Source organism: Pseudomonas alkylphenolica (assembly GCF_000746525.1).
GTDB lineage: Bacteria > Pseudomonadota > Gammaproteobacteria > Pseudomonadales > Pseudomonadaceae > Aquipseudomonas > Aquipseudomonas alkylphenolica.
The window spans coordinates 4,865,423-4,975,034 of sequence record NZ_CP009048.1 but is presented as its reverse complement, the minus strand read 5'-3'; the positions used below and the strand labels follow the sequence as shown (position 1 = coordinate 4,975,034).

Annotated in this window: 111 protein-coding genes, 5 pseudogenes and 1 riboswitch (2 of these 117 cut by a window edge); of the genes and pseudogenes, 67 read left to right on the top strand and 49 right to left on the bottom strand. The window is 60.0% G+C overall.

Annotation, left to right across the window (positions count from 1 at the left end):
• Both PSAKL28_RS22855 and upp read right to left on the bottom strand, forming a co-directional pair.
• Positions 1-1,099, bottom strand: the 5' portion of a protein-coding gene (locus tag PSAKL28_RS22855) for a uracil-xanthine permease family protein (protein WP_038614722.1). The gene continues 164 nt to the left of window position 1, outside the view; 1,099 of the gene's 1,263 nt are visible here — the first part of the coding sequence; it begins with the start codon at positions 1,097-1,099; its stop codon lies off the left edge, out of view.
• Between the two features lie 2 nt (positions 1,100-1,101).
• A complete protein-coding gene (gene upp, locus PSAKL28_RS22850; RefSeq protein WP_038614720.1) occupies positions 1,102-1,740 on the bottom strand; it encodes a uracil phosphoribosyltransferase in 639 nt (212 codons plus the stop codon).
• Between the two features lie 163 nt (positions 1,741-1,903).
• Between upp and PSAKL28_RS22845 the strand changes: the two genes are divergently transcribed.
• From PSAKL28_RS22845 to PSAKL28_RS22835, 3 genes are all read left to right on the top strand, one after another.
• Positions 1,904-2,461 carry a hypoxanthine-guanine phosphoribosyltransferase gene (locus PSAKL28_RS22845; RefSeq protein WP_038614718.1) on the top strand — a complete coding sequence of 186 codons (558 nt, stop codon included), beginning with the start codon at positions 1,904-1,906 and terminating at the stop codon, positions 2,459-2,461.
• 113 nt (positions 2,462-2,574) lie between these two features.
• A complete protein-coding gene (locus PSAKL28_RS22840) occupies positions 2,575-3,042 on the top strand; it encodes a hypothetical protein (protein WP_038614716.1) in 468 nt (155 codons plus the stop codon).
• A gap of 70 nt (positions 3,043-3,112) precedes the next feature.
• Positions 3,113-3,400 carry a PA4642 family protein gene (locus PSAKL28_RS22835; RefSeq protein ID WP_038614714.1) on the top strand — a complete coding sequence of 96 codons (288 nt, stop codon included), beginning with the start codon at positions 3,113-3,115 and terminating at the stop codon, positions 3,398-3,400.
• A 54-nt stretch (positions 3,401-3,454) separates the two neighbouring features.
• Here the strand turns inward: PSAKL28_RS22835 and mqo are convergent, their stop codons facing one another.
• Together mqo and PSAKL28_RS22825 are read right to left on the bottom strand one after the other, a co-directional pair.
• Positions 3,455-4,960 carry a malate dehydrogenase (quinone) gene (gene mqo, locus PSAKL28_RS22830; protein ID WP_038614712.1) on the bottom strand — a complete coding sequence of 502 codons (1,506 nt, stop codon included), beginning with the start codon at positions 4,958-4,960 and terminating at the stop codon, positions 3,455-3,457.
• A 606-nt stretch (positions 4,961-5,566) separates the two neighbouring features.
• Positions 5,567-5,800: a hypothetical protein gene (locus PSAKL28_RS22825; RefSeq protein ID WP_038614710.1), complete on the bottom strand. Its 234-nt coding sequence runs from the start codon at positions 5,798-5,800 to the stop codon at positions 5,567-5,569.
• A 177-nt stretch (positions 5,801-5,977) separates the two neighbouring features.
• Here PSAKL28_RS22825 and PSAKL28_RS22820 point away from each other — a divergent pair, with 177 nt between their 5' ends.
• Positions 5,978-6,562, top strand: a complete 585-nt coding sequence (locus PSAKL28_RS22820) for a YajG family lipoprotein (protein ID WP_038614708.1) — start codon at positions 5,978-5,980, stop codon at positions 6,560-6,562.
• Positions 6,563-6,660: 98 nt separating this feature from the next.
• Here the strand turns inward: PSAKL28_RS22820 and PSAKL28_RS22815 are convergent, their stop codons facing one another.
• Positions 6,661-6,867 (bottom strand): hypothetical protein, encoded by a 207-nt coding sequence (locus PSAKL28_RS22815; protein ID WP_038614706.1) that lies wholly within the window; start codon positions 6,865-6,867, stop codon positions 6,661-6,663.
• A gap of 169 nt (positions 6,868-7,036) precedes the next feature.
• On the opposite strand from PSAKL28_RS22815, the gene PSAKL28_RS22810 reads away from it, so the two are divergent.
• On the top strand, positions 7,037-7,297 hold the full coding sequence (locus PSAKL28_RS22810) for a hypothetical protein (RefSeq protein WP_038614703.1): 261 nt from the start codon (positions 7,037-7,039) through the stop codon (positions 7,295-7,297).
• Positions 7,298-7,372: 75 nt separating this feature from the next.
• On the opposite strand, the gene PSAKL28_RS22805 is transcribed toward PSAKL28_RS22810, so the two are convergent.
• Positions 7,373-8,539: a 1-acyl-sn-glycerol-3-phosphate acyltransferase gene (locus PSAKL28_RS22805; protein WP_167335129.1), complete on the bottom strand. Its 1,167-nt coding sequence runs from the start codon at positions 8,537-8,539 to the stop codon at positions 7,373-7,375.
• 121 nt (positions 8,540-8,660) lie between these two features.
• On the opposite strand from PSAKL28_RS22805, the gene PSAKL28_RS22800 reads away from it, so the two are divergent.
• Genes PSAKL28_RS22800 through PSAKL28_RS22790 form a run of 3 tightly spaced genes read left to right on the top strand, consistent with a single transcriptional unit; the run spans position 8,661 to position 9,739 of the window.
• The gene (locus PSAKL28_RS22800; protein ID WP_038614699.1) at positions 8,661-8,843 is read left to right on the top strand and encodes a CPXCG motif-containing cysteine-rich protein; all 183 of its coding nucleotides are present in this window, start codon (positions 8,661-8,663) and stop codon (positions 8,841-8,843) included.
• Complete coding sequence (locus PSAKL28_RS22795) at positions 8,843-9,103, top strand: putative signal transducing protein (RefSeq protein WP_038614698.1); 261 nt, start codon at positions 8,843-8,845, stop codon at positions 9,101-9,103. The genes PSAKL28_RS22800 and PSAKL28_RS22795 overlap by 1 nt, the downstream gene beginning before the upstream one ends.
• 12 nt (positions 9,104-9,115) lie before the next feature.
• Positions 9,116-9,739 carry an SOS response-associated peptidase gene (locus tag PSAKL28_RS22790; RefSeq protein ID WP_038614696.1) on the top strand — a complete coding sequence of 208 codons (624 nt, stop codon included), beginning with the start codon at positions 9,116-9,118 and terminating at the stop codon, positions 9,737-9,739.
• A gap of 56 nt (positions 9,740-9,795) precedes the next feature.
• Here the strand turns inward: PSAKL28_RS22790 and PSAKL28_RS28655 are convergent, their stop codons facing one another.
• Both PSAKL28_RS28655 and PSAKL28_RS28650 read right to left on the bottom strand, forming a co-directional pair.
• On the bottom strand, positions 9,796-10,539 hold the full coding sequence (locus tag PSAKL28_RS28655) for a methyl-accepting chemotaxis protein (RefSeq protein ID WP_371262011.1): 744 nt from the start codon (positions 10,537-10,539) through the stop codon (positions 9,796-9,798).
• A gap of 111 nt (positions 10,540-10,650) precedes the next feature.
• Positions 10,651-10,845 (bottom strand): annotated as a pseudogene (locus PSAKL28_RS28650) (HAMP domain-containing protein); the annotation flags it as partial.
• 1,246 nt (positions 10,846-12,091) lie between these two features.
• Between PSAKL28_RS28650 and PSAKL28_RS22780 the strand changes: the two are divergent.
• Entirely contained in the window at positions 12,092-12,907 is an 816-nt protein-coding gene (locus PSAKL28_RS22780) for a M48 family metallopeptidase (RefSeq protein WP_038614692.1), read from the top strand.
• A 61-nt stretch (positions 12,908-12,968) separates the two neighbouring features.
• On the opposite strand, the gene PSAKL28_RS22775 is transcribed toward PSAKL28_RS22780, so the two are convergent.
• From PSAKL28_RS22775 to PSAKL28_RS22755, 5 genes are all read right to left on the bottom strand, one after another.
• Positions 12,969-13,556, bottom strand: a complete 588-nt coding sequence (locus tag PSAKL28_RS22775; RefSeq protein WP_010225776.1) for a TMEM165/GDT1 family protein — start codon at positions 13,554-13,556, stop codon at positions 12,969-12,971.
• Between the two features lie 87 nt (positions 13,557-13,643).
• A riboswitch (yybP-ykoY riboswitch) is annotated at positions 13,644-13,765 on the bottom strand.
• 38 nt (positions 13,766-13,803) lie between these two features.
• The gene (locus PSAKL28_RS22770) at positions 13,804-14,802 is read right to left on the bottom strand and encodes a methyltransferase (RefSeq protein WP_038614691.1); all 999 of its coding nucleotides are present in this window, start codon (positions 14,800-14,802) and stop codon (positions 13,804-13,806) included.
• Positions 14,803-14,852: 50 nt separating this feature from the next.
• Complete coding sequence (locus PSAKL28_RS22765; protein WP_038614689.1) at positions 14,853-15,818, bottom strand: 2-hydroxyacid dehydrogenase; 966 nt, start codon at positions 15,816-15,818, stop codon at positions 14,853-14,855.
• Positions 15,819-15,845: 27 nt separating this feature from the next.
• Positions 15,846-16,217 carry a MerR family transcriptional regulator gene (locus tag PSAKL28_RS22760; protein ID WP_038614688.1) on the bottom strand — a complete coding sequence of 124 codons (372 nt, stop codon included), beginning with the start codon at positions 16,215-16,217 and terminating at the stop codon, positions 15,846-15,848.
• Positions 16,218-16,229: 12 nt separating this feature from the next.
• On the bottom strand, positions 16,230-16,808 hold the full coding sequence (locus tag PSAKL28_RS22755) for an NAD(P)H-dependent oxidoreductase (RefSeq protein ID WP_038614686.1): 579 nt from the start codon (positions 16,806-16,808) through the stop codon (positions 16,230-16,232).
• A gap of 215 nt (positions 16,809-17,023) precedes the next feature.
• On the opposite strand from PSAKL28_RS22755, the gene PSAKL28_RS22750 reads away from it, so the two are divergent.
• The 15 genes from PSAKL28_RS22750 (at position 17,024) to PSAKL28_RS22680 (ending at position 36,113) form a co-directional block, all read left to right on the top strand.
• Entirely contained in the window at positions 17,024-17,653 is a 630-nt protein-coding gene (locus PSAKL28_RS22750) for a LysE family translocator (RefSeq protein ID WP_038614684.1), read from the top strand.
• Positions 17,654-17,776: 123 nt separating this feature from the next.
• On the top strand, positions 17,777-19,459 hold the full coding sequence (locus tag PSAKL28_RS22745; RefSeq protein WP_038614683.1) for a fatty acid--CoA ligase: 1,683 nt from the start codon (positions 17,777-17,779) through the stop codon (positions 19,457-19,459).
• A 337-nt stretch (positions 19,460-19,796) separates the two neighbouring features.
• Positions 19,797-21,680 (top strand): DUF1302 domain-containing protein, encoded by a 1,884-nt coding sequence (locus PSAKL28_RS22740; protein ID WP_038614681.1) that lies wholly within the window; start codon positions 19,797-19,799, stop codon positions 21,678-21,680.
• A 27-nt stretch (positions 21,681-21,707) separates the two neighbouring features.
• Positions 21,708-23,072, top strand: a complete 1,365-nt coding sequence (locus tag PSAKL28_RS22735) for a DUF1329 domain-containing protein (RefSeq protein WP_038616976.1) — start codon at positions 21,708-21,710, stop codon at positions 23,070-23,072.
• Between the two features lie 204 nt (positions 23,073-23,276).
• Positions 23,277-26,000, top strand: a complete 2,724-nt coding sequence (locus PSAKL28_RS22730) for a winged helix-turn-helix domain-containing protein (RefSeq protein ID WP_038614680.1) — start codon at positions 23,277-23,279, stop codon at positions 25,998-26,000.
• A gap of 74 nt (positions 26,001-26,074) precedes the next feature.
• A complete protein-coding gene (locus PSAKL28_RS22725) occupies positions 26,075-26,659 on the top strand; it encodes an MliC family protein (protein ID WP_051939545.1) in 585 nt (194 codons plus the stop codon).
• Positions 26,660-26,739: 80 nt separating this feature from the next.
• The gene (locus tag PSAKL28_RS22720; protein ID WP_038614679.1) at positions 26,740-27,819 is read left to right on the top strand and encodes a sensor domain-containing diguanylate cyclase; all 1,080 of its coding nucleotides are present in this window, start codon (positions 26,740-26,742) and stop codon (positions 27,817-27,819) included.
• 120 nt (positions 27,820-27,939) lie between these two features.
• Positions 27,940-29,547 (top strand): response regulator, encoded by a 1,608-nt coding sequence (locus tag PSAKL28_RS22715; protein ID WP_038614678.1) that lies wholly within the window; start codon positions 27,940-27,942, stop codon positions 29,545-29,547.
• Positions 29,544-30,236: a sensor histidine kinase gene (locus PSAKL28_RS22710; RefSeq protein WP_038614677.1), complete on the top strand. Its 693-nt coding sequence runs from the start codon at positions 29,544-29,546 to the stop codon at positions 30,234-30,236. The genes PSAKL28_RS22715 and PSAKL28_RS22710 overlap by 4 nt, the downstream gene beginning before the upstream one ends.
• A 236-nt stretch (positions 30,237-30,472) precedes the next feature.
• A complete protein-coding gene (locus PSAKL28_RS28040) occupies positions 30,473-31,171 on the top strand; it encodes a hypothetical protein (RefSeq protein ID WP_038614676.1) in 699 nt (232 codons plus the stop codon).
• 9 nt (positions 31,172-31,180) lie between these two features.
• Positions 31,181-32,017 (top strand): DUF6502 family protein, encoded by an 837-nt coding sequence (locus tag PSAKL28_RS22700; protein ID WP_038614674.1) that lies wholly within the window; start codon positions 31,181-31,183, stop codon positions 32,015-32,017.
• Positions 32,014-33,723, top strand: coding sequence for a DUF5666 domain-containing protein (locus PSAKL28_RS22695; RefSeq protein ID WP_038614673.1), 1,710 nt, complete (start codon positions 32,014-32,016; stop codon positions 33,721-33,723). The genes PSAKL28_RS22700 and PSAKL28_RS22695 overlap by 4 nt, the downstream gene beginning before the upstream one ends.
• Positions 33,724-33,814: 91 nt before the next feature.
• Positions 33,815-34,564, top strand: a complete 750-nt coding sequence (locus tag PSAKL28_RS22690; protein ID WP_038614672.1) for a hypothetical protein — start codon at positions 33,815-33,817, stop codon at positions 34,562-34,564.
• A gap of 112 nt (positions 34,565-34,676) precedes the next feature.
• Complete coding sequence (locus tag PSAKL28_RS22685; protein ID WP_038614671.1) at positions 34,677-35,321, top strand: MBL fold metallo-hydrolase; 645 nt, start codon at positions 34,677-34,679, stop codon at positions 35,319-35,321.
• A gap of 96 nt (positions 35,322-35,417) precedes the next feature.
• Positions 35,418-36,113 carry a YiaD family glycine zipper/OmpA-like lipoprotein gene (locus tag PSAKL28_RS22680; RefSeq protein WP_038614670.1) on the top strand — a complete coding sequence of 232 codons (696 nt, stop codon included), beginning with the start codon at positions 35,418-35,420 and terminating at the stop codon, positions 36,111-36,113.
• A 144-nt stretch (positions 36,114-36,257) separates the two neighbouring features.
• Here the strand turns inward: PSAKL28_RS22680 and PSAKL28_RS22675 are convergent, their stop codons facing one another.
• The 4 genes and pseudogenes from PSAKL28_RS22675 to PSAKL28_RS28345 all read right to left on the bottom strand — a co-directional run.
• Positions 36,258-36,842 (bottom strand): hypothetical protein, encoded by a 585-nt coding sequence (locus tag PSAKL28_RS22675; protein ID WP_038614669.1) that lies wholly within the window; start codon positions 36,840-36,842, stop codon positions 36,258-36,260.
• A 153-nt stretch (positions 36,843-36,995) separates the two neighbouring features.
• Positions 36,996-37,898, bottom strand: a complete 903-nt coding sequence (gene yihG, locus PSAKL28_RS22670) for a 1-acylglycerol-3-phosphate O-acyltransferase, YihG family (RefSeq protein WP_038614667.1) — start codon at positions 37,896-37,898, stop codon at positions 36,996-36,998.
• A gap of 2 nt (positions 37,899-37,900) precedes the next feature.
• Complete coding sequence (pta, locus tag PSAKL28_RS22665) at positions 37,901-39,997, bottom strand: phosphate acetyltransferase (RefSeq protein WP_038614665.1); 2,097 nt, start codon at positions 39,995-39,997, stop codon at positions 37,901-37,903.
• 192 nt (positions 39,998-40,189) lie between these two features.
• A pseudogene (locus PSAKL28_RS28345) lies at positions 40,190-40,306 on the bottom strand (DUF3565 domain-containing protein); the annotation flags it as partial.
• On the opposite strand from PSAKL28_RS28345, the gene PSAKL28_RS22660 reads away from it, so the two are divergent.
• The 3 genes from PSAKL28_RS22660 to PSAKL28_RS22650 all read left to right on the top strand — a co-directional run bounded on the left by PSAKL28_RS22660 (position 40,275) and on the right by PSAKL28_RS22650 (position 42,655).
• Entirely contained in the window at positions 40,275-40,760 is a 486-nt protein-coding gene (locus tag PSAKL28_RS22660; protein ID WP_038614664.1) for an FKBP-type peptidyl-prolyl cis-trans isomerase, read from the top strand. The pseudogene PSAKL28_RS28345 and the gene PSAKL28_RS22660 overlap by 32 nt on opposite strands.
• A 154-nt stretch (positions 40,761-40,914) precedes the next feature.
• The gene (locus PSAKL28_RS22655; protein WP_038614663.1) at positions 40,915-41,397 is read left to right on the top strand and encodes a glutathione peroxidase; all 483 of its coding nucleotides are present in this window, start codon (positions 40,915-40,917) and stop codon (positions 41,395-41,397) included.
• Between the two features lie 154 nt (positions 41,398-41,551).
• Positions 41,552-42,655, top strand: coding sequence for an NADH:flavin oxidoreductase (locus PSAKL28_RS22650; protein ID WP_038614662.1), 1,104 nt, complete (start codon positions 41,552-41,554; stop codon positions 42,653-42,655).
• Here the strand turns inward: PSAKL28_RS22650 and PSAKL28_RS22645 are convergent.
• Positions 42,624-43,841, bottom strand: a complete 1,218-nt coding sequence (locus PSAKL28_RS22645; protein WP_038614661.1) for a glycosyltransferase family 4 protein — start codon at positions 43,839-43,841, stop codon at positions 42,624-42,626. The genes PSAKL28_RS22650 and PSAKL28_RS22645 overlap by 32 nt on opposite strands.
• A gap of 177 nt (positions 43,842-44,018) precedes the next feature.
• On the opposite strand from PSAKL28_RS22645, the pseudogene PSAKL28_RS28645 reads away from it, so the two are divergent.
• Positions 44,019-44,789, top strand: a pseudogene (locus tag PSAKL28_RS28645) (PAS domain-containing protein); the annotation flags it as partial.
• A 12-nt stretch (positions 44,790-44,801) separates the two neighbouring features.
• Positions 44,802-45,335, top strand: a complete 534-nt coding sequence (locus PSAKL28_RS28640; RefSeq protein ID WP_371262010.1) for a methyl-accepting chemotaxis protein — start codon at positions 44,802-44,804, stop codon at positions 45,333-45,335.
• A gap of 112 nt (positions 45,336-45,447) precedes the next feature.
• On the opposite strand, the gene PSAKL28_RS22635 is transcribed toward PSAKL28_RS28640, so the two are convergent.
• Positions 45,448-46,788 carry an amidohydrolase gene (locus tag PSAKL28_RS22635; protein ID WP_051939543.1) on the bottom strand — a complete coding sequence of 447 codons (1,341 nt, stop codon included), beginning with the start codon at positions 46,786-46,788 and terminating at the stop codon, positions 45,448-45,450.
• A gap of 116 nt (positions 46,789-46,904) precedes the next feature.
• On the opposite strand from PSAKL28_RS22635, the gene PSAKL28_RS22630 reads away from it, so the two are divergent.
• Positions 46,905-47,846, top strand: a complete 942-nt coding sequence (locus PSAKL28_RS22630) for a LysR family transcriptional regulator (protein ID WP_038614658.1) — start codon at positions 46,905-46,907, stop codon at positions 47,844-47,846.
• Between the two features lie 2 nt (positions 47,847-47,848).
• On the opposite strand, the gene cysZ is transcribed toward PSAKL28_RS22630, so the two are convergent.
• Positions 47,849-48,574: a sulfate transporter CysZ gene (gene cysZ, locus PSAKL28_RS22625; RefSeq protein ID WP_038614657.1), complete on the bottom strand. Its 726-nt coding sequence runs from the start codon at positions 48,572-48,574 to the stop codon at positions 47,849-47,851.
• Between the two features lie 266 nt (positions 48,575-48,840).
• Here cysZ and PSAKL28_RS22620 point away from each other — a divergent pair, with 266 nt between their 5' ends.
• Complete coding sequence (locus PSAKL28_RS22620) at positions 48,841-49,440, top strand: peroxiredoxin (protein WP_010223549.1); 600 nt, start codon at positions 48,841-48,843, stop codon at positions 49,438-49,440.
• Between the two features lie 135 nt (positions 49,441-49,575).
• Positions 49,576-50,538 carry a thioredoxin-disulfide reductase gene (trxB, locus tag PSAKL28_RS22615; protein WP_038614655.1) on the top strand — a complete coding sequence of 321 codons (963 nt, stop codon included), beginning with the start codon at positions 49,576-49,578 and terminating at the stop codon, positions 50,536-50,538.
• Between the two features lie 118 nt (positions 50,539-50,656).
• Here trxB and nadC read toward each other — a convergent pair whose 3' ends face one another.
• Positions 50,657-51,505: a carboxylating nicotinate-nucleotide diphosphorylase gene (gene nadC / locus PSAKL28_RS22610; protein WP_038614654.1), complete on the bottom strand. Its 849-nt coding sequence runs from the start codon at positions 51,503-51,505 to the stop codon at positions 50,657-50,659.
• A 196-nt stretch (positions 51,506-51,701) separates the two neighbouring features.
• On the opposite strand from nadC, the gene ampD reads away from it, so the two are divergent.
• From ampD to PSAKL28_RS22585, 6 genes and pseudogenes are all read left to right on the top strand, one after another.
• The gene (gene ampD / locus PSAKL28_RS22605; RefSeq protein ID WP_038614652.1) at positions 51,702-52,268 is read left to right on the top strand and encodes a 1,6-anhydro-N-acetylmuramyl-L-alanine amidase AmpD; all 567 of its coding nucleotides are present in this window, start codon (positions 51,702-51,704) and stop codon (positions 52,266-52,268) included.
• Positions 52,265-53,098, top strand: a complete 834-nt coding sequence (gene ampE, locus PSAKL28_RS22600; protein ID WP_038614650.1) for a regulatory signaling modulator protein AmpE — start codon at positions 52,265-52,267, stop codon at positions 53,096-53,098. Before ampD ends, ampE begins: the two co-directional genes overlap by 4 nt.
• A 265-nt stretch (positions 53,099-53,363) precedes the next feature.
• Positions 53,364-54,506 (top strand): annotated as a pseudogene (locus PSAKL28_RS28635) (HAMP domain-containing protein); the annotation flags it as partial.
• Between the two features lie 141 nt (positions 54,507-54,647).
• Positions 54,648-55,361: a methyl-accepting chemotaxis protein gene (locus tag PSAKL28_RS28630; RefSeq protein WP_371262009.1), complete on the top strand. Its 714-nt coding sequence runs from the start codon at positions 54,648-54,650 to the stop codon at positions 55,359-55,361.
• A gap of 170 nt (positions 55,362-55,531) precedes the next feature.
• Positions 55,532-56,731, top strand: a complete 1,200-nt coding sequence (gene fabV, locus PSAKL28_RS22590; RefSeq protein ID WP_038614648.1) for an enoyl-ACP reductase FabV — start codon at positions 55,532-55,534, stop codon at positions 56,729-56,731.
• 60 nt (positions 56,732-56,791) lie between these two features.
• Positions 56,792-57,739: an alpha/beta hydrolase family protein gene (locus PSAKL28_RS22585; protein WP_038614647.1), complete on the top strand. Its 948-nt coding sequence runs from the start codon at positions 56,792-56,794 to the stop codon at positions 57,737-57,739.
• Here PSAKL28_RS22585 and PSAKL28_RS22580 read toward each other — a convergent pair.
• The 4 genes from PSAKL28_RS22580 to PSAKL28_RS22565 are packed head-to-tail and all read right to left on the bottom strand — an operon-like array spanning position 57,726 to position 59,701.
• On the bottom strand, positions 57,726-58,064 hold the full coding sequence (locus PSAKL28_RS22580; protein ID WP_038614645.1) for a HopJ type III effector protein: 339 nt from the start codon (positions 58,062-58,064) through the stop codon (positions 57,726-57,728). The two genes, PSAKL28_RS22585 and PSAKL28_RS22580, sit on opposite strands and share 14 nt — an antisense overlap.
• Complete coding sequence (locus PSAKL28_RS22575) at positions 58,057-58,353, bottom strand: DUF1244 domain-containing protein (protein ID WP_038614644.1); 297 nt, start codon at positions 58,351-58,353, stop codon at positions 58,057-58,059. Before PSAKL28_RS22575 ends, PSAKL28_RS22580 begins: the two co-directional genes overlap by 8 nt.
• 24 nt (positions 58,354-58,377) lie before the next feature.
• Complete coding sequence (gene folM / locus PSAKL28_RS22570; protein ID WP_038614643.1) at positions 58,378-59,076, bottom strand: dihydromonapterin reductase; 699 nt, start codon at positions 59,074-59,076, stop codon at positions 58,378-58,380.
• A gap of 55 nt (positions 59,077-59,131) precedes the next feature.
• A complete protein-coding gene (locus tag PSAKL28_RS22565; protein WP_038614642.1) occupies positions 59,132-59,701 on the bottom strand; it encodes an antibiotic biosynthesis monooxygenase in 570 nt (189 codons plus the stop codon).
• Positions 59,702-59,925: 224 nt separating this feature from the next.
• Between PSAKL28_RS22565 and PSAKL28_RS22560 the strand changes: the two genes are divergently transcribed.
• Positions 59,926-60,876, top strand: coding sequence for a MerR family transcriptional regulator (locus PSAKL28_RS22560; protein ID WP_051939541.1), 951 nt, complete (start codon positions 59,926-59,928; stop codon positions 60,874-60,876).
• On the opposite strand, the gene PSAKL28_RS22555 is transcribed toward PSAKL28_RS22560, so the two are convergent.
• Positions 60,861-61,478 (bottom strand): hypothetical protein, encoded by a 618-nt coding sequence (locus PSAKL28_RS22555; protein WP_038614641.1) that lies wholly within the window; start codon positions 61,476-61,478, stop codon positions 60,861-60,863. The two genes, PSAKL28_RS22560 and PSAKL28_RS22555, sit on opposite strands and share 16 nt — an antisense overlap.
• A 72-nt stretch (positions 61,479-61,550) precedes the next feature.
• Positions 61,551-62,009 (bottom strand): PAS domain S-box protein, encoded by a 459-nt coding sequence (locus tag PSAKL28_RS22550; protein ID WP_038614639.1) that lies wholly within the window; start codon positions 62,007-62,009, stop codon positions 61,551-61,553.
• Positions 62,010-62,149: 140 nt separating this feature from the next.
• On the opposite strand from PSAKL28_RS22550, the gene PSAKL28_RS22545 reads away from it, so the two are divergent.
• Positions 62,150-62,605, top strand: a complete 456-nt coding sequence (locus PSAKL28_RS22545) for a flavodoxin (protein ID WP_038614638.1) — start codon at positions 62,150-62,152, stop codon at positions 62,603-62,605.
• Here the strand turns inward: PSAKL28_RS22545 and PSAKL28_RS22540 are convergent, their stop codons facing one another.
• On the bottom strand, positions 62,606-63,493 hold the full coding sequence (locus tag PSAKL28_RS22540; protein WP_038614637.1) for a LysR family transcriptional regulator: 888 nt from the start codon (positions 63,491-63,493) through the stop codon (positions 62,606-62,608).
• A 97-nt stretch (positions 63,494-63,590) separates the two neighbouring features.
• On the opposite strand from PSAKL28_RS22540, the gene PSAKL28_RS22535 reads away from it, so the two are divergent.
• The 5 genes from PSAKL28_RS22535 to PSAKL28_RS22515 all read left to right on the top strand — a co-directional run bounded on the left by PSAKL28_RS22535 (position 63,591) and on the right by PSAKL28_RS22515 (position 67,215).
• Positions 63,591-63,977: a CidA/LrgA family protein gene (locus PSAKL28_RS22535; protein ID WP_038614635.1), complete on the top strand. Its 387-nt coding sequence runs from the start codon at positions 63,591-63,593 to the stop codon at positions 63,975-63,977.
• Positions 63,967-64,653 (top strand): LrgB family protein, encoded by a 687-nt coding sequence (locus tag PSAKL28_RS22530; RefSeq protein WP_038614634.1) that lies wholly within the window; start codon positions 63,967-63,969, stop codon positions 64,651-64,653. Before PSAKL28_RS22535 ends, PSAKL28_RS22530 begins: the two co-directional genes overlap by 11 nt.
• A gap of 186 nt (positions 64,654-64,839) precedes the next feature.
• Positions 64,840-65,745, top strand: a complete 906-nt coding sequence (locus tag PSAKL28_RS22525; protein WP_038614633.1) for an alpha/beta fold hydrolase — start codon at positions 64,840-64,842, stop codon at positions 65,743-65,745.
• 129 nt (positions 65,746-65,874) lie between these two features.
• The gene (locus tag PSAKL28_RS22520; RefSeq protein WP_038614632.1) at positions 65,875-66,789 is read left to right on the top strand and encodes an SDR family oxidoreductase; all 915 of its coding nucleotides are present in this window, start codon (positions 65,875-65,877) and stop codon (positions 66,787-66,789) included.
• Positions 66,790-66,864: 75 nt separating this feature from the next.
• On the top strand, positions 66,865-67,215 hold the full coding sequence (locus PSAKL28_RS22515) for a hypothetical protein (RefSeq protein ID WP_038614631.1): 351 nt from the start codon (positions 66,865-66,867) through the stop codon (positions 67,213-67,215).
• A gap of 385 nt (positions 67,216-67,600) precedes the next feature.
• Here the strand turns inward: PSAKL28_RS22515 and PSAKL28_RS22510 are convergent, their stop codons facing one another.
• Entirely contained in the window at positions 67,601-68,386 is a 786-nt protein-coding gene (locus PSAKL28_RS22510; protein ID WP_038614630.1) for an IclR family transcriptional regulator, read from the bottom strand.
• Between the two features lie 173 nt (positions 68,387-68,559).
• Here PSAKL28_RS22510 and hmgA point away from each other — a divergent pair, with 173 nt between their 5' ends.
• The 3 genes from hmgA to maiA are packed head-to-tail and all read left to right on the top strand — an operon-like array spanning position 68,560 to position 71,796.
• Positions 68,560-69,861 (top strand): homogentisate 1,2-dioxygenase, encoded by a 1,302-nt coding sequence (gene hmgA / locus PSAKL28_RS22505; RefSeq protein ID WP_038614629.1) that lies wholly within the window; start codon positions 68,560-68,562, stop codon positions 69,859-69,861.
• Between the two features lie 3 nt (positions 69,862-69,864).
• On the top strand, positions 69,865-71,157 hold the full coding sequence (fahA, locus tag PSAKL28_RS22500; RefSeq protein WP_038614628.1) for a fumarylacetoacetase: 1,293 nt from the start codon (positions 69,865-69,867) through the stop codon (positions 71,155-71,157).
• Positions 71,158-71,169: 12 nt separating this feature from the next.
• Entirely contained in the window at positions 71,170-71,796 is a 627-nt protein-coding gene (maiA, locus tag PSAKL28_RS22495; protein ID WP_038614626.1) for a maleylacetoacetate isomerase, read from the top strand.
• 14 nt (positions 71,797-71,810) lie between these two features.
• On the opposite strand, the gene PSAKL28_RS22490 is transcribed toward maiA, so the two are convergent.
• A complete protein-coding gene (locus PSAKL28_RS22490; RefSeq protein WP_038614625.1) occupies positions 71,811-72,617 on the bottom strand; it encodes a SirB1 family protein in 807 nt (268 codons plus the stop codon).
• 125 nt (positions 72,618-72,742) lie between these two features.
• On the opposite strand from PSAKL28_RS22490, the gene PSAKL28_RS22485 reads away from it, so the two are divergent.
• On the top strand, positions 72,743-73,762 hold the full coding sequence (locus tag PSAKL28_RS22485) for a Leu/Phe/Val dehydrogenase (RefSeq protein ID WP_038614624.1): 1,020 nt from the start codon (positions 72,743-72,745) through the stop codon (positions 73,760-73,762).
• A gap of 6 nt (positions 73,763-73,768) precedes the next feature.
• On the opposite strand, the gene PSAKL28_RS22480 is transcribed toward PSAKL28_RS22485, so the two are convergent.
• Positions 73,769-73,948 carry a YebG family protein gene (locus tag PSAKL28_RS22480; protein WP_038614623.1) on the bottom strand — a complete coding sequence of 60 codons (180 nt, stop codon included), beginning with the start codon at positions 73,946-73,948 and terminating at the stop codon, positions 73,769-73,771.
• Between the two features lie 481 nt (positions 73,949-74,429).
• Positions 74,430-74,636 carry a helix-turn-helix domain-containing protein gene (locus PSAKL28_RS22475; RefSeq protein WP_038616969.1) on the bottom strand — a complete coding sequence of 69 codons (207 nt, stop codon included), beginning with the start codon at positions 74,634-74,636 and terminating at the stop codon, positions 74,430-74,432.
• Between the two features lie 105 nt (positions 74,637-74,741).
• Between PSAKL28_RS22475 and PSAKL28_RS22470 the strand changes: the two genes are divergently transcribed.
• The 8 genes from PSAKL28_RS22470 to PSAKL28_RS22440 all read left to right on the top strand — a co-directional run bounded on the left by PSAKL28_RS22470 (position 74,742) and on the right by PSAKL28_RS22440 (position 84,135).
• Positions 74,742-75,299, top strand: coding sequence for a VspR family transcription factor (locus PSAKL28_RS22470; protein ID WP_038614621.1), 558 nt, complete (start codon positions 74,742-74,744; stop codon positions 75,297-75,299).
• Complete coding sequence (locus PSAKL28_RS22465) at positions 75,296-76,681, top strand: DEAD/DEAH box helicase (protein ID WP_075226592.1); 1,386 nt, start codon at positions 75,296-75,298, stop codon at positions 76,679-76,681. Before PSAKL28_RS22470 ends, PSAKL28_RS22465 begins: the two co-directional genes overlap by 4 nt.
• 444 nt (positions 76,682-77,125) lie before the next feature.
• Entirely contained in the window at positions 77,126-77,389 is a 264-nt protein-coding gene (locus tag PSAKL28_RS28625; protein ID WP_075226591.1) for an antitoxin Xre/MbcA/ParS toxin-binding domain-containing protein, read from the top strand.
• Positions 77,390-77,915: 526 nt separating this feature from the next.
• Entirely contained in the window at positions 77,916-79,544 is a 1,629-nt protein-coding gene (locus PSAKL28_RS22460) for an ATP-dependent nuclease (protein WP_257011830.1), read from the top strand.
• 167 nt (positions 79,545-79,711) lie between these two features.
• Complete coding sequence (gene istA / locus PSAKL28_RS22455) at positions 79,712-81,226, top strand: IS21-like element IS1491 family transposase (protein WP_019364253.1); 1,515 nt, start codon at positions 79,712-79,714, stop codon at positions 81,224-81,226.
• Positions 81,227-81,243: 17 nt separating this feature from the next.
• Positions 81,244-81,999, top strand: coding sequence for an IS21-like element ISPpu7 family helper ATPase IstB (gene istB / locus PSAKL28_RS22450; protein ID WP_003290589.1), 756 nt, complete (start codon positions 81,244-81,246; stop codon positions 81,997-81,999).
• Between the two features lie 88 nt (positions 82,000-82,087).
• Positions 82,088-82,420 (top strand): hypothetical protein, encoded by a 333-nt coding sequence (locus PSAKL28_RS22445; protein WP_038614620.1) that lies wholly within the window; start codon positions 82,088-82,090, stop codon positions 82,418-82,420.
• On the top strand, positions 82,417-84,135 hold the full coding sequence (locus tag PSAKL28_RS22440) for a UvrD-helicase domain-containing protein (RefSeq protein ID WP_038614619.1): 1,719 nt from the start codon (positions 82,417-82,419) through the stop codon (positions 84,133-84,135). The genes PSAKL28_RS22445 and PSAKL28_RS22440 overlap by 4 nt, the downstream gene beginning before the upstream one ends.
• An 87-nt stretch (positions 84,136-84,222) precedes the next feature.
• Here PSAKL28_RS22440 and PSAKL28_RS22435 read toward each other — a convergent pair whose 3' ends face one another.
• Positions 84,223-85,629 (bottom strand): Shedu immune nuclease family protein, encoded by a 1,407-nt coding sequence (locus tag PSAKL28_RS22435; RefSeq protein ID WP_051939535.1) that lies wholly within the window; start codon positions 85,627-85,629, stop codon positions 84,223-84,225.
• A gap of 295 nt (positions 85,630-85,924) precedes the next feature.
• Here PSAKL28_RS22435 and PSAKL28_RS28340 point away from each other — a divergent pair.
• Positions 85,925-86,256, top strand: a pseudogene (locus PSAKL28_RS28340) (pyridine nucleotide-disulfide oxidoreductase); the annotation flags it as partial.
• A 24-nt stretch (positions 86,257-86,280) separates the two neighbouring features.
• Here PSAKL28_RS28340 and arsJ read toward each other — a convergent pair.
• Genes arsJ through PSAKL28_RS22395 form a run of 8 tightly spaced genes read right to left on the bottom strand, consistent with a single transcriptional unit; the run spans position 86,281 to position 92,144 of the window.
• On the bottom strand, positions 86,281-87,513 hold the full coding sequence (gene arsJ, locus PSAKL28_RS22430; RefSeq protein WP_038614618.1) for an organoarsenical effux MFS transporter ArsJ: 1,233 nt from the start codon (positions 87,511-87,513) through the stop codon (positions 86,281-86,283).
• A 9-nt stretch (positions 87,514-87,522) separates the two neighbouring features.
• Positions 87,523-88,527 (bottom strand): ArsJ-associated glyceraldehyde-3-phosphate dehydrogenase, encoded by a 1,005-nt coding sequence (locus PSAKL28_RS22425; protein ID WP_038610773.1) that lies wholly within the window; start codon positions 88,525-88,527, stop codon positions 87,523-87,525.
• Between the two features lie 32 nt (positions 88,528-88,559).
• Positions 88,560-89,063, bottom strand: a complete 504-nt coding sequence (locus PSAKL28_RS22420) for a cyclin-dependent kinase inhibitor 3 family protein (RefSeq protein WP_038610770.1) — start codon at positions 89,061-89,063, stop codon at positions 88,560-88,562.
• 11 nt (positions 89,064-89,074) lie between these two features.
• Positions 89,075-89,791, bottom strand: coding sequence for an arsenical resistance protein ArsH (arsH, locus tag PSAKL28_RS22415; RefSeq protein ID WP_038610766.1), 717 nt, complete (start codon positions 89,789-89,791; stop codon positions 89,075-89,077).
• Positions 89,792-89,795: 4 nt separating this feature from the next.
• Positions 89,796-90,857: an ACR3 family arsenite efflux transporter gene (gene arsB, locus PSAKL28_RS22410; protein ID WP_038610763.1), complete on the bottom strand. Its 1,062-nt coding sequence runs from the start codon at positions 90,855-90,857 to the stop codon at positions 89,796-89,798.
• An 18-nt stretch (positions 90,858-90,875) separates the two neighbouring features.
• Positions 90,876-91,346: an arsenate reductase ArsC gene (locus tag PSAKL28_RS22405; RefSeq protein ID WP_038610760.1), complete on the bottom strand. Its 471-nt coding sequence runs from the start codon at positions 91,344-91,346 to the stop codon at positions 90,876-90,878.
• Between the two features lie 19 nt (positions 91,347-91,365).
• Complete coding sequence (locus PSAKL28_RS22400) at positions 91,366-91,722, bottom strand: metalloregulator ArsR/SmtB family transcription factor (RefSeq protein WP_028944961.1); 357 nt, start codon at positions 91,720-91,722, stop codon at positions 91,366-91,368.
• A gap of 8 nt (positions 91,723-91,730) precedes the next feature.
• On the bottom strand, positions 91,731-92,144 hold the full coding sequence (locus PSAKL28_RS22395; protein WP_038614616.1) for an arsenate reductase ArsC: 414 nt from the start codon (positions 92,142-92,144) through the stop codon (positions 91,731-91,733).
• A 115-nt stretch (positions 92,145-92,259) separates the two neighbouring features.
• Between PSAKL28_RS22395 and PSAKL28_RS22390 the strand changes: the two genes are divergently transcribed.
• Positions 92,260-92,598, top strand: a complete 339-nt coding sequence (locus tag PSAKL28_RS22390) for an ArsR/SmtB family transcription factor (protein WP_084589153.1) — start codon at positions 92,260-92,262, stop codon at positions 92,596-92,598.
• A gap of 41 nt (positions 92,599-92,639) precedes the next feature.
• The gene (locus tag PSAKL28_RS22385) at positions 92,640-93,731 is read left to right on the top strand and encodes a flavin-containing monooxygenase (protein ID WP_038614615.1); all 1,092 of its coding nucleotides are present in this window, start codon (positions 92,640-92,642) and stop codon (positions 93,729-93,731) included.
• A 58-nt stretch (positions 93,732-93,789) separates the two neighbouring features.
• On the opposite strand, the gene PSAKL28_RS22380 is transcribed toward PSAKL28_RS22385, so the two are convergent.
• Positions 93,790-94,779, bottom strand: a complete 990-nt coding sequence (locus tag PSAKL28_RS22380; RefSeq protein ID WP_038616960.1) for an arsenic resistance protein — start codon at positions 94,777-94,779, stop codon at positions 93,790-93,792.
• A gap of 124 nt (positions 94,780-94,903) precedes the next feature.
• Between PSAKL28_RS22380 and PSAKL28_RS27205 the strand changes: the two genes are divergently transcribed.
• Entirely contained in the window at positions 94,904-95,146 is a 243-nt protein-coding gene (locus tag PSAKL28_RS27205; RefSeq protein ID WP_075226590.1) for a GDCCVxC domain-containing (seleno)protein, read from the top strand.
• Between the two features lie 500 nt (positions 95,147-95,646).
• Here the strand turns inward: PSAKL28_RS27205 and PSAKL28_RS22375 are convergent, their stop codons facing one another.
• The 7 genes from PSAKL28_RS22375 to PSAKL28_RS22345 all read right to left on the bottom strand — a co-directional run bounded on the left by PSAKL28_RS22375 (position 95,647) and on the right by PSAKL28_RS22345 (position 104,706).
• Complete coding sequence (locus tag PSAKL28_RS22375; protein ID WP_038614613.1) at positions 95,647-96,009, bottom strand: copper-binding protein; 363 nt, start codon at positions 96,007-96,009, stop codon at positions 95,647-95,649.
• Positions 96,006-99,164: an efflux RND transporter permease subunit gene (locus PSAKL28_RS22370; protein ID WP_038614612.1), complete on the bottom strand. Its 3,159-nt coding sequence runs from the start codon at positions 99,162-99,164 to the stop codon at positions 96,006-96,008. Before PSAKL28_RS22370 ends, PSAKL28_RS22375 begins: the two co-directional genes overlap by 4 nt.
• A complete protein-coding gene (locus PSAKL28_RS22365; RefSeq protein ID WP_038614611.1) occupies positions 99,161-100,645 on the bottom strand; it encodes an efflux RND transporter periplasmic adaptor subunit in 1,485 nt (494 codons plus the stop codon). Before PSAKL28_RS22365 ends, PSAKL28_RS22370 begins: the two co-directional genes overlap by 4 nt.
• Positions 100,642-101,898 (bottom strand): TolC family protein, encoded by a 1,257-nt coding sequence (locus PSAKL28_RS22360; protein WP_038614610.1) that lies wholly within the window; start codon positions 101,896-101,898, stop codon positions 100,642-100,644. The genes PSAKL28_RS22365 and PSAKL28_RS22360 overlap by 4 nt, the downstream gene beginning before the upstream one ends.
• 99 nt (positions 101,899-101,997) lie before the next feature.
• Positions 101,998-102,339 carry a hypothetical protein gene (locus PSAKL28_RS27200; protein ID WP_075226589.1) on the bottom strand — a complete coding sequence of 114 codons (342 nt, stop codon included), beginning with the start codon at positions 102,337-102,339 and terminating at the stop codon, positions 101,998-102,000.
• Positions 102,340-102,634: 295 nt separating this feature from the next.
• Positions 102,635-104,029 carry a heavy metal sensor histidine kinase gene (locus PSAKL28_RS22350; protein ID WP_038614607.1) on the bottom strand — a complete coding sequence of 465 codons (1,395 nt, stop codon included), beginning with the start codon at positions 104,027-104,029 and terminating at the stop codon, positions 102,635-102,637.
• Positions 104,029-104,706 carry a heavy metal response regulator transcription factor gene (locus PSAKL28_RS22345; protein ID WP_038614606.1) on the bottom strand — a complete coding sequence of 226 codons (678 nt, stop codon included), beginning with the start codon at positions 104,704-104,706 and terminating at the stop codon, positions 104,029-104,031. The genes PSAKL28_RS22350 and PSAKL28_RS22345 overlap by 1 nt, the downstream gene beginning before the upstream one ends.
• A gap of 191 nt (positions 104,707-104,897) precedes the next feature.
• On the opposite strand from PSAKL28_RS22345, the gene PSAKL28_RS22340 reads away from it, so the two are divergent.
• From PSAKL28_RS22340 to PSAKL28_RS22315, 6 genes are all read left to right on the top strand, one after another.
• Positions 104,898-105,257, top strand: a complete 360-nt coding sequence (locus PSAKL28_RS22340) for a co-regulatory protein PtrA N-terminal domain-containing protein (RefSeq protein WP_038614605.1) — start codon at positions 104,898-104,900, stop codon at positions 105,255-105,257.
• Positions 105,258-105,508: 251 nt separating this feature from the next.
• Positions 105,509-105,715: a co-regulatory protein PtrA N-terminal domain-containing protein gene (locus PSAKL28_RS22335; RefSeq protein ID WP_038614604.1), complete on the top strand. Its 207-nt coding sequence runs from the start codon at positions 105,509-105,511 to the stop codon at positions 105,713-105,715.
• Between the two features lie 186 nt (positions 105,716-105,901).
• Complete coding sequence (locus PSAKL28_RS22330; RefSeq protein ID WP_038614602.1) at positions 105,902-107,740, top strand: copper resistance system multicopper oxidase; 1,839 nt, start codon at positions 105,902-105,904, stop codon at positions 107,738-107,740.
• A gap of 14 nt (positions 107,741-107,754) precedes the next feature.
• Positions 107,755-108,084, top strand: a complete 330-nt coding sequence (locus tag PSAKL28_RS22325) for a hypothetical protein (protein WP_038614600.1) — start codon at positions 107,755-107,757, stop codon at positions 108,082-108,084.
• On the top strand, positions 108,074-109,153 hold the full coding sequence (locus tag PSAKL28_RS22320) for a copper resistance protein B (protein WP_038614599.1): 1,080 nt from the start codon (positions 108,074-108,076) through the stop codon (positions 109,151-109,153). The genes PSAKL28_RS22325 and PSAKL28_RS22320 overlap by 11 nt, the downstream gene beginning before the upstream one ends.
• A 9-nt stretch (positions 109,154-109,162) precedes the next feature.
• Positions 109,163-109,612 carry the 5' portion of a c-type cytochrome gene (locus tag PSAKL28_RS22315; protein WP_038614598.1) on the top strand. It continues 342 nt past the right edge of the window, so the window shows 450 of its 792 coding nt (coding positions 1-450); it begins with the start codon at positions 109,163-109,165; its stop codon lies beyond the right edge, outside the window.

Sequence of the window (109,612 nt, the reverse complement as noted above, 5' to 3'; positions counted from 1 at the left end):
CGATCACCAGATTGCGCGCTTCGCTCAGGTCAATCTTGTGGCGGATCATGGTGTTCATGCCCACCGCCGCAATCGAGCCGAACAGCAAGCAGAGGATCCCGCCCATCACCGGCACCGGAATGCTCTGCAGCAAGGCGCCGAACTTGCCGATGAAGGCCAGGGTAATGGCGAAAACCGCTGCCCAGGTCATGATCTTCGGGTTGTAGTTCTTGGTCAGCATCACCGCGCCAGTCACTTCGGCGTAGGTGGTGTTGGGTGGGCCACCGAACAGGCCGGCAGTGGTGGTGGCGATACCGTCACCGAGCAGGGTGCGGTGCAGGCCGGGCTTTTTCAGGTAGTCCCGCCCCGTCACGCTACCTACCGCAATCACGCCGCCGATATGCTCGATAGCCGGCGCCAGGGCAACCGGCACGATGAACAGGATCGCCTGCCAGTTGAACGCCGGCGCAGTGAAGTGCGGCACGGCCAGCCAGGGGGCGGCGGCGATCTTGGCGGTATCGACCACGCCGAAGTAGAACGACAGACCAAAGCCCACCAGCACACCTGCGATGATCGGCACCAGGCGGAAGATGCCCTTGCCGAACACGGCGACGATCAGGGTGGTCAGCAGCGCTGGCATGGAAATCATCATTGCCGTGCTGTAAGGCAGCAGTTCGGTGCCATCACCAGCCTTGCCCATCGCCATGTTGGCGGCAATCGGAGCCATGGCCAGGCCGATCGAGATGATCACCGGGCCGATCACCACAGGTGGCAGCAGACGGTCGATGAAACCGGTGCCTTTGATCTTCACCGCGAGGCCGAGGAAGGTGTAGACGAAACCGGCCGCCATGACCCCGCCCATGGTCTCGGCCAGGCCGAACTGGCCTTTGGCGAGAATGATCGGGGTGATGAAGGCGAAACTCGAAGCGAGGAATACCGGTACCTGACGGCCGGTGACTACCTGAAACAGCAGAGTTCCCAAACCTGCGGTGAACAGCGCGACATTCGGGTCGAGGCCGGTGATCAGCGGCATCAGCACCAGCGCGCCGAAGGCTACAAAGAGCATCTGCGCGCCGGAGACGACCTGGCGCCAGAGCGGGTCGTTGAACTCATCCTGCATGTTCAGGCGTCCTTCTGCTTGGTACCGAAGATCTTGTCACCGGCATCGCCCAGGCCCGGGATGATGTAGCCGTGTTCGTTCAGGCGCTCGTCGATCGAAGCGGTGTAGATCTGTACATCCGGGTGGGCCTTCTCGACGGTGTCGATACCCTCAGGGGCGGCAACCAGGACCATGGCGCGGATGTCCTTGCAGCCGGCTTTCTTCAACAGGTCGATGGTGGCGACCATCGAGTTGCCGGTTGCCAGCATCGGGTCGATGATCAGCGCCAGGCGCTCGTCGATTTCCGGGGCGAGTTTTTCCAGGTAGGTGTGCGCTTCGAGGGTTTCCTCGTTGCGGGCAACGCCCACGGCGCTGACCTTGGCGCCTGGAATCAGGCTGAGTACGCCGTCGAGCATGCCGATACCGGCGCGCAGGATCGGTACTACAGTAATCTTCTTACCGGCGATTTTCTCGACCTGGACCTTACCGCACCAGCCTTCGATCTCGTAGGTTTCGAGTGGCAGGTCTTTGGTGGCCTCGTAGGTCAGGAGCGTGCCGACTTCCTGGGCGAGTTCGCGAAAGTTCTTGGTGCTGATATCAGCGCGGCGCATCAGGCCGAGCTTGTGACGGATCAGCGGATGGCGGATCTCACGGGTAGGCATAGGAAAAGCTCCGGGGGCGGGCAAAAAAACCGCGGTAGATTAATCTATTCAGCCGTGTGTGTCCTATAGGCATTCTGGACGTTAGTCCATAAATGCTTGATCTGACGCCTTTGGATGCGTACCTTTGCCCGCTTTTCTCATTTGCAGCCCCCTGGAGAGCGCCATGTCCGCTGATCTCGAGCATATCCGTCAAGTCATGCGAGAGGCTGACTGCCTGTACAACGAAGCCGAAGTAGAGGCCGCCATTGCCCGCGTTGGCGCGCAAATCAGCGAAGTGCTGGCCGAAAGCAACCCGGTGGTGTTCTGCGTGATGAACGGTGGTCTGATTTTCGCCGGCAAGCTGCTGACTCACCTGCAATTCCCGCTTGAGTCGTCCTACCTGCACGCTACTCGCTACCGCAATCAGACCAGCGGTGGCGATCTGTTCTGGAAAGCCAAGCCGGAAGTCTCGTTCATCGACCGTGACGTGCTGATCATCGACGACATCCTCGACGAAGGGCACACCCTCAGCGCGATCATCGACTTCTGCAAGCACGCCGGTGCCCGCGCCGTGCACACCGCCGTGCTGATCGACAAGGATCACGATCGCAAGGCCAGTGAAGAGCTCAAGGCTGATTTCTGTGGCCTGAGCTGCGTTGACCGTTACGTGTTCGGTTATGGCATGGACTACAAGGGTTACTGGCGCAACGCCAACGGTATCTTTGCCGTCAAAGGACTCTGAGGGCCGATCGCGGGGCAAGCCCGCTCCCACAGGATATTGAACTGTGGGAGCGGGCTTGCCCCGCGATGGCGTCATCCCATGCTAGAGTGCCAGGCCGCCTCAAGGAGCCTGTCATGCGTGCGATTGTCCCCTTTCTCCTGCTACTGAGCATGCCCCTGGCTGCTGCCCCCTTGCACAGTCAGTTCCTGCCGCCCGACGACCTGGCGCTACGCCATGAAGCCCCCGAAGCCCAGCAACTGCTACAGGTCACCGACTACTCAGTGGTGGTGGGCAACCAGCGTCAGTCCAACCAGCAGCCGATTCCGGTGACTTCACCCTTGATCCTGCGCCTGAAGGGCAAGCCCATGAACAAGGGGGCAACGGTCAGCCAGGTGCTGATCAGTTTCGATGCCGAGAGCAAGAGCCTGAAAAAACCGGTATTCGACGACAAGCGCAAAGTCCTGAGCCTGAACTACCCGATCAGTCAGTATCAGGTGATTGTCGACCTGCTGCGCAACAACACCGTCTACGTGCAGTTTCTCAGTTATGCCAACGGCCACATCTGGGCCGATCTGCATACCGGCGCCGTACGCGCGCGTTGAGTGGCGGTGCCGGGCAGGGGTAAACTGCCGGCCCGTGAAAATGTCCGTGATGGTTCAGTTGGAGTCGGCAATGCGTAAAGACAAGAAGCAAGTGATTGGGGATGAGATCAGCGACGAGTACGTCAAATCCTTCCTGCAGTTCGAACCGGCGGATGCCACTTCACCTTCGCTGCACAAACTGATCAAGGCCTATCGCGGCCTGCGTATCGACGACTTCGAGCGCTTTGTCGGTTTCTTCGTTGCGGCTGGCTTTAATCTGGACGGTAAAGACGAGCACGGCAAGACCTTTGTTGATCAGATCCGCGACCAGCGCAACGCCGCTGAGTACATCGAGATCATCGACAAGGCCCGCGGCTGATTATCCTGCGCGCATAAAAAAACGCCCCGAAGGGCGTTTTTTTATGCCGGTGCGTTACGCGTAGTGCTGCGCCGGGCTGTTTTCGACCAGGCCCAGGACCTCGTCGTTGTGCGCGCTGATCTTGTGATACAGCGCAGCGTCTGCGGCCAGGATCTTTTCCCGGGCCGGGAAAATTTCCTTGAGCTTGGCCGCCCAGGCACCCTTGGTTTGCTCGGGGAAGCAGCGCTCGATCAGCTCAAGCATGATCGATACCGTCACCGAAGCACCAGGAGAGGCGCCCAGCAGAGCGGCCAGGGTGCCGTCTTTGGCTGCTACCAGTTCGGTACCGAACTGCAGGATGCCGCCTTTTTTCGGGTCTTTCTTGATGATCTGCACGCGCTGACCGGCCACTTCCAGGCGCCAGTCCTCGGCTTTCGCCTCGGGGTAAAAGCGACGCAGCGAGTCCAGACGCTGCTCCATCGACTGCATCACTTCGCTGACCAGGTACTTGGTCAGGTCCATGTTGTCGCGGGCCACGGCGAGCATCGGGCCGATGTTGCTCATGCGTACCGACAGCGGCAGGTCGAGGAACGAGCCATGCTTGAGGAACTTGGTGGTAAAGCCGGCATATGGGCCGAACAGCAGCGAGGTCTTGCCGTCGACGACGCGGGTGTCCAGGTGCGGCACCGACATCGGCGGCGAACCAACCGCGGCCTGGCTGTAAACCTTGGCCTGGTGCTTCTTGACCACTTCCGGGTTGTCGCAGCGCAGCCATTGGCCGCTGACCGGGAAGCCGCCAAAGCCTTTGCTCTCTTCGATGCCCGACTGCTGCAGCAGCGGCAGGGCCGCGCCACCGGCGCCGAGGAAGACGAAGCGGGCGTTGACGTCGCGGCTGCTGCCGCTGTTGACGTCCTTGATGCTGACGGTCCAGCCACTGCCGTTACGGCGCAGGCCAGTGACCCGCTTGCAGTACTTGACCTGGGCATCCGGCGCGCTGGCCAGGTGCTTGAGCAGTTTGTTGGTCAGGGTACCGAAGTTGACGTCGGTGCCTTTCATGACGCGGGTGGCGGCGATTTTCTGGTCGGCAGGGCGACCCGGCATCATCAGCGGCATCCACTCGTTCATCAGCGCTTTGTCTTCGGTGTATTCCATCTCGCTGAAGGCGTGATGCTGCTTGAGCAGATCGAAGCGCTTCTTGAGGAAATCGACACCTTTGTCGCCTTCGACGTAGCTCAGGTGCGGCACCGGGTTGATGAACGCCCGTGGCGAGCTGAACGCGCCTTTCTTGCTCAGGTAGGCCCAGAACTGCCGGGACACCTCGAACTGGGTGTTGATGTGCACCGCTTTCTTGATGTCGATGCTGCCGTCGGCAGCCTGCGGCGTGTAGTTCAGTTCACACAGTCCGGCATGGCCGGTCCCGGCGTTGTTCCACGGGTTGGAACTTTCCGCGGCACCCGAATCCATCAACTCGACGACTTCCAGCTTGATCGCCGGGTCGAGTTCCTTGAGCAGTACGGCCAGGGTGGCACTCATGATGCCTGCCCCTACCAGTACTACATCGACTGCTTCGTTCTGCGCCATTTAACGCGTCTCCAAAATCTACAGCACCAAATTGACAGCATAGGATCTCTGGCTTGGCCAGGATCGCCATGTCCGATTCTTCGCAGTTTTTGCAACTTCAGCGGACACCGCCAAACGGGCTTTGCGTTGCCTATGAACGCATTTTAAGACCGGTGCGGCAATTCGACTTATGGTCAAGGTGTCCGTCGTGCGTTATGGACCGGCCTCAGGCACTCATCCTGGATGAGCACTGTTGCCAGCTGTTCAGGGCTGTTCGGGACACTTTAGGTGCTTTTGCACATGCCAGACTGTTCATTGCTCGCCACACTCTCGTGAAGTTGTGAAAACCCGTTTTTTCACGCTCTTTTGGAGTCGTGAACCTCAAAATGGTCTGCGCGATGGCAGGCCCGGCAGGTTCAGGCAGAGCAGAGGGCCGAATATTGCGGGCACACTGGCTGGTGCAAGACCTGTGTGGAAGGCTCTCTGTGGGCGGTGCGGAGGATGCCGATGGTGAACATTGGCGGTGCTGCGAGGCCCGATCAGGAGACGTCCTTATAATCGGGGGGAGATTATAACGATGTCTCGGGCAGAAATGATCTTTATTAGCGACTTTTATTGATGCACGGTTCAGGCGGCCAGGCTGCGCTGTACCCAGTTACCGCGGGGACGCACGCAAACCCGGGCGCTGGCGGGCAGGGGACGGTTGAGCCAGCTGAGGCGAATTTCGTCGATTTCCACCCAGTTGCCAGCATCAGGCCGGATTGCGCACTGTTTGAAAGCCAGGCACAGACCCTGGGCGTCGAGTCGTGCGAAGCTGCGCATTGGCCGGCGTTTGAACAGTGAAGCCCAGAACCAGGACATGGCGGTCTACCTCTTTGAGTGTTCTGGGCGCCAGCATAGCCGCCGGGTGATTAAACCAATGTGACAGCGAACCGGCAGCGCTCGCGCCGGTCTTATTCGCTAATGGCATGGCGATGGCTGGGCCGCGTCGTGCTGGTTATACTGGCGGCCTTTGCTGCCTATTCTGGAGAGATGAGCATGTTGCAACGTTTGTTGTTCGGTTTGATCGCGGTGACCAGTCTGACCCTGGCCGGTTGTGCCCACAGCCCGCAACAACTCAGCCCGCAACCCAAACTCACCGCCCAGCTCGCCCCGGTCGGTCACGGCCAGCCGGTGGTGGTCAAGGTGGTCGATGGCCGCGCTTCGCAAACTCTGGGCACCCGCGGTGGTCTGTACCCTGAAACCAGCGCCATCACCGTGACCGGCAACGATATCCTGCCGAAACTGCAAGCCCAGGCTGAAGCCGCCGTGCGCCTGCTGGGCTTCACCCCGACGCCAAACGCCTACAACGCGCCGCAGCTGACCGTGACCCTGGCCGAGCTGAAGTACCAGTCGCCCAAAGAGGGCATGTACGTGACGGAAGCCACCATCGGTGCGACCTTCAAAGCTGACGTGTCCAATGCCAACCGTCGCTACAGCGGCCGTTACGGTGCCTCCCTGGACCAGCGCTTCGGCATGGCGCCAAACCAGGAAACCAACACCAAGCTGGTGAGCGATGTCCTCAGCGATGCCCTGACCCGTCTGTTCAAGGACCAGGCCATCGGCCAGATCCTGGGCGAATAAACCCTTCCCGGTAGGAGCGGGCTTGCCCCGCGATAGCGATCTGTCAGTCACATCGCATCGCGGGGCAAGCCCGCTCCCACATCCTTCCAGGCAGAGCTTCAGGCCGCTTCGACGTAGAAGTCCAGCACGCTGATGCCGGTCTGGCCATCGACCTCCGGCAGGTCGTCGTGGGCATGGCCGCCCAGGGCGCAGTACACCAGCCACTGACGGTCCTGAACGTTGAAGGCCAGGCCATCGATCAAGGCCTGCTGCTCGTCGCTCTGGGCGATCAGGTAGAGGCGGTCCTGGTTTTCGGCGTGCAGCATGACAAGCTCCGTTTCGTTGCGAAGGCCGGTAGGGTGGCGTGTGTTGATGACGAACGTATGACGGCGGAAATTAATCGTCGTTTGTCGCAAAGGGCAGGAATACGCGCGGCGCTTGGGTAGAATGCGCGCCGTATCGAGTGTTTCGATGTACTTCTTTTGAGGTTCTGCGATGTCGTTGCAAGTGATCTGGGGGCTGTTTGCCGCCCACCCGGCCAAGCTGATCAACCTGCTGGCCCTGGTGTTGACCTGCCCTGGCGGGCTGTTGCTGCACAGCGCCCGGCGCCGTGCAGCGCAAACCCTGGCCGGCATGGCCGCCGATGAAGCGGTGGTCGATGGCATGGGCCTGCGCATCAACCGCTTCTATTACATCCTCGGCTTTGCCTTCCTGGCGTTGGCATTGCTGCTGTCCTGGTTCAGTACCTGGGTCTGAACCGTAATCGCGGGGCAAGCCCGCTCCCACAGGGCACTTGGTACCTCCAGTGGGAGCGGGCTTGCCCCGCGATGATCAAAGCGCCAACCCAGCTTTAACCCGGTACTGATTGCGCACCGGCGTCGCGTACTGCTGCACCAGGTACGGCTGCTGCTCGACCGGGCAGGCGTCCAGACGGCGCTGCCACTCGGCTTGGGCGCGGGCCAGTTCGTCGGCCGGGAACAGCTTGGCCGCCGTCGGCACCTGCAGGGCAGGATCGGCCTCAGCCCATTGCGCATAGGCCAGGTAATGCACCGGGAACAACCGGTAGCCGCCGAGAATCTGCCGATCGATTTCCACCGCCAGTTGCTTGGTGTCCTCGAAGCATGCCGTCACCGGCGGGGCGAAGTTGATGTGCACCCGTCCCTTATAGCCGGTGATGCCCTGGGCAATGCTGATGTCATCTTCACCCGGCGCCTTGGTGTAGCTGCCAGTGGTGGCGCGGATATACAGCTCGCGGGCCTTGGCCTGATCGCACGGGTCGTACTCGTAGCTGATCGACACCGGGCTCAGGTTCAGCGACTGGATCACCGCACCGAACGGCTCGTCCTTGCGGCTCATGTGGAACATTTTCAGGATTGCCGAATCGGTGCGATCGTCACCATCCTTGGCCCGGCCTTCAGCCTGGGCTATCCAGATCGACGCACCGTCGTTGCGGATCGAATGGTTGATGTAGGCCGAGAGCAGCTGGTAGGCCGCCAGTTTTTCCCGGCGCCCGCTGATCGAGCGGTGGACGATGAAGCTTTTGTTCAGGCGCATCATGTCGCTGACGAACGGCTTTTGCAGCAGGTTGTCGCCGATGGCGATCCGCGGCGTCGGCAGGCCGGCGTGGTACACCGCGTAATTGACGAACGCAGGGTCCATGACGATGTCACGGTGGTTGGCCAGGAACAGGTAGGCGGTGCCGGACTTGAGCAGCTCGACGCCGGTGTAGGTCACGCCGTCGGTAGCCCGCTCGATGGTATGGTCGACGTAGTACTCGACCTTGTCCTGCAGGGTCGAAACGCAACTGACACCGGCGAATTCTTTGCGCAGGCGCCGGGCGATCAGCGGCTTGAGCAGCCAGCCGAACGCTCCGGCCATGCGCGGGAAGCGGAAGTGGGTGAGGATATCGAGGAATGCCGGGTCGCTGAGCAGGCGTGCCAGAACGGCAGGGACCTCAGCGTCGTCGTACGGTCGGATGGCATCGAATTCGCCCATCATGCTCTCTTGTTGGAAACGGCTAGGGTAATAGGTAGGGCCGGGGTTCGAAAAACGGCTCGAACACGCGCAGGTCCTGTAAATAGACCGGCAATTATACGCACAAGTCACTCGGGAGGCCGCGATGCTGGAAACTGTGATTTACGATTGCCCCTATTGTGGTGCAGAAGTCGAAACGACAGTGGACCTGTCTGGTGGTGACCAGGAATACATCGAGGACTGTCAGGTCTGCTGCAAACCGATCAGATTCGTGCTTCAAGTGCATGGTGAGGAATGGATGCTGGACGTTTACGGTGAGAATGACTGATGCAGCGAATCTATGATCCGGAAAACCTGCTGGAAGCTGAAATGCTGATCGGCATGCTCGCCAGTGAAGGTATCCAGGTGCACCTGATGGGTCGTGACCTGATGGGGGCCATCGGCGACCTGCCGGTGCACGGCCTGCTGGGGCTGGCGGTCGCCGATGAACAGGCCGACAGCGCACGCCAGCTGATCGCCGCGTACAATACTGCCCAGCCACTTGCGGGCGACGAACCGGAGACTATCCCCGGAACCCTGATTTGCTAGGTTTTTGCCCTCATGTGTGGACGTTATGCGCTGTTTCGCTGGTCTCCCGCCTTTGCTGCGTTGCCGGGGTTTCCCAGTGACCAGCAGGCGCAATGGAATATCTCCCCCGGCGCCTCGGTGCTGATCCAGCGCCGTCTCGAAGAAGGTCAGCTGGAGCTGGCGCGAGCACGCTGGGGGCTGACCCCGGCCTGGCTCACCGACCTGTCGCGCACCCCCGCCCATGCCCGGGCCGAAACCCTGGCCGAGCAACCGATGTTTCGCGAGGCGTTTCGCCTGCGCCGTTGCCTGATGCCGGCCAACGGCTTTTATGAATGGCGCGGTACCCAGCGCAAGCGCCCCTACTGGCTGACGCCGGGGGAGGGCTCTTCGCTGTTCTTTGCGGCGATCTGGGAGGCCTATCCGGTGCAGGATCAGGTCTGGTTGAGTACCGCAGTGGTGACCCAGGCGGCGGTGAATCAACGGCGGCCGCTGATGCTCGATGCCGCGGGGCAGGCGGCCTGGCTCGATCCCGAGACGCCTGTGGCGCGGTTGTATGAATTGCTGGCGAGCAGCCAGGCGCCGCTGCGTGAGCGGGTGCTGGCCAATTTTGTCAATGATCCGAAGCTTAATGGGCCGGAGTGCCTGACCCCGGCTTAAAAGCATCGCGGGGCAAGCCCGCTCCCACAGGGTTTATCTATTGCCCCGCGATTGGTTTACACCCGGAACTGATTGATCAACCGCCGCTGCTGCTCGGCCAGCTTGGTCAACTCGGCACTGGCGGTACTCGACTCATCCGCGCCGCCGGCCACTTCATTGGCCACCTGACCAATGTTTATCACATTGCGGTTGATATCCTCAGCCACTGCGCTCTGCTCTTCCGCCGCGCTGGCGATCTGGGTGTTCATGTCGTTGATCACCGATACCGCCTGAGTGATGCTCTCCAGCGCCTCTGCGGCGCGAGCCGCCTGCTGCACGCTGTCATCGGTCTTGCCCTGGCTGTCTTCCATGACCTTTACGACATCGCGGGTACCCTGTTGCAGTTGCTGAATCATCTGCTGGATTTCTTCAGTGGCCTGCTGGGTCTTCTGCGCCAGATTGCGCACCTCGTCGGCAACCACGGCAAAACCGCGACCCTGTTCGCCGGCGCGTGCCGCCTCGATGGCCGCATTGAGCGCCAGCAGGTTGGTCTGCTCGGCAATGGCGCGAATAGCCGTCAGGATCGCATTGATGTTCTCGCTGTCGCGGGCCAGGGTCTGTACCACGCCGACTGCGCGGCCAATCTCTTCGGCCAGGGCGCTGATCGAGTCTGAAGTGTTACGCACGATCTGCAGGCCCTGATGCGCCGCCTGGTCGGCGTTACTGGCAGCCTGGGCGGCATGGGTGGCATTACGCGCCACATCCTGGGCGGTAGCGGTCATTTCGTGCACGGCGGTGGCCACCAGGTCGATCTCGGCCATTTGCTTGTGTACGCCCTGGTTGGTGCGGATCGCGATGTCGGCAGTGTGCTCCGAGGAATCGCTGACTTTCTGCACCGACGCCACCACCTGGCTGATCATTGCCTGCAACTTGGCCAGGAAGGTATTGAAGCCCTTGGCGATCGAGCCCAGTTCATCGGCGCGGTCACTGCTCAGGCGGCGGGTCAGGTCACCTTCGCCCTGGGCAATGTCGTCGAGCATGGCCACCATCTGGCGCAGCGGACGGGCGATGCCGTGAGCCAGCAGCCAGATCACCAGCAAGCCGAGGGCGGCGATGCCCAGGCCCATCAGGGTCATGCCGGTGAGGTCGGTGCTGCGTTGGGCGCTGAGTTCGTCCTGAAGCTTGTTCACGTCAGCCATTACCGCGCTCAGCGGCAACTCCAGCAGCAGCGTCCAGCGCGCATCGGTATTGCCGATCTTGAACGGCAGGTACAACTCGATGCGTCCGGCGTTCTGGTTGACCTCGTAGCGCAGATTTTCGCCGCTGAGCTGGCTCAGGGTGGTGGCGACACTGGCGTCGAGGACGTCACGGGCTTTCTCGCCGAACTTGCTCGGGTCTTTGGTGAACGCCACCAGGCGGCCGTTGCCGGAGACCAGTGCGAGTTCGCCAGCACCACCATAGAGCTGCTTATCAGCAGTGTTGAGCAGCTCCTGGATGAAGTTCACCGACAGGTCGGCACCGGCAATCCCCTGGAACTGACCATCGATCAGGATCGGTTCGACGAAAGAGGCGAGCATGACCATCTTGTCGCCCACCTTGTAAGGTGCCGGGTCGATCACGCAGGCCTTTTTCGACTCTCGCGAGCACAAGTAGTACTCACTGGCTCGTACGCCGGTAGCGAGAACGGTCTGGTCATTGACGTCGGCCAGTTTGTCCAGGCCGAGGCTGCCGTCATCGTTGCGAAACCACCAGGGCAGAAAGCGCCCGGTGGCACTGTCGATACCGGTGATAGAGGTGCCAACGAAGCGGCTGTCGTCATGGTCCAGGGCGTTGGCTTCCCAGCCCAAGTAGGTGCCCAGGATCAGTGGGTTGGTCACGGCAGTCTGCTTGAGCAGGGCGATCAGTTGTTCGCGCTCGATCTTGAGCAGCGGGTTGCCGTTGGCATCCATCATACCCAGCATGGCGTTGCTGGTGGCCAGCCCGCGGGCGATCAGCAATGGTGCTTCCAGGCCGCGCTGGATTTCGCTGACCTGCGTGCGGGCCAGGGCAGTCAGGCGCTGCTCGATCACTGCCTCGAATTGCTGCTGGGTGCGGGTCTGCACCAGCTCCTGGGTGCGCTGGCCGGAATACACGGCGTAAAGCACCAGAGCGGCAACTATGCTTAAGACAATAGCGCCGGCCAGGGCCGCAACGGAAAACTGGATCGACCTGAACTTCATGAAGGGCTCCAAGCACAAGAAATTTCATCTGCCTTGGGTTATCGGCGTGTGCGGGTCAAAGCATGAGTGCCGTCCGGAGAAATCTTCGTGCGGGATATGGCGGGCTCAATCGAGTCAGCCTAGGATACGCGGCATGTTCGAATGGAGTGTTTTCATGCGTAAGTCATTAGTTATCGGCGCCTTGAGCGCCAGCGTACTGCTTTCCGGATGCCAGGCAGTGAACACCACCAGCGGCGGTGCCGTGGGTGTCGAGCGTAAGCAATATATGTTCAGCATGTTGTCGACCGATGAGGTCAACCAGATGTATGCCCAGTCGTACCAGCAGACCCTGGGCGAGGCGTCGAGCAAGGGTGTGCTCGACAAGACCAGTGCCGAGGCCAAGCGTGTCCAGGTTATTGCCGACCGCCTGATTGCCCAGGCACCGAAGTTCCGTCCGGATGCGGCGCAGTGGAACTGGGAAGTCAACCTGATCAAGAGTGACGAGCTCAATGCCAACTGCGGTCCTGGCGGCAAGATCTTTTTCTACACCGGGCTTATCGACAAGCTGAAGCTGACCGACGACGAAATCGCCGCGGTGATGGGCCATGAAATCGCCCACGCTTTGCGTGAGCATGGCCGTGAAGCCATGTCCAAGGCCTATGGTGTGCAGATGGCGCGTCAGGGCGCGGGCGCCTTGCTCGGCCTTGGCCAGGACTCCCTGGCAATTGCCGACACGGTGGTGCAGTACAGCATGACTCTGCCCAACAGCCGCGAGAACGAGAACGAAGCCGACCTGATTGGCCTGGAGCTGGCCGCTCGTGCGGGGTACAACCCTAACGCCGCGATCACCCTGTGGGACAAAATGAGCCAGGCGTCGGGGGGCTCGCAGCCTGAGTTCATGAGTACTCACCCGGCTTCTGCCAGCCGCCAGGCTTCGTTGCAGGCGGCGATTCCGAAGGTGATGCCGTTGTACGAGCAGGCCAAGAAGTAAATCATTCATCGCGGGGCAAGCCCGCTCCCACTGTGGGAGCGGGCTTGCCCCGCGATCATATTTAGCCTATCCAGCCACTGACCTGCATCGCCGAATACACCGCCACGGCGGCCAGCACGAAGAACGCGGCCGAAGCCAGGCGACGTATCAGGGTCAAAGGCAGCTTCTCGGCGGCAAAGTTGCCCGCCAGCACGACCGGCACGTTGGCAATCAGCATGCCCAGGGTAGTGCCGATGATCACCATGATCAGGTGCGGATACTGGGCCGCCAGCATCACTGTGGCGACTTGGGTCTTGTCGCCGATTTCCGCGATGAAGAATGCAATCAGGGTGGTCAGGAACGGGCCGAAGCGCCGCGCGGTGCTGGCCTCGTCGTCATCCATCTTGTCCGGGATCAGTGTCCACAAGGCGGTGGCAGCGAAGCTCGCAGCGAGGATCCAGTGCAGGGTGGCGGCGGAGAAGAAGGTGCTGACCCAGGCGCCGACAGCGCCGGCAGCCGCATGGTTGGCCAGGGTCGCGGCGATGATGCCGGCGATGATCGGCCAGGGCTTGCGGAAGCGGGCAGCGAGGATGAGCGCGAGCAATTGGGTCTTGTCGCCAATTTCGGCGAGGGCCACGATCGCGGTCGGGACGAGCAATGATTCCAGCATCAGGATTCCTACGGGGGCGGGTCGACACGGCTATGACACGTACAGCCTTCCCGCCCCGGGTAAGGTGTGCGTGTCATAGGTCTTGTCAAACCCTGGGTCCGTCTGTGCGGACCGTGGGTCGCACGCGCCATGGTCTGTGGACCAAGTATGTTGACGCGTACCGGGCGAGCTGGGTGCTCGCGGGAGACTACTCCCCTAGGACGGAGCGGATTCTGCCTAGGCAAATCCGTTTCGGCAAGCGCTGATTTTAACCGCGTGTTGCCTGGTAGATGCGAAAGCCTTGCCCTTCGGCGCGTATCCGGCAATTGCCCAGCGCTTCTTCGATCAGCGGTTGATAGCGCAGGAAGCTGTTGGCGACCAAACGCATTTCTCCGCTTTTTTTCAGATGATCGGCTGATTTTCTCAACAGATTTTCCGATGCCTGGTAATTGGTGTGAACGCCGGTGTGGAACGGTGGGTTGCTCAGAATCACATCCAGATCACGGGGGGCGGCATCGATGCCGTCACCGCAAATCACCTCACCTTCCAGACCATTGGCCGCCAGGGTCAGGCGGCTGCTGGCGACGGCAAAGGCGTCGACATCAAGCAGGGTGATCCGGCTTTGTGGATAGCCACGCTTGATCGCCGCACCGAGTACGCCGGCGCCACAGCCGAAGTCGAGGACATGGCCGACCGGCAGTTGATCAAGGTTTTCCAGCAACAGGGCGCTGCCGCGATCCAGGCGGCCGTGGCTGAACACGCCAGGCAGGCTGACGATCTTCAGTGGCCCGTCAGCCAGCGCCAACTCGAAATGTTCGGCCAGGCTTTCCAGCGACCTGGCTTCAGGTGCGTGTTCTACGGTGACCTGCCACAGCTGGCAGTGGCGGGCGCTGTCGAGCTTGCGTGGTTTGCCGAAGGCATGCAGCTGTTTTGCCGCGCCTTCGATGCCGCCGCGCTTTTCCCCGACCAGATACAGCTCGCGTCCAGCCAGGCGCGAGGCCAGGGCATTGAGCAGGTAGCTGGCCAGGTCGCGGGACTTGGGCAGGAACAGTACGGCCGCGTCGAAAGCCTGGGCAGGTGGCTCTACGCCGAAATGGCTGCGACCGGCAAAGCGGGCATCGATAGCCGTCTGATCGCCGGCATGCCAGCTCCAGCCGTGGGCGGCCGGCAGCTTGCCGAGCAGGTCGTCGGCGGGCAAGCCTGCGAGCAACAGCGAGCCCTGGAAAAGCTCGGCCTGACGAAGCAACACTTCACTGCGCGGGTCCATGGGTGGGGGCTCCTGAAAAAGTGGCGCAGTTTATCAGAGCCAGACGCGGCTTAACCGACCTGTCGACGCGGGCTGCCGGCAAAAAACGCCTCGGCGTTTTCGCACAACTGTTCGACGATGCGCTGGCGTGACTCCACCGCGCCCCAGGCGCTGTGCGGGGTGATGATCAGGCGCGGGATGTCCTTGGCCAGCAACGGGTTGCCATGGACCGGCGGTTCGACACTCAGTACGTCGGTGGCGGCACCGCCCAGATGGCCGGAACGCAAGGTATCGGCCAGCGCCTGCTCGTCGATCAGACCGCCGCGGGCGGTGTTGATGACAAAGGCGCCGGGCTTGAGCAGGGCCAGTTCGCGAGTGCCGATCAGGTTGCGGGTGTGTTCGTTGAGCGGGCAGTGCAAGGTCAGCGCATCGACCTGCGGGAGCAGTTCATCCAGGGGCAGGCGGTCTTCACGAGGCGGGCGCCCGGGCAACTGCCCGAGCAGCACGCGCATGCCAAAGGCTTCGGCCAGGCGTGCCACTGCACCGCCCAGTTCACCGTGACCGAGCATGCCGAGGGTCTTGCCCTCCAGCTCGACGATCGGGAAGTCCAGCAGGCAGAACTGCTTGGCCCGCGTCCATTGTCCCTCGGCGACGGCGTGTTGATAGTCCGGCAGGCGTGTAGCCAGCGCCAGCAGCAGGGCCAGGGTGTGCTGGGCGACCGACGGTGTGCCGTAGCCCTGGCAGTTGCTGACCACGATGCCCCGGGCCTGTGCGGCCTGCAGATCGACATTGTTGGTGCCGGTGGCGGCCACCAGGATCAGCTTCAGGTTGGGGCAGGCAGCCAGGGTGCTGGCGTCGATCATCACTTTATTGCTGATCGCCACGGTTGCGCCGAGCAAGCGTTCCATCACCTGATCGGGGGCGGTGGCCGAGTACAGTTGCAGCTCGTCGAAGCAACCGCGCAGGCGATCCAGGCTGAGGTCGCCCAGGTCCAGGGAATGATGGTCGAGGAATACGGCGCGGCGCAGGGCGGACATGGAAGCTCCAGTGAGTGACGGTCGGGCTCAGGTCGGATAGGTAAAGCAATCATAACGGGTCTGCTCAAGGCTGGCTTCGAAGGCCAGCAGACTCTGGTGTTGCTGCTGCAGGTCGGCGATCTGTGCCTGCAGCTGAGCTTTCCTGCAGGCAATGGCCTGGCGGATGCGCGACAGCTGCAGTTCGCCGGGGCCGTTCTCGCTGACCATCGCCTGCATCTGCTTGAGGCTGAAGCCAAGCTTTTGTGCGCACTTGATCAGGCTCACCAGCGCCACACTCTGTTCATCATAGATGCGGTAGCTGCCCTGGCGCTTTGGCGCGGGCAGCAGGCCGATTTTCTCATAGTGGCGTATGCATTTTATCGTGGCGCCGGACAGCTGCGCGGCTTTGCCGATATACATCGAAAATCCTTTTTAACTGGCGCGGGCCAGCTTGCGCACCTGTTGCAACCAGGCCTCGCGTTGCGTCGTGCTCGAGCTGATGACGGGGCCAAACGTTAACGTCTTTTGTGGCCTGATTCCACAAAAGCCCAGGGTGGTACGGCGCATCTGTTCCAGGCCCGGCATTCGGTACACCCAGCGGTAATACCAGGGTGGCGTGTCCATGCTGACCAGCAGGTCGGCGCTTCGGCCTTTGAGCAGTTGCGTGGGGAAGGGGGAGTTGCTTTGGTACTTGAAGGCGAAGCCGGGGAGCAGGACACGGTCAAGGAAGCCTTTCAGCAACGCGGGAATGCCGCCCCACCAGATCGGGAACACAAACACCAGGTGTTCGGCCCAGCGGATCAGTGATTGCGCGTGCAGCAGGTCGGGTTCCAGCGGCTGTACCTGCTGGTAGCCGCTGTGTAGCACGGGGTCGAATTTCAATGCCCCCAGTTCCACGACCTGAACTTCATGACCGACCGCACGGGCACTGTTGACATAGGCGCTGCTCAAGGCGGCGCAGAAGCTCTGGTTCGAGGGATGGCCGAGGACTACCAGTACACGTTTGCTCATCGAGGGCGGCTCTGTCGTGCAAAGTGCTCAGGCTAGTAGTTGCCCCTAGGGGGAGAGTCAAGCGAGATCCGGTAGGAGCGGGCTTGTCCCGCGATTCGATGTGACTGTTGATACCGTGATCGCGGGGCAAGCCCGCTCCTACAGGTTGTTACTTAGTATGTCTAAGGCGTAATGTACTTTTCTTCCGATTTCACCCACTGCCGCAAGGAGCCCCCATGTACTGGGCTGAATTTCTCACTGTTGCCTTGATTCACCTGCTGGCCGTGGCCAGTCCCGGTCCCGATTTTGCCGTGGTGGTCCGCGAGAGCGTCACCCACGGGCGCCGCGCCGGTACCTGGACTGCCTTTGGCGTGGGTATGGCGATTTTCCTGCATGTGGGCTATTCGCTGCTGGGCATCGGCCTGATCGTGTCGCAGTCGATTGTGCTGTTCAACGCCCTCAAGTGGCTGGCGGCAGCTTACCTGCTGTACATCGGCTTCAAGGCATTGCGCGCAGGTCCCGCCGCACCCGGCAGCGATACCGTGCAGGCCTCGACGGTGGAGCGCACGCCGCGGGCTGCGTTTGTCGCCGGCTTCATGACCAACGGCCTGAACCCCAAGGCCACGCTGTTCTTCCTGTCGTTGTTCACCGTGGTGATCAACCCGCACACGCCGCTGGCGATCCAGGCCGGTTACGGCGTGTACCTGGCGGCCGCTACCGGCCTGTGGTTCTGCCTGGTGGCGATGCTGTTCAGCCAGCAGCGCGTACGCGCAGGTTTTGCCCGTATGGGCCACTGGTTCGATCGCACCATGGGCGCGGTACTGATTGCTCTGGGTGTGAAGATCGCCTTTACCGAAATGCACTGATGGCGATTTGCCTCTAGCCATTTGCCCGGCCAAATCATTCCTTCGGCTGATTTGGCCGACGTTGTGGCGTTCTAGAGTGGGTCATGTCTTGCCCAGCTCGTGCACTCTAGAAAAGGGACTCCTATGTTGCAGACTCGTGTCATTGCGCCTGCCGAGGGCGCTTATCAGTTTCCACTGTTGATCAAGCGCTTGCTGTTGTCCGGCAGCCGCTATGAGAAAACCCGCGAAATCGTCTATCGCGATCAGTTGCGCTTCAGCTACCTGACCCTCAATGAGCGCATTGCGCGCCTGGCCAATGTGTTGACCGCGGCCGGGGTCAAGGCCGGTGACACCGTGGCGGTGATGGACTGGGACAGCCACCGTTACCTGGAATGCATGTTCGCGATTCCGATGATCGGTGCGGTGGTGCACACCATCAACGTGCGCCTGTCACCGGAGCAGATTCTCTACACCATGAACCACGCCGAAGACCGCTTCGTGCTGGTCAACAGCGATTTTGTCGGCCTGTACCAGGCCATCGCCGGGCAGCTGACCACGGTAGAGAAAACCCTGTTGCTGACTGACGCCGAGTCCAAGACCGCCGATCTGCCGAACCTGGTGGGCGAGTACGAGCAATTGCTGGCCGCCGCCAGCCCGGAGTATGACTTCCCTGATTTCGACGAGAACTCGGTCGCCACGACGTTCTACACCACCGGTACCACCGGTAACCCCAAAGGCGTGTACTTCACCCACCGGCAACTGGTGCTGCACACCCTGGCTGCCGCTTCGGTCACCGGCAGCATCGACAGTGTGCGCCTGCTGGGCAGTAACGATGTGTACATGCCGATCACCCCGATGTTCCACGTCCATGCCTGGGGCATTCCCTATGTGGCCACGATGCTGGGGATCAAACAGGTCTACCCTGGGCGTTACGAGCCGGAGATGATGTGCCAGCTGTGGCGCAATGAGAAGGTCACCTTCTCCCATTGCGTGCCCACGATCCTGCAGATGCTGCTCAATGCCAAAGGCGCGCAAGACCAGGATTTCGGCGGTTGGAAAATCATCATTGGCGGCAGCGCGCTGAACCGCGCCCTGTACGAAGCCGCCAAGGCCCGTGGCATTCAGCTGACCGCCGCCTACGGGATGTCCGAGACCTGCCCGCTGGTCTCTGCCGCTCACCTCAACGACGAACTGCTGGCCGGCAGCGAGGATGAGTGCATCACCTACCGGATCAAGGCCGGCGTGCCGGTGCCGTTGGTGGAGACGGCGATTGTCGATGGTGAGGGTAACTTCCTCCCCAACGATGGCGAAACGCAAGGCGAGCTGGTACTGCGCGCGCCCTGGCTGACCATGGGTTATTTCCGCGAACCAGAGAAGGGCGCCGAACTCTGGCAGGGTGGCTGGCTGCACACCGGTGATGTGGCCACCCTCGACAGCATGGGTGTGATCGACATTCGTGACCGCATCAAGGATGTGATCAAGACCGGCGGCGAGTGGATCTCCTCGCTGGAGCTTGAAGACCTGATCAGCCGCCATCCGGCGATTCGCGAGGTGGCGGTGGTCGGAGTCGCCGACCCGCAGTGGGGTGAGCGACCTTTTGCCCTGCTGGTCGTCCATGAAAACCAGGTGATCGATGCCAGGGCGCTCAAGGAGCACCTCAAGCCTTTCGTCGAACTTGGGCACATCAACAAGTGGGCGATTCCCAGTCAGATTGCCCTTGTTACTGAAATTCCCAAGACCAGTGTCGGCAAGCTCGACAAGAAGCGCATTCGCCTGGATATCACTCAGTGGCAGGCCAGTAACAGCACGTTTCTATCGACCCTGTGATGGTTCGCGGGTCGTACCCGATCGGGTGCGACCCGCAGGCTAGACACATTTCCAACTTGTCATATGCCATTTTTCAGCCATTCTTCCCCAGCCAGCAGCGTGGCCGGTTCACCGCACCGCGCCACAGGGGTAGATATGCAAATCACACTTTAGAGGGATCAAGCACCACTACGTGCTGGCTATAGTCGGGTCAGGGGATTTTCAGGAATGGGGGGCTGCACACGAATGTGCCTGGCCACTTGCTCGACGATCAGGGTGCACTGACACCCGTCGAACAAAGCGTTTCTGCAAAGGACTCACTGCCATAAAAATAAAGAAAGTACATGGAGTAGCGTCGATGACATCAGTAAATCTGTTCTGGCGCCGGGCGAAACTGCCTTTGGCCGTCAGCCTCGCTTCTACGCTCGCCGGTCCTGCATTCGGCGTCAGTTTCAACATCGGTGAAATCGAAGGGTCGTTCGACTCGTCGCTGTCCGTAGGGGCCAGCTGGTCGACGGCCAAACCGAACGAGAACCTGATTGGCGTCAACAACGGCGGCAAAGGCCTGTCGCAGACCTCCGACGACGGCCACCTGAACTTCAAGCGCGGTGAGACCTTCTCGAAGATCTTCAAGGGCATCCACGACCTGGAGCTCAAGTACGGCGATACCGGCGTGTTCGTCCGCGGCAAGTACTGGTACGACTTCGAGCTCAAGGATGAACACCGCGAGTTCAAGGACATCAGCGACTCCAACCGCAAAGAGGGCGCCAAGTCCGCCGGTAGCGAGCTTCTCGACGCCTTCGTCTATCACAACTACTCCATCGCCGATCAGCCAGGTTCGGTGCGTCTCGGCAAGCAGGTAGTCAGCTGGGGTGAAAGTACCTTCATCGGTGGCGGTATCAACTCGATCAACCCGATCGACGTGGCCGCCTTCCGCCGTCCTGGCGCCGAGGTCAAGGAAGGTCTGATCCCGGTCAACATGTTCTATGTGTCGCAGAGCCTGACCGACAACCTTTCGGCTGAAGCCTTCTACCAGATCGAATGGGACCAGACTGTCGTCGACAACTGCGGCACCTTCTTCTCCCAGCCCGACGTCATCGCCGACGGCTGTACCGACAACCTGCGCTTGCTCAACAGCAGCCGCAGCCTGCCGCCACAGGCATTGGGCTTCCTCGCCAGCCAGGGCGTCGACATCAACACCGAGGGTGTGAAGGTCGACCGTGGCGCGGATCGCGATGCGCGTGACAGTGGCCAGTTCGGTGTGGCCATGCGCTACATGTTCGAGCCGCTGGATACCGAGTTCGGCGCCTACTTCATGAACTACCACAGCCGTGCGCCGATTTTCAGTGCAACTGGCGCGTCTCCGTCAGTCTATGCCAGCCTGTCGCGCCTGCCGGCGTCACTGCGGCCGCTGGCGCCGTTGATCGTGGCGGGCAACTCGCAGTACTTCGTCGAGTACCCTGAAGACATCCGCCTGTATGGCCTGAGCTTCTCCACCACCCTGCCTACCGGCACCGCGTGGAGCGGTGAACTGAGCTACCGGCCTAACGCGCCGGTCCAGCTCAACACCACCGATATCCTCTACTCCGGTGTTACGCCAATTCCAGGGTTTGGTAACGCGTCGCTGCTCAAGGGCGTTCCAGGCCAGGACCAGCACGGCTACACCCGTAAGGAAATTACCCAGTTCCAGACGACACTCACCCACTTCTTCGACCAGGTGATGGGGGCCAGCCGCCTGACCGTGGTAGGTGAAGTTGGCGTGACTCATGTCGGCGGCCTGGAAAGCGCGCACAAGATGCGTTACGGACGTGACCCGGTCTACGGTCCAGGGCCGCTGGAACCTACTGGCCCGGTGAATACCTGTGAGTTCCTCAACAGCCGGACCATCAGCGGTGCTGGCAACAATGCCTCTTCGGCCAACCTCTCGCGCAAATGTGAGAACGACGGCTTCACCACCAGCACCTCCTGGGGCTACCGCGCTCGGGCGATCTGGGACTACAACGACGTATTCGCCGGGGTCAACCTCAAGCCTAACGTGGCCTGGTCGCATGACGTCTCCGGTTACTCCCCGGGCCCTGGCGGCAACTTCGAGGAAGGGCGCAAGGCGATCAGCCTGGGTCTGGATGCCGAGTACCAGAACACCTACACCACCAGCCTGTCGTACACCAACTTCTTCGACGGCAAGTACACCACCGTGGATGACCGCGATTTCATCGCCCTCAGCTTCGGTGTGAACTTCTAAGAACACGGATTCAGGACGAGCATGAACATGAAAATGACCAAGAATCTGCTGCAAGCCGGTGTGTTGGGCCTGTCGCTGCTGGCAACCGGCGTCATGGCGGCGGTGTCCGCCGACGAGGCGGCCAAGCTCGGCACCACGCTGACGCCGATGGGCGCTGAAAAGGCCGGTAACGCCGACGGTTCGATCAGCGCCTGGAAGCCGCTGGCCACCAATGCCGGCGCCGTTGATGCCAAGGGTTTCCTTGCCGATCCGTACGCTAGCGAAAAGCCGCTGTACACCATCACCGCGCAGAACGTCGACCAGTACAAGGACAAACTGTCCCCGGGTCAGATCGCGATGCTCAAGCGCTACCCGGACAGCTACAAGCTGCCGGTATACCCGACCCACCGTGGCTCGACCGTGCCGGCTGATGTGTTTGCCGCGATCAAGGAAAACGCCACCAAGACCAACCTGGTCGCTGGCGGCAACGGTCTGGAGAACTTCACCACTGCCGTGCCGTTTCCGATTCCGAAAAGCGGTGTCGAGGTAATCTGGAACCACATCACCCGCTATCGCGGTGGCAGCGTGACCCGCCTGGTAACCCAGGCCACGCCGCAAACCAATGGCTCCTACAGCCTGGTGTACTTCCAGGACCAGTTCGTCTTCCGTGACAAGATCAAGGGCTACGATCCGGCCAACCCGGGCAACGTGCTGTTCTACTTCAAGCAGAAGGTGACGGCGCCGGCGCGTCTGGCCGGTACCGTGCTGCTGGTCCACGAGACCCTCGACCAGGTCAAGGAACCACGCAAGGCGTGGGTCTACAACGCCGGTCAGCGTCGTGTGCGCCAGGCACCGCAGGTGTCCTACGACGGTCCGGGTACTGCAGCCGATGGCCTGCGTACCTCCGACAACCTGGACATGTTCAACGGTGCGCCGGATCGCTACGACTGGAAGCTGGAAGGCAAGAAAGAGATGTACATCGCCTCCAACAGCTACAAACTCGACGATCCAAAGCTCAAGTACAGCGACATCATCAAGGCCGGGCACATCAACCAGGACTTGAGCCGCTATGAGCTGCGCCGCGTCTGGCACGTGGTTGCCACCCTCAAGCCAGGCCAGCGTCATATCTACGCCAAGCGTGACTTCTACATCGACGAAGACACCTGGCAGGCTGCAGTGATCGACCAGTACGACGGTCGCGATCAACTGTGGCGCGTTTCCGAGGCCCACTCCCAGGACTACTACAACGTCCAGGTGCCGTGGTACACCCTGGAAGCCATCTACGACCTGCAGTCGGGTCGCTATTTGGCACTGGGCATGAAGAACGAGGAGAAGAAGGCTTACGACTTCGGATTCTCGGCTAGCATTAGCGACTTCCAGCCCGCAGCGCTTCGCCAGGAAGGTGTGCGCTAAGTTTCAAACCTCCGTGTGATCTCCCAGAACGCCCCGGCTTGCCGGGGCGTTTCTGTTTGCGCGGCCTGCCTGATTCGGGATTGTCGCTTTTTGTTGTAGTCTTTTTTCCGCAAAGCGCGGCAATCATCTTCAAATGTGCGTCTTTAACCGCTAGTCTGCGCTGACCCGTACTGCCGAAGATTCTCTAACTAAAACGAGCCGGCCATGACTGATCTGTCCCGTACGCAAGGGTTCGCCGGCCAGGCCATGACTGTCCTGGAAGGACGCTTCTATCGTCCGCCACTGCCTGAAGGGCATGTGCCGCGGGCGCGCTTGTGCCAGCGCCTGCAAACCGGGCTGGGCGGCCGCTTGTTGCTGGTCACTGCGCCTGCTGGCTTCGGCAAGAGCTCCCTGGCCGTGGAATTCTGTCAGGGTCTGCCCAATCACTGGAGCAGCCTGTGGCTGGGATTGAGCCGTCGCGACAACGATCCGGGACGTTTTCTCGAACGCTTGCTTGAAGGCTTGCAGCAGTATTGCCCCGTGCTGGGCAACCAGGCCCTGGGCCTGCTGAAGATGCGCCAGCGCCACCAGCCGTTTGCTTTCGAAGAGTGGCTCGATGGCCTGCTCGATGAGTTGGCTTTCCATCTGCAGCCACACAACCCCTTGTTGCTGGTGCTCGATGACTACCATCTGGCCCAGGGCCCGGTACTTGATCGCTGCCTGCAGTTCTTCCTCAATCACTTGCCGCCGGGGTTGGTGCTGCTGGTCACCAGTCGCTTGCGCCCGGACTGGCACCTGGCGCGCCTGCGTCTGTCGCGCCAGCTGCTTGAACTCAACGAACAGGACCTGCGCCTGACTCCCGACGAGTCGCTGGCGGTGCTGGGCCAGCAGACCACCGGTTTGCGCGGTCAGGCCCTGGATAATCTGATCCAGCGCAGTGACGGCTGGATTGCCGGGCTGCGCTTCTGGCAGCTGGCGGCCAGCGAGTCTGGCGCCGACAGTGCGTTGCCCCAGGCCCTGCATGGCGGCGAGGGGTTGATCCGCGATTACCTGCTCGAAGAAGTGATCGATATTCTGCCGGCCGAAGTTCAGGGCTTCCTCAACGATACCGCGTGCCAGGAGCGTTTCTGCAGCGAACTGTGTGATGCCCTGCGTGAGAGTCACGACAGCGCCGAGATCATCGCGTACCTGCAGGCGCATCAGGTATTCCTGGTGCCGCTGGACGAACATGGGCGCTGGTACCGCTATCACCATCTGTTTTCCGATCTGCTGCGCAGCCGACAACCCAGCCTGCCGCTGTCGAGCCTGCACCTGCGTGCCTGCCGCTGGTTCCAGGGCCAGGGGTTGCTCGACGAGGCGGTGGAACAAGCCTTGCGGGCAGGGCACCTGGATGTCGCCGCCAACCTGGTACAGAACCTTTCCGAAGAGCAACTGCTGGCCGAGCAGAACGTCGGTATGTTGCTGCGCTGGAAGATGGACCTGCCCGATAGCCTGCTGATCAGCACGCCACGGCTGATTGTGCTGTATAGCTGGGCCCTGGGCCTGGCCGGGCAGCTGGACGCCGCCGAAGAGCTGGCCAGTCACCTGAGTCGCTTCCTGCCAGCGCCTTCGGCGACGGCACAGCGCTCCATGCTGGCGCAATGGCTGGCCTTGAGTGGGGTCATCGCCCGCGGCCGAGGCGATCGCGAGCGCACTCGCTCCTATTGCGTCGAAGCCCTGCGCAGCCTGCCGCAAAAGCGCTATGGCCAGCGCCTGGTGTGCTTGTCGACGGTTTCCAACCTGGCCATTGCCGACGCTGACTTCTCGCGGGCCCGCAGCTGGAACCGCGAGGCGCTGGAGCTGGCTCAGCGGGTCGGCAACCCATTGTTCGAAGCCCTGGCACATTACGATCGCGCGCGGGTGCTGCATGCTCGCGGCGAAGTGCTGAGGGCACTCGATGAAGTGCGCCAGGGTTTGCAGCGTCTGCAGGGGCTGTCGGCGCAGCGCTTGTACGCGGCGCGGGCACGCCTGACCTTGTACGAAGGCTATCTGCTGGTCGCGCGCCTGCAACCGGAAGCCGGGCGCAGCCGTCTGCGTGCAGGTCTGGTCGAGGCACGGGCCTGCCGCGACATCAGCGTGCTGATCGGTCATTGCGTGATCGCTTCGCAGGATGGTCGCGAAGGGCGCTTTACCGAAGCCTTCGCCGAACTGGCCGAGGCCGAACGGCTGATGCACATCTGGGACGTACCGCCGATTTTCTATCTGGCGATGATTACCCTGATCAAATGCGAACTCTGGTTGGCCCAGGGGCGCACGGATCTTGCCGAGTCCTGGTTGTTGCGTCTGGGCCAGACCTACGGCGGCAAAAAGGCGGCTGCCGCACCGGAATTCCATCCCTTGCTGCCGCTGCATATCGAACTGCAACAGGCCTTGCTCGAACGTACCCAAGGGCGCCTGGAACAGGCCGGACAACGTCTGCAGGCGCTGGTCGAGCGCGGTCAGGCCAGCGGTGGTCAGTTGTTGTGTGTCACTGCGCTGTGCCAATGGATAGGCTTGTTACTGGCCAGCAACAACGAGATGCAGGCCCGTGATTTGTTGGCACTGAGTCTGGAAGCTGGCCGTGGCGGCGCCTTGCAGGCGTTCCAGCGGCTATTGCAGGACCATCCGCAGTGGCTGCGCGAGCAGTTGCTGATGCAACCTGCGAGTCCGACGCAGGCCAGCCTTCTGGCGCTGTTGCCGGCCCTTGATACGGCTCAAGCCACCGGCACCAGCTGTGAGACCTTGAGCACACGGGAGAAGGCGGTGCTGGAGTTGATTGCCCAGGGCTGTTCCAACCAGGAAATCAGCGACCGGCTGTTCATCTCCTTGCATACGGTCAAGACCCACGCCAGTCACATCAACAGCAAGCTGGGCGTCGAGCGCAGGACTCAGGCTGTCGCCCGGGCCAAGGCCCTGGGCCTGCTGGCCTGACGACTGAATGTGCGGCCAGGGAGGAATATCTGCTGTACTGTCTGGCAGGTTCTTTCCTGTTGGAGGCCTCGCCCATGTTCCGTGCACGCACCCTGGTGCTGCTGACCTGCTTGTTACCCATGGGGACGGCACTGGCGGCAGAAGGGCCGTCGTTTTCCTGCGACAAGGCCGAAGGCGTGGCCCTGAAAGTGTGCCAGAGCCCGCAACTGAGCAAACTCGACCGTGACCTCGCCGCCCTCTATAAACGCGTGCTCGGACAAGCCGACAGCGATTCGCAAAAGCAGCTCAAGGCGACCCAGCGCGGCTGGATCAAGGGCCGTGATGAATGCTGGAAAGCCGACGATGTTGATGCCTGTGTGCTTGAGCAGTATCAGGTTCGCATGGTCAAACTGCAGATCCAGTCCGGTGCGGTTCAGGTACCGGCAGCCGTCGAATTTGACTGCAATGACGACAGCAAACCCTTTACCGCGGTGTTCTACAACCAGCTCGAACCGCAAGCGGCGGTGCTTACCTATGGCGACGATCAAACCATCGCCATAGCCCAGCTTTCTGGCAGCGGCAGCAAGTACAGTGCCGAGGGTGTCGAGTTCTGGGAACATCAGGGCGAAGCCAAAGTGAAATGGTATGGCACCGAGCTGACCTGCCAGGCGGTACGCTGAGCAAGCGCCTACGCCAGTCTTTACGAGGGGCAGAGGATCGAAGATGATGGCCGCTTGCTATCATCATTGGGTGCTTCACCATGACGCAGATGCTGTCCATCCTCGCGCCATGGATCGGCTTGGGCGTCCTGTCGATCCTGTGGATACGTGCGTTGTTGCGCGGGCGTGAGCTTGAACGACAATTGCGTGAATGCCGCCAGCCCCTTGATGATTCGGGCGGCAAACAGGCACCGGGCGGTGCGGTACTGCCGGAAGACATCGAGCGCTACCAACGCAGCCAGTACTTTGCCCGCATTGGCACCTGGGACTGGGAGATCGACACCGAACAGCTCTATTGGTCTGACGCTATCTACCCCATGTTCGGCTTTCAGGTCGGGGAAATCGTCCCCAGCTATGAGCGTTTCTGCGCCAGCGTGCATCCGGATGACCGTGATCAGGTCCGCGCCGGAGAACTGCGCTGCATTGCAACGGGCGAAAACCATGATGAGGAGTACCGCGTGGTCTGGCCTGACGGCAGCGTCCGCTGGCTGCGCGAGACCGGCAACGTGGTGTGCAACAGTCAGGGCAAGGCCGTGAAAATGATCGGGGTGGTGCGCGATATCACCGAAGAAAAGGCCTGGGCCAGCCAGCTACAGAACCTGGCGCACAACGATGCCTTGACCGGCCTGCCCAACCGTCTGGCATTTGAGCAACGCCTGGCGCTGGCCCTGGAAAAGGCCCGCAATAACAACACGCGAGTGGCCCTGGCGTTTATCGACCTTAACGACTTCAAGACGATCAACGACCGTAGTGGCCATGCCATCGGTGACCAGGTGTTGAAGTTTACTGCCAAGCGACTCAAGCAAATGCTGCGTTCGGCCGATACCGTGGCCAGGATTGGTGGCGATGAGTTCGTCCTGATTCTTGAAGGGTTCTCGCCCGGTGCCGGGGTGGAAGAGGAAGTGCGCCTGCTTTGCGCCAACGTGATCGAGTCACTGGCTTTTCCCATGATCGTTTCCGGGGAGCTATTGCAGGTGGGTACCAGCTTGGGAGTAGCGATCTATCCGGATCATGCCGCGAGCATGGACACCTTGATTCACCTTGCGGACCTGGCCATGTATGAAGCCAAGCGCAGTGGTGAAAACCAGCTCCGCCTCGCTGCAGCAGGCGCTTGTACGTAACCCCGATTGTCAGCCCATGAGTGCCGACCCTGATGTCGTGCCGGATTTACCCGCGAAGCCAGCCTGTGGTTGTTGAGGTCTGTGCATCCTTTTTTATATTTGCCATGTCAGGTTTCGTGGATGCAGGTCTACAGCCATAAAAGTTTTCTGATCGTCGATGATTTCTCGGACTTTCGCAGTTCGGCGCGCTCCATGCTGCGCGAGCTGGGCGTGCGTGATGTCGATACTGCCGATAGCGGTGAGCAGGCCCTGCGTATGTGCGCGCAGAAGCGTTATGACTTCATCCTCCAGGACTTTCACCTGGGCGATGGCAAGAAGAACGGCCAGCAGGTGCTCGAAGACCTGATCCTCGACAAGTTGATCAGCCATGAGTGTGTGTTTCTCATGGTGACCGCCGAGACCAGCCAGGCGATTGTCCTCAGTGCCCTGGAGCATGAGCCGGATGCCTACCTGACCAAACCGTTCAACCGCATCGGGCTTGCTCAACGCCTGGAAAAGCTGGTGCAGCGCAAGACCTTGCTCAAGCCGATCCTCCAGGCCCTGGACCGTGGCCGCCCGGCCGAAGTGCTGGCGGCCTGCGCCGAGCTGTGCAAGAAGGACCCGCGTTTTGCGCCGTTGTGCTTGCGCTACCGCGCCGATGCGTTGCGTGACCTGAATCGTTATGACGAGCTGGAAAAGTTCCTCTCCACGATCATTTCCAGCCGGGCCACGCCGTGGGCTTACGCCGCTCTGGGCAGCCTGCTGTACAAGCGCAATCAGATTTCCCAGGCCCAGGGTGTGTATGAACAGGCGCTCAAGGCTTTCCCGATGATGCCCGGCCTGTATGACGGGCTCGCTGAGGTGCTGGTCGCTCAAGGGGAAGGCAAACGTGCCCAGGGCGTGCTGGAAGAAGCGGTGCGTCTGTCGCCGCTGGCGGTACGCCGGCAGATGATGCTGGGCAAGCTGGCGCTGAACAACGATGACTACGACACCTCCTCGAAGGCTTACCGGCATGCGGTCAGCCAGGGCCAGAGCTCACGTTACAAGGACCCGGAGAGCAATCTGGGTCTGGTCCAGGCGCTGATGAACAAGAATGCCGGCAACGGCCTGGATGCGCGTACCCGGGTTGAGATCAACACTGTGCTCAGTGAGGTGGCCAAGGAAAACGTCGAGGACCAGGGCTTGCAGGTCCGCGCCCGATTGATGAAAGCGGCCAGCCTGCAACAGGCCGGCGACGCTGAAACCGCGGCCAAGCTGACCGAACAGGCCATGGCCCGTCTGGACAAGATGGAGCAGTTCTTCTCCGTCGAAGCGGCATTGGTGGTGGCGACCCAGTTGCAGCAGCTCGGCCAGGAATCGGCCGGCACCTCGATTCTGAAAAACTGTGTGGAAACCTACGGTGATGACCCCAAGGTGATGCAGAGCGTGGCGCGTCTGACCGACGATCCGGCGGTGCTGGGGGCGGTGACTGAAGCCGTCGACCTCAACCGCCAAGGGGTGCGCAGCTATCAGGGTGGGCAGCTCAGCGAAGCCCTGGGACAGTTCCGCCGTGCCCTGATGCTGCAGCCGAAGAACATCAGCATCGCCCTCAACACCGCCCAGGCCTTGCTGCGCATCGGTGGTGAAACACCGCCGCCAGCAATCATGGAGGAATGCCGCGCCTGTCTGACCTGTGTGGCTGGTATTCCCGAAAGCGACAGTCGCTATGACCGTTACCGCAAACTGCACATCCGGGCTTTTGGCGCATGAACCAGGACAATCAGGGGCTGGATTTCTCCACGGTGATCGCCTCCACCGTGCATGACATGAAAAATTCCCTGTCGGCGCTTACCCAGGCCCATGGCCAGTGGTTGGCACGTCTCCCGCAGGATCTGCGTGGCAGTAGCGAGCAGGGGGTGTTGGAGTACGAAGTCACCCATCTAAATGGCATGCTCGTGCAATTGCTGGGGCTGTACAAACTGGGCGTCAATCAGTTGCCGATGTGTCCGGATTATCACGAACTGGACGACTTCATCGAGGCGCAGCTGGCAGCCCAGCAGAACTTGCTGCAGCACCGCGATATCCTCGCCAGCTGGCGTATCGAAACGGCCAGTCCGCTGGGCTTCTTTGATCGCGAACTGGTCAGCTCGGTGGTCGCCAACGTCCTCAACAATGCCATGCGCTATGCCGGTCACACCTTGCTGATCACGGTGAGTGACGAAGACGAGCAGCTGTTGCTGAGCATCAACGACGATGGCCCGGGTTTTCCGGCGCGTATGCTCGAGCGCCAGCACGACTACGTGCAGGGCATTGAGGCGCAGAGTGGCAGCACGGGACTGGGGCTGTACTTTGCCGCGCGGATTGCCGCCTTGCACGAGCGCAACGGGGTAAAGGGGCGGATCGAGATCGCCAATGGCGGGGCGTTGGGCGGGGGCTTGTTCAGGCTTTATCTGCCGTGAGCCATTGATCGCGGGGCAAGCCCGCTCCCACCGGGGATACACCGAACCGGTGGGAGCGGGCTTGCCCCGCGAAATATCTTCCACTGGTCGGCTTTCCACTGTGTTGCTTGAATCCCTGGGTGAAGGGGTCTAGTTTTTTCATGTGGGAAAATTTCCCACAAGATAAAAATACAAAGATACCCAACGATTTCCGGCTTGATATTGCGTTTCTCACGGTAATGACCAGGAGACGGAAGATGCAGACTCATCGGCTGTTCAAGAAGGCTCTACTGGCGCTGGCCATCGGCGGCGTGCTGTCGGCCTCCCTCGTTTTGATCCCCGATTCGATTACCCAGAGTTCCAGTGCCTACGCCAAAGATGGTGGCGGTGGTGGTGGAGGTGGTCACGGTGGAGGTGGCGGTGGCCACGGCGGTGGCGGCGGTGGCGGCCACGGTGGAGGTGGCGGTGGTCACGGCGGTGGCGGCGGTGGCGGTCACGGAGGCGGTGGTGGTCATGGCGGCGGCAACGGTGGCGGTCACGGTGGTGGAAGCGGAGGTTCAGGCGGCCATGGTGGAAGCGGCAATGGTGGTGGCCATGCTGGCAACGGCAGTGGCAGCAGCAGTGGCAGCGGTCATAGCGGCAGCAGCCATGGCGACGCCGGCACGGGCCAGGCCGGCAACTCGAACTCCGGGCGCAGCAGCAACCATTCAGAGCCTGGCGATGATCATGGCAATCATGTCGGTGGTGAGCCCGGCGATGACCATGGCAATCATGTGGGCGGTGAGCCCGGCGATGACCATGGTAATCATGTTGGCGGCGAACCTGGCGACGACCGTGGCAATCATGTTGGCGGTGAGCCTGGTGATGACCGTGGTAATCATGTGGGTGGCGAACCGGGTGATGACCGTGGCAATCACGTCGGCGGCGAACCAGGTGACGACAACAGCAGGAGCTGATTGACTGCAATGCACTCGCCCACACTCCCTCCTTCGTTGCTGAGCGCTTTGCGACGGGTCATGCGTCCCCTGGTACGCCTGATGCTTCGCAAAGGCGTCACCTATACGGTGTTCGCCGATTTGCTCAAGGAGGTATTCGTCGATGTGGCTGATCGCGAGTTTCGTCTGGACGACAAAGCGCCGAGCGACAGCCGCATCAGCCTGCTTACCGGGGTCCATCGCAAGGACGTCAGGCGTCTGCGCAAGGAGGACGACACGGCGAGCATGGCATTGCCGGAGAACATCACCTTGGGCGCGCAGCTGGTTAATACCTGGACCAGCAACCAGCCGTTCTGCAAGGCGGCTGGCCAAGCGCTACCGCTGCCGCGACTGGCAAGTGTTGGCGGTGATGTCTCCTTTGACGCGCTGGTGGCGCAGGTCAGCACGGACATCCGCGCGCGGGTAGTGCTCGACGAATGGTTGCGCCTTGGCGTGGTGCGGCTTGATGAACAGGATTGTGTGCACCTTGAGGCCCAGGCATTTGTGCCGCAGAAGGGCTTTGACGAAAAAGCCGCCTACCTTGCCCATAACCTGCACGACCATGCCAGCGCGGCGGTGCACAACCTGACCGCGCAAGGGCAGCCTTTCTTCGAACGCAGCGTGCACTACGACGCACTGAGCCCAGCCAGCGTCGAAGTGCTGCGTGAAACGGTAGCCAGTGAGGGGATGCAGACCTTGCTCGGTTTCAGTCGGCTGGCCGCCGACCTGGAAAACGGCGATCTATCGAGCCTCGATCCACGCCAGCGCATCACCATCGGGCTGTATTTCTACACTGAGCCTAATTCGCCGACGGCGCCTCCTCCATGATCTCGCCACTGCGCCGCTTTCATGCTGTCGCCCTGGTCCTGGGTTTTGTGTTGAACCTGGGGGTTCCCTCATGGGGGAACGCAGCACCGGTGTGTGTCAGTCGCGATGAAATCGGCATGACCGACACTGCGGGCCTGCAGTTTCCGGGCGGTATCGGTGGTACCGGGGCGCGGCCGGGCGGCATGGGTGGCACCGGTATCCAGAGCGACAATGGCGGGGTTGGTGGTAGTGGTGCGCCGATCCAGCAGCGGCCCGGTGGAACCGGCGGTACGGGAGCGCCGATCAGGGCGCCGGGCGGTACCGGTGGCACCGGTATCGTCGGCACCATCACCGGGTTTGCCTCGATCTGCGTCAATGGCATGGAAGTGCATTTCGGCAAAGACGTCCCCGTGAGCGAGAACGGCGTCGCCGCCAGCAGCGACCATCTGGCAATCGGGCAAGTGGTTGCCGTGGAGTCTTACCCTAGCAAGCGAGGCCTGGAGGCTGGGCGTATCGCGATCCTGAACGTCTATGAAGGGCCACTGACAGCGCTGGCGAATGCTGCGTCGCCACTGCGGGTCATGGGCCAACCGGTGCATCTGGCCAAGGATGCGCGGGTTGCCACGGGGCTACGTCCGGGCGAACCGGTCAGGGTCAGCGGGCTACGCAACGCCAGTGGTGAGGTGGTGGCCAGCCGCATCGAGCGGGCACCGGACCTCAAGCAGGCCAGCGCCATCGGCGCGATCGATCGCAGCGGTAGTCTGCAGGGCTTGAAACTGGGGAGCCGGGTGGCGCCTGCGCAGGAGGTGCTTGTCCGTGGTCAGTGGTCCGGTCGCCAGTTGGAAGTCGCCCAGAGCCGGCCTGACCCGAGCCTGCCATTCGCCGGCCGGGTACGTGAGGTGGTGATCGAGGGCCTGGTGCAAGGCCGGCAAGATCAGCGCCTGGTGGTCGGCGGCTTCAATGTGACGGTGGCGCGCGACACGGTGGTTGTCGGCGAGCAGCCTTCCAGGCTGGCACTGGATCAGCGCGTACGGGTAAGCGGGGTGCTCAGTGGTGCACGAGAGGTGCGGGCGACCCGGGTCGAACTCCACAGCGAGCGCGCCGATACCTCTGGCAGGGACCATTCAGGACGCAAGAGTGGCACGCACGATGACAGTGAACAGCGTGAGCACACCTCAGGTAGCTCCAGCGACGACAACAGCGGTCACGGTGGTGAGGTGCGCAGCGACGAGAGCCACGGTGGCGGTCGTGAAGATAGCGGGAAGTCTGAGGCTGTGGATAACTCAGGCAAATCGGAGCGCGTTGAGAAAGCCGAGCAACCCGAGAAAGAGGACAACAGCGGGCGAGCCGACAAGGTCGAGAAAGTAGAGAAAGACGAACGGCCAGAGAAAGTAGAAAAGGCCGAGAAAGTCGAAAAGCCTGAAAAGGTGGAGAAGGTCGAGAAAGTCGAACGACCTGAAAAAGTGGAGAAGGTCGAAAAAGTCGAACGACCTGAAAAAGTGGAGAAGGTCGAGAAAGTCGAGCGGCCTGAAAAAGTGGAGAAGGTCGAGAAAGTCGAACGACCTGAAAAAGTGGAGAAGGTCGAGAAAGTCGAAAGGCCTGAAAAAGTGGAGAAGGTCGAGAAAGTCGAAAGGCCTGAAAAAGTGGAGAAGGCCGAGAAAGTGGAAAAGCCTGAGAAGGTTGAGAAGACCGAGAAGGTGGAACGCCCGGAACGATCCGGTCGTTAGCCTCAAACCGTGAGGCCAACCTGCATCCCGCGAATAAACAACTAGGCTGGGAAAGTCCGACAGCGTTTGCCTCCGAGACCTTGAGGTGAAGATGAGACCCACGCTTACTCTGTTTACCGGCCTGCTTGCCAGCATCTGCGTACCGGCCGTGGCCGACACTTTCAGCACGGCCATTGGCCTCGATTACTCAAGCGGCGACTATGGCACCGAGACCACCTCGGAAATCTGGTACGTGCCAGTGGTAGGCAAGTACGAAACCGGCCCCATGACCTACAAAGTCACCGTGCCCTGGCTGCGCATCACCAACCCTGAAGTCGGGCCGGATGGCGATCCATTACCCGGTGGCTGCCGGGATGTGGAAAGCGGCCTGGGCGATACGGTCGCCAGCGCAGGTTATGCGTTGCTCGACGGCAGTGAGGGCGGCGTATTGGTGGATCTGATTGGCAAGGTCAAATTTCCCACCGCGGATGAAGACCAGTGCCTGGGCACCGGCGAAACCGACTATTCCGCCCAGGTCGACCTCGCCAGGACGTTTGGCCCGGTGACCGGTTTCGCTACCCTGGGCTGGAAAAAGTTCGGCGATCCGCCCGATAGCGATTTCGACGACCCGGTATTTGCCAGCCTCGGCTTTGCTACCCCTGTGGCAGTGCGTACCACGGCAGGTGCGTCCTACGACTGGCGGCAGAAAGTTGTCTCCACGGGATCGCAAATCCAGGAGCTCACGCTGTTTGTCACCCATAAGCTCAACCAGCAATGGAAGGTCCAGCTGTACGCGGTCAAGGGCTTTTCCGACGCCAGCCCGGATGCCGAGGGTGGGTTGATGGTCTTTCACGCGTTTTGATCGAATGCAAAGTAAGGATCCACATTGATCTGCGTCAGTTCGCTCGTCGTACTATGCTCGCCCACGTTTACCTGTTGCGCCAGAATGGGCCATCAACCGTCAAGGAACCTCCATGGAATCCGGAAAACCCTCGCTCATCCGCGAAACCTTCCCCGTCGGCCCGTTGCAGTGCAATTGCACCATCATCGGCGACCCGATCAGCAAAAAGGCCATCGTCGTCGATCCGGGTGGTAACCATGAGCAGATCCTCGCCCGCCTGGATGCGCATGGCCTGAAGGTGGTGAGCATCATCCATACCCACGCGCACCTGGATCATTTCCTGGCCTCCGGGCAACTGAAGGAAAAGACCGGTGCCACGTTGCACCTGCACAAGGACGATCAGTTCCTCTGGGACAACCTGGAAATGCAATGCCAGATGTTCGGCGTGCCTTACACGCCTGTGCCCTCGCCAGACCGCTGGCTGGCCGATGACGAAGAGCTGGCCTGTGGCTGCGGGGTGGCGCTGCACACGCCGGGGCACACGCCGGGCTCGATGAGCTTCTGGTTTGCCGATGCCAAGCTGCTGATCGCCGGCGATACCCTGTTCCGTCGTGGCATTGGTCGCACTGATTTGTGGGGCGGTGATCAAGCGACCATCGTACGTTCGATCAAACAGCGCCTGTACAGCCTGGATGAGGACGCCACCGTGGTCACCGGGCATGGCCCGGATACCCGTCTGGGCGATGAGATGCGCCAGAACCCCTTTGTGCGTGCCTGAGATTTCAGGGAATTATTTTGCTTTTTTACAATCCAAGGCTGGCACAGAACCGCAATCGGTCTGCCTGCACTTTCGAATTACAGTAGGAGCTTGTCCATGTTCACCATGCGTCGTTTGACTATCGTCGCTACCGTTGCCGCCCTGATGACTGGTTGTGCGGGCCAGAGCCCGTACGACAGCCAGGGCCAGGCGCAACAAGGCTCCACCGGGATGAGCAAAACCGCCAAGTACGGTGGTCTGGGTGCGCTGGCTGGTGCCATTGCCGGTGCGGCCATCGATCACGACAACCGTGGCAAAGGCGCACTGATCGGTGCCGCCGCCGTCGGTGCCGCAGCTGCCGGTTACGGCTACTACGCCGACAAACAGGAAGCCGCCCTGCGTGCGAGCATGGCCAACACCGGTGTCGAAGTACAGCGTGAGGGTGACCAGATCAAGCTGATCATGCCGGGCAACATCACCTTCGCCACCGATTCGGCGAACATCGCCCCAAGCTTCTACTCGCCGCTGAACAACCTGGCCAACTCCTTCAAACAGTACAACCAGAACACCATTGAAGTGGTCGGCTACACCGACAGCACCGGCAGCCGTCAGCACAACATGGACCTGTCGCAGCGTCGTGCACAGTCGGTGGTCTCTTACCTGACCTCCCAGGGCGTCGATGCCAGCCGTGTGAGCGCCCGTGGCCAGGGCCCGGATCAACCGATTGCCAGCAACGCCGACGCCAACGGCCGTGCGCAGAACCGTCGGGTAGAGGTCAACCTCAAGCCGATTCCAGGTCAGCAGTACCAGTAAGTTTCGACCGATGTAAAAAGGGGAGCCAGCTGGCTCCCCTTTTTTTTGGGTTATTGTCGGTAGGAGCGGGCTTGCCCCGCGATGCGATGGCATTGAGCAACCGCAATCGCGGGGCAAGCCCGCTCCTACCGAAGCCCGTTCCTGTTAGCTTTCGTGGCTGGTAGTGATTTTCAGCACATCGGTGTAGATCAGGTCGACCGTCTGGCCAACCTTGAGGTTTTTCATCCGCGCCTGCAGCTCCGGATCTTCAACTTTCACCACCTTTTGCGGGCCTTCTGGCGGCAGCAGGGTGACTTCGTGGGTTTTCAGGTCGATCTTGGTGATTTTCGAGGTGATCTTGATCTGGCGGAACGCTTCGCCACCCGGGGTTGGGTTGTCTTTGGTGGCACGGATCACGCCGGCTTCCTTGCTGGCACCGGGTTCACCGCCGACGGTGGTATCGAGCACGGTCGCCACCGAGCGGGTGACATGTACGTTGACCTGATCGCCGACCTTCAGGTTGCCGAGGGCCTTGGCCTGTTCGGAAAGCTGGATCGGTACCTGGCTGTCATTGGGGCCGGCGACGGTAACCAAGCGCTTTTCCATATCAATGGCGAGGACTTTGGTGACTACATCGTCTTCAATGGCGGTGCCACCGATCAGAATGTCTTGCGCCTGTACCGAGAAACTGGCTGCAGTCATGAGCGAAGCAAGGGCGATGGCGTGGGTCAGGGTGCGCAGCGGTTTCATAGGCATTCATTCCGTGTGATGACTGATGAGAAACATCGTGGGGAAGAGCATAGATGCTGGCGGGGGATTCGGGGGACGCTAGGTGATTTTCTGTTGATCTGACTCAGTCCCAAGGAGAAGAAAGTTTCCCCTTGGGCAGAGTTTGTGCATCGATCAGGCCGGCGTGTTGTGTTCAAGACGCTCGAGCAGGGCGTCCTTGTCTTGCCACAACTGGTTGATCCATTGCTGGAAAGCCAGGCGATAGGCTTCATCCTGGTCGTAGTTCTTGCCCAGAAACTCTTGCGGGATCGCCAGTTCTTCCAGGTGCACAACGATGTGCTTCACCCGCCCGCAGAGCAAATCCCAGAATCCTGGCGCACCCGCCGGGTAGTGAAGGGTGACGTTGACGATCGACTGCAATTGCTCGCCCATCGCATCCAGTACAAAGGCAATTCCTCCGGCCTTGGGTTTAAGCAGGTGCTTGTAGGGCGATTGCTGCTGGCGATGCTTGGCCGGGGTGAAGCGCGTGCCTTCGGCGAAGTTGAAGATGGCCGTGGGCTTGCCGCGAAATTTTGCACAGGTGCGACGGGTGGTTTCCAGGTCTTTGCCGGCTTTTTCCGGGTGCTTGGCCAGGTACGCCTTGGAGTAGCGTTTCATGAACGGAAAGCCCAGCGCCCACCAGGCCAGGCCGATCACCGGTACCCAGATCAGCACCTGCTTGAGGAAGAACTTCAGCGGGCGGATGCGGCGGTTGAGCACGTACTGCAACACCAGGATATCGACCCAGCTCTGGTGATTGCTGGTGATCAGGTAGCTGTGCTGGTAATCCAGCCCGGCCAGGCCTTCGACCTGCCAGCGTGCCTTGCCCAGCAGGTTGATCCAGGCGTTGTTGTTGCTGATCCAGGCTTCGTGGATATGGCGCATCAGTTCATCGGTGACCCGCTGCGCTGCCGCGAACGGCAGGCACAGCTTGAACAGGCTGACGATGAACAACGGGGTGCAGCAGACAATGGTGTTGAGCCCCAGCAGCAGCGAGGCAATCACCCCGCGCAGTGGCGCGGGTAGCAATCCGAGCATGTTCAGCTATCCAGTGAGCGGTTGGCCTGAATCGCGGTCAGGGCAATGGTGTAGACGATGTCGTCGACCTGGGCGCCGCGCGGCAGGTCGTTGACCGGTTTGCGCAGGCCTTGCAGCATCGGCCCGAGGCTCACGCAATCAGCGCTGCGTTGCACCGCTTTGTGGGTGGTGTTGCCGGTGTTCAGGTCGGGGAAGACATAGACGGTCGCGCGCCCTGCCACCTGGCTGTTGGGTGCCAGTTCCCGGGCAATCTCCAGGTTAGCGGCGGTGTCGTACTGCAACGGGCCGTCGATCTGCAGGCTGCGTTGGCTTTCCTGGGCCAGCAGGGTGGCTTCGCGGACTTTCTCCACCTCTTCGCCACTGGCCGAGTCGCCGCTGGAATAGCTGATCATCGCCACCCGTGGGGCGATGCCGAAGGCTTCGGCGGAGTCGGCACTTTGCAGGGCGATTTCCGCCAGTTCGCTGGCGGTAGGGTGCGGGTTCATCACGCAGTCGCCGTACACCAGTACCTGTTCGGGGAACAGCATGAAGAATACTGACGACACCAGGCTGCAGCCCGGCGCGGTCTTGATCAGCTGCAGGGCCGGGCGGATGGTATTGGCAGTGGAGTGAACCAGACCGGAGACCAGGCCATCGACCTCATCCAGGGCCAGCATCATGGTGCCGATCACCACCGGGTCTTCCAGTTGCTGTTCGGCCATGGGGGCGTTGAGGCTCTTGCTCTTGCGCAGTCTGACCATCGGCTCGACATAGCGTTCGCGGATCAGGTCCGGATCAAGAATCTCCAGGCCTTCGGGCAAGGTAATGCCCTGGGCGCGAGCCACGGCCTGAACGTCGTCGGGCTTGGCCAGTAGCACACAACGGGCGATGCCGCGGGCCTGGCAGATGGCGGCGGCCTGCACGGTCATCGGCTCGGCGCCTTCAGGCAGGACAATGCGCTTGTTGGCTTGCTGGGCGCGCTGGATCAACTGATAGCGGAACACGGCTGGCGACAGGCGCAGCTCGCGCGGCGTGCCGCAGCGCTGGTGCAGCCAGTCGGCATCCAGGTAGCTGGCGACGAAGTCGGTAATGATTTCCGCGCGTTCGCGGTCATCCACCGGAATTTCCTTGTTCAGCTGGTTCAACTGGTTAGCCGTGTCGTAGGAACCGGTGCTCACCGACAGGATTGGCAAACCGGCCAGCAGCGCGCCTTGGCACAGTTCGAGAATGCGCGGGTCAGGCTTGCTGTCGCTGGTCAGCAGCAGCCCAGCCAACGGTACGCCGTTAATCGCCGCCAGACTCACGGCAAGGATGATGTCGTCGCGGTCGCCCGGCGTTACCACCAAGGTGCCGGGCTTGAGCAGCGGCACGGTATTGGCCACGGTACGGGCACAGATGATGATCTTGTTCATCCGCCGCTGTTCGTAATCACCAGCGTTGAGTACCTGGGCACCGAGCAGCTCGGCCACATCGCGAGTACGCGGGGCGTTGAGGTCGGCCTGATAAGGAATACAGCCGAGCAGGCGGAAATCATCGCCGCGCAGCAATGGTGAGTGTTCTTTCAGGCGTTCGGCGAACACGCTCATGCTCTCGTCGGTGCGCACCTTGTTGAGGATCACACCGAGTACTTTCGGGTCTTTCGGGCCGCCGAACAGCTGGGCCTGCAACTCGACCCGGCCGGAGAGCTCGGTGAGCACTTCGTTTTCCGGGGCCGACACCAGGATCACCTCGGCATCCAGGCTCTTGGCCAGGTGCAGGTTGACCCGGGCGGCATAGCTGGCGTGACGGGTCGGGACCATGCCTTCGACGACCACCACGTCCTTGCCGATGCACGCTTGCTGGTACAGGGTGATGATTTCTTCGAGCAGCTCATCGAGCTGGCCATCGCCGAGCATGCGCTCGACATGCGCCAGGCTCAACGGTTTGGGCGGCTTGAGGCCATGGGTGCGGGCGATCAGCTCGGTGGAGCGCTCGGGGCCGGTATCGCCGGGGTGCGGCTGGGCAATCGGCTTGAAGAAGCCGACTTTCAGCCCGGCGCGCTCAAGGGTGCGCACCAGGCCCAGGCTGATGGAGGTCAGGCCGACACCAAAGTCGGTCGGCGCGATGAAAAATGTCTGCATGCGAGCTTCTCGAAATGAGCTGTGCAAAAAGAATCAATTGCCAAGGGTATCGCTATCGGCACTCTGCCGGTAGCGGCTAATTTCGGTGGGAGCGGGCTTGCCCCGCGACAGGATGTGTCTGACAGATTGCAATCGCGGGACAAGCCCGCTCCCACAGCAAGCCCGCTCCCACCGACAGCCTGGTGCAGAGTCCCGTTTGTCCGGGTTGCGTTCGCTTTCAGGCGATGCGTTGGTTACACTTATGGGCTCTACATTCTTATGCAAAAGGTCTCGCCCCATGCTGATCGCCGCCAACAAGGCTGTCTCCATCGACTATACCCTGACCAACGACGCTGGTGAGGTCATCGACAGCTCCGCCGGCGGCGCTCCGCTGGTCTACCTGCATGGCGCAGGCAACATCATTCCAGGCCTGGAAAAAGCCCTGGAAGGCAAATCTGCCGGCGACGAGCTGGAAGTTGCCATCGAGCCGGAAGACGCTTACGGCGAATACCTGGCCGAACTGGTCAGCACCCTGAACCGCAGCATGTTCGAAGGCGTCGATCAGCTGGAAGTGGGCATGCAGTTCCACGCTTCCGCGCCTGATGGCCAGATGCAGATCGTGACCATCCGCGATCTGGACGGCGACGACGTGACTGTCGACGGTAACCACCCGCTGGCCGGTCAGCGCCTGAACTTCAAGGTCAAGGTTGTCAACATCCGTGACGCCAGCGAAGAAGAAGTAGCCCATGGCCACGTCCATGGCGAAGGTGGCCATCACCACTGATTTTCTGCGCTAAGCTCAGAAAGTCGCGAAGGCGCCCGGGCAAGACCGTCGCATTCCAGTAGGGGAGGACGGCTTGGCAGGGCGCCTTTTTAATGGGCTGGTGTTACTGATTGCAGCCCGCAGCGGCAACCGGGATCTGGAGAGGGAATACGTCATGAGTGCATTTCACGACCTGAAGTTGCAGGCGCTGAATGGCCAGGAGTTGCCTCTGGCGCCGTTCAAGGGCCAGGTGGTGCTGGTGGTCAATGTCGCCTCCAAGTGTGGCCTGACCCCGCAATACGCGGCACTGGAAAATCTGTATCAGCAGTACAAAGGCAAAGGTTTCAGTGTCCTGGGCCTGCCGTGCAATCAGTTTGCCGGGCAAGAGCCGGGCACTGAAGATGAAATCCAGCAGTTCTGCAGCCTGAACTACGGTGTGAGCTTCCCGCTCAGTAGCAAGCTGGAGGTCAATGGCGCCGAGCGTCATCAGCTGTATCGCTTGCTGGCCGGGGAAGGCGCGGAGTTTCCTGGCGACATCACCTGGAACTTCGAGAAGTTTCTGGTCGGCAAGGATGGCCGGGTGCTGGCGCGCTTCTCGCCACGTACTGCGCCGGATGATTCGACCGTGGTGACGGCGATCGAAAAAGCGTTGGCTTGATGGATCTATCGCGGGGCAAGCCCGCTCCCACAGGGTGACCCTGTGGGAGCGGGCTTGCCCCGCGATGCTGTAAAATCACTCAAATCAATAGTACTGGGCCACGCTAACGGCTCACCCTATCCTCAGGCGCATTCCTACTTCCCTGGAGCGCCGCATGTCCGCCACCGCACTGTTCACCCCTTTTCAACTGGGTACCCTTGAGCTGCCAAGCCGTGTGGTCATGGCACCGATGACCCGGACCTTCTGCCCCGGCGGTGTACCGCATGCCAAGGTCGTCGAGTACTACCGTCGTCGTGCCGCCGCAGGTGTCGGCCTGATCATCACCGAAGGCACCACAGTCGATCACAAGGCCGCCAACGGCTATCCGAACGTACCGCGCTTCCATGGCGAAGACGCCTTGGCCGGCTGGAAAAAGGTCGTGGATGCCGTGCATGCCGAAGGCGGACGCATCGTTCCGCAACTCTGGCATGTCGGCAGCGTGCGCCGGCTGGGTACCGAGCCGGACGCCAGCGTGCCGGGCTATGGCCCCAGCGAGAAGGTCAAGGATGGCCAGGTGGCGGTCCACGGCATGAGCCGCGACGATATTCGTGAGGTGATCGAAGCCTTCGCCCAGGCCGCCCGCGATGCTCAGGCCATCGGTATGGATGGGGTGGAGATCCACGGCGCCCACGGTTACCTGATCGATCAGTTCTTCTGGGCGGCCAGCAACCAGCGTACTGACGAATACGGTGGCGATCTGGCCGGACGCTCGCGTTTTGCCAATGAGCTGATCCAGGCTGTGCGCGCCGCCGTCGGCCCGGATTTCCCGATCATCTTCCGTTTCTCGCAGTGGAAGCAGCAGGATTACAGCGCTCGCCTGGTGGAAAGCGCCGAGGCGCTGGGCGCGTTCCTGCAGCCGCTGGCCGAAGCGGGTGTGGATATCTTCCATTGCTCCACCCGACGCTTCTGGGAGCCAGAGTTCGAAGGCTCCGAACTGAACCTGGCCGGCTGGACCCGCCAGCTCACCGGCAAGCCGACCATTACCGTCGGTAGCGTTGGCCTAGACGGGGAGTTCCTGCAGTTCATGGTTGCCACCGACAAGGTGGCGCAGCCGGCCAGCCTGGAGAACCTGCTGACGCGCCTGAACAATGATGAGTTCGATCTGGTGGCCGTGGGCCGCGCGCTGTTGGTCGATGCGGATTGGGCGGCCAAGGTTCGCGATGGCCGGGAACAGGACATCCTGCCGTTCAGCCGCGAGGCGTTGACGACTCTGGTTTGATCGTCAGGGCTGCCGGGGGCAGGCGCGCGATGTTGCTCTGGCCCTGGCGGCAGGCATCCAGCAGGTGGCTTTCGAACTGCTCGACAATCGCGGGCCAGCCTTGGCGGCTGGCGTGTTGACGAGCATTCAGGCGTACCCGACGCAGCGCTTCGGCGTCTTCCACCAGCCAGTTGCAGGCGTCGATAAACGCGTCCTGGTCACCCGGCATGGCCAGCGCACCGCTGTGACCGTGGCGGATGTGCTGGGCTGCGGCGGCTTGATCGTAGGCCACCACGCCCAGCCCTGAGGCCAGTGCTTCGAGCACTACACTGCCGAAGGTTTCGGTCAGGCTGGGGAACAGGAAAATGTCTCCCGAGGCGTAGTGTTCGGCCAACGCTTCACCCCGTTGCGCACCGCAGAACAGGGCGCCAGGTAACTGTTGCTGGAGTGCGCTGCGCTGTGGGCCGTCGCCGACCACAATCAACTTGATCCGTCGCTGTGGATAATTTTGTCGTGCAGCCTGCAGGCATTGCTGGAGCACACCGAGGTTCTTTTCCGGCGCCAGGCGTCCGACATGCAGCAGGGCGATATCATCATTTTCCAACCCCCACTGTTCCCGTAGCGTCTGGCTTCGTCTACCCGGGTTGAACAGTTGACTGTCAACGCCGTGGCCCAGCAGTGTCAGGTTGTCGAACCCGCGCCGTTGCAGTTCAAGGCGCTGGCTGACGCTGGGCACCAGCGTGGTGTGCGTGCGTCGATGAAACCAGCGCAGGTAATGTGTGAGCATCCGAGTCAGCAGCCCGAAGCCGTAGTCGCTGGCGTACTGATGAAAGTTGGTGTGAAAGCCGCTGACCACGGCAATGCCCAATCTGCGTGCTGCCCGCAGCGCACTCAAGCCCAACGGCCCTTCGGTGGCGATGTACAGCACATCCGGGCGCTGCCGGCGCCAGCGGCGGATCAGCTTGTGCATCGACACCTGTCCCCACTGCAATCCCGGATAACCGGGCAACGGCCAGCCGCGGCACAGCAGTTGCCATTGATTACCGGCACCCAACGGATCGCCAGCCTGGCGCGGGCGCACCAGTTCGACCCGATGGCCACGCTGGAGCAAGCCTTCGCTCAAGCGGCCAAGGGTATTGGCCACGCCATTGATTTCCGGTGGGAAGGTATCGCTGATCAGCGTGATATGCAGGGTGGGTGCGCTCATGAACAGCAGTTTCAGTGCCTGCGATTGCGCTGCCGTGACGCATTCGTGACTGATTTGTGACGCCCGATTTACGGCGTCTCTGGATGAAAATATTTCCCATGGATGTACTCAAGAATGTCTGACAATCAGCCGATGCAGAAGCATTCGAATGATTGATTCCGCTCCAGGAGAGCGTTGATGTTCAACAGCAAACTGAAACAAGAAAACCTCCGTCTGCGCGAAGAGCTGCTGTCCATGGAGCAGGTCAAGAGCAGCCTGGATAGCGAGATGCTGGTATTGCAGCTTGACCCCCAGGGGCGGGTCGAATCGGTCAACAGCAACTTCGAGAAGGAGATGCTGTACAGCAGCCATCAACTGATCGGGCGCAATATCGAAGAGATCGTTCCGGTCCACGTCAAACAGCTGGATTTCTACCAGCGCATGAAGACTGCCATCACCCGTGGTGAGCATCTCAACGGGGCGTTTCGACTGCTCCGTGGCAATGGCGAAGAGGCGTGGCTGCGCTCGATTCTGCAGCCGGTCAAGAGCAGCGAAGGGCGTCTGAAATACTTCACCCTGCATTCCAGCGACCTGACCCGCACCATCGAAAGCTCGCGTGAACATGAAAGCCTGATCAAGGCGCTGATGCGTTCCACCGCAGTGATCGAGTTCAACCTGCAGGGCGAAGTGCTGGCCGCCAACGATCGCTTCCTGCAGACCATGGGTTATCGCCTGGAGCAGGTGGTCGGCAAGCACCACCGTCTGTTCTGCGATCCGGAGGAGTACAACTCCCCGGCCTACCAGGCGTTCTGGGACCAGCTGCGCCGTGGGGAATTTGTTGCCGCGCGCTTCAAACGGGTGGATGCCCATGGTCGCGTGGTGTGGCTGGAGGCCTCCTACAACCCGATCATCGACGCCCATGACGTGCTCTACAAAGTGGTCAAGTTCGCCACCGTGATTACCGATCAGGTCAATCAGGAAATGGCCGTGGCCGAGGCTGCGGATATTGCCTACAGCACTTCGCTGGAAACCGACAGCAGCGCACGCAGCGCCACCGCAGTGGTTACCCAGACTGTGGAGGTGATGCGCGGCCTGGAGACTTCCATGCAGGAGGCGGCCAACGGCATCGAGGCGCTGGACAAGCAATCGCAGGTGATTGGTTCGATCATCAAGACCATCAGCGACATTGCCGGCCAGACCAACCTGCTGGCCCTGAACGCCGCTATTGAAGCGGCTCGTGCCGGTGAGCAGGGCCGTGGGTTTGCCGTGGTTGCCGACGAAGTTCGCCAGTTGGCCTCGCGCACCAGCACCGCCACCGAGGAAATCGCCCGCGTGGTGCAGCAGAACGAACAACTGGCCAAGGCCGCCGTGGATATCATCGACAGCAGCAAGCGTCAGGCCGAACAGGGCCTGACCCTGGCCGGACAGACTGGCACGGTGATCGTCGAAATCCAGGACGGGGCGAAGAAAGTGGTCAATGCCGTGGGGCAGTTCTCCAGCAAGTTGGGTAGCTGATAGCCGCAGCGGGTGGGAACACTCTCGGTGGGAGCGGGCTTGCCCCGCGATTGCGGTCTGTCTGCCAGATCGTAATCGCGGGGCAAGCCCGCTCCCACAAGGGGGACTGACCTCAGAGCGGCTTGTTGAAGAATGCGCTCAATGTCGCGGTAACCGCCCGTGCCCCCGTGGTGATAGCGGGCAGCTCAACGACAAAGCCAGGCGTGTGGTTCATCGCCTCTGGCAGTTGTTTCCTTTCGACCAGATTCTTGTACACGTCGGGCTTGCCCGAACCCACCTCAAGGAACAGCACCTTGGTATCCGGGTAAGGACTGGCGAGCATATGGAAGTCCTCCGAGCCCATCAGTGGCGGCATGCCAGGCAGCACCTTGTCGGCACCGAGCTGCTGCACCAGTGCCGCCTGGGCCAGCTCGGTCTGCGCCTTGCCGTTGAATACCGGAGTGGCATAGCCCTTCATGGTGTATTTGGCCTGGTAATCGGCCGGCATGTCGTTCATCACCAGCACGCCGCTGGTCACCGATTTGATGCCTTCTATCATCCGCTCGCGAACCTGTGCGTCGTACCAGCGCAGGTTGAGTTTGAGCGTGGCACTGACCGGGATGATGTTGTTATTGACCCCGGCCTGAAAGGCGCCGACGGTGAGTACCGCAGGTTTGGATTGATCGACCATGCGGCTGATGATGGTCTGGTAGCCCATGACCGCCATGGCTCCCATCACCACCGGGTCCTTGGTCACATGCGGGGTCGATCCGTGCCCGCCGATGCCAGGCAGCTCGACGTCGATCTGGTCGGTGCCGGCCAGGCGCGGCCCTTCGCGCAGGCCGACGCTGTCCGCCGGGTAGACCGGCGACACATGCGCGGCCAGCAGTACGTCAGGCTTGGGGGCAAAGTCGTAGAGGCCGTTATTGACCATGGCGGTGGCGCCTTCAAGGATCTCCTCCGCCGGCTGTGCGACCAGTACCAGTGTGCCTGACCATTGGTCCTTGAGCTGGCTCATGACCTTGGCCACCTCGATCAACCAGGTGGTATGCGCATCATGGCCGCAGGCATGCATCACCGCCTGGCTGGGGTTGCCGAGCCAGGGTGTGACCTTGCTGCTCTGATAGGGCAGGCCGGTGGCCTCTTTGATCGGCAGGGCATCCATGTCGGCGCGGTACATCACCACCGGCCCCGGGCCGTTGCGCAGGATACCCACCACGCCAGTGGTACCTATCGCCGTCTTCACCTCAAAACCCTGCGCTTGCAGGGCCTTGGCCACCAGCGCGGCGGTTTCCTTCTCCTGGAAGGCCAGCTCCGGGTTGCGGTGCAGCTGTTTGAACAGCTCGATCATCTGCCCTTCATCCTGTTTTACCAGGGTGTCGATGCGGGTGTTCAGGTCGGTTGGCGCAGCGTGTACCGAGAGGGCACTGAAACAGGCAAGGGCAAGAATGCTCGGGCGAAGAGGCAAAGGCATGGCGTAAATCCTTGTACGGATAATTATTGTTCTGAAGGTGCTGTGTTGCATGGGCAATCAAGTCTGTGTATCTATGCCTGGTGCGTCCAATGCAAAAATAATCAAGGATTGATGCAGTGACCGAATCAATAGACCTGAAGCGAATCCGTCATCTGGTGTTGCTCAGTGAGGAGTTGCACTTCTCCCGTGCGGCCGAGCGGGCCAACCTGTCGCAGACCGCCTTCAGCCGCAGCATTCAGTCGCTGGAAGCCGATCTCGGGGTACGCCTGTTCGACCGTGACACCCGTTCGGTGATGCTCACCGCCGCCGGGCGGCAACTGTTGGCCAGCGGGCGGGAACTGCTTGGTTGTGCCGGGCGGCTGCTTGCCGAGGCCAATCACATTGCCCAGGCAGAAGGCGGCGAGTTGAATTTCGGTGCCGGCATGATGGCGGCCAATCTGTACCTGCAGGATGCGCTGACCGTGCTGCGCAAGCGTCTTCCCAAGCTGGTGATGAAGGTCGAGGTCAATCACTGGAATCAGCTGGTGCAGCGTCTGGAGCAGGACCAGATCGAATTCTTCGTCGCCTATACCTGCGACCCGGCGCGCCAGTCCGATCCGCGATTCGATATCACCCCGTTGCCGGCGGTGCCTGCTTCAGTGTTCTGCCGGGGCGATCACCCACTGATTCAGCACAGGTCAGCACCCAGCCGCCAGCAGCTTCTGGACTATCCGTGGAGCTCGGTGCTTTTCGATGAGATAGCGCCGGCGCGCTTGCGTGAACTGTTGGGATTGGCTGAAGGCACGGTCGCGCCATTGGACCTGGGCTGCAATGACTTGCAGTTGTTGCGCGGGACGACGCTGGGCAGCGACGCGTTGCTGTTTACCTGGCGAGCCTGGCTGGAAGAGGATCTGCGCACGGGGGCGATCCGTGATCTGGGAGCGTTGCTGCAGCCCGGTTTTCCCGGTGGCCGCTGCAGCATCGCCAGTGCCATTGTCTGTCACGCCGGACGAACCTTGTCGCCGATTGCGCGGCAGGCCATCGAGCTGATCAAGACGGCGGCTGACCGGCCGCAGTGAGGTCAGCGCTCGCGCACCCAGAACAACGTGGCGCCCGCCACCGCAGCCGGCATCATCAGGATGTTGACGAAGGGAATCATCAACGCCAGGTAGGTGATGCCGCCAAAACCCAGGCTCTGCCAGCGCTTTTCACGCAGCCAGGCGAGCATGTCCTGCCAGCTCATCTTGTGGTTGTCAGCGGGGTAGTCGATGTACTGGATGGCCATCATCCAGATGCCGAACAGCAGCCACAACGGGGCGGCGATAATGTTGATCACCGGGATCAGCGAGAGAATGAACAGCGCTAGCGCGCGAGGCAGGAAATACCCCAGCTTGCGCATTTCGCGGCCCAGGGTGCGCGGCACCATGGCCATCAGTTCGGCCCAGCTGAACGCCGGGAAGTCATCGGTGCCACGCACCACCACTTCGACCTTTTCCGCCAGAAAACCATTGAACGGCGCGGCAATGATGTTGGCGAGCATGGTGAAAGTGAAGAACACCATCAGCGCTACCAGCGCCACGAACAGCGGCCACAGCACATAATTGAGAAAACTCAGCCAGCTCGGCAGGCTGGGCATCAGCGAATCGACCCAGAGGCTGAACTGATGACCGGCAAAATAGATCAGGCCGACGAACAGCAGCAGGTTGACTGCCAGCGGCAGCAACACGAACAGGCGCAGGCTCGGGCTCAGGACCAGTTTCAGTCCTTCGCGCAGGTACTGAGGGCCAGAGAGGACAGGGGCTTGCATAGAGGACTCCGGGTAAAGGCAAACGCGCTGACCTTACCGAGTTTGAGCGGCTGACGAAAGCGCGGCGCAAGCCGGGACACGGGCTGTAACAAAAGCTCGGCAGGCTGCGAGGCATACCTTCATAGGCAAACGACCGTCGTCCCGGAAGATGAATAGAGGCGGCCTATAAGGTGGATTGTCTAAGGATATTTCCTTAATCTCTGCGGCCTCGCTAAAGTGCGCACATCTTTTCAACGCCTTCGAATTCTAATCTTCAAGGAGTTTTCATGAGCATTCTGGTCAACAAGCAAGCCCCTGATTTCGATGCGGCGGCGGTACTGGGCGACGGTTCGATCGTCGACAGCTTCAAGCTTTCTTCGCTGCGCGGCAAGTACGTCGTGCTGTTCTTCTGGCCGCTGGACTTCACCTTTGTCTGCCCGTCGGAAATCATTGCCCACAACAACCGCATGGACAAATTCCGTGAGCTGGGTGTGGAAGTGGTCGGTGTCTCGATCGACTCGCAGTTCACCCACCACGCCTGGCGCAGCACGCCGGTCGAGAAGGGCGGGATCGGCGCAGTCGAGTTCACCATGGTTGCCGACGTCAAGCACGAGATCACCCGTGCCTACGGTATCGAGCACGATGACGGCGTAGCGCTGCGTGCTTCGTTCCTGATAGACCAGCAAGGCGTGGTTCAGCATCAGGTGGTCAACAACCTGCCGCTGGGTCGTGAAGTCGACGAGATGATCCGTCTGGTCGAAGCCCTGCAGTTCACCGAACAGCACGGTGAAGTCTGCCCTGCCGGCTGGCGCCCAGGCCAGAAAGGCATGAAGGCTGACGCCAAGGGCGTTGCCGATTACCTGGCGGAAAACGCTGCCAGCCTGTAAGGCTCAGGCTTAACGATTTTCAGAACCTGCGGCCAAAAGCCTTCCCCAAGTGCTTCGCAGGTTCTTTTTTATTCCAGCCGGCGATCCCGGCGTGACGGGACTGGCCAGTGAGTGCCAGCCCGAGAGGAGTGTGACATGTCTGAAGTACGTCATTCGCGAGTGATTATCCTCGGTTCCGGCCCTGCCGGTTACAGCGCTGCGGTCTACGCTGCGCGTGCCAACCTCAAGCCGCTGCTGATCACCGGCATGCAGGCTGGCGGCCAGCTGACCACCACCACCGAAGTCGACAACTGGCCGGGCGATGCCCACGGCCTGACCGGCCCGGCGCTGATGCAACGTATGCAGGAACACGCCGAGCGCTTCGAGACTGAAGTGGTGTTCGACCACATCAACGCTGTTGACCTGGCCAGCAAGCCGTACACCCTCAAAGGCGACAGCGCCACCTACACCTGCGATGCGCTGATCATCGCCACCGGTGCCAGCGCTCGTTACCTGGGCCTGCCGTCGGAAGAAGCGTTCATGGGCAAAGGCGTTTCCGCTTGCGCCACCTGCGACGGCTTCTTCTATCGCAACAAGCCGGTGGCAGTTGTTGGTGGTGGTAACACCGCTGTTGAAGAGGCCCTGTACCTGGCCAACATCGCCAGCAAGGTCACCCTGGTGCACCGCCGCGAGACCTTCCGCGCTGAGAAGATCCTGATCGACAAGCTCAATGCCCGTGTGGCCGAAGGCAAGATCGAGCTGAAACTCAACGCTACTCTGGACGAAGTACTGGGCGACGACATGGGCGTCACCGGTGCACGCCTGAAGAACAACGACGGCAGCTTCGACGAAATCAAGGTTGACGGTGTGTTCATCGCCATCGGCCACACCCCGAACACTTCGCTGTTCGAAGGCCAGCTGACCCTCAAGGACGGCTACCTGGTGGTCAACGGCGGCCGTGACGGCAACGCCACCGCCACCAACGTTGAAGGTGTGTTTGCCGCCGGCGACGTGGCTGACCACGTTTACCGTCAGGCCATCACCTCGGCCGGTGCTGGCTGCATGGCAGCGCTGGACGTCGAGCGTTACCTGGATGGTCTGCAGAACGCTTCGTTCTGATCGATCTGATCGCGGGGCAAGCCCGCTCCCACAGAGGCGCCATATACCCTGTGGGAGCGGGCTTGCCCCGCGATGCTTTCAAAGAAAAACCGGCCTGATGGCCGGTTTTTTTGTGCCCTTAGAGGCTCAGCCGCATGGACAGATCCACCGCCTTCACATCCTTGGTCATGGCACCAATCGAGATGTAGTCCACACCGGTCTCGGCAATCACCTGCAGGGTGCTTTCGTTGACCCCGCCACTGGCTTCGAGCTTGGCCTTGCCAGCGTTCAGGCGCACGGCTTCGCGCATGTCGTCCAGGCTCAGTTCGTCGAGCATGACGATGTCGGCGCCGGCATCCAGCGCTTGCTTGAGCTCGTCGAGGCTTTCCACTTCAACCTCCACCGGCTTACCGGGGGCGATCTTGTGCGCGGCGTTGATGGCCTGGGCGATGCCACCGCTGGCGGCAATGTGGTTTTCCTTGATCAGGAAGGCATCGAACAGGCCGATGCGATGATTGTGGCAGCCGCCGCAGGTGACCGCGTACTTCTGCGCCAGACGCAGACCCGGCAGGGTCTTGCGGGTGTCGAGCAGTTTGACCTGGGTGTCGGCGACCATGTCGGCAAGGAACTGCGCGCGAGTCGCCACGCCCGAAAGCATCTGCAGGAAGTTCAGCGCACTGCGCTCGCCGGTCAGCAGTGAGCGGGCCGGGCCTTCAAGGTGAAACAACACCTGGTTGGCCTGCGCACGCTCGCCATCCTTGACCTGCCAGTGCACGGCAACCCGTGGATCGAGCTGGCGAAACACGGCGTCGACCCAGGCGGTTCCGGCGATCACGCAATCATCGCGGGTAATGATGGTGGCCTGGGCCAGGCGCTCGGCCGGGATCAGTTGAGCGGTGATGTCGCCGCTGCCGATGTCTTCAAGCAGCGCACGGCGCACGTTGGCTTCGATTTCGGCGGTCAGGTCGGCGAGGCGTAAATTCGGCATGGCAGGCTCCACAAGCTAAGTGCCCGCGATTATAGGGCAGCCGGTGTTGGCGAGTGTCTTGAATTTGGCAAATAATACGCTATGTACTTTTTTCTGCAGTCGGGCCCGGCCCGCTGGATTACCACACGTTTTAACGATGCATCCCGTCACGCCTCGGGGCATACTGGGGTCGTGCTCTTGTGCCTCAGGATCTTCTATGCAACTGGACCGCGCTACAGGCTGGTTCGCCGGTATCACCCATTGCCCTTCGCCGAATTTCAATGCCCGCGCCGAAGGTGAGGTTATCTCCCTGTTGGTGATTCACAACATCAGCCTGCCACCGGCGCAGTTTGCCACCGGCAAGGTCCAGGCGTTCTTCCAGAACCGCCTGGACCCCAGCGAACACCCCTACTTCGAAGGGATCAAGCATCTGCGCGTCTCCGCGCATTTTCTGATCGAGCGTGACGGCAAGGTCACCCAGTTTGTCTCCTGTCTGGACCGTGCCTGGCATGCCGGAGTGTCCTGCTTTGCCGGGCGCGAGGCGTGCAACGACTTCTCCATCGGTATCGAACTGGAAGGCACCGACGAGCTGCCTTTCACCGATGCTCAGTATCAGGCGCTGCAGGGCCTGACCCGGCAGATCCAGGCGGCCTGGCCGGCTATCGATGCACAGCGAATTCAAGGCCACAGCGATATCGCCCCGGGGCGCAAGACTGACCCGGGCCCGGCTTTCGACTGGCCGCGCTACCGTGCGGCCCTCAAGGACAACGAGGACAGATCATGAGTTTTCTGGTGTTGTTACTGGTGCTGTGGGTCGAGAAGTTCTCGGCACTGCGCCAGCGACTGCAACGCGATGGTTTCTTTCGCACCGAACTTGCGCGCCTGGAGCGCAACGGTAAGGGCCACCCGTGGTGGGTGTTGTCGATCCTGGTGTTGTTGCCGGTGATCGTGCTGGCTTTGCTGCTTCAGGTGCTGGAACCGGTTGCCTATGGCCTGTTGGCACTGCCGCTGCACCTGTTGGTGCTGATCTACAGCCTGGGACGAGGTGATGTAAAAGCTTCCCTCGGACCATTTCGCGATGCCTGGCGACGGGGTGACGAGCAGGCCGCAGTGCATGTCGCCGAGCGCGACCTGGGCGTTAGCGGAGACGATGCCTCATCGCTGCTCGAACGGGTTCAGGGCCACTTGCTGTGGCAAGCCTACCAAAGCTTCTTTGCGGTGATTTTCTGGTATGTCCTGCTGGGACCGGCCGCGGCGCTGGCCTACCGCTTGCTCGCGCTGACTGCCGAGCATGCCCATGCTCCAGCGCTGCGCGAGCGTGCCGGGCAATTGCGCCATGCCTTTGACTGGGCACCGGTGCGGATGCTGGGGGTGAGCTTTGCGCTGGTCGGCAATTTTGTCGCGGTCAGCCGGGTGATGCTGCATGAGCTGTTGCACTGGAACATCAGTGCGCCGAGGCTGATCGCCGCCGTCGGTCATGTTGCTGGAGATATGCCCAAGGGGGCGCCAGCGGGCCCGGAGGGGCTGGTCGGGCTGGACTCGCTGTGGGAGCTGCTGCTGCGCTCGGCAGTGCTCTGGTATGCCTGTTTTGCCTTGTGGACCGTACTGGGCTGATCCCCCGGTGGCACAACTGGCTTAACCGGGTGGGAGCGGGCTTGCCCCGCGATGCGGTGTGGCTGATAGACCGCAATCGCGGGGCAAGCCCGCTCCCACCGGACAATCGCAGGTTTTTAACCTTAAGTTACAAAACCCCTTTCCGATATGCGTTATACAGGTACTGGTGATAATCATCAGTGGCCTAGTGCCATTGTGCGCGCAGAACAATAAGAATCGGAGGGGACTACCCGTGAAGAGCCTGTTGTATCCGGCCATCGCGCTGATGAATCGGTTGAGCTTCGGCATGAAATTCAGCCTGATTAGTATCCTGTTTTTCCTGCCCATGCTGGTGACCAACTTTTATCTGGTCCGCGATTCCTATGCGCAGTTTCATGCCACCCGGGTCGAGCTGCAGAGCCTTGAGCTGCTGGCCGACAGCCTGGCCTTGCGTGGCGACCTGGAAACCCTGGGCAACCTGGTGCAGATCAACGCCGTGCTTGGCCAGTCGGGTAAAGCGCAGGATGTCGAGACGCAGATCGCCAACCTTGAGCAGCAGGTGTTCAAGCGATTGGCGGGGCTGGCTGCAGTCATTGCCGATGAAGAGCAGGCCAGGGATTTTCATGCCAAGCGCGACGAAATGCTCAGCCAGCTCAAGGCGGCCCAGGCAGAGTCGTCGCTGCTGAGCAAGGTGGCTTACCTGGACAAGTTGCTGGGCCAGGCCCAGGTGCTGAGCAAAATGATTGCCAGCCAGGCCGGACTCAATCAGGACAGCGATCTGGCGATTCGCCAACTCACCGAACTGATGACCACGGTGACCCCGGAAGTCACCCAGACCCTTGGCGAAGGCCGGACAATGGGCGCCTATTCCCTGGGCCAGGGCTTTCTCAACTCCGCGGTCAGCACCCGCTTCGAGGATTTGCTGCAGCGCCTGGACAAGCTTGCTGCCAATTACGCCCTCAGGGTTCAGGATGCCTTGGCCACTGAGCCCGGGGCGCAAGCGCGTCTGGGCAGCCTGGCCGCCAGCAGCCAGGCTTCCTTGAAACAGGCCAGCGAGCTGTTCGAAGAACAGGTGGTGGTGGCCGAAACTCTCGATGCACCGTGGCCGGCGTTCTATCAACAGGTCAGTAATCTGATAGCGCAGACTTACGCACTCAACACCGCTACCGGCGAGTTTCTCGACCAGCAATTGCAACAGCGTCTGGGCGAGCACCGCTTGCACATGATCCTGCTGGTGTCTGCCCTGGCAGGCGTGTTTTTGCTGATTGTCTACCTCTACAGCGGGTTCTACGCCTCGACCCGGCATACCCTGAAAACCCTCGGTGCGGTCATGGACAAGGTTGCCGCTGGCGACATGACCGTGAATTTCCGCGCCAGCAGCCGTGATGAGCTGGGTGAATTGGGCCAGGTGTTCAACGGCACCGTGCGGCGCATTCATGACCTGATCGAGCAGGTGGGCCACACCGTGGTCGAAGTCGAGCGCCAGGCCGAACAGGTGCATGCCGTGTCGGCACGCAGCAATCAAGCGGTCAGCGGCCAGCGCGGGCAGATCGAACAGGTCGCCACTGCCATGAACCAGATGTCGGCTACCGCTCAGGAAGTAGCGCGCAGTGCAGCAGCAGCGGTCAACAGTGCCCACAGCGTCAACCAGGAAACCGTCAGCGGCCGCGGCCTGGTCGAATCCCAGCAAGGCAACATCGTGCGCCTGGCCGGCGAAATCGATCAGTCGGTGGTGGTGATCAACCAGTTGGCCAGCGACAGTCAGGCCATCAGCCGGGTGCTGGAGGTGATCAAAAGCATCGCTGAACAGACCAATCTGCTCGCCCTGAATGCGGCCATCGAGGCGGCACGGGCCGGCGAGCAGGGGCGCGGCTTTGCCGTGGTGGCCGACGAGGTCCGTACCCTGGCCAAGCGCACCCAGCACTCGACCGAAGAAATCGAACAGATGATTTCGCGCCTGCAGGGCGGTGTCGGGGCGGCGGTCAAGGCCATGGATGCCAGTCACCAGGTGGCTGCCGGCACGGTCGGGCAGTCGCAGCAGGTGCAGCAGGCGCTGGAGAACATTCTGGGTGCGGTCGGCAGCATCGTTGACCAGAACCAGCAGATTGCCGCTGCGGTGGAGCAGCAAACGGCGGTCGCGCATGACATCGACCAGAATATCGTCGAGATCAACCGCGCCGCTGAACACACCACCCAGGGTGCCCACCAGACTGAAGATGCCAGCCGCCAGCTGTCAGCCCAGGTGATGGAGCTCAAGCGCCTGATCGGCGCGTTCAGGGTCTGAGATCTGCGGTTGCTGAACTTTTCCACGCTGTGACAAAGTAGCGCCCTGAAGGATTCCAGGGAGCCGGATGTGTCGGCAACGCCGCGGGTGTAGTCTCACCCTCACAGCAACGGAACCTCGAGTCCCCGCGATTCGGCTCCCTCAGCACATTCACTGACGAGGTACAGACATTGGCCATCATCCACCCTAAAGTTCGCGGTTTTATCTGCACCACTACGCATCCGACCGGTTGCGAGCTGAACGTACGTGATCAGATCGAAGCCACCCGCAAGCAGGGCGTGCGCAAGGATGGTCCGAAGAAGGTCCTGGTGATCGGTGCCTCCAGCGGCTACGGCCTGGCGGCGCGCATCACCGCAGCGTTCGGCTTCGGTGCCGACACCCTGGGTGTGTTCTTCGAAAAGCCGGGCACCGAGACCAAGCCAGGCACCGCCGGCTGGTACAACGCCGCGGCCTTCGACAAGTTCGCCAAGGCCGAAGGCCTGTACAGCAAGTCGATCAACGGTGACGCCTTCTCCGACGAAGCACGGGCCAAGGTCATCGAGCTGATCAAGAACGAAATGGGCGGCCAGGTCGATCTGGTGATCTACTCGCTGGCTTCGCCGGTGCGCAAGCTGCCACAGACTGGCGAACTGGTGCGTTCGGCGCTCAAGCCAATCGGCCAGCCGTACAAGTCGACCGCTATCGACACCAACAAAGACACCATCATCGAGGCGTCCATCGAGCCGGCTACCGAACAGGAAATTGCCGACACCGTGACCGTCATGGGTGGCCAGGACTGGGAACTGTGGATCGATGCCCTGAACGCCGCTGGCGTACTGGCGCCACAGGCCCGCACTGTGGCTTTCAGCTACATCGGCACCGAGATCACCTGGCCGATCTACTGGCACGGCGCCCTTGGCAAGGCCAAGCAGGATCTGGACGAGACCGCCCAGCGCCTGAGCAAAAAAGTCGGCGGTAGCGCCAACGTAGCCGTGCTCAAGTCGGTGGTCACCCAGGCCAGCTCGGCCATTCCGGTAATGCCGCTGTACCTGTCGATGGTCTTCAAGATCATGCAGGAGAAGGGCGTTCACGAAGGCACCCAGGACCAACTGGACCGCATGTTCCGTGACCGCATGTACCGTGCTGACGGTGCCCCGGCACAGCTGGACGAGAAAGGCCGTCTGCGTCTGGACGACTGGGAACTGCGTGATGATGTGCAGGACGCCTGCAAGGCCATGTGGCCGCAAGTGACCACCGAGAACCTGTTCCAGCTGACCGACTACGCCGGTTACAAGAAGCAGTTCCTCAACCTGTTCGGCTTCGAGCGTGCGGATGTCGACTATGACGCCGACGTCGCCACCGACGTGAAGTTTGACTGCATCGAGCTGTAACCACACCCTCGTCGCCGCCCCTGTGTTCGCTCAGGGGTGGCGACTGTTTGAGGTTCCCCTATGAGCAGCCTCGAAACATTTCCACCGCTGCCAGCCGCCAGCAACACGGCACACGCGTTTTGTGAGCGTGCAGGCGATGGTTATCCCCTTGGCGGCTTTTGTTGGCGCCACCCGCTGCCGGACAGTACGCGTGCGGTGGTGATCATCAACGCGGCCACCTCGGTGCGCTGCAGCTATTACGCGCGTTTTGCCCAGTACCTGTTCAGCCACGGCTTCGATGTCATGACCTATGACTATCGCGGCATCGGCGAGTCGCGCCCGGCTGTCATGCGCCACTTCGAGGCGTCCTGGACGGACTGGGGGGCGCTGGATTTCGAGGCCATGCTGCAACGTGCTGCACGCGAGTTTCCCGGGCAACCCGTTGATGTCGTCGGCCACAGCTTTGGCGGTTGTGCTGCAGGGCTGGCGCCATCGTCCGCGCAGTTGCGCAGGCTGGTTACGGTCGGCGCGCAGTTCGCCTACTGGCGGGACTATGCCAGTGACAGCCGCTGGCAACTGTTTGGCAAGTGGCATGTGCTCATGCCGTTGCTGACCCGGCTGTTCGGCTATTTCCCCGGCAAGCGCCTGGGTTGGCTGGAAGACACCCCGGCAGGGGTGGTGAAGGACTGGAGCACGCTGACGGCGGCTTACGAGCTGCGCCCCAGCGGCAAGGCGCTGGTTGATTTGCCGTTTGCTCAGGTGACGGCACAGACGCTGGCGATCAGTCTGACCGACGATCCCTTTGGTACGGTCGCGGCGATCGAGCGGCTACTGGGCTACTTCAGGTCCAGCCCGCGCAGCCATTTGCGCATTGCACCTGGTGATATCGACGAAGTGCAGATCGGCCATTTCGCCTTTTTCCACAGCCGCTTTCAGGCCCGGCTCTGGCCAATTGCCCTGCAGTGGTTGCAACAGGGACAACTGGCCGACGACGTGCCGGGGCGCGTGCTGACGCTTAGCGAGCCTTGAGCGGCTGGGCGGAGAACTTCACCCCGGCCAGGCCGTGCTCGATCAGCGCGCGGATGTTGCCGTGGTCACTGCCTTCCGGGGTGGCCAGTACCGAGCGGTAGTGTTCGCCGAATGCCAGCAGCGCTTCTTCATCGCTGAGGCCTTCGAGCAGGGCCAGGCCCAGGGTCTTGCACGAACCTTCGTTCTGTCCGGCGGCGTTTTCCACGCCACCGTTGTTGAACGCCTGCGGCTGGTAGTCGTAGTTCGCGGCGATAAAGGCCAGGGTGTCGGCAAACTGATGTTCGCCGGACTTCAGGCGGGTGCGCAGGGTGTTCAGATCAGTCATTGGGCTTTCCTTTGGCGAACGCTGCTTGTTGTTCAGCGCTGGCTTCTTTCTGGTATTGGGCTTTCCACTCGGCGTAAGGCATGCCGTAGACCACTTCGCGGGCCTCATCCATGCTCAGGTCGATCTGACGCTCGTCGGCCGCGGCCTTGTACCACTTCGACAGGCAGTTGCGGCAGAAGCCGGAAAGGTTCATCAGGTCGATGTTCTGTACATCCTTGCGGCTGTCCAGGTGAGCCACCAGGCGGCGGAAGGCCGCGGCTTCGAGCTCAAGTTTCTGTTGGTCGTTCATGGTCATTCTCGTGACAAGGACAATTCAGTCTACCGCGATGCGGTTTTTCAGATGGCGGCCACCGTTGATGACCACGTTGCTGCCGGTGCTGTACTGGCTGTCGAGGAGGAACTGCACCGCCTCGATCAGCGGTTGAGCGCCAGGCTCGAATTCCAGCAAAGCTTTCTTCAGGGTTTGCTGGCGGTACGCTTCGTCGCCGCCTTCCTTGAGGATCAGCAGCCCCGGCAGGATCGCGTTGACCCTGACCACCGGCGCGTATTTTTCAGCAAAAGACAGGACCATATTCTGCAGCGCAGCCTTGGTCGCGGCATAGCCGATATGGCTCTTGCTGCCGCGCGAGGAGGTCTCGTCGCAGATGTGGATGATATCGGCCTTGGCCATCTTCAGCAGTTGCTCGCCCAGCGCCAGGTTCAGGTGGTAGGGCGCTTCGACATGCAGCTTGAACATGGTGTTGAGGTTGGCCAGGTCGTCATCGAGCCACAACGAGGCGTTGTGGATGATTGCCCGCAGGCCGTCATAGCTGGACTGCAAATGGTCGATCAGGGCCTGGCGGTCTTCTTCCCGGCACAGGTCGGCCTGGAACTGGATGATATTCGGGTGCGCAGCCTCAGGGCTTTTGCTGCGGCTGGCGCTGACCACGGTATGGCCGGCCTGCGCCAGGTTCAGGGCCAACGCCAGTCCGACTCGCTGGCTGGCTCCGGTGACAAGAATTGGGCTGTTCATGGTGGGGGCGGTCAACTTTTACAGGTTCGCTTGGATAACCCCCAGCATACCCGAACTAGGCCGGATTGCGCGCACCCTGCGGCCCGCAGCGGCGCACCGGGGCATTGAGCCAGTTGGCCAGCAGGCGGGTCGACAACGGAATGAAGAAATACACCATTAGCGGTGTCAGCCCCAGCGTACTGAGCAGAACCCGTGGTACCAGGTCCAGGGCACTGAGCCAGTGGCCGAACAACAGGTTGAACAACAGCGACACCGGAAAGAACGCCAGCCAGATTGCCACGGCTTGTTTCCAGCGCGGAGGGCGCTGCACCGGATTGCTGCCAAACCAGCCGTCCAGGCCGCTGGCGCGCAGCTCTTGCGGTTGCTCGAACAGGCCGTTGCCGCGATCCAGCCAGGCCTTGCGCGAGGCCGAGTGCTCCCAGGCCTGCATGGTCTGCTCGCTGGTGAAGCGGAAGATGATCTGAAACTCGTCACCTTGCGGCGGTGGCGCAAGGACGCCGGAGCCCAGGTAGCCGGTAAAGTCGGTGGCCAGTTGTTCGCCTTCGTGCAGCCAGCTGATCAGATCCTGATAGCGGCCTTCGGCGACACGGCGCGTCACCATCAAGGTAACGGGAGGGGTAGACATTGTGTATCTCCTGGCAACTGGGCGTGGCGGGTGGCCGGCCCATGACATGCGTCCGGGGTGGTGGACGGCATCTGCTTGCATGCAAAAAGCGGGCACGGATTATTCCCGAAATAACCTGACTCGTCAGTGCTGAGACGTTGCCAGCCCAAACAAATGCCAATGGTCGCTACCTACTGCCCGGAGTAGAATGGCCGTCATCCCTCAAGAATCGTGGTTTTCCGGCAATGTTTGAACCTGCCCAGCCTTCGTTGAATCCCGGTGATCTCGCTCATGAGGAGCTGTTCCCCATTCGCGAAGTCTCCCGTCTGACAGGTATCAACCCGGTTACCTTGCGCGCTTGGGAGCGTCGTTATGGGCTCATTCAGCCCACGCGCACCGAAAGTGGGCACCGGCTCTATTCCCAGGCCGATATCGATGAAGTCCGCAACATCCTCGGCTGGATCGAGCGGGGTGTGGCGGTCAGCAAGGTCGGCAAGATTCTCGCCCGCAGCCAGAGCGTAAAACCGCAAACTGAAGCTGTGCACAGCCAGGCGTCCCAGGACGACTTCAAGCAATGGCAGCTGCAGTTGCGCCAGGTGGTAAGAGCGTTCGATGAGCGGCGCCTGGAGCAGGTCTACGGCCAGGTGTTCAGCAGTTATCCACTGGTGGTGGCATTCCAGGACATCCTCTTGCCGGTCTGGCAGGAATTGCGTTGCACCCAGGACGCCTTCGGCCACCTCAGCGAATGGCTGTTTCTCGATGGGTTCCTGCGCGGACGGGTGTTGCAGCGTTTGCAGCTGTCTGCTGACCAGCAGGAGGTCAGGGTGGTGCTCGCGGCGATTCCCGGGCATTGCCACGAGCTGGAACTGCTGGTGACGGCCCTGTTGCTGGGCACCAGTGAAATCGGTGTGACGGTATTGGGGCTGGGCCAGCCTGTGGAAGAACTCAGCCTGGTCTGTGAGCGCATGAACCCGCATGCCCTGGTGCTGTTTTCCAATCATCCACCGGCGCAAGACCTGCCCAAGCGCCTGGCCCGTCTGGCCCTGGCACTGGAGTGTCCGTTACTGCTGGCTGGAGAGGCTGCGGACCTGGCCCAGGACAGCCTGATCGGCTCGCAGGTCGCGTGTCTGGGCAGTGAAGGGCGTTTGATGCGTCGGCGCTTGCAGCAGTACCTGGCCGGTCACCTGGACAGCTGAGGATGCAACTCCGGATGGGCCTGACGGTGGGCCTGGAGGATGTACTCGCGTAGCCGTTCGATCTCCGAGCACTTGCTCTCACTCAGGTTATAGGCGGCCAGACTCTTGCCAGTACGCCGCTGCAGGACACCGTGCAAGGCGATGGGCGCGCAATTGTCGGGGGCGAACCAGAGGTCGAAAGAGCTCGGTGGTTTGGGCTGGTCGCGGAACTCCACCAACACACCCTTGAACGAAATTTCCTTTACCCACAGGCCGGTACTCAGGCCCAGCTCGTCTTCCAGTGCTACCGGCGACTCGAGGGTCAGGCGCCATGGACGTACCATCGGGCCTTCTTCATAGATGTGCGGTGCGCCCAGCTGCAGCTGCAGGGAATGGAACTCGTCCTCGACCAGGTGCAGGGGAAAGGTCATCTGATGGTTGTCGAATTGCGCCTGCAAGGTGACCTGCTCCTGGGCAATCAGCCGGGTCAGCAGGTCCTTGATTTCGCTGCCGCCATTGACCATCAGGCGCGACACCGACTCAGCCGCCGAGGGCTGTGACGTGTAGTGCATGGACCTGATGAAGTCCAGCTCGTCCTGGGTCAGGAGGGCATTTGCTTGCATGGTCGAACTCGAAAATGTCAGTTGTGAATGCAATTCTTCACCGTCATGGACAGCCAAACGGCGGTTTTGTTTTTACCGTTCGTCGCCTTCCAGTTCGGCAATGCGCGCCCGCGCCTGTGCCAGTTCGCGTTCCAGCTCGAGTACCCGCTGTTCGGCCTCGACCTGACGGCTGACATCTTTCTGGATACCGATGAAATACTTGCGCTTGTCGGCTTCGTTGAGCACCGGCGTGATCGACAGCTCGTTCCAGAACGCACTGCCGTCCTTGCGGTAGTTGCGCAGGATTTCCCGGCTCGGCAGACCATCCTTGAGGGCTTGGCGGATCAGTGCGCGCGCCTCTTGATTACGGTCGTCGTTCTGCAGGAAACGGCAGTCGCGGTAGAGGATGTCGTTGGCGTCATAGCCGGTCAGGCGCTCGAATGCCGGGTTCACATAGAGCAGGATGGTGTCGTCGTCACCTTCCTGTTCGGCGACCACGATGCCGTCGTTGGAGGCATCAATCATGCGTTGCAGCAGTTTGGCGTTGATCATCGGCGAGGTCCGCAAGGTAGTGGTTCGGGCACGGAGACTGATTCTAGATGATTGGTCTGGGCCTCACACAAGGAGAATGAGGCCTTTTGCCAGTGTCCAATGTTAGTATCCTACGTTTTTACTCAGTTACGGAACCCACTATGAAAGTCGCCATCCTTTCCGGTTCGGTCTACGGCACCGCCGAAGAAGTCGCACGGCATGCCGAATCGTTGCTCAAAGCCGCAGGGTTCGAGGCCTGGCACGCTGCCCGTGCCACTTTGCAGGACCTCCAGGGCTTTGCACCGGAAGCCTTTCTGGCAGTGACCTCGACGACCGGCATGGGCGAGCTGCCCGATAACCTGATCCCGTTGTTCAGTGAAATTCGTGACGTACTGCCCGCCGCCTGGCGTGGTCTTCCCGGTGCCGTGATCGGTCTGGGCGACTCCAGCTACGGCGACACCTTCTGTGGTGGCGGTGAGCAGATGCGTGAATTGTTCGCCGAGCTGGGCATCAATGAAGTGCAGCCGATGCTGCGTCTGGATGCCAGCGAAACCGTCACCCCGGAAACCGACGCCGAGCCCTGGCTGGCTGAGCTGATCGGCAAGCTGCGCGGCTGATCACGCTGCCTGCGGTTGCTCGCGCAGCAATTGCAGCCAGGCCTGGGCGGCCCGTGACAAGTAGGCGCCCTGGCGCCAGATGAAGGCGATGTCCCAGCGCAGGTCGGTCGGTTCGCTCAGGGTCAGGCGTACCACACCGGGGCGTTCCAGGCCCCGCGCCACTACGCTGGGCAGCAGGACAACGCCCTGGCCTGCGGCGACCAGGGCGGCGAGAAAGTCGGCCTGGCCGCTACGTCCGCCTTCCCTCGGGGTAAACCCCAACTGCTGGCATGCGCTGAGCAGTCGATCATTGAGCACAAAGCTGCGCTGATAGAGCAGAAACGGCGTATCGGCCAACTGCGCCAGGCTGACCTGAGCGGCCCCGGCCAGGGGGTGGTCGATGGGCAGCAGGGCATCGAGCGCTTCATTGCAGAACGGCTGAAAGGCGAACGCCGGATCGCTCGGCGTCAGGCTGCCGCCCAGCTCCAGTTCGCCGCTCAGGACCGCTTGCTCGACGCTTCGGCTGCCACCTTCGAGCAGGTGAATGGTGATGTTCGGATAACGTCGACGGTACTCGGCGAACAGCCGGGCAAACAGCGCGTCGCTGCCCAGCAGCGGCAGGCCCAGGCGTAGTTCGCCGCGCTCCAGCTGGCTCAGGTCATCGAGTTCGTTCTGCAGCTCCTGGCGCAGGCGCAGCATGGTTTCGCCGCGTTCGAGGACGATCTTGCCGGCGGCGGTCAGGTGCAACTGTGAGCCTTGACGTTCCAGCAGCGGCACGCCCAGGTCCTGTTCCAGCTGGGCCACCTGCTTGCTTACCGCCGACTGGCTGATGTGCAAGGTATGGGAGGCCTGGGTGAAGCCACCGCGGTGGATCACTTCAATGAAGCTGCGCAGTTGTTTGAGTTCCATGATCGAAATTCCATTGTGGAATGGAAGTAAGTCTAACAATTCGTTTTTAGCGTGGTGAAGGGGCTTCTAGAATACAGTTCTGAAGAGGTCCCCCGCGATGAAACCCACACCCGTCAAACGTCTCCTGCGCCTGCTCGTCGAGCTGGCGGTATTTCTCCTGCTTTATATGCTCGGCGGCCAGTTGGCCGCCTGGCTGGATTGGCCCATTCCGGCAGGGGTCATGGGCCTGGCGCTGTTGTTGCTGGCGTTTGCCCTGGGCTGGCTGAAACCGGCGGCCTTGCAACTGGGCGCCGGCTTGCTGATGGCTGAAATGCTGCTGTTCTTCATTCCTGCGTTGATGAGCCTGCTCGACTACGGCAGCCTGCTGCGCGATGAGGGCTGGCGGATTTTGCTGGTGATCGGCGTCAGCACCTTGCTGGTCATGGTGCTGACGGCGCTGACCGTGGAGTGGGTGTGCCGCTGGAGCATGCGCCATGACACTTGAGCCCATGCCGCTGTTCTGGCTGGCCCTGACCCTGCTGGCCTATCTGGGCAGCCGCTGGTTGTACCGGCGAACCGGTCGTTACCTGTTGTCGCCACTGATCCTGGTGCCGCTGGTGCTGCTGGCGGTTGCCGTCCCGCTGAACACCGCCTATGCCGAGTATTCGCGCGACACTCGCTGGTTGATGTCGGTACTGGGGCCGGTGACAGTGGCCTTCGCCGTGCCGATCTGGCAGCAGCGGGCATTGCTGGCGCGTCACTGGCCAGCATTGAGCCTGGGCATGCTGGTGGGCAGCACGGTATCCATTGCCAGCTCTTGGGGCCTGGCGCATCTGTTGTCGCTGGATAACGCGGTGAGCCTGTCGCTGTTGCCGCGTTCGATCACCACGCCCTTTGCCATGCCTCTGGCCCGGGACTTGGGTGGGGTACCGGAACTGACCGCGGTTTTTGTGATGTTTACCGGAGTGCTGGGCGCCATGTTCGGCGGCGTACTGCTCAAGTTCCTGCCGTTGCGCACACCCTTGGCCCGTGGCGCGCTGTTTGGCGTCGGGGCGCATGGTGCAGGGGTCAGCCGGGCCCATGAAGTGGGCGGTGAGGAGGGCTCTGTGGCCGGCCTGGTCATGGTCCTGACCGGTCTGCTCAACCTGTGTGCGGCGCCGCTGCTGACCTTGATGGTGTGACACAGCTCGCTATTTTGCTGCCTGACTCACAGAGTCAATAAGCTGGCTGCCAATGCAACTTACCTTTGCCTGGGTGCTGACTAGACTGCACCACAGTAGAGCACACGAATGTGCCGAGGTGATTGCAATGATCGCAACTGATGCCTTGCTCAACACGACAGTCTGCTATTCAGCGAGGCCACGCTGATGTCTCTGGCCGAGATTCCATTATGTGTCTGGCGTACCCGGGGCCTGAGTTTTACCTTCCGCGGTCAGACCATTCGCTACTGGACGGCAGGGCAAGGCGAGCCGCTGCTGCTTATCCACGGATTTCCCACGGCGAGCTGGGATTGGCATTACCTGTGGACGCCATTGGCCCAGCGATACCGGGTGATAGCCTGTGACATGCTCGGTTTTGGCGACTCGGCCAAGCCTGTGCATCACCTTTACAGCCTGATCGAACAGGCCGACCTGCAGCAGGCCTTGCTTGAGCACCTGAAGGTCGATCAGCCGGTGCACCTGCTCGCTCATGATTATGGCGACAGCGTCTCCCAGGAACTGCTGGCGCGCCACCATGAAGGGCAGGCGAACATTGCCAGCTGTGTGTTTCTCAATGGCGGGCTGTTTCCTGAGTGCCATCGAGCGTTGCTGATCCAGAAGCTGTTGCTCAGTCGTCTGGGCTGGCTGGTGGCGCGTTCGTTCGGACGCGACGACCTGGTGCGGCATGTCACTCAGATCTATGGTCCGTGCACGCATCCCAGCGAAAGCGCGCTGGATGACTACTGGAGCCTGGTTGCGTCGAACCGCGGCACGCGGATCCTGCACAAGCTGGTGTGCTATGTGCCCGAGCGTGCCCTCCATCGCGAACGTTGGGTCGCCGCTTTGCAAAAAGAGGGTGTGCGGCTGCGTTTCATCAACGGTGCGGTCGATCCGGTATCCGGCGCCCACATGCACGAACGCTACCGGGAACTGGTGCCGAATCCCGATACCGTGCTGCTGCCAGGCATCGGCCATTACCCCCATACCGAAGCGCCGGTACAGGTGCTGCGTCACTATCTGGCTTTTCGCCAGCAAACTCTGGAGCCTGTTGCGCAGAAGGTGGCCTGGTCCTGAGGGGGCAGGCCCGCTGCATCATCTTCCGGCCTTATCGCCTGCCATTCACCCTGTGCCCGCTTGATTGTGCGCTGGCCGGTGCTGGCCGACACTCGGGCATTCCCTGCTGATTTCCCTGGAGTGTTGAGCATGAGCGATTCTGTGCGCCTGGACGATAAAGTGGTGATTGTCACCGGCGCTGGCGGCGGCCTGGGCCGGGCGCATGCCTTGCTGTTTGCCCGCCACGGTGCGCGGGTGGTGGTCAATGATCTGGGCGGCTCGACCCATGGCGAAGGCGCCAGCGCCTCGGCGGCCGACCGGGTAGTGGCGCAGATTCGTGAAGCGGGTGGCACGGCGCTGGCCAACCATGATTCGGTGGCCGACGGGGCGCGTATTGTCGAGCAGGCACTGGATACCTTTGGCCGGGTCGATGTGCTGATCAACAATGCCGGGATCCTGCGCGACAAGACCTTCCACAAAATGGAAGACAGCGACTGGGAGCAGGTCTATCAGGTGCATGTCGAAGGCGCCTACAAAGTGACCCGTGCGGCCTGGCCGCATCTGCGCGAGCAGAACTGGGGGCGGGTGATATTCACCGCCTCGACCTCAGGTATCTATGGCAATTTTGGCCAGGCCAACTATGGCATGGCCAAACTGGGGCTCTATGGCCTGACCCGGACCCTGGCCATTGAAGGACGCAAACACAACATTCTGGTCAATGCCATCGCCCCCACCGGTGGCACCCGTATGACCGAAGGATTGATTCCACCGCAGGTATTCGAACAGCTCAAGCCGGAACTGGTCAGCCCGTTGGTGGTGTACCTGGGCAGTGAGCAATGCCAGGACAGCGGCGGTCTGTACGAAGTGGGTGGCGGCTGGGTCGGTAAAGTGCGTTGGGAGCGTAGCCTGGGCGTGGGTTTCGACCCGCATCAGGGGTTCAGCCCTGAGGATGTCGCGGCTAACTGGCAGGCGATTGGCGACTTTACCGATGCCGTACACCCGCGTGACAGCCTGGAGGCATTGCAACAGATGATGGCCAATCTGCAGCAGTTCCCGCCGCGCTGAGGACTGCCTGAGGTTGTGGTCGCCGGATGCTCATGCCTATGCTGGGCGGCCATGATCGATGCAGGAGCACACAGGATGTACGAGTCCAGAACCGAAGCGGTCATTTCGTCCCGCCAGTTCCGCTTTCGTTTGATGCGTCATGGCCTGGCGGCCTGCCTGTTGCTGATCGCTTCGATCCTCTTCGGTGTGCTGGGGCACCTGTATTTCGAACCGCACATTCCCCTGCACGACGCGATCTTCAATGCCACTTTGTTGCTGGGTGGGGTAGGACCGGTGATCTTGCCCGAGAGCATTGGCGGCAAGCTGTTCTTTGCCGCATATGGCTTATATGTCGGGTTGGTGTTCGTCGCCAGTATCGGCTTGATCCTGGCGCCCATCGCGCATCGGCTGTTGCATCGGTTTCACTTTGACGATGCGGACGAGTGACCCGGTAGGGGCGGGCTTGCCCCGCGATTGCGGTTTGTCAGGCACATCGCATCGCGGGGCAAGCCCGCTCCCACCGTGTAGCCAATCAAGATATTGCAGCCATAAAAAAGGCCGCTGCAGTGCAGCGGCCAAGTAAGACGTAGATCAAGGAGCTTCAAAATCAACGTCGGTGAACCCGTTGCCGGGAGGCGGGGTGTACACGCCTGAAATGCCCGGGCCAGAGAGGCTGCCAGTGATGGCGCGCTCCAGCTGCAAACAGAATAAGCTGCTGACCCGGAAGGAAAAATAGCCAATTGTGACATTCACTGTTGCGCCTCTGGCAACAGTGCAGCCTGCGCACTCTAGCGCAGCATCTCGTGAATGAGTGTGAGCCTTTGTAAGCAAATCAAGGGGCTTGTTCGTAGCCCATGCGCCAGCTGATCATCTGCGCCGCTGCCAGCAATTGCTGCGCTGCCGGGCCCTGTTCGTCGGCATGGAAAATCGACGTCGGGCCGACCACGGTCAATACCGCAACGATCTGGCCAAAGGCATTGAACACGGGAGCCGAGAGTGCATCGACGCCAGGCATCAGCAAGCCATGGACATGGTGCAGGCCACGCTGACGGATTGTGGCGAACAGCGCCTCATATTCGCTGGCGCTGTGCCCCAGGGCAGCCAGCTCCTGGTCGCGCAGCTCGACTGTCTCGCGCTCCGGCAGGTAGGCACCGAACACCAGCCCGGTCGAAGAGCTGAGCAGGGGCAGTACCGAGCCGATCTGAGTAACGACGGTGACTGCGCGGACTGCCGGCTCGATGTTGACCACTGTTGCCCCCTGGTTGCCCCACACGGCAACAAAGCAGCTTTCGTTGAGCGCGTCGCGCAATTGCGACAACGGCAAGGCCGCGACTTTCAATACGTCCATCCCGCCCAGGGCAGCAAGGCCCACGCGCAAGGCTTCACGGCCCAGGCCATAGTGGTTGGTGGCCGGGTTCTGCTCTGCGAATCCGCTGGCAATCAGCGCCTGCAAGTAGCGATGCACCTTGCTCGCCGGCATGTCGACATGTTCGGCCAGGCGTGACAGCGAGGTCGAAGGCGACAGCTGGGCCAGGGCCTTGAGGATATCGGTACCGACTTCAGCCGAGCGGACCTTCTGTTTGCCGGTGTTATCGGCGGGGGAGCTGGCTTTGGCCATGGTGCATTCGATCCGGGTAGTCCAGGTGGGCGTCTTTATAGCTTGACGGTCTTCGCCAATCAAATTACGTTATGCGTAATGTAATTACGATAAAAATAACGCAGAAGTGTTGCTAGCGTGAACGGCGCGCAGCCAACTGCCATCAACCGGCCTGCACTGGGCCCGGAGGCTCGATGAACCTCGACAGCACCCCCGTCCTCGATTATCTGAGCGGTTTCGGCAACGAATTCGCCAGCGAAGCCTTGCCCGGCGCCCTGCCGGTTGGGCAGAACTCGCCGCAAAAGGCACCTTACGGCCTGTACGCCGAATTGTTCTCCGGCACCGCCTTCACCATGACTCGCAGCGAGATGCGCCGCACCTGGCTGTATCGCATCCGTCCGTCTGCCCTGCATCCGCGCTTCGAGCGCCTGGAGCGGCAGCTGGCCGGTGGTCCGCTGGGCGCGGTGACGCCCAATCGCTTGCGCTGGAGCCCACAGGCCATCCCGAGCGAGCCGACCGATTTCATTGACGGTTGGGTCGCCATGGCGGCCAACTCCGGTAGCGAGAAACCTGCCGGAATCAGCATCTACAACTACTGCGCGAACCGCTCCATGCAGCGGGTGTTCTTCAATGCCGACGGTGAACTGCTGCTGGTGCCGGAGCTGGGCCGCCTGCGCCTGGTCACCGAACTGGGCGTGCTGGAAGTCGAACCGCTGGAAATCGCCGTGGTGCCACGCGGTTTGAAGTTCCGTGTCGAATTGCTCGACAGCCAGGCCCGCGGCTACATCGCCGAGAACCATGGCGCACCCATGCGTATTCCGGACCTGGGACCGATCGGCAGCAACGGCCTGGCCAATCCTCGGGATTTCCTCACGCCGGTAGCGCACTATGAGGATCATCAGGGCCCGGTGCAGCTGGTGCAAAAGTTCCTCGGTGAACTGTGGGGCTGCGAGCTCAATCATTCGCCGCTGGACGTGGTCGCCTGGCATGGCAACAACGTGCCGTACAAATACGACCTGCGCCGTTTCAACACCATCGGCACGGTCAGCTTCGACCACCCGGATCCGTCGATTTTCACCGTGCTTACCTCGCCGACCAGTGTGCCGGGCATGGCCAACCTCGACTTCGTGATCTTCCCGCCACGCTGGATGGTGGCCGAGAACACCTTCCGTCCGCCTTGGTTCCACCGCAACCTGATGAACGAGTTCATGGGCCTGATCAAGGGCGAATACGATGCCAAGGCCGAAGGCTTCCTGCCCGGCGGCGCGTCCCTGCACAGCTGCATGAGCGCCCATGGCCCGGATGCGGAAACCTGCGCCAAGGCCATCGCCGTCGAACTTGCGCCAAACAAGATCGACAACACCATGGCGTTCATGTTCGAGACCAGCCAGGTGCTGCGTCCGAGCCGCCATGCTCTTGAGTGCCCGCAGCTGCAGGCCGACTACGATAGTTGCTGGGCCTCGTTGCCGAGCACCTTCACCCCGAATCGGAGATAACCCATGAATCAGTCCGCTATTGCCCGCAGTTGGGTCGAACACGCCAACGGGCATCGAGATTTTCCACTGCAGAACCTGCCGCTGGGGATCTTTACGCACAAGGATCAGGCCAAGCGCTGCGGCGTGGCCATTGGCGATGCGATTCTCGACCTTGAAGGCGCGCTGGCTGCCGGTCTGTTCGAGGGCCAGGCGCGTGTCGCCGTCGAGGCCACCCGTGGTGGTGCCCTGAATGCTTACTTTGCGTTGGGCCGTGTGGCCCGCGTGGCACTGCGCGAGCGTCTGCTGGAATTGCTCGGCGAGCACAGCGAGCATCAGGCGGCACTCAAGCCACTGCTGCTGGCCAGCGCCGAGTGCCAACTGCACCTGCCGGCCCAGATCGGCGACTACACCGATTTCTATGTAGGCATTGAGCACGCCAAGAACGTTGGCAAGCTGTTCCGCCCGGACAACCCGCTGCTGCCCAACTATAAGTATGTGCCGATCGGTTATCACGGCCGTGCTTCGACCATTCGCCCGTCCGGTACCGACGTGCGCCGACCGAAAGGCCAGACCCTGCCAGCCGGGCAGAGCGAGCCAAGCTTCGGCCCCTGCGCGCGTCTGGACTACGAGCTGGAGCTGGGCATCTGGATTGGCCAGGGCAACGAGATGGGCGAGTCGATTCCGGTCGCCGAAGCGGCCGAGCACATTGCCGGTTTCTGCCTGCTCAACGACTGGTCTGCGCGTGACATCCAGGCCTGGGAATACCAGCCACTCGGCCCGTTCCTGTCGAAAAGCTTCATCTCGACGGTATCCCCCTGGGTGGTGACCGCCGAAGCGCTGGAGCCTTTCCGTTGCGCCCAGCCTGCGCGTCCTGAAGGTGATCCGCAGCCGCTGTCGTACCTGCTGGACAAACGTGATCAGGCTGCCGGTGCTTTTGATATCGAACTGGAAGTGCTGCTGCTGACCGAGCGCATGCGCGAGCAAAACCTGCCAGCCCATCGTCTGACCTTGAGCAATACTTTAAGCATGTACTGGACCGTCGCGCAGATGGTCGCTCACCACAGCGTCAACGGTTGTCAGTTGCAGCCAGGTGACCTGTTTGGTTCCGGTACCTTGTCGGGCGCCCAGCCTGGCCAGTTCGGCAGCCTGCTGGAAATTACCCAGGGCGGCAAAGAGCCGGTGCAACTGGCGTCGGGTGAAGTGCGCAAGTTCCTCGAGGACGGTGACGAAATCATTCTGCGTGCCCGTTGCGTGCGTGAGGGTGTGGCATCGATCGGTTTCGGCGAGTGCCGCGGCAAGATTCTTCCAGCCAGGTAAGAGGGCAGGGCCATGGATCTGTTCAACTACTTCCGTTCGACCTCGTCCTATCGGGTAAGGATTGCCCTGGCGCTCAAACAGCTTGAGTACCAGTACGTGCCGGTCAATCTGCTCAAGGGCGAGCAGCGTGAGGAACATTTCCTCGCGCTCAATCCCCAGGGCCGGGTGCCGGCCTTGAGGATCGACTCGGGTGAACTGCTGGTGCAGTCACCGGCGATCATCGAGTACCTGGAGGAGGTTTATCCACAGCCGGCGCTGCTGCCTGAGGAACCTGTGCTGCGCGCCCAGGTACGCGGTGTGGCGGCGCTGATCGGTTGCGATGTGCATCCGCTGCACAACGTCAGCGTGCTCAATCAGTTGCGCGGGTTGGGCCATGACGAGGAGCAGGTCAATGCGTGGATCGCGCACTGGATCAGCCAAGGGCTGGCGGCGGTGGAGAAACTGATCGGTGATGACGGTTTTTGCTTTGGTGAAGAACCCGGGCTGGCAGATGTCTATCTGATACCGCAGCTGTATGCCGCACAGCGCTTCAACATCAACCTCGCCAACTACCCGCGCATCCGCCGCGTCGCAGCACTGGCCGAGGAGCACCCGGCGTTTATCCAGGCTGACCCGGGCAGACAACCTGACACACCCTGAGCCTGCCCGCAGGGTCAGTGCACCGAGGGGGGCGGTTGATGCAACTGCCCCAGACGCTCGGTCAGGCGCAGGCGCTGGATCGGGTCGTCACTGAGCAGCAGCGCGTACTCCAGGTCGTAGCGTTCGGCCTGGGGGCAGTCCAGGTGCTGGTAAAGGGTGGCACGGGCCAGGTAGTCGCTGGCGGTGGCCGGGCCCAGCAGCAGCACCCGTTCGGCGTCCTTGAGCGCTGCCAGGTCATCGTCGTGGGTTGAATGCAACTGGCGCAGGTTGCGTGACAGGCGCTGGAGCATCTGCTTGGGAGTGGCGGTGAGCAGGTGATCGGCGTTGAGCTGCAGTTGCGGGCCGAACTGGCGGCCGAGCAGTTCGCGACAGTCTGCAGGGTAGAGTCTGCGGCCGCCGCAGGGGTCGAGCAGATGGTCGGCGCCGGGGACTCGCAAGAGAAAATGTCCGGGAAAATTCACCCCCTCGAGCGGAATCGACAGACCACGCGCCAGCTCCAGGGTCAGTAAAGCCAAGGCCAGTGGCTGGCCGCGGCGCCGTTCCAGCACCTTGTCGAGCAGGGCTGCTTGTGGGCGTATCGGGTGATATTCATCCTGCTGGAACCCTAGCGCATTGAGGCGGCGCAACAACGGCTGCGCCAGTTCGCTCAGCGGTAGCATCGGCAGACCGGCGCTGACTTCCTGCTGCAGCGTTTTCACCTGAAGCATGATGAGCGGGGGTTGAACGCTGCTGTCGTGTTCGGCGGCGACCCATAGCGCGGCCTCCAGCAAGGCAGCCGGATCACGTTCCAGGCAGGCGAGACAAGCTTGGCGTGGGCTCATGGGAATCTCCGCTCAAGCTTATTTTGTAGCGCTGGCCAAGCCTTTCGTCCAGTGGTCCGGGTGATGTCATCAATCGGCAATGCGCGGCCTATACTGGGATCAGCACCTCACTGAGGAGCCCGCTGATGTTCGCGCTGATGCAAAGCACTCGCACGCAATCGCTGCACCTGTGCATCGACCCGCCAACCGGTCTGAAAGCGGTGGTCGCCATTCACAGCGAGCACCTGGGACCGGCCATGGGCGGCTGTCGTTACCTGGCCTACCCAGACGATGACAGCGCCATGATCGATGCCATACGCCTGGCCCAGGGCATGAGCTACAAAGCCGCGCTGGCTGGCCTGCCACTGGGTGGCGGCAAGGCGGTGATCATTCGCAACCCGCACGTGGAAAACCGTGCGGCCCTGTTTGAAGCCTTTGGTCGCTTTGTCGAGACCTTGCAGGGACGCTTCATCACTGCGGTAGACAGCGGCACCTCGACGCTGGATATGGATTGCATTGCCCAGAGTACCCAGCATGTCACCAGCACCACCGCGGCTGGCGATCCCTCACCGCATGCCGCCATGGGCGTGTTCGCCGGCATTCGCGCTACTTCCATGGCGCGTTTGGGCAGCGACAACCTGGAAGGCTTGCGGGTCGCGGTACAGGGGTTGGGTAACGTCGGGTATGCACTGGCCGAGCAGTTACATGCGGCAGGCGCCGAATTGCTGGTCAGCGACCATGACCCGGGGAGGGTGCAACTGGCCATCGAGCAGTTCAATGCGCGCCCGGTGGCCAACGAGATGCTGATCAGCACACCCTGCGACATCTTCGCGCCGTGTGGTGTCGGGCCGGTGCTCAATGGCCAGAGTGTGATGCAGCTGCGCTGTGCGGCAGTGGCGGGGGCGGCCAACAACCAGCTGACCACCCTGCAGGTGGCCGATCAACTGGAAAACCGCGGGATCCTCTATGCGCCTGACTACGTCATCAATGCCGGTGGCCTGATCTACGTGGCGCTCAAGCACAGTGGTGAAGACCTGAGTACCATCACCGCGCACCTGGCGCGCATTCCCTCGCGCCTGACCGAAGTGTTTGCCCACGCCCAGGCAGAAAAGCGCTCACCGGCGCGGGTAGCGCAGATGCTTGCCGAACGCTTGATCTATGGCTGAGCGGAGTTACTCGGCGGCAGTGTCAGCGAGCAGCTCGGACAGTGCGTCTGGCTGACTCTTGAAGGCCTTGGCAAAGACGTCGCGGTTCTTGGCCATATAGATGCCGGCGTCCTCGACCTGCTGTTCGCTGAGCGACGGTACGGCTTTTTTCAGGACCTCGGCGAGCAGCTCGGCCAGTTCGAGCATTTTGCTCTCTACAGCAGAGTGAGGCGAAATCCTGTCAATGATCGATTCTTCGTGAAGGCAGATGTAACACCTCCTTATCCACGTTCAGCAAAGGGTGAGCTAGCGCCGGGATTTTTGGTTACTCATTTGCCTGGGCGAGTTGGGAACCGCAACGACCCCGTATCGGTCGGCGACTGGGCCCGTGGATCCTACCAGTAGAAGATGAGCGTCGAGACTGAAATGGCCACTGGTGTAGCGAGTGAACTCACTTTTTCCAGAGTTAAGCTTGGAATCCCACATCTCTCGAAATTTAGCGCAGACAGCGTCAATGTCAGTCTTTAGAGATGGCGCATCTATAACGTCCAGCTAGCAAATGAACTAGAGGGTCGGCCGATCCCACAGACATTGGCTCATACGGGTGTAGGGCTTTCTCGACCGCTTGTGCGTGGTCTTCGGACGTTCATGGGGAGACAGCCCCCAGCGCCTGTACAGCAGGCTACTTTCACGGCAATAGGGTTCGTGGATGACAGCCTAACTGCTGGGCGATTCGATAGAGCTTTTCGACAGTGACGTTCATTTCACCTCGCTCGATGCGGCCCATATAGCTCCGGTCCAATTGGCAGGCTAGCGCCAGAGCCTCTTGGGACAATTCTATGGCCTTTCTCCGTTCCCGGATTCGTCTGCCCAACTCCTTTGCCAACTCTTGCATGACCGCCTCGAACAATTCAAGGCGGAACTTTCCGTCGTTTACGGATGCAGAGGCCACGGTTTATAATCCGCATTTCACTGCTGTTTGACCCTTTCAGGTGCCTGTATGAAATCGGCTACGTTTAGGCTCGACAGGCGCATCTTTGAGTTATTTCAGGACGAAGCACTCTTGCGTTTCACGACGCGTGAGTTACGAGATGCCTACGTTCGAGAACTCGCTTCACCTCCCAAGTCCATGGTCGAGTGCTGGCGATACATCCATGATCAGATACGCCGTCTGATTCGTGTCGGATGGGTGCGCGCAGAGGATAGTCGTGCGGGTCGTGGTAAAACCTATCGAGTACTCACCCAACCTGAACATCTCACTCTTGACTTGGTGGATCGGTATAGCTCGGAGCAGCCCGCTCGGGCCGATGCGGTATATGGGGAGGAGCCAGTAGAGGAGTCGGCTGTACGCCGCCTAAAAGAATTGGCCAAGGAGATACGGCTGGATCTGCTGACATCCATGGGTGAAGCAGAACGATATAAACAGTTGATGCAAGAGATGCCGCAGTTGAAAGAGCAGGTAGAAGACGAATTCCTTGAAGCACGCGACCGCGGCTCCCGACTTCTCGGGCATCTAAAGGCCGTAGAGAAAACACTCAAATTTTTGAGCATTGCATGAGTTCGCTTCGAAAATGGCAAAGTAGTTGCGTAGACGCGGCCTTGGAACACTACGCAAAATCCCCACATTTCTTTTGTCAGGCGACACCTGGGGCGGGCAAGACGCGGATGGCGGCTGAGGTCGCTCGACGTCTATTGCTCAGCGATAAAATTGACTTGATCCTTTGCTTCGCGCCGTCTTGTCAGACCGTAGAGGGCTTCAGGGGCACGTTCGAATCTCACCTAGGACTCCGTCTCGATGGCCGTATTGGCGCTGTCGGTGCAGTTTCGACCTATCAAGGGATGGATTATCAAGATCAAAGCTTCTGGGCTCTCCTTGATCAGTATCGTGTGTTTGCGGTGTTCGATGAGATACATCACTGCGCTGGAGCGGAACTTTCGCTCGGAAACACTTGGGGGCAGCTGATTATTGAGAGAGTTCAAGGGCGTGCCACGTATACTCTTGCTTTATCAGGCACTCCCTGGCGTTCTGATGAAAGGTCTATTGCGCTCGCTAGATACTCCGATCCTGATGGGCGCATACTCTGTGACTTCAAATATGGACTCAAGGCAGCTATAAACGATTTTGTATGCCGATCCCCTCGGGTTGTTCTCATCGATAACGGTGCGGTGAAGGTAACGACTCGGAACGGGAAAAGCTCAACAGTCAACACTTATTCAAGTATCGCTGAACTGCTCGGCGATTCGCCGGTGACGTTTGAATATTTGCTGTCGCAACGAGAGTTGGTCAGTCAAATTCTCGAGCTTGGGTGTAGAAAACTAGATGAGATTCGACTAGAAACTCTTGATGCTGGTGGCCTTATTGTAGCTGCCAGTGTCAGGCATGCCCACCTCATAGCTGATGAACTCAATCGGTTAGGGGAAAGTTGTCAAGTGGTAACCAATCAAACACCAGATGCTCAGAAAGCTATCGACGAGTTCCGATTCGGGACGGGACGCTGGATCGTGGCAGTGGGAATGATCAGCGAAGGAACAGATATTCCTCGTCTGCAGGTATGCTGTTATCTCAGTCGTATCCGTACGGAGTTGCACTATCGCCAAGTTTTAGGACGAATTCTTCGCCGAATCGGTCCTCAGGATGCCATGGCCTGGCTTTACGTCCTTGCAGAACCCTCATTGCAAGCGTTCTCGGAGCGCCTATCGTTAGATCTTCCGGAAGACCTAGGGGTGATTCATCATGTTGATCGCGGGCGTATCGAGGTAGAGTTAACCCCTGAGTATTGCGGTTTTGAGTGCCACGAAGACCAGTCCACAATCAGCATTTCGTCGCCTTTACCGACTACAGCAGTGAGAGACGTAGGGGTTGAGTGGTCGACTATTGAAGACTCGTGCAGCCTGCACTTCTTGCCAACGTTCCGTACGGAGTTGCTAGAAATCTACTAAGCCTTTTGACGATGTTATTAGTAGGCTCTGAGTAGGAGGCGAAAACTGAGCATTGTTCTTAGATAGTTAAAACTGGTCGCTAGGTGCTGCTGCGAATCCAAAGAGATGAATCCCTTCGTTCGTATGTGGTTGGGTTGTAGCCGTGCTCTTATCCTGACGAGTACATGAGAAACCATTCCAAAGCTTAGACTGGCCTAGCCGCCGACAGATAATCTACCCCTGCTGTAACCAAGTCCACCCTCGCAGAAAGGGTCATCAAGGGTCTGTGGTTTGACGTTGCACTCCCCAAGGCTCCTCAATTCGGAGAGGCCGGTGGCACTACTCATCAGCAGTGCCACCGGCCGATAAATGAACGCTACCAGTCATCCTGCCGGCGACGATGTGCAGCGGCCAATGGAGTAAGGTAAACGTGACCAAAAAGCGCATGGTGGTGGCGGAAGCTATATGGCATCGATCATCCTTATAGGACCCTGTTTTCCTTTGCTAGCCGGTTGTTGGAGCACGCCGCACCGGTGCTTCATGGCGCGTCGAAGTCAGGTCATGAACCAGGCGACCGATGTTTTGGGTAGTTACCGGCTAGCATCCGAATGGGTGTCGCGGCCAGCTCTTGGCTTGGACATGCGCACGCCCTGTAGTCTGCTGGCAGATGCTGATCGCTACCGACAAGTCGTCGACCATCTAGTGAGGCTTGAGTATGGCGTCTATTGACGCACTCGGGACATCATGAAATCCGAGAGTCGAAGCGAATTGGGGCTGTTGGAGCTCTGCCGCATATTTTCTCTATCCCGGCTGGCCGCACGCACCGAAAAACGAAGCCGCTTCCGGGACATCGCTCTCGTGAGCGGCGCGGATACGGAACCTGTTGGTCGCTTTGCCGGAGGATCACTTAACACTATTCGCAAGGCGATGAAATAATGACATCCCAGTGCGCCTGGGGCATTTCATATTGCAGATTGCCGTTGTCCAGACGGGTGAGCCGCCGTACACATCGACGCGCAAATTAGTCACGCCTCAGTTTCCACGCGACCAGTGATTTTCATTCGAACCGAGCCTCGTTTTTTATCTGCCTCTTCAGCGTAGCAGTTTGGCCTGCCCCAGCTGGTCATTGCTCGCCAGGGAAGGTTCGATCCATCCACAGAGCGCTGAAACTCCCATTTTTTATCTGACGCACTGTCCTATTGCACATTTCATCTCGAATAGGATTTCATCCATAAAAACAAGGATGGAGACCTTCATGTACCTAGCTGAGCTGACCATCAAAAACTTCCGCAAGCTGCGCGAAGCCACGCTGAAATTTCAGCCTGGTTTGAATGTGCTGGTAGGGCCAAACAACGTAGGCAAAAGCGCGGTAGTGGATGCGCTCCGGACGCTTCTCGCGGGACATGATGAGCCCTATCCCCGTCTCGATGTTTCGGACCGACATCGCCCGGTTGAAGGCGAACCAACTGGCGATATTAACTTCCATTTTGTCTTCAGAGATCTCAGCCACGAGGATGAAGCGGACTTTATTGCAGCGCTCAAGCCGTGCGCTGACAAGACTATGGAGGCGCATGTTCATGTCCGGTACACCGATGCGGATCAGACGGGGCGCTTCAGAGTAAAACGTTGGTGCGGCGATCACCAGGAGGTTGCACTCACCTCCGATATGATGGAAAACCTTCGTGGTGTCTATTTGCAGCCTTTGCGAGATGCCGCGCAGGGGCTTCGACCTAGCCGTAACAGCCAGCTGGCACGTTTGCTGCACTTGCTTACAGATGATGAAGGTCGTGAAGCAATCAACGCGGCGCTGAAAGAACTGGATGAAAAACTCCAGCAAAACGAGTCAATCCAAAGCACTCATACCGCGATATCGTCTCGACATGGCTTAATGATGGGAGAGCAGCTGGCACAGACGCTCGCTGTGGGGCTTAGCGCAACAGATTTCCAGCGTCTTTCTGCTCGGCTTTCCCTCACCGCTGAAGCTTTGGAGATTGAGCAGAACGGACTGGGCTTCAACAACCTGATTTTCATGGCGGTAGTGCTCAGCGAGCTGGCCAAAAACCCTGACGCAGCCTATCGAAGCTTGATTGTCGAGGAGCCAGAGGCGCATCTACATCCTCAATTACAGCGTGTCCTGTTGCGGTATCTCGCAGGCGTGCCAGCGAGTGAAGGCGAAAAGTCAGTGCAACTGTTCGTCACCAGCCACTCCCCAAACTTTGCCAGCAATTCAAAGCTCGAGTCTCTGGTATGCCTGGTAGAGAGCGATGCCGGCGTGGAGACCTTCTTCCCCCGTGACATCAAATTTGCCAAGGGTAAACGGGAAAAGCTTGAGCGTTATCTGGACGTGACCAGAGCCGAGTTGTTTTTTGCCCGTCGGGTCATTTTCGTCGAAGGTGCTGCGGAGCTCATGCTTGTCGATGCGCTCGCCAAGCTTATGAACCTTGATCTCCGGGAGTATGGTGTCAGTCTGATCAGTGTTGAGGGGCTCAATTTCGACTCCTTCTTGCCGCTGTTTGGTGAGAAGGGTCTACGAATTCCGGTCGCTGTCGTGACCGACGCCGATCCTTTCGAAGAAGAAGAGGTACAGGGCCCGATAGAGGGCGAGCTGGATGCGGAAGGGATCGAGGATCTGCTTGCCGAGGCTGCCTACATGGAAGAAACGGATGCGCCTGAAGAGGAAGATCCGATCGCCGAACCGGTGAAGAAGAAAAAGGTTAAAAGGAAAGAGGTCTATCCATCGCTTGGAGACGATGTGAGATTGTCTAGCAACACCGTCAAGATGATGGAGTCCGAAGACGCTTTTGTGAAGGTGTTCCACGGTCTGAAAACCTTGGAGTACGATCTGGCTGCGGATTCCACGGTCATCTGGCCACCCATTCCATGAGCATCTGACCACCGATTCCACGCTGATCCGGCCACCCATTCCACGCGCATCCGGCCACTGATTCCACGGCCATCCGGCCACTCAACCGGGCAGGCAGCTACGCAGGATTTCTTCACTACCATCGACCTCTTTTTCGAAGCAGAGAGGTCGTCGTGGAGCGTTTATCCATGCGTAAGATTCGCGAAGTACTACGTCTCAAGTTCGAGGTCGGACTATCAGCTCGCCAGATTGCGGTCAGCGTGCAGGTCGGTCGTGTCACCGTCGGCGACTACCTCAATCGTTTTGCCGCCAGTGGTCTCAGTTGGCCCTGTTCGTTGTCCGATGCCGAGTTGGAGCAGCAACTGTTCCCGCCGGCCCCGGCGGTTGCCAGCGAGAAGCGGCCTTTACCCGATTGGGCATGGGTGCATGCCGAACTGCGCCGCCCCGGGGTGACCCTGGCGCTGCTCTGGCAGGAGTACCGCCTGAGCCAGCCGCAGGGCTTTCAGTACAGCTGGTTCTGTGAGCACTACCGGGCCTGGCAGGGCAAGCTGGACGTGGTGATGCGTCAGGAGCACCGCGTCGGCGAGAAGCTGTTCGTCGACTATGCCGGCCAGACGGTGCCGGTTATCGACCGCCACAGCGGCGAGATCCGCCAGGCGCAGGTGTTCGTCGCGGTGCTCGGCGCGTCCAGCTACACCTTCGCCGAAGCCACCTGGTCGCAGCAGCTGCCGGACTGGCTAGGCTCGCATACCCGTTGCTTCGCCTTCCTCGGCGGCGTGCCGGAGATCGTGGTGCCGGACAACCTGCGCAGCGCGGTGAGCAAGGCCCATCGTTACGAGCCGGACATCAACCCCAGCTACCGCGACCTTGCCGAGCACTACGGAGTGGCGGTGGTGCCGGCGCGGGCACGCAAACCGCGCGACAAGGCCAAGGCCGAAGTCGGCGTGCAGGTGGTCGAGCGTTGGATCCTCGCGGCCCTGCGCAACCGTCAGTTCTTCTCCTTGGACGAACTCAACAGCGCCATCTCCGTGTTGCTGGAGCGGCTCAACCAACGCCCGTTCAAGAAGCTGCCGGGCTCGCGCCAGACGGCCTTCGACAGCCTGGATCGTCCGGCGCTGCGCCCCCTGCCGGAGCAACCCTACGTCTACGCCGAGTGGAAGAAAGCGCGGGTGCACATCGACTACCACGTCGAGGTCGATGGGCATTACTACTCGGTGCCGTATCAACTGGTGAAGAAGCAGCTGGAGGTGCGCCTGACGGCGCGCACCGTCGAGTGTTTCCACGCCAACCAGCGAGTGGCCAGCCACCTGCGCTCAATGCACAAGGGCCGGCACAGCACGCAGGCCGAGCACATGCCCAAGAGCCATCGCGAGCATGCCGAGTGGACGCCACAACGGCTGATCCGCTGGGCCGAGCAGACCGGGCCGAACACCGCCGGCGTGATCCGGCACATCCTCGAACGGCGCATCCATCCGCAGCAGGGCTACCGGGCCTGCCTGGGCATCCTGCGCCTGGGCAAAACCCACGGCGAAGTGCGCCTGGAGTTGGCCTGCCGTCGCGCCATCAGCCTCGGCACGTGCAGCTACAAGAGCCTCGAATCGATCCTGCGCCAGGGGCTGGAGAACCTGCCGCTGGCCCAGCAGCACCTGCCCCTGCTGCCGGACGACCACGCCAACCTGCGCGGCCCCGGCTACTACCACTGAACACAAGGAATCCCACCATGCTGCCCCATCCGACCCTGGACAAGCTGCAAACCCTGCGCCTGCACGGCATGCTCAAGGCGCTGAACGAACAACTGAAAACCCCGGACATCGACAGCCTGAGCTTCGAGGAACGCCTCGGCCTGCTGGTCGACCGCGAGCTGACTGAACGCGACGACAAGCGCCTGAGCAGCCGCCTGCGCCAGGCCCGGCTCAAGCACAACGCCTGCCTCGAAGACATCGACTACCGCAGCCCGCGCGGGCTGGATAAGGCGCTGATCCTGCAACTGAGCGGCGGCCAGTGGCTACGCGACGGCCTCAACCTGATCATCGGCGGCCCCACCGGTGTCGGTAAAACCTGGCTGGCCTGCGCCCTGGCCCACCAGGCCTGCCGAGAAGGCTACAGCGTGCGTTACCTGCGCTTGCCGCGTTTGCTGGAAGAACTGGGTCTGGCCCATGGCGACGGGCGCTTCGCCAAGCTGATGAGCAGCTACGCCAAGACCGACCTGCTGATCCTCGATGACTGGGGCTTGGCCCCGTTCACCGCCGAACAGCGGCGCGACATGCTGGAGCTACTGGACGACCGCTACGGCCAGCGCTCGACCATCGTTACCAGCCAGATGCCGGTGGACAACTGGCACGAACTGATCGGCGATCCGACCCTGGCCGACGCTATCCTCGACCGCCTGGTGCACAACGCTTACCGGATCAATCTGAAGGGTGAATCAATGCGCAAACGGACGCAGAAATTGACGACGCCAGCCAACCCGGACTAACAATGCCACCCCTGCGTCGCTGCGCTCCGACTGCCCGGCCGGATGGCCGTGGAACAGGTGGCCAGATGGCCCTGGAATGCCTGGCCAGATGAGAGCGGACTGGGTGGCCGGATGGCGTGGAATCCGCAATCTGGCACTGCTTGAGACGAATCGCGGTCCCATGCTTACTGCGTTAGCCGACCCTCACCCACGTATCTCAAAAGCGCTACGCAAGATCGTGGATGCTCAACCAGACAACACTGCAAAGGCCAAGGCGTTGTTTTGCGGGATGTTCGAGCGCAAAGACAGTAGCAGCAATGTGCAAAAGGGCCGATTCGGTCAGGCATTTGCTGAGCAGATCGCCAAAACGCCAGATTGCGCAGTCCCTGAGTATCTTCAGAAAGCCATCCAGCATGTCTGCCAGGGAGCGGCCAAACCATGAAGCTCTCCGAAGAGCAGAAGGACATAATCAATGCGCCGTTGGGGCCGATCGCTGTCACGGCGTGCGCGGGGAGCGGCAAAACGGCTACGGCAATCAGGCGCCTGATTGCCATCCGGCAGAAGATGGAGAACAGCCGTGGTCGGGTCGTGCTTTTGTCTTTCTCCAATGTTGCGGTCAATACGTTCAACAAGGGGTACGCACAGCTCGCTTCGGCCCTGCCGGATGACGCCAATCGCAAACGAGTGGAGGTGGACACGCTTGATGGGTTTTTCACCCAGCATGTATTGCGTCCCCACGCTTACCGAACAATGGCTGCGGCTCAAGCAGCATACCTGGTGTCAGGCTCAGAGCCTTTCTTGGCCAGTTTTCAATATTGGCCAGATGAGGGCCGCCCTCTGCCGATCAAAGACATCAAAGTCGGCATGCAGAATGGCAATCACTACTTCTTCACCGATACACGTGACGGAGTGGAAAAACTCGATGCAGGAAAGGCTCTAAACACGGTAAATCGCCTTGGCCGCACAGGTGCCTACACTCATGAACTCGGCCGGTACTGGGTGTATCGGACCTTGGTCCACCAGCCTACAGTTTTACGTGCTCTGGCAGCCCGGTATCCGCAGCTTCTGGTTGATGAGTCCCAGGACTTGGGCACTGTGCATCAGGCTATCTTGGAGTTGCTCATCGATGCTGGGGTACAAGTCTCCCTAATTGGTGATGTAAACCAGGGCATCTACGGCTTCGCTGGCGCTGACGGCGCCTTCCTGAACACCTATACGGATCGTATTGGAGTGACTGGCTACAAGCTCACTCGTAACTACCGCTCACTGCCCCCGATCATCAATATCGCCAATTTGCTCTGCGGCCGGGACGATGAGCCAGATCGGCAGCCCGAACAAGGCGGAGCATATTTCGTAGGGTACAAGGAATCGGAACTGCCCAAGCTGTTCGATGCGTTCAAGGCTCATATCGATGAACTGGGTATGCAGTACAATGATGCGGTAATTCTCAGCCGAGGGACGGGGCGCGCCGCAGTGTTGGCCGGGAACGTCGCCCCTCCTGGGAAAGGTACGATCGCAATGTTCACAGAAGCGTCTTTGCTTCGAGACCGGCAAGGTCGATACCAGGAGAGCTTTAAATTTGTATGCCGGGCTGTCGTGGGATTGCTGAACAACCCCCCAAATGGGCTTAGCTCAAACCTGCAAGGAGCACCCCATGAAGGGTGGATGCTCAGGCTCAGACGATTGCTATGGGCTTTCATTCGCAACGCCGAGACAGGACTGCCATCATCGTTGCTGTTAGCCAAAACTGAGTGGCATCCGAAGCTCATGATGAATATCAGGATTCTTCTCGCAGCCATCGAGAAGCAGTCTGGGTTGAAAGCTGTAGGCACTCTAGGCAACAAACTGGCGAAGACCGGGTTGCTGGAACTCCCACTCACCGGCGCTGCGGGTCCTCAAGAGGACGGCCATGGAATCAGAGTCGAAACTGTACACCAGGTGAAAGGCGAATCCATTGGCGCGGTTCTGTATGTAGCGAAGAAGCCGAACGTTGAAGCGTTATTGGCAGGCACGGTTACCGAGGAAGGACGTATTGGATACGTAGCAGTCACGAGAGCCAGGAACCTGTTTTGGTTGGCCGTTCCCAACTCAAGCCTAAAAGCGTTGCGCGGGGATTTGATCGCAGCTGGATTTGAAGAACTCCCGGCTCGCAAGTAGACCAACCTCGCTATGGGCTAGCTAACCTATGACCCAATTGCTAGCTCATTTTGACGGTCCGCGCCGCTTGGATTATCGCCCATCACTTCAACTCTGCTTGCCGGTGTCTCCTTCATTGTTAGTCTTGTCATGGCTGAGGTGTTGGAGCAGCAACCTCAGCTTGTCCAGAAGCTCATCGAAGGTGACGACTTCCACATCCTTGCAAGCGTGTCGAAAGATATCGAAGCAGCGCCGCGGTTCGGGTTCAGTCGGCGTGGTGCCGCAGATGACTATGCATTTGATCGTATCTGGTTGGGAGCCTTGCAATCTGGTTTGGTGAAACAGCCAATTACTGCGCAACGCGGTTTGCTGGTAGAGAACCTGTGTAACCGCGCCGCTGAGCTCCGCATGCGGTCCGAACACTTTGTCGTTGCGATAAGCACTTGATTGCATGAGGGGGCTGGACGGTTTTTTGATCTCAACAATCGCCAGCGGCTGCCCTAGCTCTCGGAAAAGAAAGTCCCCGATTTGAGCACCGGAGCCATCGATACCGGACATTTGCGCATGGAACTGAGTGTGAAGCAGCTTCACCGGTCGGGCGAACAGCAGTGACAAGATGAACATGTTGTCTTCAAAAAAACGCTGCCAATGAGCTTCGGTGAGCTGTTGCTGAAGCTTCTTCTCGAAGAGCTCGATCATGTTAGCGAGCGTCACTCGCTCAATTTCAGCGTGTAGATTGAGTAGCTCATGCGGGGCGTCTTTGGCAATCTGTCTGGCATTCTGCCTAACGGTTCTCACCGATGCCTGTCGTTGCTGTCTCTCCATGGCTGGAGAGGGCTTGGTGCTGGCCATTCGGTACTCGACCATTTCACCGGTGCTAGTCACTTGGACCAAGGCAGGGAATTGCGAGGGTGCTAGTTTTGCCAGCAGCGCGTTGCGAACATGCCACTGCTTGGCTACGCGGATACGTTCCTTCAGTCTGCGATTGGCCTTATCGAACGTGCGCCTCAAGTCATCCAACTGCCGTTCTGGAATGCGCGCGCAATTGCGATCAATCTTTATCTGATCGTCGTGGGTCACGACCAAGGTATTTAGGTCGGGCACACGCATAAGGCCAGCACAGATGGGTTCCAGGTCTTTGATCAAGCCAAGACCAAAGTTACTGCTATTCCATATCCGCGACGTTAAGTACATGTCGATCAACGTGAGAGCTGCATCCGAAGACTCAGGTAAATCCTGGACATATTTCATTTCATAAACAATGGTCTTTATTCGGCCGTGTCTATAAGTGAGGTAGCGTTGTGCATGCGGATTGGTGAATACCGGATAAGTGACGATACGGTCTGGGAAAATACGGGCAAGGCGGTGCCAGCGATTCTCAGGGTACGGGTACCAAGCGTCCGGCTCTTCTAAATTGAAGAAGGTTTCCATGTAGAGGTCTCTACTTGGTTCTTCATTTGGCAGGCTAGGAACAAGGCGGAAACTGGGATTGAAAACTGATTCTGCGTCATACATAACGCCCACTTCTCCTTGGCACGCCACAGCAGCACGAGGCTGCTTTGAGAAGGGGAAGTATACTGCTATGCGTTAGTGAAAGAGAGAAGTCGCCGCACACCCACATTTCTAGGCAGTAGCTCCGAAATGGCGGTTAATGCCGTTCTCCCGAGAAAACAGCGGATGCCTCATTGCCCGTCCCGAGAACGTACTTGCACAGTTTTTGCCACCCTTGAGTTTTAAATCGAGCTCTCGAAAATGGGGCACTACCCGACCAGGTGCGCCGCAATGCTAAATTCTTGCTGCGACACTTTCCGTGGTCGAGGCTCGTGAACGGGGCGTATTGCACGCTGTACGCCCCTTCGTCCGCTTCACACCTCATGGTGTAGTCTGGGCCGATGGTTCGGAGACGGCAGTCGATGCGGTGATCTGGTGCACAGGATTCAAGCCGGCTTTAGGGCACCTAGCCAGCCTTGGGGTGGTTACCGAGGAAAGGCGCGTGGCGGTCGAGGGGGACTCGCGCTGTGAACGAACCGAGGCTATGGCGAGTGGACGGGATCGACGTCAGCGACTTTGATCGGGGTTACCCGTACAGCCCGCAGCACTGTCGCTGAAATCGAACAATTACTGGTAAAGGCGGAGGCATGAGAGCCCCCGCCTGATGGTCGCTGGTCAGCTTGGCTGCTGTGTAGTGTCGCCGTGTCGGGGCAAGGCGATTGAGATGAGGGCGGCAGCCAGTACAAAAGCGCTCGACACCCACAAGCAGGCCTCCAGCCCATAGGCCTGGAACACCCAACCTGACAGCAGCGTGCCGACCAGCCGCCCCAGCGCGTTGGACATGTAGTAGAAGCCCACGTCCAGGGAGACGCCGTCTTCCTTGGCATAGCTGACGATCAGGTAGCTGTGCAGCGATGAGTTCACGGCGAACAGCACGCCGAACAGCATCAGTCCACCGAGCAGTACCAACTGAGCCGACCAGCCTGCGCTCAGCCCCAGAGCAATTAATGCGGGTAGCCCGGCCAGCGCGATGGCCCAGATGAAGGCCGCTTGGCCGTCCGGCACATGGCCACGCTTCTTGCCGGTGATGCTGGGGGCAAACGACTGCACGATGCCGTAGCCGATGATCCAGGCGGCAAGAAAGCCGCCGACCAACCAGAAGTCCCAGCCAAATACGGTGCTCAGGTAGACCGGCAGCGCGACGACGAACCAGACGTCGCGAGCACCGAAGAGAAACAGGCGTGCGGCTGAGAGGATGTTGATCGCCCGGCTCTTGGACAGCATGTCGCGGAATTTCGGTTTGGCCTTGGCCTTGCCTAGGTCCTTTTTCAGCAGCAGTAAGCTGCCCACCCAGACCAATGCCAGCACCGCCGCCATGGACAGTATCGCCATGGTGAAGCCGAGCAGTGCGAGCAGCGCACCGCCGAGGAAGAAGCCCACGCCTTTGAGCGCATTCTTCGATCCCGTGAGGATGGCTACCCACTTGTAGAGGGTGCCTTGCTGGCTATCTGGCACCAAGAGTTTGATAGAACTCTTGGCACTCATCTTGTTGAGGTCCTTGGCGATGCCGGACAAGGCTTGGGCGGCCATCACCCAAGGCACCGTCAACCATGCCGCTGGCACCGTAAGCATCAGCAAGGCTAGGACCTGCATGCCCAGGCCGATGTTCATGGTGCGGTTTAGCCCCAGGCGGGCGCCGAGGTAGCCGCCCACCAGATTGGTGATCACGCCGAACACTTCGTAGAACAGGAACAGAGCCGCGATCTGCAGCGGCGTGTAACCCAGCGAATGGAAATGCAGTACCACCAACATGCGCAATGCGCCGTCGGTTAGGGTGAAGGCCCAGTAGTTGCCGGTAACCAGCAAGTACTGACGCACTTCCGTAGACAGGGCTGACAACGCCTTCATGATCGCCGTTTACTCCGCCGTGCCGACCAGTCGGGCCAGCTCCGCTGCACGATTGGCGTAACCCCACTCGTTGTCGTACCAGGCGTAGATCTTCACCTGGGTGCCGTTGACCACCAGGGTCGACAGCGCATCGATGATCGAAGACCGCGGATCGGTGCGGTAGTCGATGGACACCAGTGGGCGTTCTTCGTAACCCAAGATGTCCTTCAGCGGGCCTTCGGCAGCCGCCTTCAGCAGCAAGTTGACCTCTTCAGCCGTAGTTTCACGCGCCACCTCGAACACGCAGTCGGTCAGCGAGGCGTTGGCCAGCGGTACGCGCACGGCGTGACCATTCAGCTTGCCGCGCAGTTCGGGGAAGATCTCGGCGATCGCTGTGGCCGAACCGGTGGTGGTCGGGATCAGGCTCATGCCTGAGGCACGGGCGCGGCGCAGGTCCTTGTGCGGGGTATCAAGGATGCTCTGGGTATTGGTCAGGTCGTGGATGGTGGTGATCGAGCCGTGGCGGATGCCCAGGTTCTCGTGGATCACTTTGACCACCGGAGCCAAGCAGTTGGTGGTGCAGGAAGCGGCGGTGACAATGCGGTGCTGAGCCGGCTCGAACAGGTGCTGGTTTACGCCCATCACCACGTTCAGCGCGCCTTTTTCCTTCACTGGGGCACAGACCACCACGCGTTTGACGCCCTGATCCAGGTAAGCCTGGAGCACGGCTACCGACTTCATCTTGCCGCTGGCCTCGATGACCAGGTCGCAGCCCGACCAGTCGGTGTCGGCGATGGTCTTGTTCGCGGTGACCTTGATGCGTTTGCCATCGATCACCACAGAGTCGCCTTCTGCACCTGCTTCGCGGTGCCAGCGTCCGTGGATCGAGTCGAAGTTGATCAGGTGGGCGTGGGTCTCAGCGTCCCCGGCCGGGTCATTGATCTGTACGAATTCGAATTCCGGCCAGTCCCAGGATGCGCGCAGCGCCAAGCGTCCGATACGGCCAAACCCATTGATGCCTACTTTGATTGCCATGTTCTTGTTCTCTAGTCGCGGATCGCGAGCGGTCAGAGGGTGTTGATGAACTGATTGATGTAGCTGACGTGTGCAGGGTTTTGAATCGCTCGCGGGCGCAGGGCCTGAACCTGAGCGATGGCCTCGTGCACAGGGACACCGCACTCGATCATCAGGCGGGCTGCGAACAAGCCGGTACGGCCCGAGCCACCCTTGCAGTGAATAGCGATCGATTTGCCAGCCATCACCAGCTCTTTCAGGCGCTCGCGATGGGTTTCCCAGGCGGCAGCAAAGGGCTCGCCGGGAGCCTGATCATCCTCCACCGGCAGGTGGAACCATTCGAGGCCCAACAGCTGGCATTCCTCAGGCAGTAGATCGACCTCGTTCTGCAGCAGCTCTTCATCCGGCATCAGGGTTACCAGTGCGCTCGCACCGGCATCGCGCAGTGTCGCTAGAGCCTGGGAGACCGACGTGTCCTTGGTGCCAGGGCACGGGGTGAAGATCAGTTGGCCGATCAACTGTGGAGTAGTCAGCACGGAATACGGGTGCAGTTGCATGCTCAAAAGCCTCAGATGGAGCGTTGATTGACGCGCTTCGACAGTTCTTCAGCGGACTCTTTACGTTCGGAATAGCGATCAACCATGTAGTCGGCACGATCACGCAGAAGCAGGGTGAACTTCACCAGCTCCTCCATCACGTCGACGACGCGGTCATAGTACGCAGAAGGCTTCATGCGGCCCGCTTCGTCGAACTCCAGATAGGCCTTCGGCACTGACGACTGGTTAGGGATAGTGAACATGCGCATCCAGCGGCCGAGCACGCGCAGCTGGTTGACCACGTTGAACGACTGCGAGCCACCGCAAACCTGCATCACCGCGAGGGTCTTGCCCTGCGTCGGGCGCACGGCCCCCATGCTCAGCGGAATCCAGTCGATCTGCGACTTGAACACACCGGTCATCGCACCGTGGCGTTCTGGCGAACACCAGACCATGCCTTCCGACCAGAGCACCAGGTCGCGCAGCTCTTTGACCATGGGGTGGTCGTCGGGTACGTCATCCGGCAGCGGCAGGCCGGACGGATTGAATATCCGCGTCTCGGCACCGAAGTGCTCTAGCAGGCGGGCTGCTTCCTCGGTCAGAAGGCGGCTGAAAGAGCGTTCTCGGGTCGATCCATACAGCAGCAGGATTCGCGGTTTGTGAGTGGACTGCTTCTCGATAGCCAGCTTTTCGGAAGACGGCAGATCGATCAGATCACTGTCGATGTTGGGGATATGGTGTTCGGTCATGATTTCACTCCTGGGACAAGGCACCAGATGGCTGATCGAACCAGCGACGCTTGAGCCACAAGGCAACGCCGACCAGGGAGATCAGTACCGGTACTTCCACCAATGGCCCGATGACGGTGGCAAACGCTACCGGCGAGGCAAGGCCGAAAGTGGCAATGGCCACGGCAATGGCCAGTTCGAAGTTGTTACTGGCAGCGGTAAATGCCAGCGCGGTGGTGCGTGGGTAGTCGGCCTCCAGCAGCTTGCCCATCCAGAAGCTGATGAAGAACATCACCACGAAGTAGATGGTCAGTGGGATGGCGATGCGCAGCACATCCAGAGGCAGTTGCAGCACCATGTCGCCTTTCAGGCTGAACATAGCGACGATGGTCAGCAGCAACGCTACGAGCGTCAGCGGGCTGATCTTCGGAATGAAGCGCTCCTCGTACCATGCGAAGCCCTTACGGCTGATCAGGATCTTGCGGGTCAGGAAGCCAGCCAGGAATGGGATACCCAGATAGATCAGTACTGATTGGGCAATTTCGATGAAGCTGGTTTCGATGATGCTACCTTCCAGGCCGAACAGCGGCGGCAGAAGGCCCAGGAAGATCCAGGCATACACGCTGAAGAACAGGATTTGGAAAATGCTGTTGAAGGCGACCAAGCCCGCAACGTACTGGTTATTGCCGCCCGCGATCTGGTTCCACACCAGCACCATGGCGATGCAGCGTGCCAAGCCGATGAGGATCAGGCCGGTCATGTACTCGGGCTTGTCGGAGAGGAATACGACAGCCAGCCCGAACATCAGCACCGGGCCAATCACCCAGTTCTGAATCAGCGACAAGGCGAGGATGCGCTTGTCTTTGAAGACCTGTGGCAGCTCCTCGTATTTCACCTTCGCCAATGGTGGGTACATCATGACGATCAGGCCAATGGCAATGGGGATGTTTGTTGAGCCAACCGACAGGCTGTTCAGCCATGCAGGCAGTCCCTGGAAGAGACTGCCGAGGCCAATGCCAAGGCCCATGGCCAAAAAGATCCAGACCGTTAGGTAGCGATCGAGGAATGAAAGGCGGCTCTTGCTCATGATGAATCTCCCTTAACGTCAGAGCGTTCCGATGCGCGCCAGCTCGGCCTTGAGCTGGGCGGCATCCAGTTGTTCGAAAGGCAATGCGAGAAATGCCGTAATGCGGCGCTTGATGTGTTCAAACGTGGCGTCGAAAGCCTCATCCAGTTCGGCGGCGCTACCTTGTAGGTCCGACGGATCGGAAAGCCCCCAATGAGCTTTTACTGCCGGCCCGAAGAACACGGGGCATGCTTCGCCAGCGGCCTTGTCGCAGACGGTGATGACAAAGTCCGGGGCTAACTCGGCGTGTGAATCACTGGACTTGCTGCTGAGACCATCGGTGGAAATACCGGCGCGCTGCAACGCGGCGATGGACAACGGATGCACCTCGCCCTTGGGCTGGCTGCCGGCGCTGAAGGCCTTCATACCGGTCGGGGCCAGGTGGTTGAACACGGCTTCGGACAGGATGCTGCGGCAGCTATTGGCGGTGCAGAGGAACAGAACTTTCATCGGCTTTTCTCGGCAGTGATCAGCAGCAGGAGGCCACGCGCTGCGGGCGGTCACCCATGGTGTCCAGTCGTTTGGAGCTGGTGCTCAGCCATTCGCGATTGGCCTCCAGCGTCGTTGCCAGGACCTCGCGTACCCAGGCGGGCAGCTCGGGATGTAGCCGGTAGTAAACCCATTGACCCTGGCGGCGGTCTTCCAGCAGGTCACACGTGCGCAATTGCGCCAGGTGGCGGGAAACCTTGGGCTGGCTTTCTTCCAGCGCACAGGTCAGTTCACAGACGCAGAGCTCTTCCTCGCGAGCAATCAGCAACATCATCCGAATGCGGGTCTCGTCGGCGAGGCATTTGAAAACCTTGGTAGGGGTCAGCGAGTCAGTCATAGCGGTTCTCAGTGTTTGGTTTTCACGAGGACGAACATCTTGATGCGCTCATGAATCTCGTGGAGCGTGTGGCGAAAGGCGTCGTGTTTGTCGCTGGTGACAGGGTCTTCGAAGCTCCATACCAGCTGCTCGCCAAAAGCCGGAAGCGCTTGGCATTCCTGAGCGGCCTTGTCACAGAGGGTAATGACGTAGTCGAAGTGTTCACCGGCGAACTCGTCGATGGATTTGCTACGCAGTGCGCTGGAGTCGATGGCGAGGTGCTCAAGGGCGGCATAGGTTCGCGGGTCGACTTCGCCAGGCTGAGTACCTGCGCTGAAAGCCTCGAAGCGCACAGGGTCTGTGTGTCGGAGCAATGCTTCGGCGAGCTGGGAGCGAGCAGCGTTGGTGGTGCAAACAAACAGGACGCGGATCTTGCCAGTCATCACTAGGTACTCTGCATGTATATGGTTTTCCGAATATACGCTTTTCCGAATGTATCGCAAGCTTGCGATGATGGGTGGCTTTACATGTGCGTCTTCATGCACATATATTGCGCTCATGATGACTACCGATAATCTCCGCGCCCAAGCTATCGATGCTGCCATCGAGTCGCTGGATGAAGCCTTCTTCAAAGCTCTCTGCGAACCCTCTAGGGTCGCGGTGTTCAAGCGCGTGCTTCAGCTAGGGAGGGCGGATGTCGGCGAAATCGCCAAAGCCTTGCCGCAGGAGCGCTCCGTGATCTCAAGGCACTTACAGGTGCTGCACGACGCTCACATAGTGAAAGCCACCAAAGTGGGCAGACAGGTTTTCTATGAAGTGAATGGCGGGGCGATCGTTGAACGTTTGGAGATACTCCTCCAGCGAACCAAGGGTCTTGTTTCGCTGTGCTGCCCGTAGTTTGGCTTTTTTTCTCTTGATATATGCATGAGTGTGCACATATGAATGAATCGAGTCGTACTTTGGATGTAATTGTCATTGGGGGAGGCCAAGCAGGTTTGGCGCTTGGTTGGCACTTGCAGCAACACGGCTTGGATTTTCTCATCATCGATGAGCAGACACTCCCAGGCGGAAACTGGCGTAACTATTACGACAGCTTGCAGTTGTTCTCGCCGGCGGAATACTCAGCGCTGCCAGGACTGCCGTTTCCTGGTGACCCCAAGAGCTATCCGCTACGAGACGAGGTGGTGCAGTACCTGGAAGCCTATGCTGCCGAGTTTCGACTTCCTTTTCAGGGAAGTACTCGAGTGGTGGGCGTAGCGCAAAAGGGAAAGGTGTTTGAGGTTCACTGCAACACCGGAGCAATCTTCACCGCACGTTCTGTGGTCGTAGCATCGGGAGGGTTTAGCCGTCCGTTTACACCCAGTATTCCTGGGCTGGAGGGCTTTTCAGGGACTTGCCTACACAGCTCGGCTTATCGAACGCCAGAGCCCTTTACTGGCCAGCGCGTTGTAGTGGTTGGGGCTGCGAACTCGGCTGTTCAGATTGCCTATGAGCTAGCAGGCGTTGCACAAGTATTGCTGGCTACCCGTGAGAAAATCCGTTTCTTTCCGCAGCGAATCCTTGGGCTCGACTTTCATGCCTGGCTGAAATTCACCAGGCTGGAGCAAACGCGATGGTTGAGTGACCAGAGCACGCCCGTGCTCGACACCGGCAAGTACCGGAAGGCCCTCAACGCCGGTCGATTCCGGGGCAGGGCAATGTTCCAGCAAGTGCTATCCGATGCTGTTGTCTGGCCGGACAGAAGCACGACCCAAGTCGATGCGCTGATCTTTGCGACGGGCTTCCAGCCAAACCTTGATTTCCTGTCAGGCCTCCCGGTCGCAGACCGGAGTGGACGTGTGCTGCAACACAACGGTGTAGCCAGCAAGGTGGCTGGCTTGTACTTCGTAGGCTTGCCGAAGCAACGTAACTTCGCCTCGGCAACACTCAGGGGCGTGGGTGCTGACGCCAGTTACCTAATGCCTCGACTGCTTCATCATCTGGGCAAGGGTCGCCCGCCTCACCTGTCAACTTCACCCCACCAGGCCTGATCTTTGGCAGGACAACGGAGCGAGGCTGGAGGTTGCTGACATCGGTTTCGTGGCGCAGTCAGCGACTGAGAGACGCTGTGGTCGCCGATCGATCCCGGCAAAGGAACGATGGAATCGCTCGAACATAGATCAGCTCGAAGACCAGCTCAACTAGGGTCTGGGTGATGACTGCGGCGGCAGCGAGTCCGCGTAGTTCTTCGGGCAAGGCCAGGGCGAGCGGCAGGACCACCAGCGAATTGCGCGTCGAGGTACTGAATGTCACCGCCCTGGCTGCTCCGACAGGCAGTTTGAACATCTTCGCGACCAAGGCGCCGATCATCGGGGCCAGGAGAGCGAAGGCGATATAGACAGGTAGCACCGGTGCAAGCCTTTCGATCTGGTTCACCACAGGGGCGATCTGGGAGCCGACTACAGCGATCAGGACTGCCGCCATCGCCGGTACCGGCAACCAGGCCCAGGCATTGGCCCAGACTTTTACTACTGTGGAGCGTTTGACCAGGACCTCGGTAAACAGAGCCAGGATCAGGGGACCCACGATCAGCGCCAAGAAGGCTTCGAGGAATGGGCCGACCTGCATCTCAACCCCGGAGTTACCGCTAAGCATAAGACTGAGGTAGAGCGGCAGCAGCGCGAGCTGGAGTAACAGCAGAATGGGGGTGGCTGAAAGAATCAAGCGTGAGTCGCCCCGGCCAATGTGGGTGAACACCACCACATAGTCGATGCAGGGCGTCAGCAGGACAAGCAGCGCACCAATCAGAATGGCTGGTTGGCCTTCCAAAAAGCGGGTCAGCCCCCAGACCAGCAGTGGGATCAGGATGAAGTTGGTGACCATGAGCGCTGCCATAAAGGGCTTGTTGCGCAGTCCTTCTCGCAGATTCAGGAAGGGAATCTGCAGGAACATCGCGTACATCAGTATCGCGATGCTAGGGGTAATCAAGGCCGACAACCCCTGTGCAGAGGATGGAGCCAGAAACCCACCCAGTGCGGCGACTATCACCGCGACGAAGTAGATGGGTATCTGGTTTTGCTCAAGGGTATCTCTGTTCATGGGGCTCTCAAGTTGAAGACGTCGCATACTGATCCACATGATGGCGCTTCGAGCATCCTCTACTCGCGCCATCGCTCCGGCTCCAGTATTTTACAGGCAGACACCGTACATTAGTGGGGCAGTCATGAGCGCCATCATCCTCGAATCCGTGTTGACCTGCCCGCATTGCGGCTTCGCCAAGCAGGAAGTCATGCCCACGGACGCCTGCCAGTTCTTCTACGAGTGTGACAGCTGCAAGACCCTGCTACGCCCGAATCCTGGTGACTGTTGTGTGTTCTGTTCGTTTGGCTCGGTGAAGTGCCCACCGATCCAGGAGCAGCGCGGTTGCTGTGGTTTAGACACACCTAAAGCGCCCCGCCAGATCTAATCTCTGGCAGGGCGATGGACCGAGACTGTTCACCGAGTCCCTAACTCGTCGAGACCATGCGGGCGAACGGTGCCGCAGCTGTATTCGTTTGGATCGATCAATTGAGCCAACTGAGCAGGGCTTTGAGTGGTTTGGTCGATTGCCAGCCGCAGCTCGCTTAGGGGCTGCAGATTGGGACGTAAACCCGTCGCCACGATGATCTCATCCGCGTCAGGCAGTGGCTGGCCATTGCTACGCACAACGACTCCCTCGCCAGTCGCGTCGACTTGGCTACGTCACCACAAACAGGTGACACAGGGTACTTGTTGAAAAAAGGCGCCTACTTCAGGCGCATGAAACCATCCTTCAAACCCAAGGAGTCAACCAAGAGGATGGTGGAGCAATCAACTCTTCACTATCCCGTGGGGCTGCCGACCTTTCGCTGACCTGTACGCCCAAGAATGGTGGATGGCAGGTTCGATAACTGCTTGTGAAGGTCGAATCAGCCATCCATGCCATTGTTATTTCAGGGGCTTGATCGACACTATGGTGGCTGCCATACCCTCGGCACGAAACTCAAACGCTACTTGATCCCCAGCTTTCAGGCCTGTCAGTTGCTCGGTTGTTGCATTGAATGCCATGGTCATGGCGGGCCACTGCAGGGCCGGCACGGCGCCATGCGCAATCGTCACTGTGTGCTTCGTAGTATCGATAGCCTTGATCGTTCCCTCCGCTTTGGCCACTGGAGCCTGTTTGGTCTCTTGCTTCATCTGCATGCCCTCCATGGGCATAGCCTCCTTCTTCATTCCCGGCATGTCCTCCGCCTGTGCGGAAAGAGACAGTGCGACAACGGTGCTTGCAACGGCAATCAGGGTCAGTTTCATACGGCTTTACCTTGAGGGTTGGTGGATACAACGGGGAGGTGCCGACGGCGCATCAAGCGATAGGCCGCCGGAATGACAAAGAGAGAAAGCAAGGGAGCCGTGACCATGCCACCGACCATCGGTGCAGCGATGCGACTCATCACTTCACTACCGGTCCCGCTGCCCCAGAGTATCGGCAATAGGCCGGCGATAATGACGGCGACGGTCATGGCCTTGGGTCGAACACGCAGCACCGCACCTTCGCGAATCGCCTCGACCAGCCCACGTTCTGTGTTGTCACCGAGGTCTTCACGTTCGGCCCAGGCCTTCTTCAGGTACAGCAGCATGATCACTCCAAATTCGGCAGACACACCGGCCAGGGCGATAAAGCCAACGCCGGTGGCCACCGACAAATTGAAGCCCAGCAGATAGAGGAACCATGCTCCGCCGGTCAGAGCAAATGGCAGCGTGGCCATGATCAACAAGGCCTCGTCGAGGCGAGCAAAGGTCAGATAGAGCAGGACGAAAATGATAAGCAGAGTGGCCGGCACTACCAGCTTGAGTCGGGCATTGGCCCTTTCGAGAAACTCGAACTGCCCCGAGTAGCTCAAGCTCATCCCTGGCTGCAGCTTGACCTGCTCACTGACGACACGGCGCAAGTCGGCGACCACCGAGGCAATATCCCGCCCACGCACGTCGATATACACCCATCCGGAAGGCCTTGCATTCTCGCTCTTGAGCATCGGCGGACCGTCGCTGACCTTGATCCTAGCCACCGTTCCAAGGGTGATTTGGTTTCCTAGTGGGGTGTAGATCGGCAGTTGCTCCAGGGCGCCGAGCGAATCACGCCACTCGCGCGGATATCGCACATTGATTGGGAAGCGTGCCAGTCCCTCAATGGTCTCCCCGATGTTTTCACCGCCGATTGCGCCGGCGACGATTGACTGCACATCGGCGATGTTCAGCCCATAGCGGGCAGCGGCTTTGCGGTCGATATCCACGTCGATGTAACGGCCACCGGTTAGGCGCTCAGCCAGCGCAGAACTGACCCCAGGTACGTCCTTGGCCACGCGCTCAACCGCCTGAGTGGCTGCATCAATCTCTGTCAGGTTGCTACCGGAAATTTTCACCCCGATCGGGCTCTTGATCCCAGTGGCGAGCATATCGATGCGATTGCGAATCGGCGGGATCCAGATATTGGTTAATCCCGGCACACGGACCACCCGATCCAGTTCCTCCACCAACTTTTCCTGGGTCAGGCCGGGTCGCCATTGCTCACGCGGCTTGAACTGAATGGTGGTTTCGAACATCTCCAGTGGCGCCGGGTCGGTAGCGGTTTCGGCGCGGCCTGCTTTACCGAAGACGTGTTCGACTTCGGGCACCGTCTTGATCAGACGGTCAGTCTGCTGCAGCAATTGCGCCGCTTTCTGCGCCGACAACCCTGGCAGCGCCGAAGGCATGTAGAGCAGATCGCCCTCGTCCAGTGGAGGAAGGAACTCACCCCCCAACCGGGACATCGGCCATAGTGTGCTGAGAAACACCAGCAGGGCGACCAGCATAGTGGCTTTGGGCCGACGCAGCACCGCGTCCAAGGCGGGTTGATAGAGCCTGATCAACCAGCGATTCAGCGGGTTCTGTTCCTCATTGGGAATTCGTCCGCGAATCCAGTAGCCCATCAGCACCGGCACTAGTGTCACCGATAATCCGGCTGCCGCCGCCATGGCGTAGGTTTTGGTGAACGCCAGGGGCCCGAAGAGCCGTCCCTCCTGTGCTTCCAGAGTGAACACTGGGATGAACGACAAAGTGATGATCAACAGGCAGAAAAACAGCGCTGGCCCTACCTCGGTCGCAGCTTCAGTCATTACAAGCCAATGATGTTCACCCTTGAGCTCTTGCCCGGGATGGGCCGCGTGCCATGCCTCGATCTTCTTGTGAGCATTCTCGATCATCACCACAGCGGCGTCGACCATGGCACCGATGGCGATGGCGATCCCGCCCAGGGACATGATGTTGGCGTTAATTCCCTGGTAGCGCATGACAATGAAGGCCATCAATACCCCGATCGGCAGCGAGATAATGGCCACCAGGGATGAGCGCAGATGCCACAGAAATATCCCGCAGACCAAGGCGACGACGATGAACTCTTCGAGCAACTTGTGGCTGAGGTTTTTCACGGCGCGGTCGATCAGCTTACTGCGATCGTAGGTAGTGACGATTTCCACCCCGGTCGGTAGGCTTTTCTTCAATTCGTCGAGCTTGGCTTTGACTGCTGCGATGGTCTCGCGAGCGTTCTTGCCGCTGCGCAGAATCACCACGCCGCCGACGGTCTCGCCTTCGCCGTCGAGTTCAGTGATACCGCGACGCATCTCTGGACCCAACTGGATCGTTGCGACTTCGCCGAGAGTTACTGGTACGCCACCGGCACCTAGCTTGAGTGGAATTGCTCGAAAGTCATTCAATGTCTTCAGGTAGCCTGACGCGCGAACCATAAACTCGGTTTCCGCCATCTCCAACACGGCACCACCGGTTTCTTGGTTGGCCTTACCAATCGCCTCGGTGACCTGCGCCTGGGTGATGCCGAGGTTGGCCAGTTTGAGCGGATCGAGCTGCACCTGGTACTGCTTGACCATACCGCCCACGGTGGCCACTTCCGCCACATTGGGCAGGGTCTTCAGTTCAAATTTGAGAAACCAGTCCTGAAGTGCACGGAGTTGCGCCAGGTCGTGTCCACCGGTGCGATCCACCAGGGCGTACTGATAGATCCAGCCCACTCCGGTGGCATCAGGCCCCAATGCCGGCTTGGCACTGGCGGGCAGGCGACTTTGTATCTGGCTCAGGTACTCCAGCACCCGGGAGCGAGCCCAATACATATCGGTACCGTCTTCGAACAGCACGTACACAAAGCTGTCGCCGAAAAAGGAATAACCCCGCACGGTTTTCGCCCCTGGCACCGAGAGCATGGTGGTGGCCAACGGGTAGGTCACCTGATTCTCGACGATCTGCGGAGCCTGACCCGGATACGGGGTGCGAATGATCACCTGCACATCGGACAGATCCGGTAGCGCATCGATGGGCGTGCTCTGCACCGACCAAACGCCCCAGGCCGTGACAAACAGCGTGGCCAATAGCACCAGGAAGCGGTTAGCCACTGACCAGCGGATAAGAGCCGCAATCATGGCTGGCCCCCTAGTTTTTCCAGGCGCTCAACGCGCAAACCATCATCGGTTTGACTGACGGATACACGAACCTTGTCGCCCGACTTGAGCCCCTGCATGAGCGCAGGGTTTGCTAACGGAAAGGTCATGGTCATGCCGGGCATACCCAATGTCTTGAACGGACCGTGGGCAAGCGTGACCTCTTGGCTATTGATCTGCAGGACTTGCCCCTCTGACTCATGAAGGGCGAAGGCGGCAGTGGGAGGTGCTGGCACTTCCAGCGTGGTTGCGACAATGCCCTTGAGGCTGGCTTCGGAGTCGAGCAAGAACTGTCCAGAGCTGACTACCTGTTGACCTTCCTGCAAGCCTTTCAATATTACCGTCTTGCCGTCGTTTTCCAGTCCGAGTTGCACTTCTACCGGACGGTAGCGACCCGCGTCTTCGGCGAGCATCACCAGCGTGCGCCGGCCAGTACGGATGACTGCCTCGCTCGGCACCCACAACGTACTTTGCTCGGTCGTATGGTTCAGACGCACCTGCGCTGTCATTCCCGGTCTGAGTCGCCCGTCAGCGTTGGGGAGCTCGACTCGCACACGAACAGTGCGGCTGTCCGGATTGGTTTCCGGCAGAATCGCACTGACCGTGCCGTTGAGCACTGTCCCCGGGAAGGCTGGCAGGCGGGCTTCTACCGTCTGTCCGACGATGATTGATCCAGTTTCCGACTCTGGAACGGCCACCGCCAGCCAGACGCTGCTCAAACCATTGACCCGGGCCAGCGTCTCGCCGGCCGCCACGGTCATGCCCGTACGGACATTCAACTCTTGCAGTACACCGCCAATGGGGCTGGTAAGGGTCAGGTTCGGCTGAACCTTGCCGCTGCGCTCTACCTGAGTAATCAGTGACGCCGGCATTCCCGTGAGGCGCAGTCGTTGGCGGGCCGCAGCCAGCAAATCGGCATCGCCATTACGTTTAAGTGCGAGGAATTCTTCCTGAGCAGCAGCCCACTCCGGTACTAGGATATCCGCCAATGGTGCATTGGCCTTGAGTACGTCGCCTGGAGCGCGGGCATAGATCCTTTCCACAAAGCCAGCGGTACGTGCCTGAATCACCGCAACTTCCCGCTCGTTGAATGCCAGCACGCCGACAACGTCCAGGCTAGAAGCGAGGGCGCCACGGGTGACGGTCGCCAGGCGCATGCCCAGATTCTGAGTCAGGCCCGGGTCGATGCTGATGGCGGCACCGGTGGTTGTGCCATCCGCGTATTGCGGTACCAGCTGCATGTCCATAAAGGGCGATTTGCCAGGTTTATCGAACTTCTGCTGCGGGACCATCGGATCGTACCAATACAGCACCTTGCGTTCGTCTTGCATTTTGGGAGCCTGCTGGGTGAGCGCATCAGGCATTGTGTTCATGCGTTGCTGAGCGAACCAGTAGCCGCCACCAACGCCTATGGCCACCGAGAAGCCTGCCAGCAAAGCCCCTTTCCAGATTCGAGTGCTCATTCGCTGGTGTCCCCGTAGTTGAAATACAAGCGAGCATTCGTCAGCGCTCGCTGTTCTTCGACGTCAATTTGTTTAAGGCGAGCCTCGATGAGTTCACGTCGGGCCGCTATAACAGACGCCAGGTCGCCTTTCCCTGCGCGGTAGCTGGCCATGCTCAGTCCAACCTTTTCCTTGGCCAGGGGGACCAGGGTTTCCCGGCTGCGGCTCACGGCACGGTTGAGACGCTCGTAGTCAGCCAAATCAGCTTCCAGTTGCTGGGTATGCTCGCGTGTAAGCGCTTCGCGCTCGGCTTCCAATTGATTCAGCTCGGCGTGTTTGGCGGCGATCCTGGGATTTTGTCGGGAGCCGGGGAGCAACGGCAGATCCCATGAGAGTTGCACGCTGACCATATCGCCGAACTCCCGCCCGCGGCGCTGATAATCGACTTCCCAGCTCCAGTCGGACTGCTTTTCCGCTTCGGCTTCGCGCACTTTGGCTTCAGCCTCGCGGGTCATCGGTGCAAACGCTGCCAGTTCAGGATGATGTTGCAACTTGTGGGAATAGCTTGAGCTATCGACAGGCCATTCCGGCAGACGGCCCACAGGCTGGTCATTGGCGGCGGCGCCAATCCAGCGCTTGAGAGCCGCTCGAGCTTGTGCTCGCTGGCGAATCAGATCGTCCTGTTGCTCTGCCAATTGCGCCGCTTCCTGCCTGGGTGTGACCGCATCGGCAGGCTGGGCTCGGCCACCGGCGATCTGCGCCAGGACGGTATCGCTCAACAGGCGATTTTCTTTGTAAAAATCTTGGAACAGCACCTCTTTACGCTCGACTGAATAGCTGCTGATCCAGGCCGATGCCGTGGCCTGCCGGACATTCAATCGCTCGACTCGAGCTTCAGCCGCGGCTCGATCAACGGCCGCCTCGGCGACCGCGGTACGCGCCCGGCGCTTATCGCGGTTGGGCATTTCCTGCATGACTCCAACCATTTGCATGGTCATGAAGTCCTGATCAAGGCTCCAACGATCGGGGCCGCCAATCGGGTAGTTCTGCACCCCCATCAGCAATTTGGGATCGGGTAGTTCCCCGGCGGGGATTGCGGCGTTAGTGGCAGCTTGCAGCTTGGCCGCCTGGGCCGTCAGTGAGGGGGCGTTATTTTCGGCAAGCCGCAGAGCTTCATCGAGGGTCAGCGGGGCGGCGACGCTCGGCAATGCCAGTACGCTTGCCAGCAGACCGGCCACGAGGGGCCAACCTGTGCAGTAGCACTTGGAGTTCATGTTCACGATTCCTGTGATGAATCACTGCGTGTCTCTTCAGACATGCACGCAGGTATGCCATCGCATCAATGGCCGATGGGACTCAGTGTGGTACAGGAATCAGGCGCAGGGCGGTCGCCATACCCCTGAAGGGGGCTGCGTAGGTAGGAAATCGCCGAAGACGGACGTCACGACAGGGCTGGACAAGGTAACAGGAGGCTTGATGATCGAGACTTGCAGCATGCCACCAGTCTTGCATTCCTGGCCCGGCTTGCAGGGCTTGCCGTGTTCGGCAGGGCTTTTCATATCGTTGCAGCAATCCATGCCCATGTCGTCCATCATCGTCATGCCCATGGTCTTCATCGGGCAGGGTTCAGTCGGTGCCTCGATACCTGCCATCCCACTGAGGGGAAGCGCCAGGCTAACCAGGAAAATGAGGCAACACCGTATGTAGCGTTTCATGTTGGGGAGTCTAGTCGCTGCTCACGCACCGGACAATTACAAATCTCTTAGGAAGAGTGAACCGTTCCGAGTTTCGCAGACATCACCATGCCTCAGAATGAGGCCAACTAGGCGGTTCCATGAGCAGTCGGCGTTTTCCCGAAGAGTTCAAGATCCAGGCTGTAATTCGAGTGACTGAAAACTGTTACCCGTAGCAGACGAGGTGTCACGCTTGGCTGCACAGTGGTGACAAACGGGTCATGTGGGCGAATGTCGGTGAAATTGGTTAGCACAACATTGATGGCACAAGAGTTCGCTACCCGGCCGCTTCCTGTTGATCGGCGGGAAAAGCAAAGTGAAAGGCGGTCAAACCTTCAGATGAGGTGCACCAGACTCTACCTTTGTGTGCTTCTACAATGGAACGGGTGATCGCAAGACCGAGCCCTGCATTGTTGGGACCTCCCTCCCGCCTCGCCGGGTCGGCACGGTAGAATCGATCAAAGATCTTGTTGATGTGCTGCGAATCAATTGTGGCTCCGCCATTTCGGATGGTGAGGGTCACCTTGTCTGCGGAATGCTGGATCTCCACCGCGATCTCCTTTCCTTCCGGCGTGTATCGCATGGCGTTCGAGAGGATATTGGAGACAGCTCGGTCAATCATCAGACGGTCTCCAGTGATGATTCCCCTTCCATGAAGGCTTAGCCGTACTCCTCGATCCTCAGCCAGTAATTGGTAGTACTCGAAAAGCCTGGACACGAGATCTTCAAGTTTGATGTCGACCTGCTCAGGAATGATGAGTCCGTTGTCGGCCTTGGCGAGAAAGAGCATGTCATCGATCATGCGGGACATCCGCTTCAGGTCCTCCAGATTCGAGTACAGGTTCTCCTCATACGCGTCCAAATCGCGTTTCCTGGTCAGCACGACCTCGGTGTGCGTTAGCAGGTTACTCACCGGGGTTCTTAACTCGTGTGCGATGTCGGCCGAAAAGTTGGATAGGCGAAAGAATGCGTCATCCAAACGTGCGAGCATTCCGTTGAAGGACAAGATCAGTTCTTGAAGTTCAAGTGGCACAGGTTCCAGAGGGATGCGTTCTTGGAGTGACCTAGCAGACATGGACGTCGCAACCTTCGTGATCTGCTCGACGGGACGCAGCCCACTTTTCGCGACTAGCCAACCCAAGCCTGCGCTGACCAACGCGCTGATAACCAAACCGACTCCGAACCACCGTTGCAGGGTTTCAAAGAAATGCGCATGGCTGGTGATATCCAGCATCAGCATGACGGTGCCGGGGGCTAGGTCGCCTGGGATCTTGACGTGAGACGTGACGCCGCGGAAGTTATGGGATTCGTCCTGCCATTCCCACACGGCTTCTTTTTCAGCACGCTTGTAACGATCGGGGATCTGCACGGTTTTGAGATCCGAAAACAGTACAGCACCGTCTGAGTTGAGGATCTCCGCCGTCAGATCCTGGTGGGCGCCTAATAATGCGCTTAGTTGCGGTCGTAGCCCTTCAAGCCTTGCTCCCGGGGCCTGGATCGACAGGATGTGTCTTGTCGACTCCAGCTTCTCGAATAGCGCTTGTTCATCGAGCATTCGGAAGTGGTGTTGGCTCAGCATGTTGAAGCTGATGCCTGCGACCACCAGTACAGCGATGACCGCGAACATGATCATCAAGGTCAGACGTTTGACGAGTGAGGACTGTGACAGCATCACTCAGTTGTATCCATCATGTAGCCCATGCCTCGGGCTGTGTGAATGAGCTTCGGAGCAAAGTCGTCATCAATCTTTGCCCGCAGCCGCCGAATCGCCACCTCGATCACATTGGTGTCGCTGTCGAAATTCATGTCCCACACTTGGGATGCAATTAGGGATTTGGGCAGCACTTCACCGCGACGCCGCATCAGAAGCTCTAGAAGTGAAAACTCCTTTGCTGTCAGATCAATTCGCTTGCCGTTTCGAGTGGCACGCCGCTTGAGAAGGTCAACCTCAAGATCCGCCATTTTCATGGTGGTTTGAGCTGACGAGCTGATGCCCCGGCGCAGTAGCGTACGAACCCGAGCGAGTAGCTCTGAGAATGCGAATGGTTTTATGAGGTAATCGTCGGCCCCTAGCTCAAGACCTTTCACTCTATCGTCTACGCCATCACGAGCCGTCAGGAACAAGACAGGGACGTCTTTACCTGCCGCGCGAACCATCCGTAGGACTTCCCAGCCATCTAGCCCCGGCATCATCACGTCGAGAATCAGCAGGTCGTAGCTTTCGCTCAGTGCATTTTGAAGGGCGTCTGTACCCGAGACGACACGATCAACAGTAAAACCTGCCTCTGTGAGGCCCTGCTGCAAGTAGACTCCGGCTTTTGGCTCATCCTCAGCTACGAGTAGTTTCATGTGCTTTGACCCCAATGGTTACATGTCCAGTTTGCAGCAAAAAAGCCGCCCAACCAGAACCTGACGCAAAAGTAATGTAGGCATCAGGCAGCTGTCAGGGAGTCCTGTCTACGGTCTGTTATGACAGGCATCGCAATCGTGCCTGCCGTTAGCGGTAGCAGTGACCCTGACAACCTGATGGAGATCGTCCTGTGAAATCGCTCAAACCAGTGCTTCTTGCTACAGCTATGCTGCTGTCTTCAACTGTGTTCGCTGAAGGTGGAAGCGACCGTGCGCTCGAAAGAATCCAGTTACTTCGGGACCAGGCTGAGGCCGTACTGATAAAAGCGGAGAAAGCTGACCTCGGCCAACGGCATGTACACATGAAAGAGCACATGGCCATGTTGCAGGACTTGATGAGCCAGCTGCATCAAGTCCATCCCAAAGCAGGCATGACAAAGGATGAACATCTAGCGTGGATGGAGAAACACGACAAGATGGTGGATGACGTACTTGGTCAAATGGTCCGTGAGCACAAGCTAATGATGGCGGCCAAGGAGTGTCATCCATAACCCCGAATTCACGGCCGTTCCCCTCTGCTCCTTTGGCCTAGCGGCGCCCAAACGGCGCCGTTTTTTTTGGGGCCAGATTCAGTCATTCCGTTTCAGTCTCCGCAGCAGACGTTTGGCCGGGTGGAATGATCAGTCGCAAGAGCCTGACAGAACTGTAATGCCCAGCTCAGCTTTCTGAAAGCGCAGGCTAGCTAATGTGACCCTAAGCCTGAAGCCCTTGGGGCTCACCGTAACCCGCTGAGGAACAACTGATGAACTTGATCAAAACGCTCCTGATGATGGTCACCTTTGGCATGGCTAGCCTTGCTCTGGCTGAAGGCGGTGCCGACCGCATCTTTGCAAGGATGGAGGCAGCCCGGCAGACCTCCGTGAGTACGAATCAGCTTGCACAGCAGAAGAAGGACCAGGCGCCGGCAGCAGCTGAGATTCACAAACAAGCGAAGCATGAGAGCTGCTGAGCCGAGCTTACAGAAATGTAATCACTCGGGAATCTGTTATGTGGCAGTTTCAGATTGCTCTTTCCCACCGCGGCTTGTGCTTGCTGAAAAGTCTACAAGGCTCGTGGGAATCCTAAGGAAATCGGGACCTTCGACCTCGAACAGCCCGAATATCAGCGAATTACTTGACTGACTGGACACTACGGCATGCAAAGCAAAACCACGAGACGATCCTTCGTCAAAGGCCTGGCCGCTACTGGACTACTTGGTGGATTGGGCATGTGGCGCACGCCGGTCTGGGCCGTGACCAGCCCTGGCCAACCTAATGTGCTGACAGGCACCGATTTTGATCTGTACATCGGTGAACTGCCGGTCAACATCACCGGAGCGGCTCGTACGGCAATGGCGATCAACGGTTCGCTGCCTGGACCAATTCTTCGGTGGCGCGAAGGTGACACTGTCACGCTACGAGTTCGCAACCGATTGAAGCAGGATACTTCCATCCATTGGCACGGCATCATCCTGCCGGCGAACATGGATGGGGTGCCTGGCCTGAGCTTCCATGGCATCGCACCTGATGGCATGTATGAGTACAAGTTCAAGGTCCATCAGAACGGGACCTACTGGTACCACAGCCATTCTGGGCTACAGGAACAAGTCGGGGTGTACGGTGCATTGGTCATCGATGCAAAGGAGCCCGAGCCGTTCACCTATGAACGGGATTACGTGGTCATGCTTAGCGACTGGACCGATGAGGACCCTGCCAGAGTTCTTTCCAAGCTCAAGAAGCAGTCGGACTATTACAACTACCACAAACGCACGGTTGGCGATTTCGTCAACGACGTAAGCGAGATGGGATGGTCAGCTGCCGTGGCGGATCGGAAAATGTGGGCTGAGATGAACATGAGTCCAACCGATCTGGCTGATGTGAGCGGCTATACCTACACCTATCTCATGAATGGCCAGGCCCCGGGCAGCAACTGGACGGGCATCTTCAAGCCGGGCGAAAAAATCCGGCTGCGCTTTATCAACGCCTCGGCCATGACGTACTTCGATGTGCGGATTCCCGGTTTGAAAATGACTGTGGTCGCAGCCGACGGACAGCATGTCAAACCGATGAAGGTCGATGAGTTTCGAATAGCGGTTGCAGAAACTTACGATGTAATTGTCGAGCCGGATGACGCGCAGGCTTATACCATTTTCGCGCAAACCATGGATCGCACAGGGTACTCCAGGGGCACATTGGCCGTACGTGAAGGTTTGCAAGCTCCCGTGCCAGCAGTTGATCCGCGTCCTCTCATCTCGATGAGCGATATGGGCATGGATCACGGCGATATGGGCGGAATGGATCACGGGTCAACGCAGGGCGGTATGCCTGGCATGGCCGGCATGGATCACAGCAAGATGGCTGGGATGGACCATAGCAGCATGGCCAGCATGGATCACAGCAAGATGGCTGGGATGGACCACAGCAAGATGGCCGACATGGATCACAGCAGCATGTTTGGAATGCGCGGAGCCATGCAGGCTCACCCAGATTCGGAGACCAACAACCCCTTGGTCGACATGCAGACGATGTCGCCAACGCCTAAGTTGAGCGATCCAGGAATCGGACTGCGCAACAATGGACGCCGTGTTCTGACGTATGCGGATCTGCGAAGCACTTTCATTGATCCAGACGGCCGAGAGCCTGGTCGCACTATCGAACTACACCTCACCGGGCATATGGAAAAGTTCTCATGGTCCTTTGATGGGATTAAGTTTTCTGATGCAGAACCCCTGCGCCTCAAGTACGGCGAGCGTCTTCGCCTCACTTTGGTCAACGACACCATGATGACTCATCCCATCCATCTCCACGGCATGTGGAGCGACCTGGAGGACGAGAACGGTAACTTCATGGTGCGCAAACACACTATCGACATGCCTCCTGGCTCAAAACGAAGTTATCGCGTGACTGCCGATGCTTTAGGGCGATGGGCCTATCACTGCCACTTACTGCTCCACATGGAAATGGGCATGTTCCGAGAAGTCCGTGTGGACGAATAATCTGGAGATCTGAGATGAGCAAACCAATGAAACGTAGCGCCTTTTTCTTCTCTGCCGCCATGGTAGGTCTTCTTGCTGTTTATGCCCCTTCCTCGTGGTCCAGTGAAAATCATGAGCAACATACCCAGAAGTCTGCTGACGCCCCGAGTTCAGCTAAATCCAACGCCGGAACCAAGGGCGCACAGGGTAAGCAAGCCGAAGGAATGGATCATGGCTCTATGAAAGGCATGGACCATGGATCTATGAAGGGTATGGATCATGGGTCGATGGAAGGCATGGATCACAGCGAAATGATGGATTCGCACGGCGGCGACAAAGCTAAGGCAGGGAAAGATGACCAATAGGCTGGCACGACCATCGCTCTTGGCATTGGCTGTGTCCCTCAGCGCACTGAATGGTGCGCCTAGCTTTGCGGCTGAAGAAATGGACCATTCAGCGATGGGGCATGGGTCTATGCAAACGGATCCAGCCTCTTCACAAAGCGCGATGCAGGGAATGGACCACAGCCAGATGGGGGCAAGCAAGCAGCCGAAAAAGGCCACTTCTGTTGATCACAGCAAGATGGATCATAGCTCCATGCAGGGAAGCAAGGACTCCATGGACCATAGCAAGATGGGCCATGGGAGCATGGAAGGTATGGATCACGGGGCCATGGATCATTCGAAGATGGACCACGGTTCTGCTAATGCCCCCACGACGACCAGTCGTACTCCGATTCCTGTACTGACTGATGCGGACCGAAACGCGGCGTTTCCTCCACTGGGCGGTCATGAAGTTCACGATAGCGGTATCAACAGCTTCTTCTTGTTGGATCAGCTTGAGTACCAGGACGCAGACGAAGGCAGCACGCTGGCTTGGGATGCTTCGGGATGGGTTGGGGGCGACATCAACCGGCTATGGATCCGTTCTGAGGGCGAGCGCACAAATGGCGTTACCGAGGATGCCGAGCTCCAGCTTTTATACGGGCGCTCAATCGGTCCTTGGTGGGATGTGGTTGCTGGGGTTCGCCAGGATTTCAAACCAGAATCTCCCCAGACATGGGCAGCTTTCGGTATTCAGGGCATGGCGCTGTACGAATTCGAAGCTGAAGCTACCGCTTTCATTGGTGAGAATGGTCAGAGCGCCGCACGGCTGGAAGGCGAGTACGACATTCTCCTGACTAATCGCCTGATCCTGCAGCCTACCGCAGAAGCTAATTTCTATGGCAAAAACGATCCTGCGCGCGGCGTAGGTTCCGGTCTCGCCAACACCGAAGTTGGACTGCGCTTACGATATGAGCTCGTTCGCCAATTTGCACCCTACATAGGCGTCACCTGGAGCCGCTCCTACGGCAAAACCGCAGACCTGATTCGCGAAGAAGATGGGGATGTGGATGAAGCTCGATTCGTTGCTGGTATTCGGATGTGGTTTTGAGCACCTGACATGAAGAAAACAATTACAACGCTTGTGGCAGCAGGCGCCTTGGGTAGTGCGGCTGTTCTGGGGGTCGCGTATTTCGGCTTGGTCAACGTTGGTGCTGATGATCCTCACTTTCCGGCAGTCCATGCATTCCTCTCCATGGCGCGGGATCGCTCTATCGAGGTTCGCGCACGAGATATCGAGGTACCGAATCTAAAGGATGAAACCCTGATTCGTACTGGCGCCGGGAACTACAATGCCATGTGTATCGGCTGTCATCTCGCCCCAGGGGTTGATAAGACTGAGCTCAGCCAAGCACTGTATCCGTCTCCTCCCAACCTCACCAAGATTGGCCTAGACGATGGTCCCGCCGCTGCGTTCTGGACCATCAAACATGGTATTAAGGCCACCGGCATGCCTGCTTGGGGCAAGAGCATGGGTGATCAATATATCTGGGGCATTGTCGCATTTCTG

What these genes read in the sequence shown, in the direction of transcription:
- upp (WP_038614720.1), bottom strand. Translation starts at nt 1,740, where the DNA reads ATGCCTACCCGTGAGATCCGCCATCCGCTGATCCGTCACAAGCTCGGC.
- PSAKL28_RS22845 (WP_038614718.1), top strand. Translation starts at nt 1,904, where the DNA reads ATGTCCGCTGATCTCGAGCATATCCGTCAAGTCATGCGAGAGGCTGAC.
- PSAKL28_RS22840 (WP_038614716.1), top strand. Translation starts at nt 2,575, where the DNA reads ATGCGTGCGATTGTCCCCTTTCTCCTGCTACTGAGCATGCCCCTGGCT.
- PSAKL28_RS22835 (WP_038614714.1), top strand. Translation starts at nt 3,113, where the DNA reads ATGCGTAAAGACAAGAAGCAAGTGATTGGGGATGAGATCAGCGACGAG.
- mqo (WP_038614712.1), bottom strand. Translation starts at nt 4,960, where the DNA reads ATGGCGCAGAACGAAGCAGTCGATGTAGTACTGGTAGGGGCAGGCATC.
- PSAKL28_RS22825 (WP_038614710.1), bottom strand. Translation starts at nt 5,800, where the DNA reads ATGTCCTGGTTCTGGGCTTCACTGTTCAAACGCCGGCCAATGCGCAGC.
- PSAKL28_RS22820 (WP_038614708.1), top strand. Translation starts at nt 5,978, where the DNA reads ATGTTGCAACGTTTGTTGTTCGGTTTGATCGCGGTGACCAGTCTGACC.
- PSAKL28_RS22815 (WP_038614706.1), bottom strand. Translation starts at nt 6,867, where the DNA reads ATGCTGCACGCCGAAAACCAGGACCGCCTCTACCTGATCGCCCAGAGC.
- PSAKL28_RS22810 (WP_038614703.1), top strand. Translation starts at nt 7,037, where the DNA reads ATGTCGTTGCAAGTGATCTGGGGGCTGTTTGCCGCCCACCCGGCCAAG.
- PSAKL28_RS22805 (WP_167335129.1), bottom strand. Translation starts at nt 8,539, where the DNA reads ATGATGGGCGAATTCGATGCCATCCGACCGTACGACGACGCTGAGGTC.
- PSAKL28_RS22800 (WP_038614699.1), top strand. Translation starts at nt 8,661, where the DNA reads ATGCTGGAAACTGTGATTTACGATTGCCCCTATTGTGGTGCAGAAGTC.
- PSAKL28_RS22795 (WP_038614698.1), top strand. Translation starts at nt 8,843, where the DNA reads ATGCAGCGAATCTATGATCCGGAAAACCTGCTGGAAGCTGAAATGCTG.
- PSAKL28_RS22790 (WP_038614696.1), top strand. Translation starts at nt 9,116, where the DNA reads ATGTGTGGACGTTATGCGCTGTTTCGCTGGTCTCCCGCCTTTGCTGCG.
- PSAKL28_RS28655 (WP_371262011.1), bottom strand. Translation starts at nt 10,539, where the DNA reads ATGGCCGAGATCGACCTGGTGGCCACCGCCGTGCACGAAATGACCGCT.
- PSAKL28_RS22780 (WP_038614692.1), top strand. Translation starts at nt 12,092, where the DNA reads ATGCGTAAGTCATTAGTTATCGGCGCCTTGAGCGCCAGCGTACTGCTT.
- PSAKL28_RS22775 (WP_010225776.1), bottom strand. Translation starts at nt 13,556, where the DNA reads ATGCTGGAATCATTGCTCGTCCCGACCGCGATCGTGGCCCTCGCCGAA.
- PSAKL28_RS22770 (WP_038614691.1), bottom strand. Translation starts at nt 14,802, where the DNA reads ATGGACCCGCGCAGTGAAGTGTTGCTTCGTCAGGCCGAGCTTTTCCAG.
- PSAKL28_RS22765 (WP_038614689.1), bottom strand. Translation starts at nt 15,818, where the DNA reads ATGTCCGCCCTGCGCCGCGCCGTATTCCTCGACCATCATTCCCTGGAC.
- PSAKL28_RS22760 (WP_038614688.1), bottom strand. Translation starts at nt 16,217, where the DNA reads ATGTATATCGGCAAAGCCGCGCAGCTGTCCGGCGCCACGATAAAATGC.
- PSAKL28_RS22755 (WP_038614686.1), bottom strand. Translation starts at nt 16,808, where the DNA reads ATGAGCAAACGTGTACTGGTAGTCCTCGGCCATCCCTCGAACCAGAGC.
- PSAKL28_RS22750 (WP_038614684.1), top strand. Translation starts at nt 17,024, where the DNA reads ATGTACTGGGCTGAATTTCTCACTGTTGCCTTGATTCACCTGCTGGCC.
- PSAKL28_RS22745 (WP_038614683.1), top strand. Translation starts at nt 17,777, where the DNA reads ATGTTGCAGACTCGTGTCATTGCGCCTGCCGAGGGCGCTTATCAGTTT.
- PSAKL28_RS22740 (WP_038614681.1), top strand. Translation starts at nt 19,797, where the DNA reads ATGACATCAGTAAATCTGTTCTGGCGCCGGGCGAAACTGCCTTTGGCC.
- PSAKL28_RS22735 (WP_038616976.1), top strand. Translation starts at nt 21,708, where the DNA reads ATGAAAATGACCAAGAATCTGCTGCAAGCCGGTGTGTTGGGCCTGTCG.
- PSAKL28_RS22730 (WP_038614680.1), top strand. Translation starts at nt 23,277, where the DNA reads ATGACTGATCTGTCCCGTACGCAAGGGTTCGCCGGCCAGGCCATGACT.
- PSAKL28_RS22725 (WP_051939545.1), top strand. Translation starts at nt 26,075, where the DNA reads ATGTTCCGTGCACGCACCCTGGTGCTGCTGACCTGCTTGTTACCCATG.
- PSAKL28_RS22720 (WP_038614679.1), top strand. Translation starts at nt 26,740, where the DNA reads ATGACGCAGATGCTGTCCATCCTCGCGCCATGGATCGGCTTGGGCGTC.
- PSAKL28_RS22715 (WP_038614678.1), top strand. Translation starts at nt 27,940, where the DNA reads ATGCAGGTCTACAGCCATAAAAGTTTTCTGATCGTCGATGATTTCTCG.
- PSAKL28_RS22710 (WP_038614677.1), top strand. Translation starts at nt 29,544, where the DNA reads ATGAACCAGGACAATCAGGGGCTGGATTTCTCCACGGTGATCGCCTCC.
- PSAKL28_RS28040 (WP_038614676.1), top strand. Translation starts at nt 30,473, where the DNA reads ATGCAGACTCATCGGCTGTTCAAGAAGGCTCTACTGGCGCTGGCCATC.
- PSAKL28_RS22700 (WP_038614674.1), top strand. Translation starts at nt 31,181, where the DNA reads ATGCACTCGCCCACACTCCCTCCTTCGTTGCTGAGCGCTTTGCGACGG.
- PSAKL28_RS22695 (WP_038614673.1), top strand. Translation starts at nt 32,014, where the DNA reads ATGATCTCGCCACTGCGCCGCTTTCATGCTGTCGCCCTGGTCCTGGGT.
- PSAKL28_RS22690 (WP_038614672.1), top strand. Translation starts at nt 33,815, where the DNA reads ATGAGACCCACGCTTACTCTGTTTACCGGCCTGCTTGCCAGCATCTGC.
- PSAKL28_RS22685 (WP_038614671.1), top strand. Translation starts at nt 34,677, where the DNA reads ATGGAATCCGGAAAACCCTCGCTCATCCGCGAAACCTTCCCCGTCGGC.
- PSAKL28_RS22680 (WP_038614670.1), top strand. Translation starts at nt 35,418, where the DNA reads ATGTTCACCATGCGTCGTTTGACTATCGTCGCTACCGTTGCCGCCCTG.
- PSAKL28_RS22675 (WP_038614669.1), bottom strand. Translation starts at nt 36,842, where the DNA reads ATGAAACCGCTGCGCACCCTGACCCACGCCATCGCCCTTGCTTCGCTC.
- yihG (WP_038614667.1), bottom strand. Translation starts at nt 37,898, where the DNA reads ATGCTCGGATTGCTACCCGCGCCACTGCGCGGGGTGATTGCCTCGCTG.
- pta (WP_038614665.1), bottom strand. Translation starts at nt 39,997, where the DNA reads ATGCAGACATTTTTCATCGCGCCGACCGACTTTGGTGTCGGCCTGACC.
- PSAKL28_RS22660 (WP_038614664.1), top strand. Translation starts at nt 40,275, where the DNA reads ATGCTGATCGCCGCCAACAAGGCTGTCTCCATCGACTATACCCTGACC.
- PSAKL28_RS22655 (WP_038614663.1), top strand. Translation starts at nt 40,915, where the DNA reads ATGAGTGCATTTCACGACCTGAAGTTGCAGGCGCTGAATGGCCAGGAG.
- PSAKL28_RS22650 (WP_038614662.1), top strand. Translation starts at nt 41,552, where the DNA reads ATGTCCGCCACCGCACTGTTCACCCCTTTTCAACTGGGTACCCTTGAG.
- PSAKL28_RS22645 (WP_038614661.1), bottom strand. Translation starts at nt 43,841, where the DNA reads ATGAGCGCACCCACCCTGCATATCACGCTGATCAGCGATACCTTCCCA.
- PSAKL28_RS28640 (WP_371262010.1), top strand. Translation starts at nt 44,802, where the DNA reads ATGGCCGTGGCCGAGGCTGCGGATATTGCCTACAGCACTTCGCTGGAA.
- PSAKL28_RS22635 (WP_051939543.1), bottom strand. Translation starts at nt 46,788, where the DNA reads ATGCCTTTGCCTCTTCGCCCGAGCATTCTTGCCCTTGCCTGTTTCAGT.
- cysZ (WP_038614657.1), bottom strand. Translation starts at nt 48,574, where the DNA reads ATGCAAGCCCCTGTCCTCTCTGGCCCTCAGTACCTGCGCGAAGGACTG.
- PSAKL28_RS22620 (WP_010223549.1), top strand. Translation starts at nt 48,841, where the DNA reads ATGAGCATTCTGGTCAACAAGCAAGCCCCTGATTTCGATGCGGCGGCG.
- trxB (WP_038614655.1), top strand. Translation starts at nt 49,576, where the DNA reads ATGTCTGAAGTACGTCATTCGCGAGTGATTATCCTCGGTTCCGGCCCT.
- nadC (WP_038614654.1), bottom strand. Translation starts at nt 51,505, where the DNA reads ATGCCGAATTTACGCCTCGCCGACCTGACCGCCGAAATCGAAGCCAAC.
- ampD (WP_038614652.1), top strand. Translation starts at nt 51,702, where the DNA reads ATGCAACTGGACCGCGCTACAGGCTGGTTCGCCGGTATCACCCATTGC.
- ampE (WP_038614650.1), top strand. Translation starts at nt 52,265, where the DNA reads ATGAGTTTTCTGGTGTTGTTACTGGTGCTGTGGGTCGAGAAGTTCTCG.
- PSAKL28_RS28630 (WP_371262009.1), top strand. Translation starts at nt 54,648, where the DNA reads ATGAACCAGATGTCGGCTACCGCTCAGGAAGTAGCGCGCAGTGCAGCA.
- PSAKL28_RS22585 (WP_038614647.1), top strand. Translation starts at nt 56,792, where the DNA reads ATGAGCAGCCTCGAAACATTTCCACCGCTGCCAGCCGCCAGCAACACG.
- PSAKL28_RS22580 (WP_038614645.1), bottom strand. Translation starts at nt 58,064, where the DNA reads ATGACTGATCTGAACACCCTGCGCACCCGCCTGAAGTCCGGCGAACAT.
- PSAKL28_RS22575 (WP_038614644.1), bottom strand. Translation starts at nt 58,353, where the DNA reads ATGAACGACCAACAGAAACTTGAGCTCGAAGCCGCGGCCTTCCGCCGC.
- folM (WP_038614643.1), bottom strand. Translation starts at nt 59,076, where the DNA reads ATGAACAGCCCAATTCTTGTCACCGGAGCCAGCCAGCGAGTCGGACTG.
- PSAKL28_RS22565 (WP_038614642.1), bottom strand. Translation starts at nt 59,701, where the DNA reads ATGTCTACCCCTCCCGTTACCTTGATGGTGACGCGCCGTGTCGCCGAA.
- PSAKL28_RS22560 (WP_051939541.1), top strand. Translation starts at nt 59,926, where the DNA reads ATGTTTGAACCTGCCCAGCCTTCGTTGAATCCCGGTGATCTCGCTCAT.
- PSAKL28_RS22555 (WP_038614641.1), bottom strand. Translation starts at nt 61,478, where the DNA reads ATGCAAGCAAATGCCCTCCTGACCCAGGACGAGCTGGACTTCATCAGG.
- PSAKL28_RS22550 (WP_038614639.1), bottom strand. Translation starts at nt 62,009, where the DNA reads ATGATCAACGCCAAACTGCTGCAACGCATGATTGATGCCTCCAACGAC.
- PSAKL28_RS22545 (WP_038614638.1), top strand. Translation starts at nt 62,150, where the DNA reads ATGAAAGTCGCCATCCTTTCCGGTTCGGTCTACGGCACCGCCGAAGAA.
- PSAKL28_RS22540 (WP_038614637.1), bottom strand. Translation starts at nt 63,493, where the DNA reads ATGGAACTCAAACAACTGCGCAGCTTCATTGAAGTGATCCACCGCGGT.
- PSAKL28_RS22535 (WP_038614635.1), top strand. Translation starts at nt 63,591, where the DNA reads ATGAAACCCACACCCGTCAAACGTCTCCTGCGCCTGCTCGTCGAGCTG.
- PSAKL28_RS22530 (WP_038614634.1), top strand. Translation starts at nt 63,967, where the DNA reads ATGACACTTGAGCCCATGCCGCTGTTCTGGCTGGCCCTGACCCTGCTG.
- PSAKL28_RS22525 (WP_038614633.1), top strand. Translation starts at nt 64,840, where the DNA reads ATGTCTCTGGCCGAGATTCCATTATGTGTCTGGCGTACCCGGGGCCTG.
- PSAKL28_RS22520 (WP_038614632.1), top strand. Translation starts at nt 65,875, where the DNA reads ATGAGCGATTCTGTGCGCCTGGACGATAAAGTGGTGATTGTCACCGGC.
- PSAKL28_RS22515 (WP_038614631.1), top strand. Translation starts at nt 66,865, where the DNA reads ATGTACGAGTCCAGAACCGAAGCGGTCATTTCGTCCCGCCAGTTCCGC.
- PSAKL28_RS22510 (WP_038614630.1), bottom strand. Translation starts at nt 68,386, where the DNA reads ATGGCCAAAGCCAGCTCCCCCGCCGATAACACCGGCAAACAGAAGGTC.
- hmgA (WP_038614629.1), top strand. Translation starts at nt 68,560, where the DNA reads ATGAACCTCGACAGCACCCCCGTCCTCGATTATCTGAGCGGTTTCGGC.
- fahA (WP_038614628.1), top strand. Translation starts at nt 69,865, where the DNA reads ATGAATCAGTCCGCTATTGCCCGCAGTTGGGTCGAACACGCCAACGGG.
- maiA (WP_038614626.1), top strand. Translation starts at nt 71,170, where the DNA reads ATGGATCTGTTCAACTACTTCCGTTCGACCTCGTCCTATCGGGTAAGG.
- PSAKL28_RS22490 (WP_038614625.1), bottom strand. Translation starts at nt 72,617, where the DNA reads ATGAGCCCACGCCAAGCTTGTCTCGCCTGCCTGGAACGTGATCCGGCT.
- PSAKL28_RS22485 (WP_038614624.1), top strand. Translation starts at nt 72,743, where the DNA reads ATGTTCGCGCTGATGCAAAGCACTCGCACGCAATCGCTGCACCTGTGC.
- PSAKL28_RS22480 (WP_038614623.1), bottom strand. Translation starts at nt 73,948, where the DNA reads ATGCTCGAACTGGCCGAGCTGCTCGCCGAGGTCCTGAAAAAAGCCGTA.
- PSAKL28_RS22475 (WP_038616969.1), bottom strand. Translation starts at nt 74,636, where the DNA reads ATGCAAGAGTTGGCAAAGGAGTTGGGCAGACGAATCCGGGAACGGAGA.
- PSAKL28_RS22470 (WP_038614621.1), top strand. Translation starts at nt 74,742, where the DNA reads ATGAAATCGGCTACGTTTAGGCTCGACAGGCGCATCTTTGAGTTATTT.
- PSAKL28_RS22465 (WP_075226592.1), top strand. Translation starts at nt 75,296, where the DNA reads ATGAGTTCGCTTCGAAAATGGCAAAGTAGTTGCGTAGACGCGGCCTTG.
- PSAKL28_RS28625 (WP_075226591.1), top strand. Translation starts at nt 77,126, where the DNA reads ATGGCATCGATCATCCTTATAGGACCCTGTTTTCCTTTGCTAGCCGGT.
- PSAKL28_RS22460 (WP_257011830.1), top strand. Translation starts at nt 77,916, where the DNA reads ATGTACCTAGCTGAGCTGACCATCAAAAACTTCCGCAAGCTGCGCGAA.
- istA (WP_019364253.1), top strand. Translation starts at nt 79,712, where the DNA reads ATGCGTAAGATTCGCGAAGTACTACGTCTCAAGTTCGAGGTCGGACTA.
- istB (WP_003290589.1), top strand. Translation starts at nt 81,244, where the DNA reads ATGCTGCCCCATCCGACCCTGGACAAGCTGCAAACCCTGCGCCTGCAC.
- PSAKL28_RS22445 (WP_038614620.1), top strand. Translation starts at nt 82,088, where the DNA reads ATGAGAGCGGACTGGGTGGCCGGATGGCGTGGAATCCGCAATCTGGCA.
- PSAKL28_RS22440 (WP_038614619.1), top strand. Translation starts at nt 82,417, where the DNA reads ATGAAGCTCTCCGAAGAGCAGAAGGACATAATCAATGCGCCGTTGGGG.
- PSAKL28_RS22435 (WP_051939535.1), bottom strand. Translation starts at nt 85,629, where the DNA reads ATGTATGACGCAGAATCAGTTTTCAATCCCAGTTTCCGCCTTGTTCCT.
- arsJ (WP_038614618.1), bottom strand. Translation starts at nt 87,513, where the DNA reads ATGAAGGCGTTGTCAGCCCTGTCTACGGAAGTGCGTCAGTACTTGCTG.
- PSAKL28_RS22425 (WP_038610773.1), bottom strand. Translation starts at nt 88,527, where the DNA reads ATGGCAATCAAAGTAGGCATCAATGGGTTTGGCCGTATCGGACGCTTG.
- PSAKL28_RS22420 (WP_038610770.1), bottom strand. Translation starts at nt 89,063, where the DNA reads ATGCAACTGCACCCGTATTCCGTGCTGACTACTCCACAGTTGATCGGC.
- arsH (WP_038610766.1), bottom strand. Translation starts at nt 89,791, where the DNA reads ATGACCGAACACCATATCCCCAACATCGACAGTGATCTGATCGATCTG.
- arsB (WP_038610763.1), bottom strand. Translation starts at nt 90,857, where the DNA reads ATGAGCAAGAGCCGCCTTTCATTCCTCGATCGCTACCTAACGGTCTGG.
- PSAKL28_RS22405 (WP_038610760.1), bottom strand. Translation starts at nt 91,346, where the DNA reads ATGAAAGTTCTGTTCCTCTGCACCGCCAATAGCTGCCGCAGCATCCTG.
- PSAKL28_RS22400 (WP_028944961.1), bottom strand. Translation starts at nt 91,722, where the DNA reads ATGACTGACTCGCTGACCCCTACCAAGGTTTTCAAATGCCTCGCCGAC.
- PSAKL28_RS22395 (WP_038614616.1), bottom strand. Translation starts at nt 92,144, where the DNA reads ATGACTGGCAAGATCCGCGTCCTGTTTGTTTGCACCACCAACGCTGCT.
- PSAKL28_RS22390 (WP_084589153.1), top strand. Translation starts at nt 92,260, where the DNA reads ATGATGACTACCGATAATCTCCGCGCCCAAGCTATCGATGCTGCCATC.
- PSAKL28_RS22385 (WP_038614615.1), top strand. Translation starts at nt 92,640, where the DNA reads ATGAATGAATCGAGTCGTACTTTGGATGTAATTGTCATTGGGGGAGGC.
- PSAKL28_RS22380 (WP_038616960.1), bottom strand. Translation starts at nt 94,779, where the DNA reads ATGAACAGAGATACCCTTGAGCAAAACCAGATACCCATCTACTTCGTC.
- PSAKL28_RS27205 (WP_075226590.1), top strand. Translation starts at nt 94,904, where the DNA reads ATGAGCGCCATCATCCTCGAATCCGTGTTGACCTGCCCGCATTGCGGC.
- PSAKL28_RS22375 (WP_038614613.1), bottom strand. Translation starts at nt 96,009, where the DNA reads ATGAAACTGACCCTGATTGCCGTTGCAAGCACCGTTGTCGCACTGTCT.
- PSAKL28_RS22370 (WP_038614612.1), bottom strand. Translation starts at nt 99,164, where the DNA reads ATGATTGCGGCTCTTATCCGCTGGTCAGTGGCTAACCGCTTCCTGGTG.
- PSAKL28_RS22365 (WP_038614611.1), bottom strand. Translation starts at nt 100,645, where the DNA reads ATGAGCACTCGAATCTGGAAAGGGGCTTTGCTGGCAGGCTTCTCGGTG.
- PSAKL28_RS22360 (WP_038614610.1), bottom strand. Translation starts at nt 101,898, where the DNA reads ATGAACTCCAAGTGCTACTGCACAGGTTGGCCCCTCGTGGCCGGTCTG.
- PSAKL28_RS27200 (WP_075226589.1), bottom strand. Translation starts at nt 102,339, where the DNA reads ATGAAACGCTACATACGGTGTTGCCTCATTTTCCTGGTTAGCCTGGCG.
- PSAKL28_RS22350 (WP_038614607.1), bottom strand. Translation starts at nt 104,029, where the DNA reads ATGCTGTCACAGTCCTCACTCGTCAAACGTCTGACCTTGATGATCATG.
- PSAKL28_RS22345 (WP_038614606.1), bottom strand. Translation starts at nt 104,706, where the DNA reads ATGAAACTACTCGTAGCTGAGGATGAGCCAAAAGCCGGAGTCTACTTG.
- PSAKL28_RS22335 (WP_038614604.1), top strand. Translation starts at nt 105,509, where the DNA reads ATGAACTTGATCAAAACGCTCCTGATGATGGTCACCTTTGGCATGGCT.
- PSAKL28_RS22330 (WP_038614602.1), top strand. Translation starts at nt 105,902, where the DNA reads ATGCAAAGCAAAACCACGAGACGATCCTTCGTCAAAGGCCTGGCCGCT.
- PSAKL28_RS22325 (WP_038614600.1), top strand. Translation starts at nt 107,755, where the DNA reads ATGAGCAAACCAATGAAACGTAGCGCCTTTTTCTTCTCTGCCGCCATG.
- PSAKL28_RS22320 (WP_038614599.1), top strand. Translation starts at nt 108,074, where the DNA reads ATGACCAATAGGCTGGCACGACCATCGCTCTTGGCATTGGCTGTGTCC.